Annotated in this window: 89 protein-coding genes, 2 tRNA genes and 3 pseudogenes (1 of these 94 cut by a window edge); 44 read left to right on the top strand and 50 right to left on the bottom strand. The window is 39.7% G+C overall.

From position 1 onward, the window contains the following. The 9 genes and pseudogenes from J5A56_RS05125 to gcvT all read right to left on the bottom strand — a co-directional run. A protein-coding gene (locus J5A56_RS05125; protein ID WP_021672165.1) for a riboflavin synthase crosses the window boundary here: on the bottom strand, nt 1-396 show its 5' portion. It extends 210 nt beyond the left edge of the window; the window shows 396 of its 606 coding nt (coding positions 1-396); it begins with the start codon at nt 394-396; its stop codon lies beyond the left edge, outside the window. A 573-nt stretch (nt 397-969) separates the two neighbouring features. Then, entirely contained in the window at nt 970-1,416 is a 447-nt protein-coding gene (locus J5A56_RS05120; RefSeq protein ID WP_021672164.1) for an HU family DNA-binding protein, read from the bottom strand. Between the two features lie 439 nt (nt 1,417-1,855). After that, the gene (locus J5A56_RS05115; protein WP_211815445.1) at nt 1,856-3,421 is read right to left on the bottom strand and encodes a hypothetical protein; all 1,566 of its coding nucleotides are present in this window, start codon (nt 3,419-3,421) and stop codon (nt 1,856-1,858) included. Between the two features lie 55 nt (nt 3,422-3,476). Then, nucleotides 3,477-3,683 carry a hypothetical protein gene (locus J5A56_RS05110; protein WP_211815444.1) on the bottom strand — a complete coding sequence of 69 codons (207 nt, stop codon included), beginning with the start codon at nt 3,681-3,683 and terminating at the stop codon, nt 3,477-3,479. A 771-nt stretch (nt 3,684-4,454) separates the two neighbouring features. Beyond that, nucleotides 4,455-5,819: a dihydrolipoyl dehydrogenase gene (gene lpdA / locus J5A56_RS05105; RefSeq protein WP_021671146.1), complete on the bottom strand. Its 1,365-nt coding sequence runs from the start codon at nt 5,817-5,819 to the stop codon at nt 4,455-4,457. 43 nt (nt 5,820-5,862) lie between these two features. Further along, nucleotides 5,863-7,353, bottom strand: a complete 1,491-nt coding sequence (gcvPB, locus tag J5A56_RS05100) for an aminomethyl-transferring glycine dehydrogenase subunit GcvPB (RefSeq protein WP_021671147.1) — start codon at nt 7,351-7,353, stop codon at nt 5,863-5,865. 31 nt (nt 7,354-7,384) lie between these two features. Further along, nucleotides 7,385-8,695 (bottom strand): aminomethyl-transferring glycine dehydrogenase subunit GcvPA, encoded by a 1,311-nt coding sequence (gene gcvPA / locus J5A56_RS05095; RefSeq protein ID WP_021671148.1) that lies wholly within the window; start codon nt 8,693-8,695, stop codon nt 7,385-7,387. A 126-nt stretch (nt 8,696-8,821) separates the two neighbouring features. Continuing rightward, the gene (gene gcvH / locus J5A56_RS05090; protein WP_021671149.1) at nt 8,822-9,202 is read right to left on the bottom strand and encodes a glycine cleavage system protein GcvH; all 381 of its coding nucleotides are present in this window, start codon (nt 9,200-9,202) and stop codon (nt 8,822-8,824) included. Nucleotides 9,203-9,251: 49 nt separating this feature from the next. Further along, a pseudogene (gcvT, locus tag J5A56_RS05085) lies at nt 9,252-10,336 on the bottom strand (glycine cleavage system aminomethyltransferase GcvT). A 245-nt stretch (nt 10,337-10,581) separates the two neighbouring features. Between gcvT and J5A56_RS05080 the strand changes: the two are divergent. Continuing rightward, complete coding sequence (locus tag J5A56_RS05080) at nt 10,582-11,667, top strand: 4Fe-4S binding protein (protein WP_021671151.1); 1,086 nt, start codon at nt 10,582-10,584, stop codon at nt 11,665-11,667. A gap of 631 nt (nt 11,668-12,298) precedes the next feature. Here J5A56_RS05080 and J5A56_RS05075 read toward each other — a convergent pair. The 5 genes from J5A56_RS05075 to J5A56_RS05055 all read right to left on the bottom strand — a co-directional run bounded on the left by J5A56_RS05075 (nt 12,299) and on the right by J5A56_RS05055 (nt 18,805). Next, entirely contained in the window at nt 12,299-13,963 is a 1,665-nt protein-coding gene (locus tag J5A56_RS05075) for an AMP-binding protein (protein ID WP_021671153.1), read from the bottom strand. Between the two features lie 692 nt (nt 13,964-14,655). Further along, on the bottom strand, nt 14,656-15,963 hold the full coding sequence (eno, locus tag J5A56_RS05070; RefSeq protein WP_021671154.1) for a phosphopyruvate hydratase: 1,308 nt from the start codon (nt 15,961-15,963) through the stop codon (nt 14,656-14,658). A 125-nt stretch (nt 15,964-16,088) separates the two neighbouring features. Beyond that, the gene (locus J5A56_RS05065) at nt 16,089-16,664 is read right to left on the bottom strand and encodes a LutC/YkgG family protein (protein ID WP_021671155.1); all 576 of its coding nucleotides are present in this window, start codon (nt 16,662-16,664) and stop codon (nt 16,089-16,091) included. After that, entirely contained in the window at nt 16,657-18,039 is a 1,383-nt protein-coding gene (locus J5A56_RS05060; RefSeq protein WP_021671156.1) for a lactate utilization protein B, read from the bottom strand. Before J5A56_RS05060 ends, J5A56_RS05065 begins: the two co-directional genes overlap by 8 nt. Before the next feature lie 34 nt (nt 18,040-18,073). Continuing rightward, nucleotides 18,074-18,805 (bottom strand): (Fe-S)-binding protein, encoded by a 732-nt coding sequence (locus J5A56_RS05055; protein WP_021671157.1) that lies wholly within the window; start codon nt 18,803-18,805, stop codon nt 18,074-18,076. 168 nt (nt 18,806-18,973) lie between these two features. Here J5A56_RS05055 and J5A56_RS05050 point away from each other — a divergent pair, with 168 nt between their 5' ends. Further along, the gene (locus J5A56_RS05050) at nt 18,974-20,839 is read left to right on the top strand and encodes a DNA topoisomerase 3 (RefSeq protein ID WP_021671158.1); all 1,866 of its coding nucleotides are present in this window, start codon (nt 18,974-18,976) and stop codon (nt 20,837-20,839) included. 290 nt (nt 20,840-21,129) lie between these two features. Next, nucleotides 21,130-21,204, top strand: a tRNA-Arg gene (locus J5A56_RS05045). Between the two features lie 584 nt (nt 21,205-21,788). On the opposite strand, the pseudogene ltrA reads toward J5A56_RS05045, so the two are convergent. From ltrA to J5A56_RS05025, 4 genes and pseudogenes are all read right to left on the bottom strand, one after another. Then, nucleotides 21,789-22,673, bottom strand: a pseudogene (gene ltrA / locus J5A56_RS05040) (group II intron reverse transcriptase/maturase); the annotation flags it as partial. A 343-nt stretch (nt 22,674-23,016) separates the two neighbouring features. Further along, the gene (locus tag J5A56_RS05035; protein WP_021673089.1) at nt 23,017-24,159 is read right to left on the bottom strand and encodes a cytochrome d ubiquinol oxidase subunit II; all 1,143 of its coding nucleotides are present in this window, start codon (nt 24,157-24,159) and stop codon (nt 23,017-23,019) included. After that, nucleotides 24,156-25,691, bottom strand: a complete 1,536-nt coding sequence (locus J5A56_RS05030) for a cytochrome ubiquinol oxidase subunit I (RefSeq protein WP_021673090.1) — start codon at nt 25,689-25,691, stop codon at nt 24,156-24,158. The genes J5A56_RS05035 and J5A56_RS05030 overlap by 4 nt, the downstream gene beginning before the upstream one ends. Nucleotides 25,692-25,769: 78 nt before the next feature. Continuing rightward, a complete protein-coding gene (locus J5A56_RS05025) occupies nt 25,770-25,985 on the bottom strand; it encodes a DUF4492 domain-containing protein (protein ID WP_021673091.1) in 216 nt (71 codons plus the stop codon). Between the two features lie 194 nt (nt 25,986-26,179). Between J5A56_RS05025 and J5A56_RS05020 the strand changes: the two genes are divergently transcribed. The 4 genes from J5A56_RS05020 (at nt 26,180) to J5A56_RS05005 (ending at nt 31,701) form a co-directional block, all read left to right on the top strand. Beyond that, nucleotides 26,180-27,685: a TolC family protein gene (locus tag J5A56_RS05020; protein WP_021673092.1), complete on the top strand. Its 1,506-nt coding sequence runs from the start codon at nt 26,180-26,182 to the stop codon at nt 27,683-27,685. Nucleotides 27,686-27,804: 119 nt separating this feature from the next. Continuing rightward, nucleotides 27,805-28,791 (top strand): HlyD family secretion protein, encoded by a 987-nt coding sequence (locus J5A56_RS05015; protein WP_021673093.1) that lies wholly within the window; start codon nt 27,805-27,807, stop codon nt 28,789-28,791. Between the two features lie 298 nt (nt 28,792-29,089). Next, nucleotides 29,090-30,271, top strand: coding sequence for an ABC transporter permease (locus J5A56_RS05010; RefSeq protein ID WP_021673095.1), 1,182 nt, complete (start codon nt 29,090-29,092; stop codon nt 30,269-30,271). Nucleotides 30,272-30,402: 131 nt separating this feature from the next. Then, on the top strand, nt 30,403-31,701 hold the full coding sequence (locus J5A56_RS05005; protein WP_021673096.1) for an ABC transporter permease: 1,299 nt from the start codon (nt 30,403-30,405) through the stop codon (nt 31,699-31,701). 452 nt (nt 31,702-32,153) lie between these two features. Here the strand turns inward: J5A56_RS05005 and J5A56_RS05000 are convergent, their stop codons facing one another. The 4 genes from J5A56_RS05000 to J5A56_RS04985 all read right to left on the bottom strand — a co-directional run bounded on the left by J5A56_RS05000 (nt 32,154) and on the right by J5A56_RS04985 (nt 37,820). Then, nucleotides 32,154-34,301, bottom strand: a complete 2,148-nt coding sequence (locus tag J5A56_RS05000) for a peptidylprolyl isomerase (protein ID WP_021673097.1) — start codon at nt 34,299-34,301, stop codon at nt 32,154-32,156. Between the two features lie 100 nt (nt 34,302-34,401). Next, nucleotides 34,402-35,667, bottom strand: a complete 1,266-nt coding sequence (locus J5A56_RS04995; RefSeq protein ID WP_036920442.1) for a hemolysin family protein — start codon at nt 35,665-35,667, stop codon at nt 34,402-34,404. A gap of 193 nt (nt 35,668-35,860) precedes the next feature. Then, a complete protein-coding gene (gene lptC, locus J5A56_RS04990) occupies nt 35,861-36,511 on the bottom strand; it encodes an LPS export ABC transporter periplasmic protein LptC (RefSeq protein WP_036920443.1) in 651 nt (216 codons plus the stop codon). Nucleotide 36,512: 1 nt separating this feature from the next. Next, nucleotides 36,513-37,820, bottom strand: a complete 1,308-nt coding sequence (locus tag J5A56_RS04985) for a hypothetical protein (protein ID WP_021673100.1) — start codon at nt 37,818-37,820, stop codon at nt 36,513-36,515. 155 nt (nt 37,821-37,975) lie between these two features. Here J5A56_RS04985 and J5A56_RS04980 point away from each other — a divergent pair. The 4 genes and pseudogenes from J5A56_RS04980 (at nt 37,976) to J5A56_RS04965 (ending at nt 43,703) form a co-directional block, all read left to right on the top strand. Further along, a pseudogene (locus J5A56_RS04980) lies at nt 37,976-39,150 on the top strand (DUF4105 domain-containing protein). A gap of 6 nt (nt 39,151-39,156) precedes the next feature. Continuing rightward, on the top strand, nt 39,157-39,525 hold the full coding sequence (locus J5A56_RS04975) for a hypothetical protein (RefSeq protein WP_021673102.1): 369 nt from the start codon (nt 39,157-39,159) through the stop codon (nt 39,523-39,525). An 85-nt stretch (nt 39,526-39,610) separates the two neighbouring features. Further along, the gene (gene secA, locus J5A56_RS04970; protein WP_021673103.1) at nt 39,611-42,970 is read left to right on the top strand and encodes a preprotein translocase subunit SecA; all 3,360 of its coding nucleotides are present in this window, start codon (nt 39,611-39,613) and stop codon (nt 42,968-42,970) included. Next, a complete protein-coding gene (locus J5A56_RS04965; protein ID WP_021673104.1) occupies nt 42,951-43,703 on the top strand; it encodes an ABC transporter ATP-binding protein in 753 nt (250 codons plus the stop codon). Before secA ends, J5A56_RS04965 begins: the two co-directional genes overlap by 20 nt. Before the next feature lie 312 nt (nt 43,704-44,015). Here J5A56_RS04965 and J5A56_RS04960 read toward each other — a convergent pair whose 3' ends face one another. The 4 genes from J5A56_RS04960 to J5A56_RS04945 all read right to left on the bottom strand — a co-directional run bounded on the left by J5A56_RS04960 (nt 44,016) and on the right by J5A56_RS04945 (nt 49,563). Next, nucleotides 44,016-44,972 carry a hypothetical protein gene (locus J5A56_RS04960; RefSeq protein ID WP_021673105.1) on the bottom strand — a complete coding sequence of 319 codons (957 nt, stop codon included), beginning with the start codon at nt 44,970-44,972 and terminating at the stop codon, nt 44,016-44,018. A 6-nt stretch (nt 44,973-44,978) separates the two neighbouring features. Continuing rightward, entirely contained in the window at nt 44,979-47,063 is a 2,085-nt protein-coding gene (locus tag J5A56_RS04955) for an alpha amylase C-terminal domain-containing protein (RefSeq protein ID WP_021673106.1), read from the bottom strand. Nucleotides 47,064-47,104: 41 nt separating this feature from the next. Further along, the gene (locus tag J5A56_RS04950) at nt 47,105-48,217 is read right to left on the bottom strand and encodes an MORN repeat-containing protein (protein WP_021673107.1); all 1,113 of its coding nucleotides are present in this window, start codon (nt 48,215-48,217) and stop codon (nt 47,105-47,107) included. 287 nt (nt 48,218-48,504) lie between these two features. Then, nucleotides 48,505-49,563 (bottom strand): glycerate kinase family protein, encoded by a 1,059-nt coding sequence (locus tag J5A56_RS04945; protein ID WP_021673108.1) that lies wholly within the window; start codon nt 49,561-49,563, stop codon nt 48,505-48,507. A 95-nt stretch (nt 49,564-49,658) separates the two neighbouring features. On the opposite strand from J5A56_RS04945, the gene sppA reads away from it, so the two are divergent. The 5 genes from sppA (at nt 49,659) to J5A56_RS04920 (ending at nt 54,731) form a co-directional block, all read left to right on the top strand. Then, nucleotides 49,659-51,437 (top strand): signal peptide peptidase SppA, encoded by a 1,779-nt coding sequence (sppA, locus tag J5A56_RS04940; RefSeq protein ID WP_021673109.1) that lies wholly within the window; start codon nt 49,659-49,661, stop codon nt 51,435-51,437. Between the two features lie 6 nt (nt 51,438-51,443). Continuing rightward, nucleotides 51,444-52,622, top strand: a complete 1,179-nt coding sequence (gene lpxK, locus J5A56_RS04935; RefSeq protein WP_021673110.1) for a tetraacyldisaccharide 4'-kinase — start codon at nt 51,444-51,446, stop codon at nt 52,620-52,622. Next, nucleotides 52,552-53,316 carry a purine-nucleoside phosphorylase gene (locus J5A56_RS04930; RefSeq protein WP_021673111.1) on the top strand — a complete coding sequence of 255 codons (765 nt, stop codon included), beginning with the start codon at nt 52,552-52,554 and terminating at the stop codon, nt 53,314-53,316. The genes lpxK and J5A56_RS04930 overlap by 71 nt, the downstream gene beginning before the upstream one ends. Before the next feature lie 100 nt (nt 53,317-53,416). Then, nucleotides 53,417-54,526 (top strand): thiamine-phosphate kinase, encoded by a 1,110-nt coding sequence (locus J5A56_RS04925; RefSeq protein ID WP_021673112.1) that lies wholly within the window; start codon nt 53,417-53,419, stop codon nt 54,524-54,526. 132 nt (nt 54,527-54,658) lie between these two features. After that, nucleotides 54,659-54,731, top strand: a tRNA-Phe gene (locus tag J5A56_RS04920). 205 nt (nt 54,732-54,936) lie between these two features. Here J5A56_RS04920 and J5A56_RS04915 read toward each other — a convergent pair. The 3 genes from J5A56_RS04915 to J5A56_RS04905 all read right to left on the bottom strand — a co-directional run bounded on the left by J5A56_RS04915 (nt 54,937) and on the right by J5A56_RS04905 (nt 58,781). Further along, on the bottom strand, nt 54,937-55,551 hold the full coding sequence (locus J5A56_RS04915) for a DNA alkylation repair protein (protein ID WP_036920491.1): 615 nt from the start codon (nt 55,549-55,551) through the stop codon (nt 54,937-54,939). Between the two features lie 100 nt (nt 55,552-55,651). Then, nucleotides 55,652-57,826 (bottom strand): tetratricopeptide repeat protein, encoded by a 2,175-nt coding sequence (locus J5A56_RS04910; RefSeq protein WP_021673114.1) that lies wholly within the window; start codon nt 57,824-57,826, stop codon nt 55,652-55,654. Nucleotides 57,827-57,860: 34 nt separating this feature from the next. Beyond that, entirely contained in the window at nt 57,861-58,781 is a 921-nt protein-coding gene (locus J5A56_RS04905) for an ABC transporter substrate-binding protein (protein WP_021673115.1), read from the bottom strand. Between the two features lie 63 nt (nt 58,782-58,844). Between J5A56_RS04905 and radA the strand changes: the two genes are divergently transcribed. Next, nucleotides 58,845-60,245 (top strand): DNA repair protein RadA, encoded by a 1,401-nt coding sequence (radA, locus tag J5A56_RS04900; RefSeq protein WP_021673116.1) that lies wholly within the window; start codon nt 58,845-58,847, stop codon nt 60,243-60,245. 428 nt (nt 60,246-60,673) lie between these two features. On the opposite strand, the gene ribH is transcribed toward radA, so the two are convergent. Next, a complete protein-coding gene (gene ribH / locus J5A56_RS04895) occupies nt 60,674-61,150 on the bottom strand; it encodes a 6,7-dimethyl-8-ribityllumazine synthase (protein WP_021673117.1) in 477 nt (158 codons plus the stop codon). Nucleotides 61,151-61,156: 6 nt separating this feature from the next. Next, nucleotides 61,157-61,831, bottom strand: coding sequence for a tetratricopeptide repeat protein (locus J5A56_RS04890; protein WP_021673118.1), 675 nt, complete (start codon nt 61,829-61,831; stop codon nt 61,157-61,159). Nucleotides 61,832-62,130: 299 nt separating this feature from the next. On the opposite strand from J5A56_RS04890, the gene recF reads away from it, so the two are divergent. Both recF and J5A56_RS04880 read left to right on the top strand, forming a co-directional pair. Continuing rightward, nucleotides 62,131-63,237 (top strand): DNA replication/repair protein RecF, encoded by a 1,107-nt coding sequence (gene recF, locus J5A56_RS04885; protein WP_021673119.1) that lies wholly within the window; start codon nt 62,131-62,133, stop codon nt 63,235-63,237. Nucleotides 63,238-63,240: 3 nt separating this feature from the next. Next, entirely contained in the window at nt 63,241-63,531 is a 291-nt protein-coding gene (locus J5A56_RS04880) for a DciA family protein (protein WP_021673120.1), read from the top strand. A gap of 524 nt (nt 63,532-64,055) precedes the next feature. Here the strand turns inward: J5A56_RS04880 and dapA are convergent. The 4 genes from dapA to J5A56_RS04860 form a co-directional block, all read right to left on the bottom strand. Continuing rightward, the gene (gene dapA / locus J5A56_RS04875) at nt 64,056-64,940 is read right to left on the bottom strand and encodes a 4-hydroxy-tetrahydrodipicolinate synthase (protein ID WP_036920446.1); all 885 of its coding nucleotides are present in this window, start codon (nt 64,938-64,940) and stop codon (nt 64,056-64,058) included. A 152-nt stretch (nt 64,941-65,092) separates the two neighbouring features. Next, a complete protein-coding gene (locus J5A56_RS04870; protein ID WP_021673122.1) occupies nt 65,093-66,019 on the bottom strand; it encodes an EamA family transporter in 927 nt (308 codons plus the stop codon). A 10-nt stretch (nt 66,020-66,029) separates the two neighbouring features. Beyond that, complete coding sequence (truA, locus tag J5A56_RS04865; protein ID WP_021673123.1) at nt 66,030-66,791, bottom strand: tRNA pseudouridine(38-40) synthase TruA; 762 nt, start codon at nt 66,789-66,791, stop codon at nt 66,030-66,032. A gap of 24 nt (nt 66,792-66,815) precedes the next feature. Next, nucleotides 66,816-68,360 (bottom strand): ComEC/Rec2 family competence protein, encoded by a 1,545-nt coding sequence (locus tag J5A56_RS04860; protein WP_021673124.1) that lies wholly within the window; start codon nt 68,358-68,360, stop codon nt 66,816-66,818. 110 nt (nt 68,361-68,470) lie between these two features. On the opposite strand from J5A56_RS04860, the gene J5A56_RS04855 reads away from it, so the two are divergent. The 9 genes from J5A56_RS04855 (at nt 68,471) to J5A56_RS04815 (ending at nt 78,867) form a co-directional block, all read left to right on the top strand. Then, a complete protein-coding gene (locus J5A56_RS04855) occupies nt 68,471-69,310 on the top strand; it encodes an EFR1 family ferrodoxin (RefSeq protein WP_036920493.1) in 840 nt (279 codons plus the stop codon). Between the two features lie 9 nt (nt 69,311-69,319). Next, nucleotides 69,320-71,128: a M6 family metalloprotease domain-containing protein gene (locus J5A56_RS04850; protein ID WP_021673126.1), complete on the top strand. Its 1,809-nt coding sequence runs from the start codon at nt 69,320-69,322 to the stop codon at nt 71,126-71,128. A 739-nt stretch (nt 71,129-71,867) separates the two neighbouring features. Beyond that, nucleotides 71,868-72,959: a GDP-mannose 4,6-dehydratase gene (gene gmd / locus J5A56_RS04845; RefSeq protein ID WP_021673127.1), complete on the top strand. Its 1,092-nt coding sequence runs from the start codon at nt 71,868-71,870 to the stop codon at nt 72,957-72,959. Between the two features lie 125 nt (nt 72,960-73,084). After that, a complete protein-coding gene (locus tag J5A56_RS04840; RefSeq protein ID WP_036920449.1) occupies nt 73,085-74,287 on the top strand; it encodes a GDP-L-fucose synthase family protein in 1,203 nt (400 codons plus the stop codon). Between the two features lie 91 nt (nt 74,288-74,378). Further along, entirely contained in the window at nt 74,379-76,490 is a 2,112-nt protein-coding gene (locus tag J5A56_RS04835) for a prolyl oligopeptidase family serine peptidase (RefSeq protein ID WP_021673129.1), read from the top strand. A 147-nt stretch (nt 76,491-76,637) separates the two neighbouring features. Then, entirely contained in the window at nt 76,638-77,402 is a 765-nt protein-coding gene (locus tag J5A56_RS04830; RefSeq protein ID WP_021673130.1) for a YaaA family protein, read from the top strand. Between the two features lie 43 nt (nt 77,403-77,445). Next, nucleotides 77,446-77,643: a hypothetical protein gene (locus J5A56_RS04825; RefSeq protein ID WP_021673131.1), complete on the top strand. Its 198-nt coding sequence runs from the start codon at nt 77,446-77,448 to the stop codon at nt 77,641-77,643. Between the two features lie 348 nt (nt 77,644-77,991). Further along, nucleotides 77,992-78,501, top strand: a complete 510-nt coding sequence (gene trxA / locus J5A56_RS04820) for a thioredoxin (RefSeq protein WP_021673132.1) — start codon at nt 77,992-77,994, stop codon at nt 78,499-78,501. Between the two features lie 9 nt (nt 78,502-78,510). Then, nucleotides 78,511-78,867, top strand: coding sequence for a MarR family winged helix-turn-helix transcriptional regulator (locus J5A56_RS04815; protein ID WP_021673133.1), 357 nt, complete (start codon nt 78,511-78,513; stop codon nt 78,865-78,867). A 1,007-nt stretch (nt 78,868-79,874) separates the two neighbouring features. Here the strand turns inward: J5A56_RS04815 and J5A56_RS04810 are convergent. Together J5A56_RS04810 and J5A56_RS04805 are read right to left on the bottom strand one after the other, a co-directional pair. Continuing rightward, the gene (locus J5A56_RS04810) at nt 79,875-81,416 is read right to left on the bottom strand and encodes a RapZ C-terminal domain-containing protein (protein WP_021673135.1); all 1,542 of its coding nucleotides are present in this window, start codon (nt 81,414-81,416) and stop codon (nt 79,875-79,877) included. A 44-nt stretch (nt 81,417-81,460) separates the two neighbouring features. Next, nucleotides 81,461-81,679 (bottom strand): hypothetical protein, encoded by a 219-nt coding sequence (locus tag J5A56_RS04805; protein ID WP_021673136.1) that lies wholly within the window; start codon nt 81,677-81,679, stop codon nt 81,461-81,463. Nucleotides 81,680-81,917: 238 nt separating this feature from the next. Between J5A56_RS04805 and J5A56_RS04800 the strand changes: the two genes are divergently transcribed. The 8 genes from J5A56_RS04800 (at nt 81,918) to J5A56_RS04765 (ending at nt 92,621) form a co-directional block, all read left to right on the top strand. Continuing rightward, a complete protein-coding gene (locus J5A56_RS04800) occupies nt 81,918-83,138 on the top strand; it encodes an HD domain-containing protein (protein ID WP_021673138.1) in 1,221 nt (406 codons plus the stop codon). A 51-nt stretch (nt 83,139-83,189) separates the two neighbouring features. Beyond that, entirely contained in the window at nt 83,190-84,230 is a 1,041-nt protein-coding gene (lpxD, locus tag J5A56_RS04795; protein ID WP_021673139.1) for a UDP-3-O-(3-hydroxymyristoyl)glucosamine N-acyltransferase, read from the top strand. 5 nt (nt 84,231-84,235) lie between these two features. Next, nucleotides 84,236-85,624 carry a bifunctional UDP-3-O-[3-hydroxymyristoyl] N-acetylglucosamine deacetylase/3-hydroxyacyl-ACP dehydratase gene (locus tag J5A56_RS04790; protein ID WP_021673140.1) on the top strand — a complete coding sequence of 463 codons (1,389 nt, stop codon included), beginning with the start codon at nt 84,236-84,238 and terminating at the stop codon, nt 85,622-85,624. 18 nt (nt 85,625-85,642) lie between these two features. Further along, nucleotides 85,643-86,413 (top strand): acyl-ACP--UDP-N-acetylglucosamine O-acyltransferase, encoded by a 771-nt coding sequence (gene lpxA / locus J5A56_RS04785; RefSeq protein WP_021673141.1) that lies wholly within the window; start codon nt 85,643-85,645, stop codon nt 86,411-86,413. Between the two features lie 112 nt (nt 86,414-86,525). After that, nucleotides 86,526-87,437 (top strand): tRNA (adenosine(37)-N6)-dimethylallyltransferase MiaA, encoded by a 912-nt coding sequence (miaA, locus tag J5A56_RS04780; protein WP_021673142.1) that lies wholly within the window; start codon nt 86,526-86,528, stop codon nt 87,435-87,437. Nucleotides 87,438-87,514: 77 nt separating this feature from the next. Further along, nucleotides 87,515-90,040, top strand: coding sequence for a transglycosylase domain-containing protein (locus J5A56_RS04775; protein ID WP_021673143.1), 2,526 nt, complete (start codon nt 87,515-87,517; stop codon nt 90,038-90,040). A gap of 293 nt (nt 90,041-90,333) precedes the next feature. Continuing rightward, nucleotides 90,334-92,109, top strand: a complete 1,776-nt coding sequence (locus J5A56_RS04770; protein WP_021673144.1) for an AAA family ATPase — start codon at nt 90,334-90,336, stop codon at nt 92,107-92,109. Then, nucleotides 92,109-92,621: a hypothetical protein gene (locus J5A56_RS04765; protein WP_021673145.1), complete on the top strand. Its 513-nt coding sequence runs from the start codon at nt 92,109-92,111 to the stop codon at nt 92,619-92,621. Before J5A56_RS04770 ends, J5A56_RS04765 begins: the two co-directional genes overlap by 1 nt. Nucleotides 92,622-93,235: 614 nt before the next feature. On the opposite strand, the gene J5A56_RS04760 is transcribed toward J5A56_RS04765, so the two are convergent. Next, nucleotides 93,236-94,174: a ribose-phosphate pyrophosphokinase gene (locus J5A56_RS04760; protein WP_036920453.1), complete on the bottom strand. Its 939-nt coding sequence runs from the start codon at nt 94,172-94,174 to the stop codon at nt 93,236-93,238. A gap of 55 nt (nt 94,175-94,229) precedes the next feature. Continuing rightward, nucleotides 94,230-94,838 (bottom strand): hypothetical protein, encoded by a 609-nt coding sequence (locus tag J5A56_RS04755; RefSeq protein WP_021673147.1) that lies wholly within the window; start codon nt 94,836-94,838, stop codon nt 94,230-94,232. A gap of 73 nt (nt 94,839-94,911) precedes the next feature. Here J5A56_RS04755 and nspC point away from each other — a divergent pair, with 73 nt between their 5' ends. From nspC to J5A56_RS04740, 3 genes are all read left to right on the top strand, one after another. Then, nucleotides 94,912-96,078 (top strand): carboxynorspermidine decarboxylase, encoded by a 1,167-nt coding sequence (nspC, locus tag J5A56_RS04750; RefSeq protein WP_021673148.1) that lies wholly within the window; start codon nt 94,912-94,914, stop codon nt 96,076-96,078. A gap of 58 nt (nt 96,079-96,136) precedes the next feature. Continuing rightward, nucleotides 96,137-96,832: a DnaJ domain-containing protein gene (locus tag J5A56_RS04745; protein WP_021673149.1), complete on the top strand. Its 696-nt coding sequence runs from the start codon at nt 96,137-96,139 to the stop codon at nt 96,830-96,832. A gap of 497 nt (nt 96,833-97,329) precedes the next feature. Next, on the top strand, nt 97,330-98,877 hold the full coding sequence (locus tag J5A56_RS04740; protein WP_021673151.1) for a Gfo/Idh/MocA family protein: 1,548 nt from the start codon (nt 97,330-97,332) through the stop codon (nt 98,875-98,877). Nucleotides 98,878-98,987: 110 nt separating this feature from the next. On the opposite strand, the gene J5A56_RS04735 is transcribed toward J5A56_RS04740, so the two are convergent. The 4 genes from J5A56_RS04735 to rpsF form a co-directional block, all read right to left on the bottom strand. Next, nucleotides 98,988-100,061, bottom strand: coding sequence for an AAA family ATPase (locus J5A56_RS04735; RefSeq protein ID WP_021673152.1), 1,074 nt, complete (start codon nt 100,059-100,061; stop codon nt 98,988-98,990). A gap of 86 nt (nt 100,062-100,147) precedes the next feature. Next, on the bottom strand, nt 100,148-100,675 hold the full coding sequence (gene rplI, locus J5A56_RS04730; protein WP_021673153.1) for a 50S ribosomal protein L9: 528 nt from the start codon (nt 100,673-100,675) through the stop codon (nt 100,148-100,150). A gap of 15 nt (nt 100,676-100,690) precedes the next feature. Continuing rightward, the gene (gene rpsR, locus J5A56_RS04725) at nt 100,691-100,960 is read right to left on the bottom strand and encodes a 30S ribosomal protein S18 (protein WP_004353605.1); all 270 of its coding nucleotides are present in this window, start codon (nt 100,958-100,960) and stop codon (nt 100,691-100,693) included. Nucleotides 100,961-100,962: 2 nt separating this feature from the next. Further along, on the bottom strand, nt 100,963-101,307 hold the full coding sequence (gene rpsF / locus J5A56_RS04720) for a 30S ribosomal protein S6 (RefSeq protein ID WP_021673154.1): 345 nt from the start codon (nt 101,305-101,307) through the stop codon (nt 100,963-100,965). Nucleotides 101,308-101,443: 136 nt separating this feature from the next. Between rpsF and J5A56_RS04715 the strand changes: the two genes are divergently transcribed. Further along, nucleotides 101,444-101,647 (top strand): hypothetical protein, encoded by a 204-nt coding sequence (locus J5A56_RS04715; RefSeq protein WP_021673155.1) that lies wholly within the window; start codon nt 101,444-101,446, stop codon nt 101,645-101,647. 295 nt (nt 101,648-101,942) lie between these two features. Here the strand turns inward: J5A56_RS04715 and J5A56_RS04710 are convergent, their stop codons facing one another. The 3 genes from J5A56_RS04710 to mazG all read right to left on the bottom strand — a co-directional run bounded on the left by J5A56_RS04710 (nt 101,943) and on the right by mazG (nt 104,434). Next, complete coding sequence (locus tag J5A56_RS04710) at nt 101,943-102,857, bottom strand: ribonuclease Z (RefSeq protein WP_021673156.1); 915 nt, start codon at nt 102,855-102,857, stop codon at nt 101,943-101,945. A gap of 108 nt (nt 102,858-102,965) precedes the next feature. Further along, the gene (locus J5A56_RS04705; protein ID WP_036920456.1) at nt 102,966-103,523 is read right to left on the bottom strand and encodes a lipoprotein; all 558 of its coding nucleotides are present in this window, start codon (nt 103,521-103,523) and stop codon (nt 102,966-102,968) included. 17 nt (nt 103,524-103,540) lie between these two features. Then, nucleotides 103,541-104,434 (bottom strand): nucleoside triphosphate pyrophosphohydrolase, encoded by an 894-nt coding sequence (mazG, locus tag J5A56_RS04700; RefSeq protein WP_021673158.1) that lies wholly within the window; start codon nt 104,432-104,434, stop codon nt 103,541-103,543. Nucleotides 104,435-104,579: 145 nt separating this feature from the next. On the opposite strand from mazG, the gene J5A56_RS04695 reads away from it, so the two are divergent. After that, nucleotides 104,580-107,273, top strand: coding sequence for a valine--tRNA ligase (locus tag J5A56_RS04695; protein WP_021673159.1), 2,694 nt, complete (start codon nt 104,580-104,582; stop codon nt 107,271-107,273). Nucleotides 107,274-107,368: 95 nt separating this feature from the next. Here J5A56_RS04695 and J5A56_RS04690 read toward each other — a convergent pair whose 3' ends face one another. From J5A56_RS04690 to J5A56_RS04680, 3 genes are all read right to left on the bottom strand, one after another. Next, nucleotides 107,369-108,079, bottom strand: a complete 711-nt coding sequence (locus J5A56_RS04690; protein WP_021673160.1) for a DUF2461 domain-containing protein — start codon at nt 108,077-108,079, stop codon at nt 107,369-107,371. A gap of 136 nt (nt 108,080-108,215) precedes the next feature. Further along, nucleotides 108,216-108,863, bottom strand: coding sequence for an endonuclease III (nth, locus tag J5A56_RS04685; protein ID WP_021673161.1), 648 nt, complete (start codon nt 108,861-108,863; stop codon nt 108,216-108,218). Nucleotides 108,864-108,925: 62 nt separating this feature from the next. Beyond that, nucleotides 108,926-109,546, bottom strand: coding sequence for a Type 1 glutamine amidotransferase-like domain-containing protein (locus tag J5A56_RS04680; protein WP_021673162.1), 621 nt, complete (start codon nt 109,544-109,546; stop codon nt 108,926-108,928). A 208-nt stretch (nt 109,547-109,754) separates the two neighbouring features. Between J5A56_RS04680 and J5A56_RS04675 the strand changes: the two genes are divergently transcribed. Next, on the top strand, nt 109,755-109,976 hold the full coding sequence (locus J5A56_RS04675) for a hypothetical protein (protein ID WP_021673163.1): 222 nt from the start codon (nt 109,755-109,757) through the stop codon (nt 109,974-109,976). A gap of 412 nt (nt 109,977-110,388) precedes the next feature. On the opposite strand, the gene J5A56_RS04670 is transcribed toward J5A56_RS04675, so the two are convergent. Then, nucleotides 110,389-111,651, bottom strand: a complete 1,263-nt coding sequence (locus J5A56_RS04670) for an Nramp family divalent metal transporter (RefSeq protein ID WP_021673164.1) — start codon at nt 111,649-111,651, stop codon at nt 110,389-110,391. 755 nt (nt 111,652-112,406) lie between these two features. Here J5A56_RS04670 and J5A56_RS04665 point away from each other — a divergent pair. Then, the gene (locus J5A56_RS04665; RefSeq protein ID WP_021673165.1) at nt 112,407-114,125 is read left to right on the top strand and encodes a glutamine--tRNA ligase/YqeY domain fusion protein; all 1,719 of its coding nucleotides are present in this window, start codon (nt 112,407-112,409) and stop codon (nt 114,123-114,125) included. A 17-nt stretch (nt 114,126-114,142) separates the two neighbouring features. Continuing rightward, a complete protein-coding gene (locus J5A56_RS04660) occupies nt 114,143-115,336 on the top strand; it encodes a tetratricopeptide repeat protein (protein ID WP_021673166.1) in 1,194 nt (397 codons plus the stop codon). Nucleotides 115,337-115,343 lie beyond the last annotated feature (7 nt).

Raw genomic sequence — 115,343 nt, 5'->3', positions numbered from 1 at the left:
ACGTTGTGCCATCTCTCGATTGCACGGATATTCGAAGGTGAAATAGGTACTACCATCTGCATCTTCCATATTAACACACTTAGCTGTTTGATCAACGTGACCTTGTACGATGTGTCCATCTAATCTACCGTTCATAATCATTGAACGTTCTATATTCACACGATCTCCCACTTTGAGTAAGCCTAAGTTCGAGCGTTCAAGGGTTTCCTTCATGGCTGTCACCGTATAGGTATCGTCTTGGAAGCGAACGACTGTAAGGCACACGCCATTATGTGCAATACTTTGGTCAATCTTCAATTCCTTTGTAAATGAACATTGAAAAGTGAAATGGATATTCTCCTGTTCATGTTCAATCCCTCTAAGGATTGCCATCTCTTCTACAATTCCTGAGAACATTGCTAAATTTCTTTTATTATCCCCTTTAAGAAAGCCTAAATGATGGTATAAGTATTGATAGATAATCTTTTATAACTTCACAGGCTACTTATAGGAGGTTTAGTTTCACATAATTTCTATACATTTTTATAATTGAAAAAGGTGGGGTATCACTTTGGAAACCCCACCTCAATCCCTCTTCTTATACGAAATGGGAAATAGAAAAGTCGTATCGACGATGTGATGAAAAGTCCGAGTATCAATGATAAGAGAGCTCCTCGTCTTTGTAATCCACTGACCTTGCGGCTTAGTCGCTATCATGCGATTTATGTGGCCCGCCATTAACAAAAGAAGTCATCTCGGGTTTTCTAATTTATTTGATGACTATCCCGATCGAATCGATACGACTAAATCTGTATCCTTTCTGTCTGCAAAGTTAGTATAAAGATTTTTATCTTCCAAACATTTTATACTTAAAAGTACTTACTTCTGGAGGCAAATCTCCTCATTTCTCTACCGAAAAAAGTTCGCGAACATTTCTAAATAGTTCGCGAACTTCTTTCTTGAGTGTCTGATTAATCGACTAACACTTTTTTACCCTTCTGGCACTGGTCCAGGATTCTTTCCGCTTCCCTCGTCTTTAGGAGAAGGTTTTGAATTCGATTTTTCCTCCTTCACCGTCTCATACGAGTTCTCGCGCAGCGCAGCTTTCAGTTCTACGCCCGGCGTAAACGTTACACGTGGTTTAATCTTCTCGGTCTTAAAAGCCTTTTCCGTTGCAGCCCCCTCGCTTGAAAGAGTCAAGCGCATCGTGCCAAACTCGCCTAACTGCACGCTAAAGCCATCACGAAGATAATGAGGCAGACAGTCCATAAAGTTCGCCAGTACGTTCTCAATATCACCACGTGTGAGCGAAGAACGCCCCGCAATGTCGCGCGCAATATCTCGCAGAGTCTTCTTCCCAAGATTTACAGGATTAGCATAGTACTTTTCCTCTGTCCGCTTCTGCGGATTCTTTTTCTTTTGAAGTTTAATCTTCATAATTGTTTTGTTTTTAAAAGTAAATATTTAAGTTTTTACGGCATTTACACCTTGGTTTGTTCCATGGTTTATTCTCCGTTTTTCATGTTTTCGTCTGAATAAGGTTTTATTCGGTTTGTTGTGTCAATGTTTTTCTCTTTGTTTTTCTGGTTAGAACTCTTCTTTGTCCTCAAGATAATAGTATTTCCGTTTAAAGAAAATTGTAACTTCCAGCTATCTATTTTCAGAGACAAAGGAGGGCTTTAAATTTTCCTACGGTCAGAAGAAAATTTTCCTTTGTGAAAAATTTCTTTCCAACCGTAGCTACGTAAATTTCTCACCGTAGAGAAATTTTCTTCCGACCCGTTAGAAATTTTCTTCAAACGGTTTGCTTATTTACTTCTTTTATCCCGTTAGGCACTCCCTCCCCTTTGGGGAGGGTCGGGGTGGGGTTTTAGGACTACTCGAACCCACCGACCCTGATCCCGTCGCTGCGGTGATAGTAGGTCACGTAGACGTCACTACTTAAGAAGAGCAGGTGGTACGCGGTGTTGCCGCTCCATGGGTAAGCACTTGACGTCCAATAGGCGCCAGCGTCGCCAACGCTGTACAGCTGACCAAAGTGGTAGCCACCCAAGGCGGGCAGGTAGAAATAATTACCTGCGTCAGCAGCAGAAGGAAGCCCAGAGGTGTTGATACTACTGTTGCGGTTCCTGTAGGTTTTGGTGGTTGTGCGTATGTCGGTTGTACCGTCGGCAGATTTCTCGGTATCGTAATGATGTTCGGCTTGCAGCACGGACTTCTTCTTAAACCACATGCCGCCTTTATATAAATGACCCATAGTTGTCCATAATTCATCACCATCCCAACGTGGATCACCAAACATGCAATACCACGACATCTCGTTAGCGTTGGGGAGGTCTTTGCATGAGGTGTGAGTAGCGGGATTGCTTATGTCGTTACCTGGGTAACTCTCGTTGTAGTAACGAGTGTCTGTGTTGCTCTGGGGGTAGTTTGGATTACTACCGCCATTCAACACAGGCTGATCTTTATTAGTTGACCACCATTCATGTCCTTTCCAGTATTGATCCTGAGCATCCCACATATAGTAATGGTCGCCGTCGTAATCCTTTACGTTGAGGTTAGCAGTGATGTTATAATATTTGTTTTGGTCATAGGTAGCTGATGACAAAGTCTTGGTTATAGTTCCTTCCACACGTGTTACAATGTCCTTCACCCAATAACGTATCTTTAGCGTATGGGTGCCCGGCTTTATTACAACGTAAGAACCATTGGTAGCAGCACTTGCGGAGTTGTTAGTTAAAGGGAAACCGTTAGCGTATGTTCCGCTACCCTTTGTCGTGAGAATAATCTGCTTACCTGTACCAGTACCTGTTAGTTCGCCTGTTGTTGGGTCAAGGGTATATGTACTAGTGATGTCATTATCAGAGTTTATCTCTACCTTTGTCAAGTAGCAGTCATGCAAGATTGTATTGGCTGTACGTGGCAAAAGAAGCAAGTAAGCTGCCTTGTGATCAAGCGTAAAAGCAAACGAGCCGTTTGACTGCTTTGATGCATCAGCCATACCGCAATCGCCTGATGTGCCAAAGTGGGCGGTGGTATTTGGCTCTAATTGACTCTGGTTTGCTGGGATGGTTACTTTGTCTCGATTTCCATTCTTACCAGGGTAGTAAACCTTATAGCTGCTGCTTTGTGTAAAGTTACCGGGTACTTTAAACTTAAAGCTGGCAGTCTTTGCTGTAGGGGCGTTGCTACTTTGTTGCCATGTACCGTTATCATCTTTTACCCAAATCTTATCGCCTGCTTCCCAAAAGAACTTGCCATCGCTTTCCATTGAGGTACGCGTTGAGGGGGCACCTGCAGTAAAGGTTGTCAGGTTCTTGTCGTTATCTGTGTTGTTTGGGTTCTGCGCTACGTCTTCATTGGCACAGGATGCAAACGCGAATGTGAGCCCGCAGAAAGCTGCGAATGAAAGCAGCCGGGTCTTGAATAATTTCTTTTTCATTGTCTGTTTCTTCTTTTTGTGATTTTGTTTTCTTTACTTGGTTAATAACTCTCTCTTAGTCTTCCCATGAAGAATGCTCTGTTGCTTCTTCGCTTTCAGTCATCCAGCTTGGAGCCTGCTTTGCATCACCAAAGGTTCCGCCTGGTTGGGCTGGGTTGTGCTGACTGGGGAAAGAAGTGTCCATCAAATAAGTGGTTTCGCTTACTTGGATTATCGTGCAACGTGGTGCAGAATAAACCTTCTTTTCTTGTTTCTTTCTCATTGCTTTTTGATTTGATTAAAAATAGTTGTTACTGTTCTATAGATGTGGCTTCATTACGCCACCTTTATATATACATCCTGACGAACTCATTATTTATCCTTTCTGATTGCTTGCCCTCTCCCTCTCTACAGGCAGACAGCATATCACTGCTGCCTGCCTGAGAAATCAACGAGAGAAAACAAACTATTATCAGAGAATTACAATTATCTTTTGTGATAAAATCAGTGCTTAAAACGTTCTTATTTTGCTTTCTTGACAGCTCGCAAACGAGCACAAAAAAGCGAACAAAGGAAACTCCGTGAAGTCCTTTGTTTACAGGGGTTGCGCCACGCTTCGCGCGCGCGTAGGATAAAACAAAAAATGTTGGCTTAGACGTTAGTAGCGCCTGTGTGTGTGTGTGTGTGTGTGTGTGTGTTAGCAAAATATCTGAAATTACCAAATATAAAGCACTAAAAAAGGCAAAGAAATCAAAGTTTCTTTGCTGTGCAGAATTGGTCTGATATGTCATTGCTAATTTGCTCACGGCTGCAAAGGTAAGACATCTTTTTAGAATGGGCAAGGAAATCTTAAAGAAATATAGAAATTAGACAGAATAACCGAGAAAAGGCAAAGTAGAAAGACAGAATAAAGAGACTGAAGGATATAGTGACAGAGTAACTTTTTCTTTTTATCTTTAACTTAAATCGGTTCATTAGAACCTAAATAGGTTTTGTATAGTTATTAACTTAACAACAAGAATAAACGTTGTGTTCTAATGAACCAATTTTTATTTTATAGGAGTGCATCTTGCAGAATCTCACTCAGCGTTGGATGGATATGAATGATGTCGCGTATTTTATCCAATTTAGCATCACAATTCATTAAAGTTGCAACTTCTTGAATGAGGTCAGCAGAATGTGCACCATAGGAATGTGCACCTAATATAGAGCTATCTTCAGCTATCAACACCTTTATCATGCCTTCCGTTTCTTCCATGCTTAAAGCCTTACCATTAGCACGATAGAAGCCTTTTCGAGTAGTGTACTTGATTTCTTCGGCTTTACACTGGTCTTCAGTCTTACCTACGCAAGCTGCTTCTGGATATGTAAAGATAGCAGAAGGCATAATATCAAGACGAATGTTGTCTTTCTTTCCGAGAATATGATTGACAGCACGGAAGCCTTGGAAGGTTGCTGCATGAGCTAACATTTGACGAGCATTGACATCACCGATGGCATAGACTCCCTTGACATTGGTTTCCATGTTGTCATCAACTACAATGCCTTTAGATGTTGTTTCTATACCAGTTGTTTCAAGACCAATATTGTCGAAGTTGGCTTGTCTACCAGTAGCAATCAATACAAGGTCGGTTTCAACGCTTTCTTCTTTACCCTTTTTATCGAATATTACCGTTGTAAACTCTTGTCCACTCTCAGCAGGTGATACAATCTGTTTAACCGCACTCTGCATATAGAAGTTCACACCTCGTTTCTCCAACGTCTTTCTTAAACGCTTTGCGATGTCACTATCAATAGGAGGGAGGCATTCTTTCATAAACTCTATGACAGTCACTTCACTGCCAAAAGCAGAGAAAGCAGAGGCAAACTCCATTCCAATAACTCCGGCACCAATAATCGTGAGGCGTTGAGGAACTTTCTCGATAGAAAGTAATTCAGTTGATGTAACAATGTTTTGTGTTGTTTTAGACTGATTTACGAAGTCTTCTTCGCTCATGAAAGGTGGCATCTTTGAACGTGATCCGGTAGCTATTATGATATGCTCGGCTTCTATCTGTTCGCCATTCACCTCAATGACATGGTCTGAAATAAATCGAGCCTCACCTATTATAAAGTTTATTCCAGCCTGACTGAGTAAAGAACTTACACCCTCTCTAAGTTGATTAATGACCCCTTCCTTTCTCTCCATTACCTTTGTAAAATCGAGTGGGAGAGTCGTATCGTAAAGAGAGGAAGTCGTAAGGCGTAACTCTGCATCATGTGCAAGGCACTTGGTTGGGATACAACCCGCATTCAGGCAGGTTCCACCGGGTTGTGCTTTCTCAATAATTGTAACTTCCAAACCATTTTGAGCGGCATAGGAAGCGGTTCGGTAACCACCAGGTCCCGAACCGATTATTAATAGATTTGTCTTTTTCATATTCAAGCTCTATTATAGAGTTAGAGTATTTAATGTATAATTGCTATACATCTTCTTGCATATCGTTGATAAGCTGACGATAAGTAAGAATTGGATGCTTGGCAGCGAGTACGTCATCTACACGTCCAATAGGGGTGTCGTATGGTGCTCCCTTTACAAGTTCCGGATTTTCTTGAGCCTCCTTGGCAATGGTATGCATAACCTCGATAAAGCCATCAATCGTGTCCTTACTCTCTGTTTCTGTTGGCTCAATCATCATTGCCTCATGGAACAGCAGTGGGAAGTATATTGTTGGAGCATGATAACCATAATCGAGTAAACGTTTTGCAACATCCATCGTTGTAATACCTGTACTCTTATCCTTCAGACCATCGAATACAAACTCATGCTTGCAAAGGGTGTCAATAGGAAGTTCATAAACATCTTTCAGACATTCCTTGATGTAGTTTGCATTTAGAGTTGCAAATGGTCCAACCTCCTTGAGATGCTTTTTGCCAAGTGTAAGAATGTATGTATAGGCACGAAGTATAACGAGGAAGTTACCGAGATAGCCACTAATGCGGATGTTTGCACTTGAGAACTCTCCTGTAGTATCTGGATTATCAATCACAAATCCATCCTCCGTCTTTCTTACATGAGGCTTTGGTAGGAATGGTATCAACTTTTCGCAGACACCAACAGGACCAGCACCGGGACCACCTCCACCATGAGGTGTGGAGAATGTTTTATGAAGGTTGAGGTGAATAACATCAAATCCCATGTCACCAGGGCGTGCTGCACCTAACAATGGGTTGAGGTTTGCACCATCATAATATAGCAGACCGCCACAATCATGTATGAGTTTTGCAATCTCCGGAATATCTTTCTCAAAGAGCCCTAAGGTGTTAGGATTTGTCATCATCATGCCAGCAATGTCGTCGCCTAAGAGAGGTTTTAAGTCTTTAACATCAACAAGACCGTCAGCTGTACTTTTTACTTCCACAATCTCAAATCCACATACTGCAGCAGAGGCGGGGTTAGTACCATGAGCCGAGTCTGGTACGATAACCTTTGTACGTTTCGTGTCACCACGCTGTTGATGATAAGATGCGATAAGCATCAAGCCAGTTAACTCACCATGAGCACCTGCGTATGGGTTGAGTGTAACATCCGCCATACCTGTAATAGATGCAAGTGCACGTTGGATATTGTATTCCACTTCCAATGCGCCCTGAACAGTTTCAGCTGGCTGTTGTGGATGAAGAGATGTAAAAGATGGCATTGATGCTATCTCTTCATTAATGACAGGGTTATACTTCATCGTACAAGAACCCAAAGGATAAAAGCCATTATCAACGCCAAAGTTATTTTCACTATGGTTTGTATAATGCCGTATAACCGTCAATTCGTCACATTCAGGTAGTTCTGCATTTTTCTCTCGTTTGCAGAAGTCGGGTAAAGAATGATGTCCAAAACGATTCTCTGGGAGACTGTAAGCTCTTCTTCCCGGATGTGACAATTCAAATATCAGATTTCCATATAGTTTATTGTTCATTGTTGCTTAGATTTAGAAAAACTTAGTGTGACTATAATAATCCGACGAGTGTATCAATCTCCTCTTTCGTACGTTTCTCTGTTACGGCAATAAGGAGCTTGTCATCATCAACCTTAATTCCAGGAAGAATACCCTGCTTAATTGCTTTATCAAAGAAGGTGTTGCAGTCTTCTAATTGGATAAGGAACTCGTTAAAGAAAGGCTTATCATAAACAAGTTTAACTTTCCCTGTACCAACGAGTTGCTCACAAAGGTAATGTGCGCCATCATAACTTATCTGAGCAGCTTCTTTTACGCCTTCTTTACCCATAATACTCATGTAGATCGTAGCGTAAAGTGCCATCAAACTCTGGTTAGAACAGATGTTAGATGTTGCTTTCTGGCGGCGGATATGTTGCTCACGTGCTTGGAGTGTTAGGGCGAATACACGTTGTCCACGGCTGTCAAGTGTCTTTCCAACGATACGTCCCGGGAGTTTACGCATAAGCTTTTCAGTTGAACACATATAGCCAGCGTATGGTCCACCAAATGCCATTGGCAAACCAAGACTTTGAATGTCACCTACTGCAAGGTCGGCACCCCATTCTCCCGGTGTCTTTAACAAAGCAAGGTCAGCAGCAACACTATTAATAATAAACAGTGCTTTTTCGTCATGACAAGTATCAGCAAAGCCCGTGAAGTCTTCAATAATACCATGGCGATTAGGCTGTTGTACGATGACACCTGCTACACCTCCAGCCTTCATTTGGCTCCTTAAGTCGTCATGTGATGTTACACCATCAACGGCTTTAATAGCTTTGAGCTTGATACCATGAAAATGTGCGTAGGTCTTCAACACACCAATGATATTTTTGCACAATGTCTCTGAGTATAATACAGTGTCAGCCTTCTTTGCATTATCAAAAGCTACCATCATAGCCTCAGCAGTGGCCGTCGTACCTTCATACATAGAGGCATTGGCAATATCCATGCCTGTAAGTTCTGCCATCATACTTTGGAATTCAAAGATATAATGGAGTGTACCTTGTGAAATTTCAGCTTGATAAGGAGTGTAGGATGTTAGGAACTCCGAACGACTGATAAGATTTTGAATGGCACTTGGCGCATAGTGGTCATAAACTCCACCACCAGCAAAGCAGATGAGCGTATTATTCTTTTGTCCAAGCTTTTCAAAGAAAGCTCGTATTTCCAACTCGCTCATTGATTCTGGGATGTCATAATCTCCCTTAAAACGGATGCTCTCAGGAACCTCTGCGTAAAGATCATTAAGGTTCCTTATACCAATACGCTCAAGCATCTGTTGTATATCCTCGTTTGTATGAGGTAAAAACTTATGAATCATTTGTTTAAGAATGTTTAGGTTAGTTGTCTTTATATAGACACAAGCAAGCGTTTATAAATGATGATAGGCTTTTTCATCATCACCTATTAGCATTTATAAACGCCTACATAATTAATTCTTAGAACTCTAATCTGCACAGAAAGCCTCATAACCCTTGGCATCCATAAGATTCTTTAGTTCAGAAGTATCTGTAAGTTCAACTTTAATAATCCAGTTTTCGTATGCATCCTTATTAAGGAGGTCTGGTTCATCTTCTAAAGCCTCATTGACTTCAATGACCTTGCCTGATACAGGAGCCTTGAGGTCGGAAGCGGCTTTAACACTCTCAATAGCACCGAAATCTTCGTCTACTTCAATGTCATCATCCACCTCTGGCATATCAACATAAACAATGTTTCCTAATGCATGTTGTGCATAATCGGTAATACCGATATATCCAGCTCCGCCTACTACTTTAACATACTCATGTGACTCTGAATAGTAGAGTCCTTCAATTACTTTTGCCATAATATTATTTCTTTGAATGTTTATTAGCTTAATAGATTTAATGTAAATCTTATTTCTTATAATGGTTCTCGTAGAATTTCTTCTTTACGACTGTTCCCGGGAAGGTCTTCTTACGTATTTGAATCTCAACTCTGTCACCCATTTGAACAGAAGCGTCAACCAAAGCGACAGCACAACTCTTATCAACCGAGATGAGGTGGTATCCTGTTGTTACTTCACCTACTTCTACACCGTCTTTCAACACCTTGTATCCGTGGCGTGGGATGGCATTGTTATCCAATTCAATACCACGTAGTCTCTTGCTAACACCTTCTGTCTTTTGCTTCAAGAGAACTTCCTTACCGATAAACTCGTCTTTGTCAAACTTCACGAACATTGACAAGCCTGCCATAACTGGCGTGATCTTTTCTGAGAGTTCATTACCATAGAGTGGCATACCAACTTCAAAGCGCAATGTATCACGGCAACCCAAACCACAAGGTTTTACTCCTGCTTCAATGAGTTTATCCCATATCTTAACAATATATTCTGGTGAACCATAGACTTCAAAGCCATCTTCGCCAGTGTAACCTGTGCGTGAAACGATAACGTCATATCCATCTTTTTGAAGCTGTTTTACCTCATAAAACTTCAATTCTTTGCAATCAAGACCAAGCACTTCCTCTAACATTTTTCTGCCTTTGAACCTTGAATAGCCAATTGTCCGTAGTCTTCGCTTTTATTCTCAATAACAACATCAAAGCCCTCAGCATTCTGTTTAATCCATGTAAAGTCCTTATCAATGTTGGAAGCATTAATAGTCATGAGGTATAGCTTGTCGTCAAGTTTACAAATACACGTGTCATCTACAACTCCGCCATCAGGATAGCAAAGCATACCATAGAGTACTTTACCCGCAGCGAGTCCGTTTACGTCATTTGTAAAGATATGATTAATGAATCTGTCTGCCTCAGGACCAGACACAATCACCTCTCCCATGTGTGAAACATCAAATACTCCACAATTCTCTCTTACAGCATTATGTTCTTCGATAATTCCTGTATACTGGATTGGCATGTCAAATCCTGCAAAAGGAGTAATTTGTGCGCCTAATGCAACGTGTTTGTCATATAGGCAAGTTCTTTTATTTGTCATTATTATTTAGGTTTATAAGTTTTGTTCTTCTTCTTGTAGCCTACTTAGTATATGTTTAGGTGACCTAATAATTAGGCTTGGTGCAAATGTAACGAAAAAGCATGAAGATACAAAATAATATCAAAGAAAACATGTTAATAAAGTTAAAGTGTAAAAAGCTGAAGAGATATGCGTCTTGTATTAGGTTAATATTGATATTTATAAGTAATTTTGCAACTACCAGAGTATAAAGAGGTAATGGTTTAATGAATAAATTACAACAGATATTTTTACTATTTGCTTGCATATTAGTTTTGGCAGTAGCAGCAGTACAACGAGATGGAAAATTGTTGGGTAATCGTGTTTTCAGTAGTGATAAGAAAGACGTAAAGAATAAGATTGATACCCTACGAACATTGGATGATGGTACTGTCGTTATTAATACTACTTATTTAGCAAAGAATATAAAAGGTTTTGGAGGCACTGTTCCTTTGGAGATTTATTTGAAAAAAGGAAAAGTTCAACAAGTGAAAGCTTTACATAATTCTGAGACACCAGAATTCTTTCACGAAGTTAGTGGATTGTTAGAACGTTGGAATGGTAAAACAACAGAGCAGGCTTTGGCAATGAAAGTGGATGGTGTGACGGGCGCTACCTACTCCTCAAATGCCATTATTGCTAACATGAAATTGGGTTTGCAGTATGCTTCCAAGAATGTGAAAGAAATCTCTCTCTTTGATAAATTGGATTTACGAGCAAAAACAATTATAGGTTTTATAGTTGTTCTTATGGCAGCTATTATCCCTTTGCTTGTTAAAGATAGGCGTTATCGTATTTTCCAACTCTTGTTAAACTTTGTTGTTTTGGGACTATGGGGTGGAACGTTCCTATCATGGTCTGTCCTTGTTGGTTTTATGTCAGGTGGTATCAATGTATGGATTTCGCTGATTCCAATTATTATGATGATAACGGCCTTTGTTTATCCACTCTTTGGTAAGAAGAAATACTATTGTACATATGTCTGTCCTTTGGGCTCCGTTCAGGAGTTGGCAGGTATGGTTAATCACAATAAATGGAAAATGAGTAAGCGGATGGCACAGTATCTTGAGCATTTTCGAAAGATACTGTTTTGGATATTGATGTTCTTAATGCTTGCTGGTGTATGGTCACAGTGGATGGATTATGAGTTATTTGTAGCCTTTGTTTTTAATTCTGCTACTTGGGTAACTCTTCTGCTGGCTGTCGCTTTTATTTTACTTTCATTCTTTGTTCCACGTCCTTACTGCCGCTTTGTTTGTCCAATGGGAAGTTTCTTAAAACTACCTACAACAAAGATTTCAAAGTGGATATAAGGATAGAATATATAGTCGTCAATCTCAATCGCTCATTTGCAAGTACAAGAGAGTAGGTCCTCATTTATCTGCATCCAGATAGATAAGACGTGTTTCGTGTGCTGAATTTCCTTTACATTTAGTCTCTATTTTTTAGATAAAAAGGTGCAATAAAATGCTATTTTGCGAACTCTTGTAACCACCTAATCATTAAATAGTTATGAGCTTGTGTAAGAAAAGGTGCTTAGTTGGACTTCAAAAGGGCATTAGTAATAAGCCAAAAGGGCATCTTTTGCAAGCCAATTGGGCGTCTTTACAAAGTCAAAAGACCATATATAGTTTTCAAGGTGCATAAAAATAATTTACAAGCACCTGCAAACAAAGGGACAAGTTGATTGTTGGAGGCAGGATACATTGCTATAAATGGACACATGGCACTATTTACCTTTTCTGTCCTGCCATCTTGTGCTTCATCCCTTTTTCTATGTCTATTTGACATTGTATTGTCACACAATATAAGTCCGCGTTTTCAATCTACACATTTAACGGAAGAAACATAAAGAAAGGATATAAACCTGCTTTTATCTAAAGTAGCATAAAGATGCTGGATAAAAGCAGATTTATATCCTCACTATTGTAATATATAAGAAAATTATTCCGTGTATAAGAATCGCTTGATAGACTTCTTTGGCGTTTTCTCAAACTCATCTTCTTGAATACGTATCTCAGAAACCTTACAGTAAGCTGGGACTATCGTATTCAACTGAATGCGGTTTTCATCCATAATTTTTTGTAGATCTTCTGCATTAAGCCCTAAGTTCTGAGCTTCATCATAATCAGGATGCACCAAAGCAATAAGCTTTTCCCCGCTCTGAATAACCAAACACTCAGCTACGAGAGGCATAGAATTAAGCTTATCTTCTATCTCCTCTGGGTAAATATTCTGTCCGTTGCTACCCAAAAGCATATTTTTAGAACGGCCCTTGATAAAGACATTACCATCCTCATCCATCAAACCGAGGTCACCCGTATGAAACCAACCATCAGCATCAATCGTCTGACCTGTGTCCGCCTCATTCTTATAGTAACCCAAAAGGACGTTAGGACCTTTTGTCAAAATCTCCCCTGGTATGTTCACCGGATCAGAACTATTGATTCGAACTTCTTGATGCAAAGCAGCCTGACCACAAGAACCCTGCTTAAAGGTATGCCAATCTCGATAACAGATAATCGGACCACATTCTGTAGCACCATAACCTACTGTATATGGAAAATCAATACGACGTAGGAATGACTCTATCTCACCATTGAGTGCAGCTCCACCAATAATAATCTCATAGAGGTTACCCCCAAATGCTTGATATACCTGCTCACGAATCTTTGCACGTACCTTCTTGCTGATAACTGGCATATTCAACAAGAGACGCATACGGTTGTTCTGAATCTTTGGGAACACCTTCTTACGAATAATCTTTTCAATAACCAAAGGTACAGCAATCATAATGACAGGCTTTACCTCTTGAAGTGCTTGAGAGATAATCGCTGGAGAAGGGATACGTGTCAAATAGTAAATATGAACTCCTGAGAGGAACTCATAGATAAATTCAAATGACATTCCATACATGTGAGCCATTGGAAGAATACTAATAACGTTATCTCCTGGCTTGATAACATGACCTAAAACGTGCTTAGCAAAATCGGCATTACTCCATAAAGAACGATATGGAAGCATTACACCCTTAGACCGACCAGTCGTTCCACTGGTATAATTAATCAGAGCAAGTTCGTCTGGACTCTGCTCACGATAGTAGTGGATATGCTCTGGACGGAAATACTTTGGATAACGACGTCCGAATTCCTCATTGAGATGTTCGCGTGCGTAAGTCAACTTTTCTGTACGACTTACCACCAAAGAATAATCAGGTATATAAATAATTCCCTCCAAATTAGGCATCTTCATTGCGTCAACCTGTGTCACCACAACATCACCTACAAAGAGGAGCTTTGCGTCTGAGTGATTGACAATATTATGAATCTGCTCTGGCATGAACTCATGTAAGATAGGCACAGCAACAGCACCGTATGTGAGTACTGCAAGGAATGCAGCAGCCCATGCAGAAGAATTTCTTCCACAGAGTGCTATCTTATCACCACGTTGCACACCACTTGCCTCAAACATAATGTGCAGTTTTTCAATCTTTCTTGCAACATCATGATATTGAAGGGTCTTGCCCTTATAATCGGTTAGAGCATCAAGGTCCCAATATTCTATAATGCTCTTTTCTATCAATTCGTTAAAACTCGGAATCTTTTCCATTGCACAATATTTCTGTCTATGTGCAAAGGTACATATTTATAAGCACATTTCAAAATATTATGTGCAGAAATCTATTATAATGGCTCTATAACGAATCGTGTGGGTTGTTTGCTCCGATTAGAATAATATCTGTTGTATTATAGAAAGAAGTTATTTTTCAGTTTAGTTTTAGCGTTTTACTCTTTAGCCAACGGAATAGGATATTTTATGATCTTAATTCATACTATGTTTGTGAATGTTTACCATCATTTGCTGTTGTGCGGATGCTTAGCACGTATGGTGTGAAGGCTTAACACCACATGTGCGGAGGCTTAAATTCACTATGCTATATAGATAACAGGGGATGAAATGTGAGCAAAACGTTGTAATACTAAGAGTAAACAGGAGGTGTGTAGAAGCTTGTTTAGCTCAAACTCCTTTATATTTGTAGATTAATCTGTCTTCATCTGTTCAGTCATAAAGCCATTAAACATAGGAACACTGGCAAGGGAAAAAATATTTACCCACACGATTCGTTATAGAGTCATTATAATAAAGTCAAATGTTAACAAAGAGAATAGATGAAGACATCATTAGCTGTTATTCTTTGTTGTTATGAATGAATCTAAGAAAAATAGGAGATAACCGCTTATGAAAGCAATTATCCCCTACTCTATAAAAATTCATTTAATCACACAAGGTGATAAAATGGATTACTTCAACTTTGTGTAACCATACTTAGCACAAGCACCGAGTTCCTCCTCAATACGGATGAGCTGGTTGTACTTAGCCATACGGTCTGTACGAGACATAGAACCAGTCTTAATCTGACCAGAGTTAGTTGCAACTGCAATGTCAGAGATAGTTGTATCTTCTGTTTCGCCTGAACGGTGTGAAGTTACAGTTGTGTAGCCATGACGATGAGCCATCTCGATAGCTTCGAGAGTCTCTGTCAAAGAACCAATCTGGTTAACCTTGATAAGGATAGAGTTAGCTGCACCCATCTTGATACCCTTCTCAAGGAACTTAACGTTAGTTACGAACAAGTCATCACCAACGAGCTGGCAACGATCACCGATAGCAGATGTCAACTTAACCCAGTTCTCCCAGTCATTCTCATCGAGACCATCCTCGATAGAGTCGATAGGATACTTTGTGATAAGGTGCTCGAGGTAAGCAATCTGCTCATCAGCACTAAGTTTCTTACCGTTAGGATCCTTTGGCATACCATTCTTCAACTGACGATAGTCATAGAACCACTTACCATCCTCGCATACAGCAAACTCAGAAGCAGCACAGTCCATAGCAATCTTAACATCCTTGCCTGGCTCATAACCTGCGTCCTTGATAGCCTGAATGATTGAATCGAGTGCATCCTCGATACCATCGAACTTAGGAGCGAAACCACCCTCATCACCTACTGCAGTAGAGAGACCGCGCTTCTTCAAAAGCTTAGCAAGTGCGTGGAACACCTCAGCACCCATACGGATACCTTCCTTCTCAGAAGGAGCACCTACTGGACGAATCATGAACTCCTGGAATGCGATTGGAGCATCAGAGTGAGCACCACCATTGATGATATTCATCATTGGTACTGGCAATACATAAGTATTTGCGCCACCGATATAACGATACAATGGAATGTTCAATGCCTTTGCAGCAGTCTGAGCTACAGCCAAAGAAACACCGAGAATAGCGTTAGCACCAAGCTTACTCTTAGTAGGAGTACCATCGAGTTCAAGCATCTTGTAGTCAATAGCACGCTGATTCAGCACGCAGTCACCCTTCAAAGCTGGAGCAATAAGGTTATTTACATTCTCAACAGCCTTGAGAACACCCTTACCCAAGAAACGGTTCTTGTCGCCATCACGAAGCTCCAGAGCCTCGTTCTCACCGGTAGAAGCACCAGATGGAACGCTTGCACGACCCATTACACCATTTTCGAGAGTTACCTCTACTTCAACTGTAGGATTGCCACGTGAGTCCATAATCTCGCGAGCATGTACTTTTTCAATCTTCATAACTTATATGTTTATTAAAAATCAGTTATATTTTTAACTTTCTTTTCTCCTTGCAAAGTTAATAAAAAAAGTCGTAAACCTCTCCTAACAATACGTTATATTTATGTTTTTGACAAAATTAACTTTTAACCCATTATTATAACTGTAACCCCACGAGCAGCCTGTGCTCCCATAACAAGTGCTTGTTCGATATCGGCTGTTTTGCTTGGACCAGATATAAAACATCCGTAACCATAGTCTGTCATGTTTATCTTTTTATATGCTTCATGCATATTATTGACGATATTGTTACGTTGAACGAGAATTACAAGGTTTTCTGAGATGAAACAAACAACTCTTTCTTTCATTGTTTGTGGCACCCATACACATCCATTTTCTGCTACAGCAATTTCTCCCTGAATGATTCCCACATCTGTTCCATTGAGGTCTTGTGCCTTTGAAACAGTGTCAGGATTAAGGTCTGCCTTTATTCCTCGTACATTTGAAGCCAACACCTTGGCATTAGGATAAGCCTTTTGTATCAGTTTATTAATATCATCTTCAGCTTGTGCCTCAATGACTTCACAACCCACAGTATGACTCATCTCAATGAATTGCTGTACTACATCTTGATATTTAATACCCTCAATAGACTTTTCAGGCATATCAAATTGTTCTTTTGTATTACGTCGTAATTTGCTAAATAAATCTTCTTTATTCATGCTTCAATTCCTCCATTGCTTGCTTAAATATGACATGGAAAGGCTTTTTCGCAAACTTAGGCATAGTATGTCCAATGCTCCATGGGTTAAGCTTTATATCCATTAGTGATTCTGGTATATGATTGGCAACTGATGAATTACGAAGTAAAGCATCATAAATATGATAGTTTTCGTAAACAACTTTCATTCCTTCTGCCATCATCTTCTTTTCTTTATTCTCTGTACCATATTTCTCAAGGCTTTGACGCCATCGATAAATCTGACTACCTGGTGTTACCTTTGCAGGACAAACGCAATCACAACTCAAACATAATGAGCATGCAGACACATTCCCACTATGCAGTTTTGGATTCTTAAGCATACCAAGGTCAACTCCGATAGGGCCTGGAATAAAGTAACTATATGAATAACCTCCAGAACGACGATAGACAGGGCAAGTATTCATACATGCACCACATCGAATACACTTCAGTGTCATCCAATGTTCTTTATTAGCAATCATGTCACTACGACCATTGTCTACTAATATTACATGCATCTCACCTCCTGGTCGTGCCTTACGAAATTGAGAGGTAAAGGCAGTTGATGGTTGTCCTGTTCCACTACGTGCTAATAAGCGTTGGAACACTGCCAACGAATCATAATCAGGAATAACTTTCTCAATACCCATGGCAACAATATGTAATTTAGGTACTGAAGTTGACATGTCAGCATTACCTTCATTAGTGCAGACAACGCAATCTCCTGTCGCAGCAACACCAAAGTTACAACCCGTCAATCCAGCATCAGCATCCATAAAATCACCACGCAAATCTTCACGTGCGCAACGTGTAAGATAAGCAGGGTCATGATTTCCTTTCTCTTTAGAAATTCCTTTCTCTTCAAACATCTCTCCTATCTCATCACGAGTCAAGTGAATAGCAGGCATAACAATATGCGCAGGCTTCAAGTGCATGAGTTGAAGAATACGCTCACCAAGGTCGGATTCAACGACATTGATTCCTCTCTTTATCAGATAAGGATTCATTTCACATTCCTCGGTCAGCATTGATTTAGATTTAACGAGTTTCTTTACTTTATGAGATTCAAGTATCCCATAAACCATTTCATTAAACTCTTGTGCATCTTTTGCAAAATGAACAATAACACCATTACGTTCCAAACTATTAGAGAATTGCTCTAAATAGTCAGCTAAATGGGTTGCTGTATGCTCTTTTATTCGACTTGCATGTTCACGTAAGTCCTCCCATTCTGGTAATTCTGCCGCTGCAGCATCTCTTTTCTGACGTAATGACCAAAATGTACGGTCATGTCGTTCAACCTTCTTAGGGTTTTTCAGAAACTCTTTTGCTTTTTTAGAATGATATGTTGACATAACACTATTGCCTTTTATAACCTTTACATACAAATCATAACCCTGCAGCTAAAATCTCAGCTACATGCATGAACTTAATAGGATAGTGGTTCTTTCCTGCTACTCCCTGCATGTGCATTAAGCATGAACTATCCGAGCCCGTGATAAATTCTGCCCCTGTTTCCATGTGACGTTTCACTTTGTCATTACCCATAGCAGTGCTAATATAAGATTCTTCGACAGCAAACATACCACCAAAGCCACAACATTCATCCTTGCGGTCAGGTTCTTTAACCGTGATACCGCCCTTGAGTTTCAATAGCTCAACAATCTTATTTGCTGGTTTTTCTTGTAGTTCTGAAGGCGTACTAAGATTTAACTCACGTACACCATGGCATGAATTATGTACAGATACCACATGAGGGAAACTACCAGGAAGTTCCTTTACTTTCAAAACATCATGCAGGAACTCTACTAATTCCAACGTCTTTTTAGGTGTCTGACATTCATGATCAAGTATTTGTGGATAATTGACGCGTACAAAAGCAGCACAAGAAACACTCGGTGTTACAACATAATCGAAGTCTTTAAACTTATCCTCAAAACAACCAGCAAGGTGATTAGACATACGTTGAAATCCACCATTTGCCATCGGTTGTCCACAACATGTCTGATGTTCAGGATAGACTACATCTAATTTAAGCTTTCTCAAAAGCTTATAAGTTGCTACGCCTACTTGTGGATAAAGTGCATCGACGTAACATGGAATAAAGAGACCAACTCTCATAAATTTATTTTTCTTGTTCGTTTCTGTGCTACAAATTTAGATAAAATAACTTAGATGGCATAAGAAAATTGAAAAAAAGACAGGCAATAAAATAAGTTTAATCCGTCACAAAGAATATTTTTCTTACCTTTGCAAAGGTAAAATGGCTTAAAACTAAGAAGAAATTGTATGATAGTTTGCATTGCAGAGAAACCCAGTGTTGCTAAAGATATAGCTCGAATCCTTGGAGCCAATAAGGCTTGTAATGGTTATATGGAAGGCAATAATTACCAGGTAACATGGACCTTCGGCCACCTTTGTGAGTTGAAGGAGCCTAATGATTATTTCACAAACTGGAAGTATTGGAGTCTCGCTGCATTGCCAATGATACCTCCCCGCTTTGGTATTAAGCTTATTGAAGACGAAGGTATCAAGAAGCAGTTTGCTGTTATTGAAAAGCTATACCATTCGGCTGAGATGATTATCAACTGTGGTGATGCTGGTCAGGAAGGTGAATTAATTCAGCGTTGGGTGATGCAAAAAGCAGGTGTAAATTGTCCTGTGAAGCGTTTGTGGATTTCTTCGATGACAGATGAAGCTATCCGAGAAGGATTTACTAACCTCAAAGAGCAGGAGCAATATCAGCCACTTTACCTCGCAGGATTGTCCCGTGCGATTGGTGACTGGCTGTTAGGAATGAATGCCACACGACTTTATACATTAAAGTATGGCAATAATAGTTATGGTAGAGGTCAGGTTCTGTCAATTGGTCGAGTACAGACACCAACCTTGGCACTCATTGTACAGCGACAGAAAGAGATAGATAACTTTAAGCCAGAGCCTTATTGGGTGTTAGCTACAGTCTATCGTGATACGCAGTTTACGGCGACAAAGGGTAAATTTACCTCTAAAGAAGAAGGTGAAAAATCCTTCTCAACGATTGAAGGAAAGCCTTTTACGATTACAAGCGTTGCAAAAAAGAAAGGGGCAGAACAGCCTAAACAACTTTATGATCTCACCTCTCTGCAAGTAGATTGTAACCGTAAGTTTGGATTTTCTGCTGAAATGACACTCAATACGATTCAAACTCTCTACGAACGTAAACTTACAACTTATCCACGTGTTGACACACAGTTTCTCTCTGATGATATCTATCCGAAGTGTCCACAGATAATGAACGGACTCTTTCAAACTACCTTTGCTGGTAAAAAGCCTTATGCTGATATTGTAAAGACGTTGGGTGGCAAGCCATTGCCTAAGACAAAACGCGTCTTTGATTCCTCAAAGGTGACAGATCACCACGCCATTATTCCGACAGGTGTACTACCACAAGGTCTGACAGATGCTGAGCAAAAGGTATACGACCTCATAGCTCGTCGCTTTATCGCAGCTTTCTATCCCGATTGTAAGTTCTCTACGACAACAGTATTAGGCAAGGTAGACGAGATAGAGTTTAAGGTATCTGGCAAAGAAATATTAGATTTGGGTTGGAGAGTTTGCACTGATACACCAGCAGGCTCCTCCTCTACTCCATCTGATGACAGCCAAGAAGGAACAGCAACAGCCTCTCCTTTACTTCCTACCTTTAAGAAAGGGGAGTCAGGACCGCACATCCCTACCCTTACCGAAAAGCAGACAACTCCTCCGAAGCATTACACTGAGGCCTCTTTGCTTCGTGCAATGGAAACAGCTGGTAAGTTTGTTGAAGACGAAACATTACGTGCTGCAATGAAGGAGAACGGTATCGGACGACCTTCATCACGAGCGGGAATTATTGAAACACTCTTCAAACGTCACTACATTCGTCGTAAAAGAAAGAACATTGAGGCGACTGAAATGGGTATTGCCCTTATTGACACAATTCACGAGAAACTTCTTACTTCAGCTGAATTGACGGGTATTTGGGAGAAAAAACTCCGTGATATTGAGGCTAAGAAATACGATGCTTCACAATTTATTAATGAACTGAAAGAGCAACTTACAAACATTGTCAATGACGTGTTAGCCGATAATTCTACACGGAAGATTGGTGAGGTAGAAGCCCAAAAAGATTAATAAGATTCTATTATTTTCTGTAATACAATGCTTTAGAGGCTTTAATACTACTTGAAATTATTCAGCAGTATTAATCAGTTCAGTAATTTCTCTTCCATAATCTTGTAAAGATATAATGAGTTACAAAATAGCGTATTAAGTCATGTTTAATTAGTAGAACATGGTCGAAAGGGCACGATACCACAAATAGGAAAGTTTAGTAAATCTATTAGATACGTTTATTGTTACGAAATTTGGGGAACGGAATTTGGCAGAATCGAATTAAATCCGTACCTTTGCACCCACATGATGGTTCCGTAGCTCAGTTGGATTAGAGCAACAGCCTTCTAAGCTGTGGGTCTTGGGTTCGAACCCCAACGGAATCACGAAACTGAATATCAGGCATTTACATATTGATTTGTAGATGCCTGATATGCGTTTTTAAGATAGTATAGCCACATATAAAACGGAATATTTCGGCATAAAACGACACAAAAAGAGAGAAGTTGGTTGAATAATAGGTTGAGTAAAAATATGAGGATACATATAATTTAACCAATAACATTATAATTAGCATGTGTGAGGAGGACACAAGTTTTGTAGACTGCGAAATATATTTACATTTTCGCGATTCTCCTACTTTTAAATAGGCATTAAAAGCCTTTTCTTCCCGCATTCGTATTTATCAACATATCAAGTTGTTACAGAACCGCACAAGAAGAGGTGCTTAGTTAGCCTTCAAAAGGGCGTTAGTTAGACCTCAAAAGAGCATCTTTAAGAAGCCAATTGGGCGTCTTTTCAAAGCTAAAAGAGCATCTATTAAAATTTAAGATTTGAAAAAATAGGACAAAAATAAGATAATGTTTCAACAATATCAGTTAGAATACATTCTCTTTGTCATTGTATTGCGACATGAATCGAGTAGGAGATAAACGCTAATTATAGGTGTTTATCTCCTATTTTCACGTTTACCTACCCATCCCGCAATATACTTTCTCAGTTTCTGCTTTCTCTTCACATATCCCCAACCATTGCTACGACTTGTCAACTCTTTGAGGGATGACTTCATCTTCGACTTAGATTTGGAGTGTACCGTGAGTTGGCATTTACCTCTGTGTACATAAAAGGAGTAGCCGAGGTACTTCACACCCTTGATATACGAAACGACCGTCTTTTCCTTGTTCACCTTAAGGAAGAGTTTTCCCTCGATAAACTTGGTTATGGACGACCTTACACGTTCTGCAGCCCTCTTGGACTTACAGAATATCATCGCATCATCGGCATAGCGGACAAAGGGGTGACCTCTACGTGCGAGTTCCTTGTCCAACTCGTTGAGCATGATGTTGCTCAAAAGTGGACTCAGAGGACCGCCTTGCGGAGTTCCCTCCTCGCTCGCGTGCCAAAGACCTTTGGCTATCACACCGCTGCGCAGATATTTGTGTATAAGGCTAACCACTCTGCCATCCTTTATCGTACGGCTGAGTATCTCTATGAGTTTGCCGTGGTTAACTGTGTCGAAGAAGCGTTCGAGGTCGAGGTCAACTACATATGTATAGCCAGCATCAACCGTCTTCTGCACTTCTCGCAGTGCGTTGTGGCATCCTCTGGTCGGGCGAAAGCCGAAGCTCCGCTTGGAAAAATGAGGCTCATAGATTTGGGTTAGCACTTGGTTGATGGCTTGCTGCACCATGCGGTCAACCACAGTGGGTATGCCCAGCAGGCGCATCTTGCCATTGTCCTTGGGTATCTCTACCCGGCGGACAGGATTGGGACGGTATGTACCGTCAAGCAAGGAGCATAGAAGTTCATCCTTATGGGTCAAGAGCCATGGTAGTAGCTGCGCGCATGACATCTTATACCTACTTCATTTTTTCGCTTCGCTCAAGGAAACTCCACCAACCGTTCCGAATAGCTATGGGGCTTTGATTTGTTTAGCAATCTCATCCACGGTTATATGCCTTATATGAAATTTCTGTCCGTTAGGTCAGATGTTTGCCGATGGCTTCCTTCAGATTTCACCTCACGATGAACACCCTTGCCGTTGGCTATGTAATTCCCGCTATTAGGGCTTACTCGGGACTTACACCCGTTAGACAATGCCCATGCCGAGCGTACTAACAAAAGGGTGAGAGAAGTCCGTTTTAGAATTCTTCTCTCACCCTTTTAGGTTTATCTGTATGAAACAGGAGGATTACATCTTAATAAGAATGGTCATCCTCAGCAATTTCTTTACGGTCAATTTCTTTCTTGTCGATTGCACGCCAAGCATAAACGATGTATGCTAAAACGAATGGAACAAGGAAGCTAACGTAGAACATAGCCTTCAGTGTGAACTCACTTGAAGAGCTATTCTGAAGTGTCAAAGAACTTTGGAGATCGGCAGTTGATGGATAGTAAGCAGTGTTATTCCATCCCGCAATGAGGAAGAGCACTAATACAACCAATACTACACCAATACCTGCAGGCCAAATACCACGGATGTAAGCTGGCTTTAGAATAGTCTTAACAATTCCAAATAGCAAGAGAACAACACCTACAAGTAGGATGATAGCTAATGGCCACATAACCAAGAGGTTGTTCAAATACTTCATTGGCTCCATAAAGATAATACCAGCTTCATTTACCGCATAGCCCTCGCCTACCAATGTTACAATGAGGAAAGGCAAGAAGAACAGCAAGAAGAGAGCTGTGTTTACAACCAACTGTTTACGAACACGTCCACGGATAATATCATCGTTCACATTATTATTAATATAGAGTGTGCCGAGGATTCGTGCAAGGAATACCACAGAAATTCCGAAAATAACCACCCATGGATTAAGCAGTACGTCAAGTCCACGTGAACCATTTGCCCAATGGGAGATGACAGGTTGCATGAAATCAGTGATATTTCCTTTCTCTACGATGAAGTTAGATCCTGTAAAGAAAGTTGCAACAGCTCCACCTAAAAGTAATGGACCAAGAATACCATTAATAATCAAGCATACCTGGAAGGTACATACACCAAAGAGATTACCTGCCTTATTCTGAAATTCATAGCTGACAGCCTGAATGATGAATGTGAAGAGGATTAACAGCCAAACCCAATAAGCACTACCAAAACTGGTACTATAGAACAAGGGGAATGAAGCAAAGAATGCTCCACCAAATGTAACGAGTGTTGTAAAGGTAAACTCCCACTTGCGACCAGTTGAATTGATGAGCATGCGACGCTCTTCCTCTGTCTTACCCAACTGGAAAATCATAGAGTTTGCACCCTGTACAAAAAGTAGGAAAACAAGTAGTCCACCTAAGAGTGAGATGATGAACCACCAGTAGTGTTGCAGAAAATCGTATGTCATAGTTCTGGTCCTTTCTTAATTTGCTTACACATAATACTAACCTCAACTGCCAACATTGCAGTAAAGAGGACAAGGAAGAGGAAGAAGGTGAGTGCAACACCACCACTTGAGAGGTCGCTTACGGCTGCCCATGTAGGAAGCATATCCTGGATTGTCCAAGGCTGACGACCGAATTCAGCAACAAGCCATCCACATTCACTTGCTATAAATGCTAATGGAATGAGTGCAACACCAGTCTTCTGCAACCAGCGTGGACGTGTGATATCCTTTCTGTAAACGATGAATAAAATCAAAGCAAATACAAAAATGAAAAAACATCCAAGTCCAACCATAATACGGAATGACCAGAAGTTAACAGGAATGAATGGAACTATCTGTTTTGCATCTTTAATGTAGCCATAACCAAAGTACTTCATATCTTTCTCAAGTACTTTAAGATTGTCTTCCTTGTCTTTTCCTTCACGGTATTCTTTTAGAGCTTGGATCGCATTACGTCCGCGTTCCTGCTTCTCCTTCAAAGAAGGTTCATGCGTACCATCAGCCTTCTGATAACCATTGATGATATCCTTTATACCAGGTACATAACCATGAATATCCTTTGTTGCAAGAATAGAAAGCATGTTAGGAACAGCTATTCGCATAGGAGGTTCAGCTCCATTCATGTAATCAGGCTGCTTAAATGGGTTCACCCAAGCAACTGCTGTTAGACTCTGATCGTTACCACCCTCATATAAGGCCTCCATTGCAGCAAGTTTCATAGGTTGTGACTGTGCCACCATATAAGCAGAGTTATGACCAGTAGAACCTGCTAAAAGTGATGCTATAAGACCAACAGCAGCACCAACCTTAATACTTTCCTTCGCAAGTTCAATGTGACGATTACGAAGCAGATACCAGCAACTTACACCAACGGTGAATGCTGCTCCCAGTAGCCATGAAGAAGTGACAGTATGTGTAAACTTATCAATTGCAAACGGACTCAATGCAACATCTAAAAATGATGTCATCTCATTACGCATCGTATCAGCATTGAATGTACAACCGATAGGATACTGCATCCACGCATTAGCCACAAGAATCCACCAAGCAGAAATAGTAGCTCCTAAGCCTGTGAGCCATGTAGAAGCGAGATGAAATCCTGCTGATACTTTGTTCCAGCCGAAAAACATTACAGCAACGAATGTTGACTCCATAAAGAAAGCCAAGATTCCTTCGATGGCAAGTGGTGCACCAAAAATGTCCCCAACAAACCAAGAATAGTTACTCCAGTTTGTTCCAAACTCGAACTCAAGGATGATACCAGTGGCAACCCCCATGGCAAAATTAATACCAAACAATCGCTGCCAGAAACGAGCTGCAGTACGCCAAAACTCTTTTCGGGTGCGATAATAACAAGTCTCCATGATTCCCATTACGACAGCTAAGCCCAATGTCAAGGGAACGAAAAGCCAGTGATAGATAGCTGTCAGTGCAAATTGCGCACGTGACCAGTCAACAGTTCCTGGATCAATGGCTAAGAGTAGGTTCTCCATTGTTTTTGTTATTTATTAAAATATTATGAATTAAAGATATTACTATTGAGGTAAAACGGTGAAAATAACACAAAAGAACTATCGCTTCATCAGCTGTTGTTCAATAAAATCACTTTCTTTTCCAGCTTCCGCATTCTCTTTTAGAAAGTTTGGAAAGAAGAATATTTTCAACACAAGAAACATAATGACCAGTTTAATTATTATCACTGTCCATAGCGTCTTACCTAATGTCATGTGTCGGAAACCATCGTAATAAAGGTCAAAGACACGATAAAAGAAACCGTTTTCGTTCACTGTATGAAATGTTTTCGTACTTGTATTTTATACAAATCTCACGTGCAAAGATAAACATAATTTTCTAAAATTGTTCTATATTTCCCTAAAAATAGGTAGATTTTTGAATTTTAATGAATAACACCTTCTATTTTTCTTGCTAATCAATGTAAAAGGAGTATTTTTGCATTTAGTTTTATTGAGAAATTCAGATAATGAAGAAAATACTCACCATAATAATGTTTTGGGGTGCAACCTTGGGTGTTCATGCACAAGCAGTGTATTCCTTGCAGCAATGTCGAGAACTTGCTTTACAGAATAATCGCCAATTAAAGGTATCTCGGATGACTATAGATGTAGCGGAGAATACTCGTAAGGTAGCTAAGACTAAGTATCTTCCACGTGTTGATGCACTCGCTGGGTATCAGCACTTTTCACGTGAGATTTCACTTCTCAGTGATGAGCAGAAGATTTCTTTTAGTAATCTTGGAACAAATACATTTGGTCAGTTAGGTGGTCAGATTAGTCAGAATCTCAACTCACTTGCACAACAAGGTATTCTTAGTCCACAGATGACTCAGCAGCTTGGTCAGCTTTTCAGCAATGTTGCTACACCACTCGCTCAGGCAGGAAATAATATCGGACAGCGTATTAATGATGCATTTCGTTCAAACACAAAGAATGTTTATGCAGGTGGTATTGTTGTAAATCAACCTATTTATATGGGTGGGGCTATCAAAGCTGCAAACGATATGGCGGCTATTGGAGAGCAGGTTGCACAGAATAATATTAGCCTTAAGCGCCAGTTAGTACTCTACGGAGTTGACAATGCGTATTGGCTTGCTATTTCCTTAAAGAAGAAAGAGGCTTTAGCAATACGTTATCGCGACTTAGCACAAAAACTAAATGAGGATGTCAAGAAGATGATACGTGAAGGTGTGGCTACACGAGCTGATGGTTTAAAAGTTGAGGTAGTAGTTAATACTGCTGATATGCAGATTGCCCGTATTCAAAGTGGTGTTTCATTGGCAAAGATGGCATTGTGCGAACTTTGTGGTCTTGAGTTAAATGGCGACATACAGTTATCAGATGAAGGAGATGCTGACCTTCCTCCTACCCCATCTACACAGTTTGACAATTACATGCCCTCTGCTTCAGATACTACAAGGCTTATGGAGTCTCGTCCAGAGTTACGACTCTTGCAGAATGCAATTGATATGAGCAAACAAAATACAAAACTTATTCGTTCGCTCTATCTTCCTCACGTACTTTTAACTGCTGGCTATTCCGTATCGAATCCAAATCTCTTTAATGGCTTCCAGAAGCGCTTTACAGATTTATGGAACATTGGAGTGACTGTTCAAGTACCAGTATGGACTTGGGGAGAAAACAAATATAAGATTCGTGCGAGCAAGACAGCTACAAGTATAGCACAGATGGAAATGGTTGATGTACGTAAGAAGATAGATTTGGAAATTGAACAGAATAGACTCCGACTTAAAGATGCTAACAAACAACTTGCTACCTCTCATAAGAATATGGCAGCAGCAGAAGAGAACTTACGTTGTGCCAATGTAGGCTTTAAGGAGGGTGTAATGACTGTTACAGAAGTCATGGCAGCGCAGACGGCTTGGCAAACTGCACGTATGGCAATTATTGATGCGGAGATTAGTGTTAAATTAGCACAGGCAGGATTGCAGAAGGCACTTGGTGAACTATAATGGAAGTTTGAAGTTTAGGTTTATACTATCAATATGATAAAATGTCATAAACTCAACTCTAAAAAATGCTTTTAGAAGAATAAAATATTTAATATTAAAAAATCAAACCTCATAGAACTATGTCAGCAAAATCACAACATAATAACATCCTCTTAGCCGTCTTAGGCTTTGTCTCAGTGGTCGTTATTGTAGCCATTATTGGTTATTTTACGATTGATCGTACTGATGAAGTTATACAAGGAGAAGTTGAAGTAAGCGAATACCGTGTTGCTTGTAAGTACCCTGGACGTATTACCGATATAAAAGTAAAGGAAGGTGACGTTGTCCATAAGGGAGATATCCTTGCAACATTAGCTATTCCCGAGGCAGATACACAAGAGAAAGTGGCAGAAGCTGCTGCTGGTGCAACTGACGCATTGAGTGCCTTGACAGAAGGTCCTACTCGTCGTGAAACGGTTGAAAGTGCCTATCAGATTTATCAGCAAGCGATTGCTGCAAATAGTATTGCCGAAAAGACCTATGGTCGTATGCAACGATTATATGATGAAGGCGTGATGAGTGCACAGAAACGTGACGAGGCTATGGCTGCATACGAGGCAACGAAAGCTGGCGTCGAGGTTGCTAAGTCGCAGTGGGAACTTGCTAAAAATGGTGCACAGAAAGAAACAAAAGAGGCTGCAAAGAAGCAAGCCCAAGCTGCACGTTCAGCCATTGATGTTGTTCGCTCAGTGTTGAAAGAAACTGTACAGCGTGCAACAGAAGATGGAGAAGTAGAAACAATCTATCCCAAAGTGGGAGAACTTGTTGGCTTAGGTAGTCCTATTATGAGTATCTCTATGGTTGATGATATATGGGGTACTTTTAATGTTCGTGAGGATCAACTCAAGAATATGAAGGTTGGGACATTGCTTAAAGCCTTTGTTCCTGCTCTTGACAAGACCATCGAACTGCGTGTAACTTCCTTGAAGGATAAAGGTTCTTACGCTGTGTGGAAGGCGACTAAGACCAACGGACAATATGATTTAAAGACATTCCAAGTAAAAGCAAAACCAATAAAGAAGGTTGAAGGTTTGAAACCTGGCATGTCGTTGATATTAAAGAAGTAGGACCTCCCCCAACCCCTCCAAAGGAGGGGAGTTACCTAATGGGGTATTCGTTGTCGAATAATGGCAAAAATAAAACTCTCTTAGTATTTTATACTGATGTGTTGAGGGTAAACACATGTGGTGTTGATGGTAAGCACCAATTGTGCGAAGGTCTAACACCAATGCTTGAGGGGGCATACTTTGCTGATAAACTATTAAACTTCTATTATTTAAAGACCATCTATCAAAGGAATTTAAAGCTCGTTCTCCTCGTGTAATACCCCTTTATAGAAGGAGTTGAGGAGTCTTTTTAATCATAATGAAGAAATTACTCATATACATAAGAAGACTTATCAATCTTTCTGCACGTGAAGTAGGATTGATGATACATAACCCTATATACATCTGTTGTATGGTGGTTTTTCCTCTTGTCATTATCTTCTTCTTTACTTCATTGATGAATGAGGGACAGCCAGAGAAGCTACCATGTGGAGTGGTTGATTATGATAACACTTCAGTTACACGTGCCATGATTCGTCAGTTAGATGCTTTCCAAAACACACGTGTAGCAGGTCATTACACCAATGTTGCTGAAGCACGTAAGGCCATACAGCGTAATGAAATATACGGTTTCCTCTATATCCCAGAAGGAACAACGGCAAAGCTCATTTCTCAACGTCAACCTGAGATATCTTTCTATTATAGTAATGTGTCACTTGTTGCAGGCGGTATGCTTTTCAAAGACCTCAAAACCGTTACGACACTTAGTTCAGCAGCTGTTGGTGCAGCTAAGTTGCAGATGCTTGGAAAGACTTCCGATGAGATTAAAACAATCATTCAACCTATTGTACTTGATGTTCACATGGTAGGCAATCCTTGGATGAACTATAATGTTTATTTGAGTACTGTCATGATTCCTGGTATTCTATTACTGTTTATGTTTCTTATTACAGCCTACTCTATTGGTACAGAATTAAAGTTTGGACGAGCTAAAGAATGGATGTCAATGGCAGGAAATCATATTCTTATTGCCCTTACGGGTAAACTGTTACCACAGACGCTCATATTTTTAACCATCTTTTTAGGGTATGAATGGTATATATATGGTCACCTAAATTTTCCACACTCTGGTGGTCTACATACGATTATTTTCCTTGCCCTTCTCACCGTATTGTCGTCACAAGGCTTTGGAGTTTTCGTCTTCGGACTGATGCCATCCTTGCGAATGTCAATGAGTGTATGTTCTCTTTGGGCGGTAGTAGGCTTCTCAGCTTGTGGTGCAACCTTTCCACTTTTTGCAATGGATGGTATGATTGAAGCATTGGCTCAGACTATCCCACTGCGCCATTATTATATGATTTATCAAATATGTATCTTCAATGGTTATCCGTTGATTGATGCCTGGGTTAATGTGTTAGCATTGGTTATCTTTGCGTCACTTCCAATCCTTGTGATTAGAAATATAAAACGGGCTATGGTAGAGTATGTGTATATTCCATAAGGACTATGTCTTATCTTATAATAGGAGAAATACCTACAGAAGATTAAAGAGGAAATGGACCCTTCATAATCTATTCCTCTATTAAACCTCTAAATAACCTCTCATAGACGAAGACTCAATAAATTGCAATTATGTCAGATACGGAGAAAACAATAAAACCGATTAATAAAAAGAAAGCAAGCTCAGGAGCACTGAGTTTTATTTCTTCTCTTTGTTATATATGGTGGTTGGAAACAAAAAGTACGATTAAGGACGAAGGAGTTTTAATATTCTTCCTTCTTGTTCCTTTGGCTTATCCTCTTCTTTATTCATGGATATATAACAATGAAGTGGTGCGTGAGGTGCCTGTAGCTATTGTAGATTTGTCTCACTCCGCCTCTTCTCGTGAGTTTATTCAAGATTTCGATGCATCACCCGATGTGCGAGCCGCCTACTATTGTAATAATCTAAAGGAAGCAGAAACATTGGTAGGGAAGCAAGCTGTACATGGTGTACTTTATTTTCCAAGTGATTTTGACCGCACTTTGCATCGTGGAGAAAAGGCATACGTAAGTGTCTATTGTGATATGAGTCTGATGCTTACCTATAAGGCAATCTACCAGACTGCATTGGCGGTATCAATGGAAATGGGGACTGATATAAAAAAGAAACAAGATTTATCGTTTACGAAACGGGATGAAGAAGTAAGCACTGAACCAATGATCGTAGATGCTGAACCCATCTTTAATACAACAGGTGGCTATGGTAATGCTATCCTACCAGGTGTATTGATTCTTATTCTTCAGCAGACTTTGCTTCTTGGTATTGGTCTATCGGCAGGTACTGCACGTGAAAACAACCGATTCCAAGACCTTGTTCCTATTGGTAAACACTATAATGGTATCATGAAGATTGTACTTGGTAAATCCTCTTGTTATTTCATGATTTATAGCGTGATGTCGGCTTATATCACAATGGTTGTCCCCCATTTATTCAATTTCACGATGCTGGCTCGCCCTGCTGATCTCTTTTGCCTTCTCTTGCCATATCTATTAGCGGTTATTTTCTTTGGTATGACAATCTCTTGTCTTGTACGTTATCGTGAGAATGTAATGCTTTTAGTAGTCTTTACATCCATTCCTTTCCTTTTCCTTACTGGAGTTTCATGGCCACAGAGTAATATTCCTGGTGGATGGCAAGGGTTTAGTTGGCTTATTCCTTCAACCTTTGGTGTTCGTGGCTATCTACGAATAGCATCAATGGGTGCAACTATTGATGACATACTGCCTGAAGTGCGTGCGTTATGGATTCAAGCAGCTGTGTATTTTGTAACAACCTGCTTTGTCTATAGATTCCAAATTATCAATGCACGTAAGCATGCAATCTCGCACTATCAGATGATTCAAGATAGAATTAAAACAGCACGCGAAAAGCAGACAACAAGTAAATAAGCATCTTTTGTAATAGGCTAAACTATATAATAGATGGCATGGTCGAAAAGACCAGCAAAGTATCTAAATCAATTAGCCGATTTCGTTTTACCGAGCAAGCCATAAACTTAATTTCCTGTCATTCCTATCACTTATAGTAGATACTTAACTTGTTATATTATAATAATATTCATAAAATGTTAAAAGTGACAGCAAACTAAAAAAAACATTCTTGTATTATCTGTAATAATATCTCTCTTATTTGGGAACACTTATCCTTCCAAAATTTGGAAGGACTTTTTATAATTAGCCTTTTTGTGTACCTTTTCCCCACCTTTATCCTACTGAGACTTTTTATTCATATACCAAAAAGCTACAAAGAATAATTATGAATTTAGTAACAATATTAAGTAAAAAAACGGATGTACTTTGATAGTACATCCGTCTTATATATTACAATGTATTATTATCCCTTAGAAGAAAAGGTAACGATTATCAACAACGTTTGCTTTGAGGATAAGATCCTGCATGAAGTTGCCTACTAACTGCATATTCATCTGAGCATCCTGCTGCATTGTCAAAGTCTCATTATACTTAGAACCTGCACGCATAGCTTTCTTTTCAACTTGGAATACGTAAACGCCAGCGTTACCTTTCACAGGTGCCTTAGAGAACTTGCCAGCTGCAGTACCAGCTACTGCGCCAGAAAGAGCTGGCTCAACAGAACCTGTTGCCTGTACGAAAGCAGGAGCAGAGAAAGTAATTTGGTTTACAGGAGTGACTTTAGCACCCTTTGCCTGAGCTGCAGCGATAGAGTTTACACCCTTGAGCTTAGCCATGAGCTTTTCGGCCTTCTTATCCTTTATTACCTCACGTTTGAGAATCTCCTTCACCTGTGCGTCATCCCATGCACGATAACCCTTTGGATGAACAGCTGTCAAAGCGATAACCAAGAGATGATCATTGTTACCGCACTCGTATAGGGGTGATACATCACCCTGCTTAGCCTCAAAGAGCCACTTAAGTGCATCACGTGTACCTTGAATACCTGCAACATAATGCTCTGCTGTAGAAATGTCGTTGAGTGACTGCACTTGATAGCCTGACTTAGGAGCGTTCTTCTCAAGGTCAGCTACGTTAGTACTCTTAGCAACAAACTCAGAGAACTTATTGTAAGCATCGCTGCGTGTTGCCTTAGAGAAATCTATAACCTTCTTGATAACAGCAGCAGTAGTCTTAGTTGTGAAATTCTTTTTATCAAGTACTTGCAGAATTATGCTACCCTGTGCAAGAGAAAGGTTCTGAGTTGCATTTACCTCACCATTGAGCAAGGCATTCACAAATGTACGATTATCCTGACTCATACTTGGAGCCATTTCATACTGCTGACCTGTAAACCAGACTTTCTCACCAGTCTGACCATAACGCTTTGCAAGTGCGTCGAAGTCTGCACCACCAGCCAATGCCTTTTGGATTGAATCAGCTTTAGCACGTGCTTCTTCGATAGTAGCTGCTGCAATATTAATCTGTCGGAACTGAATAGAGTCTGCCAACTGTGCCTTTGAAAGTACACGGATAATATTCAATGTGTTGTCCTGCTTATTCTCTGTTACACCTGTTGTTCCCACTGAAAGAGAATCAATCTTTGATGCTATATCAGGATACTGCTGATAAGCTTTGCTGCTTACAGGGAGACCGAGATAAGAAATCTCAGAGCCACTCTTGCTAACAACAGCAGCTGGATCCTCAGCAGAAGCAAGCTGCTTCTGGAATTCATTCATCTCCTTAACAACCTGATTGCGGTCAACAGTGCTTGCCTTAATCTGGAAGTCAACAAACTTAATATCACGTGTCTCAACATTCTGACGGAAAGCTGGCTTTAGTTCTTCATACTTTGCCTTAAGGTCTCCGTCAGTAACCTTAACATCAGCATCCTTTACAGTACTGTAAGCTAAAGATGCCAACTGAATTTGGCTCTCTTCGTTGTTGTCCTTAAAGGCCATCTTAGCCTCTGCTTTGTTTGAGAGAACACAGCTTGCAAGCAGTGATTGATACTTCTGGGCAAGCAACTGTGAGCGAAGATTCTTCTCAACAAAGAGCCAATAATCATAAACAGCCTGCATCTGCTCAAGCTGTGGAGACTTAGCAGCTTTTGCCTTGTTATAGCTGTCAAAGAACTGCTTAAGAGCGTTTACATCAAAACGACCAGTCTGCTGATTAACGAAAGGAGTCTGCGCCAAAATTGGGTTGGAACCATCATTTAATACATTCTGCAATTCATTCTCAGTAACCGTAAGACCAACTTTTGCAGCATCAGCCTCGATAACACGATTGCTTACGAGCTGCTGCCATACCTGATCCTTTACTTGGTTAAGTTCCTGCTCTGTGAGGTTATCACGTTGCATAGTGAACTTTATTGCTGACTGATATTCATCAATCAATTTCTGATAATCCTGAACACTAATCTTTTTGCCCAGAATTTCTCCAATCTGCTGACGTGCTTCCCCCTTGATACCATTACAAGAGCGGAAACCCTCTTCAGCTAAGAATGCAAACAAGGCAAGACCGATAGCTGCTACCAGCATGCCTCCTTTGCTTCTGATTTTTCCTAATGCTGCCATTTTAGATTTATTATTTGATTTTAATTATTCTATTCAGTATGACAAATTGCCCACAAAAATACAAAAAAAAGGGCAAGTATCATAATTTTTCATTCAGAAATTACTCTCTGCCATTGACTTTTAGGCGTACGAGTTCTATTTTTGTCATGGTCTTCTTAATTATCTTAAACTCATATTGTCCTACTGTAACGATTTCGTTTAGTTTCGGGAAACTTTCATAAACATGTAACAACAAGCCACCAACTGTCATATAGTCATCGTCCTCTGGCAAATCAAGGTTAAACATTTCATTCACCTTGTCTATCTCTAAACGAGCTGAAAGAATGTATTCATTGTCATTTATCTGTTTAGCAATATACTTTGTATTATCATGCTCATCCTCGATTTCACCGAAGATTTCCTCTACGATATCTTCCAATGAAACAATGCCACTGGTACCGCCAAACTCATCCACAACCACTCCCAAACTTTTCTTCTGAAGGAGAAAAACCTGCATAAGTTTATGTGCTGCCATAGTCTCTGGTACAAATGGCATCTGTCGGACATGATCTTTCCAATTCTTTGGAGAACGGAACATCTCTGAAGAATGAATATAACCTTTGATATGATCGATATCTCTTTCATAAACAATGATCTTAGAGTTACCGCTCTCTATAAACATCTGTTGTAGTTCTTCCAATGTAGAATTCTCTTCAACTGCTTTAATTTCAGTACGAGGTACCATACAATCACGCACCTTAGTATCTTGAAATTCCAAAGCATTTTGGAAAATCTTCACCTCGTCTTCTATGTCATCTTCATTCTCCGCATTCTCTATAGTACTCTGTACAAGATGATCAAGGTCAACCTTTGTAAAGGTACCATCATTCTCTTCCTCATCCATCTTTACACCAACTACACGCAAAAGAATACGTGCCAAAAAGGTTGCAAAGCGACTGATAGGCCAAAGGATTATGAAAAAGACATAAGCCAATGGGGCAAAGAAGGTAAGTAAACGGTTAGGATTACTCTTAAATAAAGTTTTAGGTAAGAACTCACCAGTAAAAAGGATAACAATCGTTGATGCTAAAGTATCCAATACAACACGTGTTGCAGAATCAAACGAGACAAACAAAGTTGTATCAAAGAATTGCGCAAAGAAGATACCATAGATAACAAGAACTATATTGTTACCAACAAGCATCGTAGATACAAAGCCATTTGGATTGTTATAATAAATGGTCAGACACTTTTGTGCAATACCATTTTTCTCCTTATCCATCTCTGCAAGGAGACGATTACTCGCAACAAAGGCTATCTCCATTCCTGAAAAGAATGCAGAGAGTACCATTGTAATGATGATTCCTATAATTAAACTTATATCCAATTTCTATAATTATTTAGCACTGTCCTATAAATATCTTCCTTGAAGTTAGTCATCTATATCTTAATTAGTGACAACCACAACGGACTTTACTTCCTTTCTTCTATCAATATATCCATACTCATCATATATAGTACTGATGGTAAACACCAAGTGCATCAATGGCATCACCAATTGATAGATGCTAAAGTTGAAGTTACTTTTGAAGAACTATGGGTCCTTTCATGCTATCAACATGTGTGGTATCCATTGGTGGAAAGGCAGGACCGGCAGGCGACATAAACTCTTCATTAGAGAAGATGCCCCACCCTTTTGTCTGACGTATCTCGTAATTTGTCATCTGTTCATCGCTACGGAACCAGTTCCCTTGTAGTTCTTTATCTGGTGTCTTTAGATGTGAGTAAGTATATGACCACATCTGATGTTCACGTTCATCCCAATAGAGTTCATTACTATAAAAGTTAAGCCCCTGCGCTGTAAGGATTCTAACACGTCCTCTAAGTTCCCAACGACGATCCTTATCAAAGTAGACAGCAGAGTCACATTGAATGTAACCCACTACGTGCTTCTTCAAGTCAAATTGAGTAAGTAGAATTCCTTTATTGAAAGTCCAGCGTGAAGGTCTCTTATTCTCATTGATTTCCCATCGCTCCGTAACAATACGATACTTGATTACTCCAGAGTCTGAAATAAGCGTATTAACACCGTATGTTGTCATCACCGGAACAGAGTCACGGTCATGAATAGCAGGAGCTGTATGCTCACGCTCCTCCGTACAAGAAGCTATGACACAGCTCACTATGAATAATACTAAGCCAATGAACAGAGAATAAAGGCTTGAACGCATGTTATTCAACCTTAAACTTAGCAAACCAGCGCTCATTAAAGGTAAAGCCAACATTGATACGGAATGTATTCTCCTTAATCAACCCTGTAGCACTTTGGTTCACCCATTCTGCACTGACATTCAACATACTACGATTATTATAACTATTAATGATTGGGATACCAACACCAAGGCTTGCTGAAAGTTCGCGTGGACCATCCACACCATTTATCTTTAGATAAGGACTGGTATAGCTAAGACCTGCACGATAGTGCATACGACTAAAGAAACCGCGATAGCGTTCGCCCTTGCAGTAGTCACCACCCAAGGTCAACTTATGACGATCATTGAATTGTCCATCAACAAGATTAAAACTTGTCGTACCATTAACAGTGCTGATCTGTGGATATTTTAAGTTAGCCCACTTCTGCATCTGATAATCAACCCCCAACTTCAATCGGTTATTATGATTCCACATCAAACCAACACCAATAGTGTGAGGAAGTTCAAGAGCATTTGAAACAACATAATGAGTAGTGTCAGATATGCTTGTCTGTGAATTTGTTGAAATCAAGTTACATTCAGCTTCTGCATCTAATTTATGGCCAAGAGAATAAGCAAGCCCTAAAGTAATCTCATTCTTCTTGTCTATTGCATAAGTATATTGCGCACCAAAATCAACTTTATAACTCTTTACTTGTGTAGAATAATTCTTTGACAGCGTATTAACATAACTATCACTATATGCATTCGTTGAATTACGATTCAATGTACCCCACAAATATCCTATGTTTGCACCAAACGAGAATCCCTTGAACGGCTCCCAACCAGCACCTAAATAAACAAGATGTAAACCACCATTTCCATTATATGTGTTGGAATATGTAGCATTTACTGAAGAGGTACTTGGGAATGCATTGACATTCTGAGTATTACTAAAGTTGTAACCTACGTTTGTATAAGGCAAGACACCAAAGCTTACACCCACATGTTTAAAAGCCCTGAATGATGCAACAACATATTCAATATCTGCATTTTTAGCATTAACCTTATTACCATTTTCCTCAAAGTTAGTCAGCTGAAGACTAACACCTGCATCAAATATGAATGAAAGAGAGTCAACCGAAGCGTATGAAGCAGGATTCATATAGTTCACCTGATTACGCTCATGAAAACCGTATGCCAATCCGTTCATACCACGATTAAAACTTGTTGCCTGAGATGCCAATGCGCCTAAACCATATTGGCTATAAGGAGAGTTGGTCCCACTTTGGGCTGACGCTTGTACGGCAAGACCTGCAAGGAATGCTGCTGCAATTATCTTTTTCATTCGCTTTCTTTTTCTTATTCTGACGTTGTGTCTAAACAATATATTGGCGCAAAGTTATTAAAAAAAATCTATATTGCAGAAAAACAATAAAGGATTTTGATTTTTAATAAGCTTTCTTTGTGCTATCAGGCTTTTTTACTACCTTTGCGCAGAAAATGAAAAAGGGAATATTATATATTGTACTGACTTTCCTCCTGTCTGTCGTTAATCTTACAGCAGGAGCACAAGCTTTGAGCAATGCTGATAGCATTCAGATATCCCTTTTAACTTGTTCACCAGGGAAAGAAGTCTGGACGCAATACGGACATACTGCTATTCGATATTACGACAAAGAAAGTGGAGAAGACCTTGCTATTAATTATGGTACCTTTTCGTTTGACCAAAGCTACTTCATTCCCCGTTTTGTTCTTGGTATGACAGATTATCGCATGGGAGTTCAGCCTATGGATGCATTCCTGTCACAATATAGTTATGAGGGACGAGGCATTACAGAACAAGTTTTACGCTTATCAGCTAAAGATAAAGAAGTTATATACGAAGCACTACAGAACAACTTAAAGCCAGAGAATGTAGTTTATCGTTACAACTATTTTTTTGACAATTGCACCACGAGGGCACGTGATATGATCGTCAATCACTTGCATGGGAAAGTCGTCTATCCTCCTGCAGACCAAGATGCAACGTTCCGTTCTATGATACATAAATGGAACAACAAGGATAAATGGGCACAATTCGGAGAAGACCTCCTACTCGGTGTGAATGCTGACTGCAAGACAACAAAGGCAGAACAACAGTTCTTACCAGAGAACCTAAGGAGCGATTTTGCTAAAGCAACCTACAATGGAAAGCCTTTAGTAAAGGAAACTAACGTACTCTTGACAGCTAAGGCGGATACGGTAGGTCCAGCCTTCCCTCTCTCTCCACTTACAGTAGCGATTCTGTTTGCCGTCGTTAGTCTTCTAATGATGGTCTTTAGTTATCGTAGACAGCAGGTTTATAGGGCTTGGGATGTAGCTTTGATGGTGATATCGGGGCTTTTAGGAATTGTCTTTTTTATAATGATTTTCTCACAACACCCTTGTGTTAGTCTGAACTTTATCCTACTCTTCTTTAATCCTTTACCACTGTTCTTCCTTTACAGCACGATTAAAAGAAGAAAGTAATGTGGTGGAAGATATGGGGAGTACTCATTATTTTAGGACTTTTCGGAAGTTTAATCCAAGAAATACCACTGCCAATACTAATTGTGGCATCATTCTTGCTATTACATTGCATATTACATTTACGAATTAACAAATCGGTTACACCCGTGAGTGATTCAAAGAGATAAAAGATAATGAATAAATACATCACCACTTTACTTGTCGTTCTTGCGACAACAGGAGTCGAGGCACAGAACTATCAGTCTGCGCTAAAGATTGCGTTGGGTGATGTTAATATTGAAGACCTTTGCCATCAACAAGCGTTTAAAGGTGTTGAACAAGAAATATTGTCCGTCCTTGAAGCCTTTAAACAAATTAAAGAAGATGAAGAAGTTGAGCCTGCACAAAACAAAGCAGTTTTTGTGGCAGACTTATACGAAAAACATCCAATTGATTTAATCTCTAAATCAAATAATAACCAAGAATTACAGCTATTCCTCCCTAATCCATCCTTGAGGACTGGAATAAAGATTCGTGCCCCCAATTCATTTTCTTCTTTATAATAAGCTAAGAGTAAGCTTATACGAATAAAAAAGCAAATAGAGGTCAACCAACCTCAATATAAATTAAAACAACAATTAAGAAGAAATGAATTTCAATAAGATATTAAAGGCAATTTTTGGAGATAAGTCAACACGTGATATGAAGCTTATACAACCATACGTAGATAAGGTAAAGGCTACATATCCAGAGATTAAAGCACTTAGCAATGATGAATTGCGTGCGAAAACAAAAGAAATCCAGAAGTATGTTCAGGATGCAGGAAAGGAACAGCGTGAGAAGATAGCAGAACTTCGTACAACGATTGAAGCTACACCTATTGAGGAGCGTGAAGCAATCTTCAACCAAATAGATAAGCTTGAGAAAGAGGCTCTTGATAACTATGAGAAAGCTCTTGATGAGGTTATGCCTGTAGCTTTCTCCATTGTTAAAGATACAGCACGTCGTTTCGCTGAGAATGAGGAAACGATTGTAACTGCAACTGACTTCGACCGTGAGTTGGCTGCTGACCCTTCAAAAGACTTTATTACTATTGATGGCGATAAGGCTATTTACCACAATCATTGGACAGCTGGTGGCAATGACCTAAAATGGGAAATGGTCCACTATGATGTACAGATATTCGGTGGCGTTGTTCTTCATCAGGGTAAGATTGCCGAGATGGCTACTGGTGAAGGTAAGACCCTTGTTGCTACCCTACCAGTATTCCTCAATGCCCTTACAGGTAATGGTGTTCACGTCGTAACAGTCAACGATTATCTTGCAAAGCGTGACTCTGAGTGGATGGGTCCTCTCTATATGTTCAACGGTCTTTCTGTTGATTGTATTGACAAGCACCAGCCAAACTCTCCTTCTCGTCGTAAAGCTTATCAAGCAGACATTACTTTCGGTACTAACAACGAGTTTGGTTTCGACTATCTGCGCGACAATATGGCAGTATCACCAGCCGACCTCGTACAACGCCAGCATAACTATGCTATTGTCGATGAGGTTGACTCTGTGTTGATTGACGATGCTCGTACACCTCTTATTATTAGTGGTCCTGTACCAAAGGGTGACGTGCAGATGTTTGAAGAGTTCCAGCCATTGGTTCAGAGCCTTTATGAGGTTCAGCGTAAACAGGCTACAGAACTTCTTTCTGAAGCTCGCCACAAGTTAGCAGAGGCACAGAAGAATGCTAACAACAAAGAGACTTTCCAGAAGCTACAAGAGGAAGGTTTCCTTGCCCTCTATCGTTCATTCAAGGCACTTCCTAAGAACAAGGCACTGATTAAATTCCTTTCCGAAGAAGGTATCAAAGCTGGTATGCTGAAGACGGAGGAGTATTATATGGCTAATAATAACCGTGAAATGCCAAAGGCTATTGAGCCACTCTACTTCGTAACAGATGAGAAGATGAACTCATGTGACCTTACTGATAAGGGTACTGCATGGTTGGCTGCACAGGTAAAGGATGATCAGTTGTTCGTGTTACCTGATATAACAACAGACCTTTCTGAACTTGAGAAGCAGAAGGATGATAAAGTTATTGATGAGCAGACATATATCGATAAGAAAGATGCGATGATGGCTCATTATGGAGTTCAGAGTGAGCGTGTTCACACATTGCAGCAACTCCTAAAGGCTTACACGATGTTCAACAAGGACGATGAGTATGTTGTCTTGAACGGAGAAGTTAAGATTGTTGACGAGCAGACAGGACGTATCATGGAAGGTCGTCGTTGGAGCGATGGTTTGCACCAGGCTGTTGAAGCTAAGGAACACGTAAAGGTGGAGGCTGCAACACAGACTTTCGCAACCATTACCTTACAGAACTACTTCCGTATGTATCACAAGCTTGCAGGTATGACTGGTACCGCTTCAACTGAGGCTGGTGAGTTCTGGGATATCTATAAACTCGATGTTGTTGAGATTCCAACCAACCGTCCAATTCTCCGTAAGGATATGGAAGACCGCGTTTATAAGACTGCACGTGAGAAGTATGCAGCTGTTATCGACGAGGTTGAGGCAATGAGAAACCAAGGTCGTCCTTGTCTTGTTGGTACAACATCTGTCGAAATCAGTGAGCTTTTGAGTAAGATGCTTAACATGCGTAAGATCCCACATCAGGTATTGAATGCTAAGCAGCACTTGAAAGAGGCTCAGATTGTAGCCGAGGCAGGTCGTTCAGTAGATGGTCTTGGTGCTGTGACAATTGCAACCAACATGGCTGGTCGTGGTACAGACATCAAACTTTCTCAGGAAGTTAAGGACGCTGGTGGTTTGGCTATCATTGGTACAGAGCGTCATGAGAGCCGCCGTGTAGACCGTCAGCTTCGTGGTCGTGCTGGTCGTCAAGGTGACCCAGGTTCATCAGTATTCTATGTGTCACTTGAAGATAAGTTGATGCGACTCTTCGGTTCAGAGCGTATTGCCAAAGTAATGGATAGACTGGGCTTTGAAGATGGTGAACGTATTGAGAGTTCAATGATTTCAAACAGCATTGAACGCGCTCAGAAGAAGGTTGAAGAAAATAACTTTGGTATTCGTAAACGTCTGTTAGAATATGATGATGTCATGAACAAACAGCGTACGGTTATCTATGAGAAGCGTCGTCACGCTTTGATGGGTGAGCGTATCGGTATGGATATCTCTAACATTATATGGGACCGTTGCGTCAGCATTGTTGAAAACAATGATTACGAAGGCTGTAAAGAAGCATTCTTGAAGGTTCTTGCTATGGAATGCCCATTCACTGAGGAAGAGTTCAATGGTGGAAACACTGCAGAGCTTGCAGAGCGCAGCTTCCAAGCTGCTATGGAGGCTTTCAACCGCAAGACAGAGCGTATCCAAACTGTTGCATGGCCTATTATCAAGCAGGTATATGAGAATCAGGGCGCAATGTATGAGCGTATTATGGTTCCTATTACCGATGGCAAGCGTGTCTACAACATTCCCTGCGACCTAAAAGAGGCTTACGAGAGCGAAGCTAAGTCCGTTGTAAAACAATTTGAGAAGGTTATTCTCCTCCATATCATTGATGATGATTGGAAAGAGAACCTCCGTCAGTTAGACGACCTCCGTCACTCTGTACAGAATGCTTCATACGAGCAGAAAGACCCATTGCTCATCTTCAAATTGGAGAGTGTGAAGTTATGGGACAACATGATTGACGATATGAACAATCGTACAGCAAGTGTACTTATGCGTGGTCAGATTCCAGAGATGCAACCTGCTGATGAGATTCAGGAAGCTGCACCAGAGGAGCATAGCCAACAATACAAGGAGGAGAAGGTTGAACTCAATGATCCTAATCAGGTTGCTGCAGCACAGCATGACACCCGAGAAGGAGCACAGGAAGTAAACCACACTCCATACCGTGCTGAGAAGATGCCACTTCCAAACGACCCATGTCCATGTGGTAGTGGTAAGAAATTTAAGAAGTGTCATGGTCGCAATATTCGTTAATAACCTTATAAAGAAATTCGGGGATAAGACAGCTGTGTCTATCCCCGATTTTTGTTTCCCATCCAATGAGATAATTGGTCTCGTTGGTAATAATGGTGCTGGTAAAACTACTTTTTTCCGTTTAATTCTTAATCTTATCAAAGCGGATAATGGTGTCGTGAACTTCTGTATTACAGATGAAGTAAGTAATCATGATAAAGAAAACATTCAGGAAATCAGGACATCAATTTCTAACCTTGAGGAATCTTGGAAAAGTTATATAGCAGCTTATCTCGATGAGAGTTTTCTTATTGACTTCCTAACACCAAGAGAATTCTTTAGCTTCATTTCCAAAGTAAATAACATCAGCAAACAAGAGATGGAAGAACGGCTAAACAGCCTAAGAACTTTCCTTGGCAATGAGGTTCTTGGTAGAAAAGTATATATTCGTGAACTATCTGCAGGAAACAAACAGAAGGTTGGAATTACCGCTACCCTTCTCTCTTGCCCTAAGTTTATCATTCTTGATGAACCATTCAACTTCCTTGATCCAAGTAGTCAAAATCATTTAAAGAAGATTCTAATAGAATACAAAACGCAACATCGAGCTTCTATCCTTATCTCAAGTCATAACCTACACCACACAACAGATATTAGTGACAGAATCGTACTGATGGAGAATGGTGAGATTATAAAGAACATTGATAACGTAACAGAAACATCAATAAAGGATTTAGAAAATTACTTCTTATAGCATATTATGGTTCATGTTCCCTCACAGAGAAGCTACAACTTTGTAATATATTTTCACAACCTCAAATTCCACATACGGTCTTTGGGGTTCGAAAAGATGCCCTATTGGCTTGCAAAAGATGCCTTTTTGAGCTCTTACTAACGCCCTTTTGAAGTCCAACTAAGCACCTCTTACTTCACGACTTTATAACATATTGGTTCACTGATAATTACAAACATCAAAAATATCAGTGTATTATTCGACTTTTAGACAGATATTACCAAATATTTTGTAAATATATTTCTAAGTGAAAAACTTATAAAAAGAAGTCAACTACTTTGCATAATAATAAGCAGCATAACTACCTTCTCTATAAGGTGCTATAAGTCTTAAACCTCGCTTCTTAAGAGAAAGTATCTTAAGAGCTTCCCGATAGTAACGTGGGCGAAGAGTATCTGAAGGATAATACTGTGGAAGATAGCGAGCAAATTCTTGGAGGTTACGATCTAACAAGAAGCCTGTTAGCTGATAGTTAGCAGAATTACGGGTCACCTTATAGAGCACACTATCAGGCTGTAACCACGAATGAACCTTTCCTGGACGCAAAGCATGCGAACCACCCACTAAAGGGTAATGGAAAAGACTGTCTGCTAAATGACCTCTACGAGCAACTGCATAGATAGTGAGCATAGTAGTTACAGAATCTGTATGTGGCATTGCACGTACAACATTCAGTGCTCCCGCATAATCCTTCTTGTCTATCAAAGCCTCAACCTTTGCTCGCTGATGGAAATATCTGTCACCATTACTAAAGAGTCCGGTAAACATAAAGAATACAAGAAAAATTAGAAGATTTATCCCAATCATCTGTGAAAATGGACCAAAACTTCGCTGTTTTGGCTCATAAGGTTCAAAACGTTTGACGGCAACCATTACAAAAGCATAGACGAACAAAAGCAATGGAGCAACCCACAGCCAATTGCCAAATGTAACGCTATTGACTGTTGGCTGCAAGTCGGAGATAATTGTCAGAATGAGAAAAGATGGAAAGTAAGTCAATCCAAAGCCACGCTTATGTATCTTGGACAATGAGTTAACGCCCACTTGGAGCAGCTTTAAAGTAAGCGTTATCAATACCGCACCTAACAATGGGTCATAGAAGGTTTGTCTTCCTGAAGCCAAATGTTGTACCACTGTCATCACATCTGCCTGATAGAAAAACAGATAACAGAAAGAGAACGAACAGAATAGTACTGTGCAGATAGCACGCATAAACTTACTTTCCATCATTTGAATTTACTTCTTTCTCAATACCACAGCACTGCGAGCTGGTATATAGAGTTTGAGCCAACCTTTATGATCTTCCGCATACAGTGGGTCGGCATTTGTGAGATGCTCTACCGTATCGTCAGCAAAGCCATAACCACCAAACTCTTTGGCATCAGTGTTTAATACTACATTATACGAACCTTCAGGCACCAAGAAGCCATAATCTGAGTAAGAGCGTATTGGAGAGAAGTTGAAAACAAAGATTAAATCTCCCCTACTGAATGCCAATATCTGATCGCCATCATTGTGCCATATCTCTTGGACAGGAGTCTCATTAAACTTCTTCTCACTTTTAACTACCTCCAACATCTTACGGTCGAAATCGCCAAGTAGATGATAGCACAACTCTTCATTATCAACCAAGTTCCATTGTCGACGTGCATACTTATAACTCCAACCGTTACCCTCACGCGGGAAGTCAATCCATTCTGGATGTCCGAACTCATTACCCATAAAGTTCAAATAACCACCATTGATAGCTGCAATCGTAGCCAGACGAATCATCTTGTGCAGTGCAATACCACGATGAACCATCTCTGTTTCATCACCCTTACGGAAATGCCAGTACATATCAGCATCTACTAAACGGAAAATAATGGTCTTATCCCCCACCAATGCTTGGTCATGCGACTCACAATAAGAGATTGTCTTCTCGTCGGAGCGACGGTTCTTTATTTCCCAGAAGATAGAAGATGGTTTCCATGCTTCATCTGGTAACTCCTTAATTGTCTTAATCCAGTAATCTGGAATATTCATTGCCATACGGTAATCAAAGCCGTATCCACCATCTTTAAACTTAGCAGCTAAGCCTGGCATACCCGACACTTCCTCAGCGATAGTGACTGCGTTCTTGTTTACCTCATGAATAAGACAGTTGGCAAGTGTCAGATAACAGATAGCGTTATCATCCTGATGACCATTGAAGTAATCAGCATAATTGCAGAATGCTTCGCCTAATCCATGACTATAATAAAGCATTGATGTAACACCATCAAAGCGGAAACCATCAAAGTGATATTCGTTTAACCAATACTTACAGTTGGACAAAAGGAAGTGAAGCACCTCATCTTTACCATAGTCAAAGCACAGAGAATCCCATGCTGGATGCTCATGGCGATCACCTTGATAGAAGTATTGATTAGGGTCACCAGCTAAGTTACCCAAGCCTTCCACCTCATTCTTTACAGCATGCGAATGAACGATGTCCATGATAACAGCAATACCATTCTTATGCGCTTCATCAATAAGTGCCTTCAATTCTTCAGGAGTTCCGAAACGTGAACTGGCTGCAAAGAAAGAACTAACATGATAACCAAAGCTACCATAGTACGGATGCTCTTGGATAGCCATAATCTGAATGGCATTGTATCCGTCCTTAACAACACGTGGTAAGACCTTCTCACGGAACTCATTATAAGAGCCAACCTTTTCTTCATCTTGCGCCATACCAATGTGGCACTCATAAATCAAGAGGGGAGAAGTCTGTGGTTTGAATGTCTTTTTCTTCCATACGTATGGTTTTGCAGGTGCCCATACCTGCGCAGAGAAGATTTTACTTGACTCGTCTTGAACAACACGTTGTGCCCAAGCAGGGATACGTTCACCTTCTCCTCCTTCCCAGTGAACACGCATCTTATAGTACTGCCCATGCTGTAAAGCATCATGTGGAAGTGTTAGTTCCCAGTTACCTGTCCCCTTTATCTTATGACATTGATATGCTTCCTGCTCACTCCAACCATTGAAATCACCAACGAGAAAAATATCTGTTGCATTAGGAGCCCATTCACGGAACACCCATCCGTCAGCCGTCTGATGCAAACCGTAGTAGTTATATCCATTAGCAAAATCCGATAGTGTCATTTTACCGTTTTGCGTCAACTGATTCATCTTCCAAAGAGCATGCTCGTGACGTCCACGAATAGCATCCTCATAAGGAGCCAGATAGGCATCATTCTTTACGAGTCCTATATGAGATAACTCTTTACTTTTTGTTGTTCTGACAGAAGTCTTCTTGACAGGAGCCTTCTTTGTTGTGGTCTTCTTTGTTACCATGGTAGAAAAAAGCTTTATGTTATTGTTATATTTTGTAAAGGCTAATTAGTATAGCGTTTGCCCATTTCATAGTAACCACTTGCTGTTACCTTGCCGTTCTTATCACGTTCAATGAACTTTCCATCACGTCGGTCATCACGATAGTTACCTTCAAAACGTACACCTTCAGCAGACTCTTCAACGGCAGCCCCATTTCGTTTACCATTGTGGTAGCTGCCACGGAACTTACTACCATCAGCATAGTGAATGATGATAAGCCCTTCTAATAAACCATTTCTGAACTGACCTTCATAGACGTCTTTATTCTTCTTAGTAAGTTTTCCTTGTCCGTTTTGCATGTCTTTCTCCCAATATCCTACATAGATATCGCCATTATTCCATGACATGGTGCCATAACCAGACTTAAGTCCTTTTAAGAAGCGACCAGAATATTGATTTCCATTTTTATAACGGAAGATTCCTTGTCCAGTACGTTCACCATCTAAATATTCACCTTCATAGCTTTCGCCATCTTTGAATTTGTAGATGCCCTTACCATTCTGAAGGTCGTTCTTCCATTCTCCATTATACTCATCACCATCGGCATAAATATAAATTCCTTTTCCTTCTTTGAGGTTATTCACCCAATTCCCTGTAAAAGAAGAATGGTCGGGCCATTTGAAAATTCCATACCCATTCTTCATATCATTCTTCCACGAACCTTCATAAAAAGCGCCATTTGCAAAGATATACTTCCCCTCTCCACTACGCTTATCATGATCCCAGTTACCAATGTACTTATCACCATTGTAATAATACATAGTACCTTGTCCCTGCTGATAATCCTTATACCATAAACCGTCATAACGATTACCATTTGCAAAATAGTAAACACCTTGTCCGTGTTGCTGGTTTTGGAACCATTGACCTACATATTTCTCACCATCAACAAACTTATAGGTTCCATCTCCATGACGTAGACCCATAAAGAATTCACCTTCATAGACATTGCCTTTCTTATAAGTAGCTTTTCCCTTACCATTAGGTTTACCGCGGAACATCTGCCCATGATAAATTCCTCCATCCTTAGTAGTACAAGAGCCTATCTCTATCTTTTGTGCAAAAAGATATGAAGGAATAAGAAGTAACAATATGATGATATAATTATGCTTCACGTTTATCGTTTTCAGTTTATTATGATTAAAATAACCTTAATATGCAAAGATACCTATTTCAAGTGAGAACAACAAATTTATAAAACATTTTTAAGCCATGTTCTTAAAATTACTTTTGTAAGTATTAATTTTTATACCGAGAGAGTGAAATATATTGCAATTCCACTTTTGTGAAAGGTTCCTCACCAGCGCAACACTCGTGAAGAAAACAAAAAGCTCAAGAAAGGCTATGGAACTACCTTTTAACAAGCAGAAGAGAAAGGAAGTAGCATTAAAAAAACTGCAAATTAAAAGCCTTTCAAATTGCTTACCACTTTACGAATGTTCTCTTTTGCCACAGCAGGTTTCATTGCATCAATGAGTAACATACCCTGTGGCGTAATACATTGAATTTGAGAAAAACCAGCTTTAAGCAAATCGGTTGTATCTGCCACCTTACCTGCTATAAGAACAACAGGAATATTCTTGTGAAGACCACATTCTAAGACTTTAGCTGGTATCTTTCCCATTAAAGTCTGACGGTCAGCACTCCCCTCCCCTGTTATAATCAAATCTGCATCTTCAATAAGTGAGTTGAAATTGACAGTTTCTAAAAGAACATCTGCACCCGAGACAACCTTGGCATTCATAAACTGCATAAAGGCATAACCCAATCCACCTGCAGCTCCTGCCCCATTGTCTTTGGAACGATCAAAACCCAACTTTCTTGCAGCCATACATGCAAAAGTACGAGCACGACGGTCTAAGCAAGCAATCATTTCAGATGTCGCTCCTTTTTGTGGACCAAACACCATAGCTGCTCCACATTCGCCATAGAGAGGATTGGTCACATCTGAAGCTAAAGTTATATCTAAATCTTGTAAGAATTTATCACGCCAGTTCTTACCCAATATGTCTTTGAGAGCAACCAACATTCCAAGTCCACAATCGCTTGTTGCTGACCCACCGAGTCCGATAATAAACTTTCTATAACCTCTTTGAAGTGCGTCTGCAAGAAGTTCACCTACCCCATGAGTATTTGCACGTAAGGGATTCAATTCCTGCTGTTTAAGTAGATTAATGCCACAAGACAAAGCCGTTTCAATGATTACAGTATTATCTGCACATATGGCATAATCTGCTTTAATAGGACGCATGAGGGCATCATGGCTATCAACAGTGACCTTTTTACAGTCTAATAACTGTAAAAATACATTCAACATCCCATCACCCCCATCCGTAACGGGAACTTTTACAATCTCTACATCTTGCCAGCGTTCACGGAGACCTTGCTCGGCTGCTTCCTCAGCTTCAATAGAAGATAAACAGCCTTTAAAACTATCAATTGCTAAAATAATATGCTTCATATAGGCTGCAAAGTTATTAAGAATTCATGAATAATTTGGATTTTACATCTATTATATATATCTTTGCAAGATAAACTGTAATTAGATACCTTTTTATGAAACAATTTTTCAAATTCGTTTTTGCTTCTTTCTTAGGAATGGTGTTATTTAGCATTGTCACAGGACTCTTTGCACTTTTCTCTATTGTGGGCATGATAGCATCACAAAATACAACCAAAGAACCTGAAGAAAACTCAGTACTGGTACTGAATCTTTCTGGACAAATGGCAGAACGAAGTGAGAATAATTTCCTTAGTCAGCTTCAAGGTTCGCAAATAAATAGTTTGGGACTTGATGACATGCTTGAAGGTATCAGAAAAGCTAAAGATAATGATAAAATAAAAGGTGTATATATAGAAGCAGGTGCATTCGCATCTGATTCATACGCTTCAATGCAAGCTTTACGTAATGCACTACTTGATTTTAAGAAAAGTAGAAAGTGGATTATTGCTTACGCAGACACCTATACTCAGGGAACATACTATCTGTCTTCTGTTGCAGACAAGGTCTACTTGAATCCACAAGGACAGATTGATTGGCATGGATTGGTATCTGAACCTGTGTTCATCAAGGATCTCTTGGCAAAGTTCGGTGTAAAGATGCAGGTTGTAAAGGTGGGGACTTATAAAAGTGCTACCGAGATGTTCACTGGCGACAAGATGAGCGATGCTAATCGTGAGCAGACTTCAGCCTATCTAAATAGTATTTGGGGGAATATTACAAAGGAAGTTGGTGCAAGTAGAGGGTTATCAGTAGAACAATTGAACGCATACGCTGACAGTATGATAACCTTTGCTGACCCACAAGAATACGTAAAACGGAAGCTCGTTGATGGTTTAATTTATACTGACCAAATAAAAGGTATTGTCAAAAAACAGTTAGGAATTGATGCCAGCAAAGACATTAATCAAGTTGCAATTGCTGACATGGTGAATACAGAAGACAAAAGCCAAGGCGATAAGGAGAACCAAGTTGCAGTATATTATGCTTATGGCGATATCGTTGACGGCGTTGTTGGAGGTCTTTTCTCACAAGATCATCAGATTGATGCACAAGTGGTTTGTAAGGACTTGGAAGATTTAGCTAAAAACGAAGATGTCAAAGCAGTTGTCGTACGTATTAACTCTGGAGGTGGTTCAGCCTATGCTTCAGAACAGATTTGGCATCAAATTATGGAACTAAAGAAGTTGAAACCAGTTGTTGTTAGTATGGGTGGAATGGCTGCTTCAGGTGGTTATTATATCTCAGCCCCTGCAAATTGGATAGTTGCAGAACCTACAACAATTACTGGTTCTATTGGTATTTTTGGTATGTTTCCTGATGTTAGTGTTCTGTTAAGAGAGAAATTGGGTCTGAAGTTTGATGAAGTGAAGACCAACAAGTATGCAGACTTTGGTACGCGCGTTCGTCCATTCACTGAAGAGGAAATGTCATATCTTAGCCAGTATGTAAACCGTGGCTATAAACTCTTCCGTCATCGTGTGTCTGAAGGACGCAAGATGTCTGAAGAACAGGTTGAGAAGATTGCACAAGGACATGTCTTTACAGGACAAGATGCACAAGAGATAGGACTCGTTGACCAACTTGGTGGATTGAATGTTGCTATTGCAAAAGCTGCACAGCTTGCCAAACTGCCTAATCACAGAACATGTGTTTATCCCAAAGAGCCTAACTTCATGGAGCAAGTGTTGGAACAGACAAAGCCTAATAACTATCTAAACCAGCAACTACGTGTAAACTTAGGTGACTATTACGAGCCTTTCACACTCTTGAAGACTATCAATCAGCAGAGTGCTATTCAGGCACGTTTGCCATTTTATCCTAACATCCATTAATTGCTTATGGAAGGAGACCACATTAAAATAAACAAATGGCTATTGCCATTCAGTTGGCTCTATGGGTTGGGAGTTAGATTGCGTAATGAGCTATTTGAGTTGAATATTCTAAAATCCAGACAGTTTGACATTCCTGTTATTTCTGTTGGTAACATTACTGTAGGTGGTTCAGGGAAGACTCCCCATGTAGAATATCTTATCCGACTGCTGAAGGATAAGATGAAAGTGGCTGTCCTCTCACGTGGTTATAAGCGTAAGAGTAGAGGATATGTTTTGGCGAATGAAAACACATCTATGCGTGAAATTGGAGATGAGCCATATCAAATGAAGACAAAGTTTCCAAACATTTGCGTTGCTGTAGATAAAAATCGTTGTGAAGGAATAGACCGACTGACATCTGATGAAGAAACGAAAGATACAGATGTAATCCTCTTAGATGATGCATTTCAACATCGATATGTACATCCAGGTATCAACATTCTTTTAGTTGATTATCACCGACTCATCATCTACGATAAACTCCTTCCTGCAGGTAGACTGCGTGAACCACTCTCAGGAAAAAATCGTGCAGATATTGTTATTATCACAAAATGTCCTAAGAGTCTTAACCCAATAGACTATCGTGTACTAAGTAAAGCCATGGAACTCTACCCTTTCCAACAACTTTACTTTACAACTTTAGACTATTGCGACTTAGAGCCTATCTTTAACAAAGGAAGAAATATACCACTCTCCGAGATAAGAGGAAAAAACATCTTATTGCTTTCAGGCATTATGTCACCAAAGCAATTGGAGGCGGATTTAAATTCTTTCACGGGTAACAATGCACTAACAACACTCTCATTCCCCGACCATCATGCCTTTACGACAAAGGATATTCATCGTATAAACGAGACCTTTGCCAAAATGCCTGAACCAAAATTGATTGTAACAACAGAGAAAGATAAGGCACGCCTTATTGATGTTGAAAGATTATCAGATGAAGTAAAAGAAAACATTTATGCACTTCCCATCAAAGTAAGCTTCATGCTTGATAAGGAAGAAGCATTTAACCAAAAAATAATATCTTATGTACGAAAAAATTCAAGAAACAGCATCTTGGCTAAAAGAGAGGATGACCACAAGTCCAAAAACAGCCATCATTCTGGGCACAGGCCTCGGACAATTAGCTTCAGAGATAACTGATAGTTATACCTTTTCTTATCAAGATATACCTAACTTCCCAATATCTACAGTAGAAGGACACGCAGGAAATCTTATCTTCGGAAAACTTGGAGGAAAAGATATCTTAGCAATGAAAGGTCGTTTCCACTTTTATGAGGGGTATGACATGAAGGATGTAACCTTCCCAATCCGTGTCATGCACGAATTAGGAATTGAAACTCTATTTGTTTCAAATGCTTCTGGCGGTATGAATCCATCATTCAATATTGGTGATCTTATGATTATTACCGACCATATCAATATGTTCCCAGAACATCCGCTGCGTGGCCGCAACTTCCCTACAGGTCCTCGCTTCCCAGATATGCATGAAGCATACGACCACAAATTAATAGAGTTAGCTGACTTTATAGCGAAAGAGAAGAATATCAAAGTTCAACACGGAGTTTACATAGGTGTACAAGGACCAACCTTTGAGACCCCCACAGAATATCGTATGTACCACAAGATGGGAGGCGATGCTGTTGGTATGAGTACAGTTCCAGAGGTTATCGTTGCACGCCATAGCGGCATTAAGGTATTTGGTATTAGTGTTATTACGGACCTTGGTGGTTTTGATGTTCCTGTAAAGGTTAGCCATGAAGAGGTTCAAGAGGCTGCAAATACCGCACAGCCACGTATGACAGAGATTATGCGTGAAATGATTAAACGTTCATAACTCACATTACTTACATTACTATACTAAGGCGTTCTTTATCTTATAAATCATAGATAGAGAACGTCTTAGATGTTATATTACGAAGATTTTATTAAAGTAAATGGAAATAAAAGAACTTGGAGAATTCGGTCTTATCAACCGGCTCACAAAAGATATTCAATACTCCAACAGGTCAACTATCAAAGGAATAGGTGATGACGCTGCTGTTTTACGTTATTCAAACAAAGAGACACTCGTTTCTTCACAGATGTTTATGGAGGGTGTACAGTTCGACTTAACCTATATTGACATGGAACATCTTGCCTATAAGGTGGCAATGGTAACAATGAGTAATATCTTTGCAATGAACGGTCAGCCACGTCAACTCATCGTCTCATTGGGACTTGGCAAGCGTTTTAAAGTAGAAGATCTTGATCAATTCTATGCAGGACTAAATAAAGCTTGTGCAAAATGGAACGTAGATATTGTGGGAGGCGACACAACTTCTTCATATACAGGGTTTGCTATTAATCTCACCTGTATTGGTGATGCTGCAAAGGATAATATTGTCTATCGTAACGGAGCAAATGAAACAGACCTCATCTGTGTAACTGGTGATCTTGGTTCAGCATATATGGGACTACAAATCCTCGAACGTGAAAAGACTGTCTACTACCAGCAGGTGCAGGAGTATAATAATAAGGTTAAGGAAGCACAAAACAATAAAGATGAAAAACGACTTGAGGCATTGCGTCAGGAACGTGCAGCTATTGAAGATTTCCAACCTGATTTTGCTGGGAAAGAATACCTTATTGATCGTCAGTTGAAACCTGAAGCACGTGGTAACGTCCTAAACCAGCTTCGTGCTGCAGGAATACACCCTACTTCTATGATTGATATTTCTGATGGTTTAGCAACCGCATTGAAGCATATTTGTGAACAAAGTCACTGCGGTTGTAGAGTTTATGAAAAGAATATTCCTATCGATTATCAAACAGCAGCAACATGTGAAGAGTTCAATATGAACCTTACAACAGCTGCTTTAAATGGAGGTGAAGACTATGAACTTCTTTTTACAGTTCCTATTGGTGACCATGAGAAGATTGATAAGATGGAGAATATTAGACAGATAGGTTATATTACAAAAGAAAGCCTGGGTACATTCCTAATTGCTCGCGATGGCAACGAGTTTGAATTAAAGGCGCAAGGTTGGCCTATAAACAAGGAATAGGAAACTTGTTAAAGGATGTAAACATGTCTATTTTCTTTAGAAAAGTTTGGAGGAATAAAATAAAAGTACTACCTTTGCATCGCAATTGAGAAAGCAACATAAACGCTTATAAATTAATTGCAAGATAATGATGGTGCCATAGCTCAGTTGGTAGAGCAAAGGACTGAAAATCCTTGTGTCCCCGGTTCGATTCCTGGTGGTACCACTCCTCCTTTCATCAGGGCGGTTCTCGCAAGAGGTCGCTCTTTTTTTGTTTACATCAAATATTTAATAACCGCAAAAAAATATGACCCTCAGTAGGAAAAAGATGGGGAAAATTCCCTACAGAGTCTATAAATCCTCATTGTTATCAAAGAAAACGTTACAATAAAGCTTAGAATTTCCTTGATTAATCTATAATTGTTTTAATCTTAGAAAATATTAAGGTCAGCAAGGGCTTTTTGTGCAATTATATCAAAATCTTCACCTAACTCGCAGAAACTCAGCACACAGTTATAGGCTGCATGTTTTAAAGGAAGACTCTCACCTTCTAATGTTGTATGTGCCTGATCAAGGAATTCATTAATTCCACGCTCATTAGGTTCCATACCACGAGCAAACAAACGAGCAAGTAGTTGATAGCCACAAAGCTGATATATATCACGGTTTGAAGCTATCCATTTATACGCCAAAGCTGGTGCAAAATCGAGATATTGAAGCAAATTAAAAGCCAACAGCTCTGCCATCTCCTGTGTACGAAGGCGTTCCATCCACACTTCAACGAGGTCTTCATCCATCCTTTCTGATGGCATAATTAATGTTGCAAGCACTTGACATTCACGAATATCCTCTTTCCAAAGTTCTATGGCAAGGTCATAATCCTTACCATATTCTACCGCCATCTTCTGCAAGTCAGGGATTGGCACACCCCAATTTATTTTATATGAAAGTCCCTTCTCGCGCATAGAGTGTGATGCAACACCATTCATCAACAGCCGAAAAGACTGTTTAATCTCTTTCAATTTCTCATGTATCTGTTCGTTCATCATTATCTTAACTTATAAAAAATAACAAATTGTATTGTAGCTTTACCTTACCACAACAGTCTAATAATTAAGTTATTTGAAAATTTAATAGCAGTAATCATTAACCGACTAAACTTAACATCAAGAAGCAATCAGTTTCTGAAATATTATACATTGACAGTGTTTCTTCATCACTTCGGAACTCGTTCAATAACTGTTCTGCACTTTTCCCACTCTTAGCCAACCACTCACGGAACAATGCAACAGCCTTTTGAATATTACCCATAGCCCACTGACAATAGCCTGCATTCAAGTAATCTTCATGTGCTGGATTTGATGTTAGGAGAGTGTCATACAGCTGTGAAGCCTTATCAAGACTATTATCTGATAACATAGCCCATGCAAGAATACGCTTCACATTCATATCATCAGGATATTGATAGTCAAGACGGAACAGTTCTTCACGCACCTCGCTGGTCCTGCCTAACTTCAAAAGAGCGACACAACGATTCATAGTGTAAGTCTTATGATTAGGTTTCAACTTCAACAACTTAGAATAAACCTCTTCAGCAGTGATATAATCCTCATTATCAAGAGCAGCTCTTGCTTTACCTTTCAACGCCCATTGATTATCAGGCTCAGCTTTCAAAGCATAGTCAAAGAACTGATAAGCAAATTCAGCCTTACCCATATCAATATTCGTATAACCCATTAAAATGGCATATCGTGGATCATCACTCTGAAAGGTGGTCAACAGCTCTGCAAGTTCCATCATTTGCTTATGCTTATACAAATGTAAAGCCAAACGCAGTTTAACATCATCAAGTCCTGTTCCCATAAAGGATTTATAAGTAAAGAAGAAAGTATCTGCAACAAAGTCGCTCTTACCATTATCCTCAAATGGATTGATAAAATCCTTTGCTGTAGGATAAAGACGGAAGAAACGATAGAGGTCTTGTAAGTAGGTACGTCGAATACTGATTGCATCTTCCCTATCATCACTCTCTGCCAAAGGACCTAACGCAACATCAGAGCCCATCACTTCCTTAATATCAGAAGACAATTGACTGATGACTTGCTCTAAAGCAAACGCAAAAGAATATCTATCCGACTCACAGAAATTACTTCTTTCCATGAGTGTATTGAGGAACTTTGTATCACCTAACTTATTTATCACAGAGCGTAAAGCAGGATGATTCAAGTAGAATGGAGTAAACCAATTCACCATATCGCTGAAGAAAGGAAATCGTTTCATCTGGCTAAAACCACCGAAATAGATATCAGACCCTTGTTTCTGCATATCCATCATCTTGCGAACTTTTTCTTCCAACTGCTCCATGCGTTTCTCATCAGCATCTTGATGAAGAATACTTTCTATCGTATCTTCTTCCTTTTCCATGATACCAAGTCGACCAATTGTAAGATTAGAATTGCGCATAATATCTGGCATAATGTCACGCTGTATTTTGTCATTATCCTTCTCTGCATCCTTACTATAGAAGAACTGTATTTGCAACGTTAACAACTCTTTTGTTATAGCAGAAATCTCACAAAGTTTACGCACAATTGCATCTTGTTCTGGGAAGATATCCATCCCCTCGAAGACAGATAACACCCAACCGACCAATGCACGCTGTCTCACATGTTCATCGGTAGCTTTTTGATATACGTTGACAAGTGTCTTCAACTTATTGATATCAAACTGATTCATAGCACCAAGGCTAATTGCGCTAACAATCACTTGTTGATCAGTTGACACAACAGTCGGGGAAAGGAGTAATTCTGTATAGAACGTGCAATCGTCATCTGTCCATTGACAAGACGTCCATAAGGCATTAAAAAGACGATTCATAAACGAATGATGACGTTCATAAAGTTCAGCTGTCTTCTGTTCTCTCGTCTCTTCTGGTTGAAGTGAGAGCATGGCAATGTCTGAAACAAAAGCTTCTAATACCGTACGAATGAAATCATGACTCGTATTGAGATGGTCAATGACTCTAAAAGAGTTAACATATGCACTTACATTCCGGCATCGCCAACTTATCTCAAGGTCGGCAGTAATCCTGTAAAGTCGCTGTAACAACGAACTATAGAGTGATTCACGATGACTATCAGAAAAGCCTCGACCCATAAAGTCTACCATCAACTGATAATCAGTTTTGATAGCCTCAAACTCACCGTGCCCCATAAGTGACGGACGCTGAACATAAAGTTGTTCTAATATCTCAATAGCATTACTCAACCTCTTGTCCATCAAAAAACCTATAGTCTTACTAAGAATCTCCTCTACATTCACTGCCCTACTCCTTTAATTAATTACTATTCATTCCTTACTTACTAATCTTACCGTTACTAAGATAGTTACGTGCCATTATCAAGTCAGCCTTACGAGGTGGACCAATCTTTGTATATTTTATATCAGGTAATGCACGTACAACCGCTTCATCTACCTTCATATACCTCTGAATCAAGGCAGAATAATACTTCACACCATTCTTATTGATTAGCTCAACAGCTTTATTATAGGCATCAGCAAAGACCGCTTCCTCATCTTGACGACGCACTTTATCCATTATAGCTACCACTCCAAGATGCACACCAGCATCCTTTGAGTTAAACAGAGAATTATTATCAGCCGACAAAGCTTTTGTAACTTGTGGCTCAGCAAACCAATAAGCATCAATCTCGTGATTTTGCAACATAGCAAGTCTTACCAATACATCATTGATTTGTACACGGAAGACTTGATACTTAGGTTTAGCCTTCTTCACCACCATATCAGTCAGGAGGTCTGTCCCAGAGTAACGAGTCATAGCAATAATCTTGTCACTAAGGTCAGAAAGCTTCTTTAGCTTTGAGCCTTTGTCAGCAACAAGTTGCCAATTAAGATTCGTATCTGTCAAATAGTGCATTAACACCTTATTTCTATGCTTCAATCGTTCTGTACGAACAAGGTCGCTAAAGGCAGCTTGTACACTTCCCCCAATCATTGCCGTATCACAATCCATCTGCGCATTAAACCTACAAAGTCTAATGTCTACCTTAGCACTATCATATAACAAGCTATCCTTCAGAAGATATGCAGGAAGGCAATCTATCGTTGGCATCACTGCTATCTTATAAGCTTTCTGGTAAGCTTCACGCTCAGCTAATTTCTGAGCTTGCCGTTCAGCTTGTAGTTCTTTATCACTCTTACCACAGCTGACAAGCATTAGCACAGCCAGTATGAGCAGGTAATTAATACGTTTCATATAGTTGCAAAATTAAGAATAAATTTTGTAACTAAGAAAAAACTTATTACTTTTGTCATACTTATGGCAAAGGACAAGATAGCTTTCGTCTGCAGTAATTGTGGACAGGAAAGTCCAAAATGGATTGGCAAGTGTCCCAACTGTGGGCAGTGGAACACTTTTAAGGAGTTCCGTATCGCCGCTGATACGGGTTCACAGGCTGCACGCAATGCCGCAACAACATTACGCAATGCGGCTTCAGGCGGTTCTGTTTCAGCTTTAGCAAATAAGCCACAACGCTTGCGTGACATTTCATCTCACGATGACCCACGTATTAATATGCACGATGGAGAATTAAATCGTGTGTTAGGTGGTGGTTTGGTACCAGGTAGTATCGTTCTGCTTGGTGGCGAACCTGGTATCGGAAAGAGTACACTAACGCTCCAAACGATTCTACACTTAACGCAGCGTGTACTCTATGTCAGCGGTGAGGAAAGTCCACATCAGATAAAGATGCGTGCTGAGAGAATTTCTAAAGATATTTCTGAAAACATCATAATCTTGTCGGAAACATCCTTAGAGCACATCTTTGAGCACATTCGTGACGTACAGCCAGAACTTGTCATCATTGACTCTATCCAGACTATCTCAACCGAAGACGTTGATAGTAGTCCTGGCAGTATCACCCAAGTACGTGAATGTGCATCAGCTCTTTTACGCTTTGCTAAGACAAGTGGAGTCCCAGTTATCCTCATTGGACATATCAATAAAGAGGGAAGCATTGCCGGACCAAAGATATTAGAACATATTGTTGACACTGTGATTCAGTTTGAAGGCGACCAACATTATATGTATCGCATCCTCAGAAGCATTAAGAACCGTTTTGGATCAACCTCAGAACTGGGTATTTATGAAATGGAACAGCACGGACTTCGAGAGGTAAGCAACCCTTCCGAACTCCTGCTTACAGAAGACCATGAGGGATTATCGGGTGTTGCCATCTCAAGTACTATTGAAGGGGCACGCCCCTTCCTTGTTGAGACACAAGCTCTTGTATCATCTGCAGCCTACGGAACTCCACAGCGTTCTGCCACAGGCTTTGACCAACGTCGTCTGAACATGCTTCTCGCTGTATTGGAAAAGCGTGTCGGGTTTAAACTGATGCAGAAGGATGTCTTCCTAAATATCGCAGGTGGATTGCGCGTGACAGATATGGCAATGGACCTCAGTGTCATTGCAGCTGTTCTCTCATCAAATGTTGACACACCAATAGAACAAGGTTGGTGTATGTGTGGTGAAGTTGGACTAAGTGGTGAGGTACGCCCCATCAGCCGTATCGAACAACGTATTGCAGAAGCAGAGAAGTTAGGGTTTAGCCATATTATTATCCCTAAATATAATCTTTCAGGACTTACAGGGAAGTATAGCATACAACTTCACCCTGTAAGAAAGGTTGAGGAAGCTCTTAGAGCATTGTTTGGATGAAACTATAATGATATACATTAATACACGTACCTTCAAAACATATCACACGGCTTTTTGTAATAAAAATTCAGCATCTTATATTCTTAGTGATGCTTAACAGGACTTGAATTAAGGCTCAATTGGGGTTCAATAGATGCCCTTTTGAGGTCTTACTAACGCCCTTTTGAAGTCCAAGTAAGCACCTCTTAAAACAGCACCACGTAACACCTTTATTATAAGCGAGTTACGAAAGCGACGAAAAGAGCGTTTCTTCGCATTATTTTAGTCAAAAAACGAAGACTATATGTAAAATAAATTCAAACGAAAAGACGAAGACAAACTACTCTGCTTTGACCTAACCAGACTGAGAATAGACAAATAAGTAAAGGCAGTAGCTGACGGGAAAACCGTTGCTACTGCCTTTAATATTTTCTTTTTAGGTTATTGCTTTAGAACTTAGCCATCTTAATAGCATCTATCGCACACTCATCACCCTTGTTTCCAAGTCTGCCCCCGCTTCTATCCTTAGCCTGCTGGAGATTGTCAGTTGTGAGAAGACCATAGATAACAGGGATATTTTGTGATGCATTAAGGTGAGCAATACCGTATGTAACACCCTCACAGATATAGTCGAAATGAGGAGTTTCACCCCGAATAACACTTCCAAGAATAATAACAGCATCAAAACCATCGTTCTTGGTCATCATCTGTGCACCATAAATGAGTTCAAAGCTACCAGGAACAGTCTTAATATGAATATTCTCTGGAATAGCACCATGCTTCTCAAGTGTCTTTACTGCACCATCAAGCAAGGCACCAGTAATCTCCGAATTCCACTCAGCCACAACAATACCAAAACACATATTACTTGCGTCAGGTACGCTCTGTGCATCGTAGTTGGATAAATGATGAAGTTCTGTTGCCATGGTTGCTTAGTTAGAAGCACGCTCAATGTACTTGTCAATGTCCTGATAGATAGGAGAGTTGACGTATGTCTTCTTAATATCCTTGTAAATCTCAAGTGCTTCAGCCTTCTTACCTTCGCTCTCAAGGAGGATACCAGCCTTACGCAATGCCAAAGGAGCAATGCTAAGATTGGCATTATCAGCAGCCTCAGCGTTAGCCATCTTAGCAGCCTTCTTGAAGCAATCAACAGCCTTATCATTCTGGTTGTTATTAGCATAGATGTCACCGAGTGCCATCTGAGATGCTGGACTAATCATCTGATCATCAGATGTACTGAACTTCTCAGCATTCTCTAAAGCCTTTGCCCAGTTTGGTTTAGCCTGATGAGCATAGCAAAGAGCAACATAAAGGTTTGCAAGGTTGCCTGCATCTGTGCTACTGTAATCACTCTGTACTTTCTGGAAGCCAGCGAGTGCCTGATCATACTGCTGGTTGTTAAAGAGAGTCTGACTCTTAGCCAACTCTGTGCTTGCCTCTGCCTCACGTGGAGCAGAAATGTAGTTTTTGTAAAGGAAGAAACCAGCTATAGCTACTACGATAGCAATGATGGCGATAAGAAAAGGCTTCTTGTACTTCAAGAATGCAACTTCTGATTTGTTAAGGGTATCTTCGTATGTACCCTGTTCTTTGTTGTTTACCATTTTTATGTTATGATGTTTTTATTTAATTCTAAACTGTAAGGGGTGCATTATAGCGGGACAAAATTAATCAAAAAGTCGCATATATTGAAATTTATCAACGACTTTTTTCTTTTATTGAATGGAAATGAGTTAACTTTGCAGAGAATGAGAAGGAATAAGAGAGAGTTTAATGGTTAATCAGATTAACTCAACATTTTATTCTCTGAACAAAGGATAAGTAATGAATTTATAGTTCAAACATATACAAGAAGTGTTAATTCATATCCATTTCCTTAACATTCAAAGCAATAAATTAAAACATGCAATTAGAGAAACTATCCATTATCAACTATAAGAATATTCAGGCGGCAACGTTAGATTTGTCGGCTAAACTTAACTGTTTTATTGGACATAATGGTGAAGGAAAGACCAATCTGCTTGATGCTGTTTATTATCTTTCTTTCTGTAAGAGTGCTTTTAATCCAAAGGATTCAGAAGTGATGCGCCATGATGCTGATTATTTCGTACTGGAAGGAGATTACACTACGGATGTCGGGGAATATGAACAGGTCTACTGCGGTATGAAGCGGGGCACAAAGAAGCATTTTAAGCGTAACAAGAAAGAATACAAACGACTGTCACAACACATCGGATTAGTGCCTTTGATATTTGTTTCTCCAGCTGACGCAACACTCATTGAAGGAGGAAGTGAGGAGAGAAGAAAGCTGATGGATGTTGTTATATCACAATATGACACACCTTATATAGAATCGCTCAGCCGATACAATAAGGCTTTGCAGCAGCGTAATAGTCTGCTGAAACAAGAGGAAGAACCGGACGCAACACTATTAGAGCTACTCGAGATGCAAATGGCAGAGCATGGCGAGGCTGTCTATAAGAAGCGTGCAGCCTTTGTTGAGGAGCTCACCCCTGTTTTTCAACATATCTATCAGACCATTTGTAATGAACGAGAAGAGGTTTCACTTGAATATGTTTCTCATTGTCAGCGTGGCAACTTATTAGACGTTATTCAGCGTGATAGAGCAAAAGATCGTATCATGGGTTATTCGCTTCATGGCACACATAAGGACGACTTGGTGATGAAACTTGGTGGATATCCTATGAAAAAAGAAGGAAGCCAAGGACAAAACAAAACATACGTGTTGGCTTTGAAGCTTGCACAGTTTGACTTTCTAAGACGTACAGCAGGGAATAACACACCGCTACTATTGCTTGACGATATATTTGACAAACTTGATAGCAGTCGTGTAGAACAGATTGTACGCTTAGTTTCGGGTGATGACTTCGGACAAATCTTCATCACAGATACAAACCGCGACCACTTAGATAAAATATTACAAGGCAGCGGCTTCGACTATAAACTATTCTCTGTAGAAGGTGGAGAAATAAATGAAAGGGAAGGCTAAGCTATGTTCAGACGAAAAGTACAACCATTAGACGACCTCCTCAACCAGTTTCTACGCCAGGAAGGACTTGAGTCACCCCTATTGCAAAAGCGTATTATTGCTGCGTGGGATATTGTAACAGGTGAAACTGTGACTCGTTATACGCAAGAGAAGTTTATTAAAAATCAAACTTTATTTGTCAAGATAATAAACCCAGCCTTACGTGCCAATCTTTGTATGATGCAATCTGACTTGGTCAAAAAACTTAATGCAGCCGTTGGTTCAATGGTTATTACTGAAATAAAAATCTACTAAGATAAATACTTTTATCATAGGAAATAAAAGATATCTATGCAAAGAGAGAATACATTAAACCTTATTATTACTTCTGTTCGCCTTTCAATAATTTACGCTATTTGTAATTGATACAAATCAAGAAACCCAAAATCTAAGAAAAAATAGTTCTAAAATGTTTGGTGTGTGCGCAAACAATGCTTACCTTTGCATCGTCAAAAGACAAATAATAGATTGTTTAGGTTAGTAGTAATAGATTTAGGTTTTTAGTTATTTAGTTTAAGGTAGAACAAAAGAGATTGTTCAAGTAATACAAAATAGGTTTAGTTAAGGTTATTAAAAAGAATTGATTAAGGATAACATTGATGCAAGATGATTGGGGATTGCCGTGAGGCATGAACCAAAATCAAGCATAAACAGAAATTTCATACATGAAATAAAATAGAGCATGGTGGTTTTCCTATCATGCTCTTTTACTTTATGCAAATATAAAAGGGTAGTCCCCTACCCTTCTCTTACATTATAAAATATCAAACTTATTACTTTTAGATTCTCATTCCTTTCAAAATTTCATTCATCTTTTGTTTTGTCTCAATACGTGTTGGAACCAAAGGAAGGCGCAAAACATTCTCTATCATACCCATATCATTCAAAAGTGCCTTACAACCTGCGGGATTACCATCAACGAAGAGAAGCTTATAAAGTTCGGTAAACTGATGATGTATCTTGCGTGCTGGTTCATACTCACCCTTGAATTCCAAACGAATCATACGTGAGAACTCCTTAGGAAGGGCGTTACCAATAACAGAGATAACTCCCACCGCACCGCTCGCTATCATTGGGAAAGTCAAAGCATCATCACCACTGATAACCTCAAAGTGCTTTGGTTTATTCTTTATTATTTCATCAACCTGCTCTAAATTACCAGAAGCTTCTTTAATGGCAACAACATTAGTGAACTCTGAAGCGATGCGAACAGTTGTCTCTGCGGTCATATTTACGCCCACTCGTCCAGGCACATTATACAAAACAATAGGAAGTGGACTTGCTTTCGCAATAGCCTTAAAATGCTGATAAAGTCCCTCTTGGCTTGGCTTATTATAATAAGGACAGATGCTAAGAATACCATCAATACCACTCCAATCAGTCGTTTTGATTTCTTCTACAACAGCAGCCGTATTATTTCCACCACAATATTTCAGGATAGGTACACGCCCATTCACAACTCTTTTGACGACAGCTGTCAATTCGTTCTTTTCTTCACGTGACAGGCAAGGAGCTTCACCCGTAGTAGCAAGAATGCAGAAGAAGTCTGCACCATTGTCCAAATGGTAATTTACCAAATTCACAAGTGCCTCATAATCAATACTAAAATCTTCCTTAAAAGGAGTTATCAATGCTATACCTAATCCATGAAATATATTCTGCATAGTAATTATCATCTTTTAAGAGACTTACCATAATGACTCCTCGGGGAGTTAATGCACAGTCCCATTCATATTAAACGCTCATTGTGCGTCTACCAATATCGTTGCAAATATAGCAAATATTTATCAATAACCAAAGACTTTTACTCTTAATCTTAACGTGAGCCAATCCATAGAAAAATCATTCCAAGGAGAACGAAACATAAGTCGACTGCTTTTGCCTTTAGGTTCTTCTCTCTAAATAATACTGCCCCACATAAAAAGGATATGAGAACGGAGCCACGACGCACCATTGAGACAATAGATATCATTGCACCTGGTAATGAGAGTGCGTAGAAATAGGCAAAGTCTGCCATTGATAGAAAAATAGAAATGAGCAAGATTGACCACTTCCATGAGAAACAGGCTGTATGCTCTACTTTCTTACACTGATTAAAGACATAGACAAGCAGAACCACACCCATCATCATACATTGATAGATATTATACCAACTCTGTGCCATCATACGATCGAGCCCTACTCCACCATTCTCTGGACTTGCCATCAGATATTTATCAAGCAGACCACTGCATGTACCCATCACAGCTGCCAAAACCAAAAAGAATATCCATTTATTGTGCTTGAAGTCTATGCCCTCTTTCTTACCGCTTCTTGCCAATAGAAACAGGGAAATAATAGCCAAACTAACACCTATCCATTGCCAAGTATTAAGACGTTCACCAAAGACAAGCATTGCACCAACAAGTGTCATAACTGGACGTGTGGCATTTATCGGACCAACTATCGTCAAAGGTAGCTGTGCTATCGCAAAATAACCGAACACCCAAGAAAGCAATACAATAATGCTCTTTAGTATAATCCATCGATGCATCTCCCATCCACCTGAACCGACATAAAAGATACTGGAGTCGAGAATATGGGTATATTGTGACAATAATATCAACGGAAGGAAGATTGCAGAACAGAAAAGTGTATTGAGGAAGAGCACAGGTATCACATCATTTCCACGAAGAGAATACTTCTTCGATGTATCATAAAGTCCCAACAATGTTGCTGAAATGAAAGCCAAAAGAATCCACATAAGCGCCTTTCTAATACTTTACTTCCCAAAGGAAAAGTGCGTTACCTGGCATACTCTCACCTGCATCGCTTCGTGTTCCTCCATCTACAATCTTCTTAAAATCATCTAACGAAAGGCGACCTCGCCCTACTTCAACCAATGTACCAACGACAGCACGTACCATATTGCGTAAGAATCGGTTAGCTGTTATTACAAAACACCAATTCGTGACAGTATTATCAATTGGCAAAGCAAATTCTTCATTTGCAGGAACCCATCGCGCTTCGGTAAGATTACAGATAGTTGTTTTAACGTCTGCTCCTGTCTTACAGAAACATTTAAAATCTTTCTCGCCTATCAAATAAGCTGCAGCCTCATTCATATTATCAAAGTCTAAAGCATATCGAAGCTCACACGAATACTGTCGTGAGAATGGTTGTTTTCCTGTATAGACATAATAATGATAAGTACGTGAGGCAGCAGAGAAACGTGCATGTAAGTCTTCTGTGACAGGTTTTATCTTGCTTACAGATACATCTCGTGGTAAGAGTCGATTCACTTTATATACCAGCTGCTCACAGTCAAACGACTGTTCGGTATCAAAGTGTGCAACCATCATTCTGGCATGAACACCTGCATCAGTACGTCCTGCACCTGTAACGGCAATCGTTTCTCTTAGTATTGTAGACAAAGAGTGCTCCAATACTTCCTGAACAGAAATTCCATTGGGTTGAATCTGCCAGCCATGATAGGCTGTGCCATCGTATGAAAGGGTGATAAAATATCGTTGCATAACTATCTGCAAAGGTACAAATAATTACTTAAACTCTATCTTCCCTGCTAAAAAACTCCACAAGATCCATACAGCCATCAGCATGAAATAGTATATAAAAAGCTGTAAGAAGCTTATGTGTACACTCTCTATACTTGCGTAAGGTAGACTCGCAAGCCAATGAAGAGAGGTATTCAAAGTTTCTGTTATAACACAGATAAACTTTCCAATAAAGGATGACAAAGAAGGGAAAGAGCTAAGAAGTAATAGGCAGAACGATGCTGACACTATTACCATTGTGCATGGAACTGCAATAAGACTACTAACAGCAAAGAGCATAGAAACCCTCCCGAAATAGTAAGCTATCAAAGGTGCTGTTCCCAATTGTACAGCTAAAGATACGGCAATCATTCCCCATATCCATCTTACAACCACAAGACTCTTCTTTTGTTTCAAAGGTATTAATTCATAAATGAGCGGATAGAACAGAAGAATTGCCCATACAGAGATAAAGGATAGTTGAAAACCTATATCATAAAGATTATAAGGGTTACTTACAAGCATGATGATAGCGGTTAGCGCTAATGTGTTAACAGAAAGTCTATCTCTATTCAAAAGCGTTACAAAAGAGTAGATAGTCAACATCAATGCAGAACGAACGACTGAAGAAGACATACCCACTAAAACAACATAAGACCAAAGAATCAAAAGGATTAAAAGTTCGCTCAATCCTCTTCTAAACACTCTCGGCAGTATGCGTTCACACCAACTCATCAAGAATAAAAGCAAACCATATAAGATGGTTAAATGTAAACCAGACAAAGCTAAGACATGACTTGCACCTGTTATTGAGTAATCTTCCTTCACATCTCTATTAATCAACTGCTTATCACCAAGCGTCATTGCAGTTACTATAGCCAAATGGGTACTATCAAGATTGCTTTCTAAGACCTTCATTAACTTCTCCCTATATCCTGCTGCCGCTAAAGATGTACGTTGAAGAAAACTCATCTGGTGAAGATTCACTTTTGCTTTCTGCCATTGATTATAGAAAATAAAGGTCTCTGCGGAATAACCATGTAGCTTTAACCATCGTGCATAATCAAAGGTAGCATCAGAGAAGTTCATAGGCTTTTCAAGGTAGGCAGTTGCTTTAATTCCATCACCGAGATGTAGTGTTTGATAACGATTTATTATTGTGTCACGAAGGATTGAAGCCCTGACTTTCATTGTTTCGCTTTCAGTCATAACCATTAAATCCATCTGTATGACTTTACCATGGACGATGGGATTACTAAGAAGAACCGCCTTAAAGGTTATTTGCGTTTCTGGTAACTGTACATTCGTAGCATGTTGCTTCATCGAAACAAAGGAGCCACCAATAAAAAAGATGGTAAAGAGCAATAACAAACTTTGCAAATACTTTTTCTTCCATACGACAAAGGTAATGACACCCATACAGACTGCCATTATCCACCACAATGTAGAATTTATATCTTCTCCCAAAGCATCACCAACAGCAATACCCAACACCAAAGGTAAGAGCAACTTTACCGAGGGATACATCAGTAAGTCCATTTTCTTCTTCACAGCATTAATGTTTCAAGTATTCATTGCAAATGTATGAAAAAGAACTGAAAAACCACAACATTGCACTTCTTTATCTTGCAAGATTTACAAAATATCAGTACCTTTGTCACATGATATTCTACTTTTCTGGTACAGGTAATAGCAAATGGGCTGCAAAAACATTGGCTTTAGAAACTGACGAGACACTTGTTTCAATCCCAGAAGTAATCAAAAGCGATTGTTCTTTTACATTGGAAAAGGATGAACACGTAGGTTTCATCTTTCCTATACACGGATGGAGAGTTCCGAGTATTGTAAAAGAATTTATAACTAAATTATCAATAAAGACTGAAGAGGAAGACACTTCCCTCATCAAACATTATTGTTTCTGTCTGGTTACAGCTGGAGATTCTATTGGTAAGGCTATGGACCGTTTCCTGAAGCAACTAAGAACAGTTGCAGTTGGTGACTCACTTTCACTCAAGGCGGTATATTCTTTGATTATGCCAGAGTCATACGTTGGTTTGCCAGGTATGGATGTAGACACAAAAGAGAAAGAATTAGAGAAAAAAGGACTTGCTTCAGAGCAGTTAAAAGAATTCTCCAAGATCCTCAAACAGCGTCCTTACACGGATAACGAGCAGATATGGGGTTGGAAGGAACTCAAAAGAGGTCCTATACCATCGTTCTTTTCTGGTCCTGTAGGAGGGTTCTTTGAACGCTTCCTCATCACAGACAAACCCTTTCATGTAGACAGTCGTCGATGTGTGAAGTGTGGTATCTGTGCTAACGTTTGCCCCGTTGATGACATCAAAGGCAGCTTAGGGTATGAGCCAGAATGGTTACACACTGGTAAATGTCTCACCTGCTTCTCGTGTTATCACCACTGTCCACACCATGCGATTGAGTTTGGTAAACGTACACAGAACAAAGGACAATATTTCTATAACAGATTAAACAAACAAAGTTAAGCAAAGAATATGATTAAACAATTAAAACAACTATCTCTTATTGTATGTCTAATGCTTTGTTCCCTTACTACTTGGGCAGCAAAGGCAGAATCTATACCTGTACAAGTAAGACAGGCTGATGGCACTGTTATTACTGTCATTTTGCGTGGTGATGAACATATCAACTGGTACACAACACTTGATGGCGTATTGCTTGTACAAGGCGAGGACAACAACTATTATATTGGTAAAGTAGAGAAAAGTGGCAAACTTGTTGCAACCAAACAACTTGCACATGAGGCAGTATCTCGTTCACAAGCAGAGCGTAACTTAATCGCTAAGCAAGATAAAGAGAAGTTCTTTGCTTACGTTAATAAGATTGCTGAAGAATCAGAAAATACATACAACAACGCTCCACTTACTCGTGGTCCTATCATAGATTCAGGTTCTTATGGAGCTCCTTATTTTCCACACACAGGAAGTCCCAAGGCATTAGTGATACTCGCAGAGTTCCAAGATACAACCTTTACTATTCAGAACACAAAGGAAGTGTTTACAAACTATTTGATGAATGAAGGTCATTTCGAGGATTCCAGCTATGGTCAGAAGCAAAACTATAAAGGTGTACGTGGCTATTTCAAGGATTGTAGCTATGGAAAGTTCACCCCTGTCTTTGACGTTGTAGGACCTATCAAGTTACCAAAAGCACATGCCATCTATGGTGCTGGTAAAAATGACAGAATGGACTTACTGTTTACTGATGCTTGTAGTGCTGTTGATGGAATGGTAAACTTTGCAGATTATGATGCAAACAATGATGGTATCGTTGACTTGGTTTATATAATCTACGCTGGACACTCTGCCAATATTACTGGTAATAAAGTAACTGACATTTGGCCAAAATCAGGAACTGTTACTATTTTAAACAAATTTGATGGAAAAAGTATTCGCCGCTATGGTGTTAGTAATGAACTTGCAGGTTTAGAAAATAAAACAAAAGACAAGGAAACTATTAATGGCATTGGGTTATTCTGCCATGAGTTCTCTCATACACTTGGACTTCCTGACATATATGCTTATCAAACTGATGCGGAAAACCAAGATGACCAAGGTATGGAATTTTGGGACATCATGGATGGTGGAACAGGTATCAAGGGTGGACGTGTACCAGCCTCTTATCTTGCTTGGGAGCGTGAAGTAATGGGGTGGATGAATATTGATGAACTCAAAAAAGACATCACCATTAACAATCTAAAAAGTATCGACAATGGTGGAAAAGCATATAAAATTGTCAATAGCAAAGACCAAAATGAGTACATCGTATTACAGAGTATGCAGAAAGGTCCTTGGAACCAAGGCTGGGGAGATGGCACATACGGAAAAGGGTTGTTTGTCTATCGTATTTCATACCCTTTTGGCAAAGTAAATGTCTTTGATTATCCGAACAATGTAAAAGGTAAACCACGTGTAATCCCTATCCCTGCTGATGGTAAAATATTAGCAGCTGCCAATGCTGGAGGAAAACTAAATGTATATACTGCTCAACTCAATGGCGATCCTTATCCTTATAACAGCATAAATAAGATAGACAAATTTACGATGTATGATGGCACGATACTAAAGTGGTCTATTTATGATATTGTAGAGAACGATGCAGAACGCTATGTTAGTTTTAAATTTAAGAATAACGAAACAACTGGCATTCAATCACCTTCAATCATTGAAAGAAGAACTTCTGACAACCGTATCTATACCCTTGACGGACGATATGTAGGCACAGATACCACTATCTTACCTCACGGTATTTACATTCAGAACAATAAGAAGTTTGTGAAATAATACGAACTTTCGAACAATCGTAACCATCCGGTATTCGCCGTATTGACACTTTTTAAAACCCTTATATGACTGGTTTCATATAGGGGTTTTATGCTATTTAGACTATACACCGTTATTTATAGTTCATGAGCAGTAGTTTTTTTGCACAAAGGTAGGAACTATGTGAGATAAATGAGAGACGACTAATATTGAATGCTTACTAAAATTACATACAAAAAAACTATTATTAAATTAGATCAATATTGTATTCTAAGCAAATGATTTGAAGCAATTACGAAGTTTCATAATTGACAGGGGATAGACTTTGTAAACATTTTTACAGTCCTTGTTTTCGTATAGATGCTTAATTGGCTTTGAAAAGACGCCCAATTGGCTTCTAAAAGATGCCCTTTAAGACCCTAACTAACGCCCTTTTGAAGGCTTATTAAGCGCCTTTACTTACAGCACCCTGTAACTAACTTATAACAAATGAGTTATGGAGACGCATAAAAACATCATTTTAAGCCATTATTAAACAAACTTTTTAAGGATAAATGTAAATAATTTTCGACAACAAATATACATTGTGTAACACGAGATATTATTAACTATCAAATAGAGATAATTAGCCTCTGATTTTCACTCGGAACAAAATAAAGTATAATTTTAAAGTTTATTACTGTCAAACGGATAAATTCTTAATATTAATTTGTATCTTTGTCCTATCATTAAGAAAATTATAAACTCAAAAACAAATACAATGCAGAAAAAAGCACTTATTACGGGTATAACAGGTCAAGATGGTTCCTATTTGGCAGAATTATTACTTGAAAAAGGTTATGACGTACATGGCACAATTCGTCGTTCATCAGTAGATTTCCGTGAGCGTATTGCTCATTTGGAAGGACGTCCTAACTTCCACTTGCACTATGCTGACCTTGGCGACTCTATGAGTATCCTCGGCGTAATTAGCAAAGTGCGTCCTAACGAGATTTACAACCTTGCAGCACAAAGTCATGTGCAGGTTAGTTTCGATTCACCTGAATTTACTGCTGATGTTGACGCTGTAGGTGTATTGCGAATCCTTGAGGCTGTTCGTCAGTTGGATTTAACAAAGACTTGCCGTATTTATCAGGCTTCAACTTCAGAGTTGTATGGTAAGGTTGAGGAAGTTCCACAGAATGAGAATACCCCATTCCATCCTTACAGCCCATACGCTGTAGCTAAACAGTATGGCTTCTGGATTGTAAAGGAGTATCGTGAGGCATACGACATGTATTGCTGCTCTGGTATTCTCTTCAATCATGAAAGTGAACGTCGTGGCGAGACTTTCGTTACTCGTAAGATTACACTTGCTGCCGCACGTATCAAACAAGGTAAGCAGGACAAGCTCTACTTGGGTAATCTCGGTTCACTTCGTGACTGGGGCTATGCTAAGGATTATGTTGAGTGTATGTGGTTGATTCTTCAGCAGGAGAAGCCAGAAGACTTCGTTATTGCAACTGGTGTTCAGCATAGTGTACGTGATTTCTGCTATTATGCTTTTAAGCGTGTTGGTATCGAACTTGAGTTCAAGGGAGAAGATATGAACGAGAAGGGTATTGATAAGGCTACAGGAAAAGTTCTTATTGAAGTTAGCCCTGACTTCTATCGTCCAACTGATGTCATCAATCTTTGGGGTGATCCAACAAAAGCAAAGGCGAAGCTCGGATGGAATCCTAACAGCACCAGCTTTGAGGAACTTGTCAACATCATGGTAGACAGCGATATGGCAAAAGTTGCGTCTGAAGGTGCAGCTGAAAAGGTTAGAACAAACCTTGCAGAGTATTTGGAGAAGGGTATCGTTAAGTAAAATCCCGTTCTTTCCTCCTCTCTCTTCTGGAGAGATAATTACCGCTTATGCTGATAGTTGGCGATTCTTTTTATCGCTTACTATCAGCTATTATTACTTTTTATCGTCTATTCAATAAATACACAATGAATAAAAATAGTAAAATATATATTGCTGGACACAAAGGTTTGGTTGGTTCTGCAATATGGAACAATCTTCTTCAACGTGGCTATACAAATCTCGTGGGTCGAAGTCATAAGGAACTTGACTTAACAGACCAGCAGGCTGTAAAACGTTTTTTTGATGAAGAGAAACCTGATGCTGTTATTCTTGCTGCAGCTTTTGTAGGAGGTATTATGGCAAACTTCCTGTATCGTGCAGACTTCATTATGCAAAATATGAAGATACAGTGTAATGTCATTGAACAAAGTTACCTTCATGGAGTAGAGAAACTCCTCTTCCTTGGCAGTACATGTATCTACCCAAAGAATGCACCACAGCCAATGCGCGAGGACTATTTATTGACCTCTCCATTAGAGTATAGCAATGAAGAGTACGCTATCGCAAAGATTGCAGGATTGAAGATGTGTGAGAGCTATAATCTTCAGTATGGCACTAATTACATAGCTGTCATGCCAACAAACCTCTATGGTCCAAATGATAACTTCCATTTGGAAAATTCCCATGTAATGCCAGCAATGATGCGTAAGATTTATCTCGCCAAACTTATTCATGAAAACAACTGGGATGCTATCCGTAATGACATGAATAAGCGTCCAATAAATCCAACGGACAAGCTACGTGCAGAGATTGGTGAAGGGAATGTTGATGGCAAGAACTCCGAAGAACGAATCTTGAAAGCACTTGCCTTCTATGGCATTGAGAATAACAAGGTAACTTTATGGGGTGATGGTAGTCCATTACGCGAGTTCCTTTGGAGTGAGGATATGGCTGATGCCAGCGTTCATGTCTTACTGAATGTAGACTTCAAAGATATCATTGGCATTGAGAAATATTCAAGTGTTTTCTATGGTGCAAAGATTGATGGAACTGTTGACCGTAACAACTCTGAGGGGCGTGGTGGTGCAATCCCATCATTAGGAGAGATTCGTAACTGCCACATCAATGTTGGCACAGGTAAGGAACTCACTATCAAAGAACTTGCAGAACTTGTAAAGAAGACCGTACACTTTGAAGGAGATATCATTTGGGATACTAAGAAACCAAATGGCACTCCACGTAAACTTATTGATGTTGAGAAGTTGCACAGCCTCGGTTGGACACACAAGGTGGAAATTGAAGCAGGTGTTGAGAAACTCTATGAGTGGTATCAAGAAAGTCTAAGATAGATATCCTATAAGGCTTTGTTGGACTAATTAGGCTAATATACCTAATAGTCCAATTTACAAACAGCTAACATTCATTTCAAATCTTTACTATATGAAACAATTATTATTAACCGCAGCATTATTGTCTGCTACAAGCATGATGGCACAGAAGCTCACGTATCCACAAGCTCCAAAGGATGGAACAGTAGACACCTATTTTGGTGTTCAAGTTGCAGATCCTTATCGTCCATTAGAGAATGACAGTTCCAAAGCTACTGCTGAATGGGTAGCTGCAGAAAACAAAGTTACACAGGAGTATCTCTCTCGTATTCAATTCCGTGGCAAGCTTCTTAAACGTATGAAGGAGTTAGCAAACTACGAAAAAGTCTCAGCTCCTTCCTATATCAAGTCTATAGGCAAGTGGCTTTTCTACAAGAATGATGGTCTACAGAACCAAAGTGTACTGTATATAATGGACCGTCTTGGTGACGAGAAGAATGCTCGTGTCTTCCTTAATCCTAACCAACTATCAACAGACGGAACTGTTGCGCTGAAGGGTATTTACTTTTCTAACAATGGCAGATATGCAACCTACTCTATCTCTCGTAGTGGTAGCGACTGGCAAGAGTTCTATGTTATGGATGTCAAAACTGGAAAGCTTCTCAATGACCATATCACTTGGGCAAAGTTCTCAAGTGCTTCTTGGCAAGGTGACGGTTTCTATTACAGTGCTTATGATGCTCCACAGAAGGGACATGAATTTAGTAATGTAAATTCCATCCAGAAAATATACTATCATAAGATTGGTACTCCACAGTTTGAAGATGTCCTTTTCTATCAGAACCCAGCAAATCCAATGCGTTTCTATGCAGTAGGTGTTAATGAGGAAGAGACAATGATGTTCCTCTATGAAAGTGGTGCAGGCTCTGGCAATAATGTTTACGTTCGTGACCTCCGTCAGCCTAACAGCCAGTTCATTCAGATGACATCAAATCTTGACATGCAGTATAGCCTGGTTGAGACCATCGGCGACAAGATGTATTTCCTTACCAATGATGGTGCACCAAAGAACCGATTGATGGTTACTGACCTCAAGCATCCTGGTTTCAGCGAGTGGAAGACACTAATACCAGAGTCTAAGGATATGCTTGAAGGCGTTACCTTTGCTGATGGTAAGATGATTCTCAATTATATGAAAGATGCTTCCAGCCATGCATATGTTTATTCAATGGATGGAAAGCAACTCTCTGAGATTAAACTTCCTACATTAGGTAGTGCAGGTTTCTATGGCGAAAAGGACCGCAAGGAAGTTTTCTATTCCTTCTCTTCATTCACTGTGCCAACCACTATCTACCAATACGACTTCGGTACAGCAAACAGTAAGGTCTATGCTGCACCAAAGGTTAAGTTCAAGGCGTCAGATTATGTTTGTGAACAAGTTTTCTACCCAAGTAAGGATGGAACCAAGATACCTCTCTTTATCACTTATAAGAAAGGTTTAAAGCGTAATGGGAAGAACCCAGTATTCCTCTATGCTTATGGTGGTTTTAATATTGCTTTGACACCTTACTTCTCTTCTATACGTATTCCTTTCATTGAGAATGGAGGTATCTATGCTCAAGCTTCTCTCCGTGGTGGTAGCGAATATGGTGAGGAATGGCACATTGCTGGTACTAAGATGCAGAAACAAAACGTTTTTGATGACTTTATCTCTGCTGGAGAGTGGCTTATCGAAAACAAATATACAAGCAAGGACTACCTCGCTATCGTTGGTGGTTCAAATGGTGGTTTACTCATAGGCGCTTGTATGACGCAACGCCCTGACCTATACAAGGTATGTATTCCACAGGTAGGTGTAATGGATATGTTGCGCTATCATAAGTTTACGATTGGTTGGAACTGGGCTCCAGACTATGGAACAAGCGAAGATTCAAAGGAGATGTTTGAGTATCTTCACGCTTATTCTCCACTCCACAATCTCCGTCCTGGCACAAAGTATCCAGCAACTTTGGTAACAACAGCCGACCATGACGACCGTGTTGTACCTGCGCACTCATTTAAGTTTGCAGCTACCCTGCAGGCTGACAATGCTGCCAACACACCAACACTCATTCGCATTGATACCAAGGCAGGCCACGGAAGTGGTAAGCCTTTGTCTAAGCAGTTGGAAGAGCAGGCTGACATCTACGGCTTTATTCTTTATAATATGGGATTGAAATATTAAGAGTTCAGAGGAGTTATGTTCATATATCTTTGTTTGAAAAGTAACTTCTTGCAATAGCATAACTCCTCAAACTCCAAAACATATTTCATGAATAATAGTATTGTCTTAATTCAATTAAAATACTTAACCTCTTAAGTTTCCAATCAAATGCAGATTCTATTAGCATCCGCAAAAATAATGAAAAGTACCACAAAGGTACAAACCCCAGATACACACCTGCCTCGTTTCCATAAGGAAGCGAGACAGATGGCATTAGAGCTGGGAGAACTCTCCGTTGAAAATCTTGCGAAAGAATTAAAGTGTAATGACAAAATAGCATTGGAGAACAAGCTTCGCTATCAAGACTTCTTCAACGAGGACGCTTATCTCCCGGCACTTCTTGCCTATTACGGTCAGGCTTATAAGTACTTGAAAGCAGAGGAATACAGCCTGAATGACTTTCTTTATGCGGACAAACACCTCTGGATAACAAGTTTCCTTTACGGACTATTACGACCGTTAGACCTCATACATCCCTACCGTCTGGAAGGTAAGACCAAACTTCCGTCAGCAGAAGGAAAGAATATATTTGATTACTGGAGACCACTTCTTACCGATATGCTCATTAATACCTTGAAAGCTGATGACGGAATTCTTGTATATCTTGCCGCAGAAGAGTTCAAACATCTCTTTGATTGGAAGCGACTGAAGAAAGAAGCACGTGTCATACATCCCTTCTTTATGGTGGATCAGGGTAGCCGGCTAAAAGCTATCAATGTCTACGCCAAGAGCTGCCGCGGTGCGATGACAAGCTACATACTCCGCAATCAACTGACCTCACCAGAAGAGTTCCTTAGCTTCGCATATGATGGTTTTACCTATGACAAAAACTATGGAGATGAAAGTCATCCTCACTTTATCTTAAAGCAGTAAGCATGATTTAAACCTTATTATATATATAAAAGTCAAATTAATTATGTCAATAGAAGAATATCGCAAACAGATCCTTTCCTCCTTACTTGCAAAAACCAATAGCAAGGGTGAGCCACGTTTTGATGAATCATTCGCAAAAGAACTACTTGATCAACTATCAGACGAGGAGTTAGAAGATGGAATCCTATTCAACACACCGGAAGATGTAGCCGAAACCTTATCAGAAATAGGCACGCTCTAAAGCATCATGCACATACAATGTAATGTAAAAAATGAATACCACGCATGACACAAATTGCACGAATGCTTGTACAGATAGTAGAAGCAACAGGCTAAGCAATTTGTTAACCCTTTCACATGTCAACTCGACAACTACTCACAGACTGAGACAAACTTAGATAGAATTCGTTTCGTAGATATCTTATATTGGAGAAAAAAGTTTAATTTACAAGAATAATTTTCCATTGGAAATTTGGTAGAAAGCAAATTATTAATTACCTTTGCAACGTTTTCCATAGGAAACAAAAACAATATTAACAAACCAGCAGGTGATAGAACCTCGGTAAATTAAAGATAACATACATAAAAGATGAAACGAACAGCAACACTTGTAGTGGCTATTATGGCATTAGCACTTACAGCTTGTAAAGCAGACAACAATCCTAAAAAGCAGGGTAATAGTGCTATGACAACAGAACAAACCAGAATTAATAATCAAAAAGAAGGAAAGGAAACAAAGATGAATGTAACAGAAATGACATCAGCCATGTTCCAGCAGAAAGTAATGGATTACAAGAAAAATCCTAAGACATGGAACTTTAAGGGTGATAAGCCTGCAATTATTGACTTTTATGCAACATGGTGTGGACCATGTAAGGCTACAGCTCCAGTCCTTGAAGAGGTCGCTGGTGACTATGCAGGTCAGATTGACGTTTATAAGGTAGATGTTGATCAGCAGCGTGAGCTTGCAGCCCTCTTTGGTATTCGTTCAATACCTTCAATACTCTTTATTCCTAAGACAGGCGAACCTACTATGCAAAACGGAGCTATGAATAAAGCTCAGTTTGAGGAGGTTATCAAGTCTGTCTTGTTGAAGTAAAGGTAAATAATGGATAATTATTGTATCAGCAAGATTCGCGAGATATTTCGTGCTATCACAGTCTTTGAAGATGGACTACAACGGCAGATAGGCTTAAACATAAATGAAGCGATGCTGTTGTGTTTGCTTTCAGAAAGTGAAAATCCCATGTTAGCTGGTGAAATAGCCGAAGAAATGGGTTTGACACGATCCAATGCTTCAAAGGTGATAGCTTCATTGGAGCAAGCATCCCTTATTCGTCGCCGATCATGTTCGGAAGATGGACGCTGTCAAAGATTTCACATCACAAAACATGGTTTAGAGAAACTGAACCATTTGCATTGTGACTCCATATCTGTTCCTGAAGAATTAAAAGGAATAATATAGGATATATCGTAATCTTACTGAGGAATAAAAAAATAGAAAAAAGGGGACGTATAGAATGTGAGTTACCAATTACTATTATCAATTGGTCCACGAGCTATACGTCCCCTTTTTATTGCCTCTTCCGTTAAATGCATAGATTTGAAATAGAAGAAAGGGACTTATACACTTGCATTGTATGACTATCCAAAATTAGGTGGTCTTACAAAGAGGAAAAACTACAAGATAAAAACAGCAAAGATAAATAAAAACTATGCCTATCCGTTAGCATATTTTTCCTTCTTCCACAAACAACTTATTCCCATATCAATCGATATTTGTAAACTATTTTCATGCACCTCAAAGCCAACACATGCTCTCTTGGCTTCTAAAAGAGGCCTTATTGGCTTACAGAAGATGCTCTTTTGAGCTCTTACTAACGCCCTTTTGAAGTCCAATTAAGCATCTCTTCTTATGCGACTTTATAACTAATTGACATGCAGCAGGTTGCAAACTTACTTTTTATACGTATTTTTCATATTTATTTGAGGCATTTTACTTAAACTTATGTAATGATTTTTCAAAACTTTATCTGCAATTTTTCGAAGTATTAAAATGAAAAGGTTTTCGGTAGTGGAGGTTAAAAAAACTTCAGGAAGCTGGAATGATGGATAATAAACTTATTCTTTGAACTTTGAACTTTGAAGAAATGTCACACCGTGAACACGGAGGTTTGACAAATACTAAACGATGGTGACCAGGGAGACACCGTCGGTGCATGGTGTGAAAGGGGAAAGCTTCAAATTTTGTTAGCATACTTGTTCGCAAAGTTGATAAGATGGTGCTTCTTGCCAAAATATCAGAACTCATAGCTACAACTCTCTGTTTCATCGGCACCTTCACAAGATTGTTTTTATCTCCATGCGCTCTGTGTGCCACAACAGAAAGCTACTTTAGCACTCTAAAATCCTGAAGACTCTAAAAAAAGACTACCAAGACCGTCTTGGTTATTCTTCTATTAAAGCTAAGAGTTACTTAGCCTTAAGGATTTGCTCAATGCCTTGTTCTCTATGATTTATATGTACTTCTATCCCATACTTCTCATTAAGATGTTCTGCAAGATGCTGCGCACTATAGACAGAGCGATGCTGTCCTCCAGTACATCCAAAAGAGAACATTAAATCAGTAAAGCCGCGTTGCATATAACGCTCTACATGGTGATCGGCTAATTTATATACGGGCTTTAAGAAGTCGAGTATTTCGCCATCATCTTCAAGAAAACGAATGACAGGTTCATCTAAACCTGTTATCTTCTTATAAGGTTCATAACGACCAGGATTATGTGTACTTCTACAGTCAAAAACATATCCACCGCCATTGCCTGAAGTGTCTTCAGGAATACCCTTCTTAAATGAGAAACTAAACACGCGTACCACCAAAGGACCTTTACCATCATATTTAGAAAATGTTGCAGGACCATCTAAGGGGTTAGCGTTATAAATATCTTTCTCAGCTATCTTAAATCCATCTGTTCTGTTAGCAGCAGGCTTTTCTATGTGTGCAAACTGCGGTAATAACGTAAGCCGTTTCAACATATCCATCATATATGGGTATGGAAAGACACCATCACCTAATGCTAAGAGATCACGCAGGTTTTGTATAGCAGGAGGGATAGAATCTATAAAATGCTTTTTCTTTTCAAAGTAGCCACGGAAACCGTAGGCACCTAAAACTTGTAATGTACGGAAAAGAACAAATAAGGATAATCGATTAACGAAATGGCGTTTAGAAGGAACCTCCGTATAATTTTTAAGACTCTGATAATATTCAAACACCAATTCACGACGAAGTTTGAAAGAATACTTTGCACTTGCTTGCCATAAGAATGAGGCAAGGTCATAGTAGAAAGGTCCTTTCCTTCCACCTTGAAAATCAATAAAAAATGGTTTCCCCTCCTTATCTAACATGATGTTTCGTGCTTGAAAATCACGGTAAAGGAAAGAATCCATCTTCTCTGACGTTAAGTCTTTTGCAAACATACGAAAGTTTGCTTCAAGCTTTAATTCGTGGAAGTCAAGTTCGGTTGCTTTGAGAAAGCAATACTTAAAATAGTTCAAGTCAAAGAGTACACTCTCCTGATTAAATTCTGGCTGTGGGTAACAATTAGAAAAATCAAGCCCTCTTGCACCACGCAACTGGATATTTGGCAGTTCTCTTATAGCATTGCGCAACAGCTTTTGCTCAGCAAGATTATATCGTCCGCCTGCTTCACGTCCTCCACGTATGGCATCAAAGAGAGAGGTGTTACCAAGATCCGATTGTAGATAATATAATTCATCAGCAGAAACGGCAAATATATGTGGTACGGGTAAGCGTCTTTTTTCAAAATGCTTTGCAAGATAGATAAAAGCGTGATTCTCGTCACGACTTGTTCCAATCACACCAATGACAGTCTCGCCCACTTCATCAGTCAAACGATAATATGCACGATTACTACCAGCTCCTACCAGCTTCTCTACATTTGTGGGGGTAGAACCTTTCCAATTCTTATATAGCTCTAATAGTTTCTCCATGACTCTTTTAACATGTGCGCCTTAGTAACAAATATAATATAGGGCTAATTGGAAGCATCTTCCTCTTCCTCAATGGATTTTTTAACCTCATCAGCTTGTTTTTCTCCACGCTTTTTATGGTCATATTGACGCAACAAGCCATCAATTAACAAGAGAATAACAAGTATTCCACTCGTAATAAGCCATGACCTTGTAATATAGTATATGCACCCTATAACAATAAAGAGCACAACAAATTCCTTCCAGTTAATCAATTGTTTCATGCCACAAAGTTAACGAAAAGATTACAGATAAGTGGTGAAAAAGAGAAGATTTTATATTTATTCTTTTTAATGGCAGAATTGATAAACATTAAGAGTATGATTATCTTTATATAAATCAGACAAGGATAACTGTTGGTTTGAGCGATGCTTATAAATATTTAGACGAAAGGAATGTTGTGTTGAGGAAAAATGTTATCTTTGTATTTTGAATAAAATATGAGCAAGATAAATAGGCAAGATGACAGACGCAAAGATAATTAATGACCCTGTTTTCGGATTTATAAAAGTGCCACGTGGACTTTTACTTGATATTGTTCGCCACCCTCTTATGCAGCGACTAACACGTATTAAGCAATTAGGCTTAACACAAGAGGTTTACCCAGGCGCACAACACACACGTTTCTTACACTCTTTAGGTGCCTTTCATCTTATGAGCGAAGCACTTATATCACTACAGCAGAAAGGGGTATTTGTGTTTGACAGTGAGGCAGAAGCTGTACAAGCGGCTATCCTTATGCATGATATCGGGCATGCACCTTTCTCTCATGTTTTGGAGAACACACTTATCAACGGTATTACCCATGAAGAAATATCATTGATGATGATGGACCGTATCAATCAAGATATGCATGGAGCACTTAATCTTGCCATCAGTATTTTCAAGGACGAATATCCTAAGTCTTACCTTCATCAACTTATTTCAAGCCAACTTGATATGGATAGACTTGACTATCTTCGTCGTGACAGTTTCTTTACGGGAGTAACGGAAGGTAATATTGGCTCAGCACGTATCATCAAGATGCTTAATGTGGTTGATGATTCACTTGTTGTAGAATCAAATGGAATTTATTCTATAGAGAATTATCTCACCTCACGACGCTTAATGTATTGGCAAGTTTATCTGCATAAAACAACAGTTGGCTGTGAGAACGTTCTTATCAATGCCTTACATCGTGCTAAACAATTAGCAAGAGAAGGGGTTGAGCTGTTTGCTTCACCAGCTCTGCGCTACTTCCTTTACAATGATGTCACAGCCGATTCTTTTCAAAAAGAAGACAAGGCATTAGACAATTATATAGCATTAGATGACAATGACATATGGAGTGCTATTAAAGTATGGCAACAACATGAGGATAAGATTCTTTCTCTTCTCTCATCAAACATAATCAATCGAAAAATATTTAAAGTCGAAGTGAGAGAAGAAGAACCCAAAGAAGAGGAAATTAATCATCTTAAGCAAGAGATTTCAAAACGCTATGATGTGAGTCTCGCTGATTGTCATCACCTCATGGGAGTAAACCGTGTACAGAAAGATATGTATAATCCTTTTGATGACCATATCAGTATTCTGTATAAAGATGGGACATTGAAAGATATAACCGAAGCATCAGAGATTTTGAACATTGAATTACTATCGAAAAAAATATGCAAATATTACCTCTGCTATCAACGTTTCTAATAAAAAATTCCTATCTTTGCACAAATTAATAAATAACAAAAGGCAATATAAATGGAATTCTCTGCGAAACAAATATCGCAATTTATACAAGGTCGTATTGAGGGTGACGAAAACGTTACCATTAATACTTTCGCAAAAATTGAAGAGGGTAAGAAAGGAGCTATTTCTTTTCTTGCAAATCCTAAATATATACACTATCTCTTTGAAACCGAGTCAAGCATCGTTCTTATTGATGAAGACATTCCACTGGATAAAGAAGTAAAACCAACGCTTATTCGTGTGAAGAATGCACGAGATTGTGTTGCTAAATTGTTGCAACTTTATGAAAGCATGAAACCAAAGAAGCAGGGTATAGACTCTCTTGCTTTTGTTTCATCTAAAGCAATAGTTGGAAAGGATGTATATATTGGAGCATTCGCATATATTGGTGATGATGTAACTTTGGGTGATGGCTGTCAGATTTATCCTCATGCAACAATCATGGATGGCGCACAGTTGGGAAGTAATTGTATTGTCTATCCAAATTCAAGCATCTATCATGGTTGTAAGATTGGCAACAATGTCATTCTACATTCTGGTTGTGTAATTGGTGCTGATGGCTTTGGCTTTGCTCCTAATCCAGAGACCAACAGATATGATAAGATTCCTCAGATTGGTATTGTTACGATAGAAGATAATGTAGAGATTGGCGCCAACACTTGTATAGACCGCTCAACAATGGGCAGTACATACGTTCGTAAGGGTGTTAAACTCGACAATCTTGTTCAAATAGCACACAATAATGATATTGGTGAGAATACCGTTATGTCTGCACAAGTAGGTATTGCTGGTTCAACAAAAGTTGGACAATGGTGTATGTTTGGTGGACAGGTGGGTATTGCTGGGCATATCACTATTGGTGATAAAGTATTCCTCGGCGCACAATCAGGAGTTCCTGGTAGCTTAAAGAGTAATCAACAGCTCATTGGCACACCACCAATGGAGCAGCGTCCTTACTTTAAGTCACAGGCTATCTTCCAACGCCTTCCAGAGATGTATAAGCAGTTAAATGCACTGCAGAAAGAAATTGAAGAATTGAAAAAGAACAAATAACATACATGGAAACAGTTAAGCAGAAAACATTGAAGGGGAGTTTTTCCCTTTTTGGAAAGGGACTTCATACAGGATTGAGTCTTACTGTAACATTCAACCCTGCCCCTGAAAACACTGGCTATAAGATTCAAAGAATTGACCTTGACGGACAGCCTATTATTGATGCTGTCGCAGAGAATGTTGTTGATACACAGCGAGGAACAGTATTGGCTAAGGGGCAGGCACGTGTTAGTACAATCGAACATGGTATGTCTGCACTCTATGCAATGGGTATTGATAACTGTCTTATTCAAATTAATGGTCCTGAATTCCCAATCCTTGATGGTTCTGCAACTATGTATGTTAATAAAATCAACGAGGTAGGTATCGTTGACCAGAATGCTCCAAAGGATTATTATATTATTCGTAAGAAGATTGAAATCAAGGATGACAATGGTTCTGTTATTACCATTCTCCCTGACGAGCAGTTCTCTATCACTGCTATGTGCAATTTTGACTCTAAGTTTATTAGCAGTCAGTTTGCCACATTGGATAATATTGATACTTACGCAACAGAGATTGCACCAGCGCGTACATTCGTTTTTGTTCGTGATATTATGCCTCTCTTGCAAGCCAACCTTATTAAAGGTGGTGATTTAGATAATGCAATTGTTATCTATGAACAGCAGGTTTCACAAGAGAAACTTGACCAGCTTGCTGACCTTTTGAAGGTTCCACGTATGGATGCTAATAATATTGGCTATATCCAACATAAGCCATTACAGTGGGATAACGAGTGTACACGTCATAAGCTTCTTGACATTATCGGTGACATGGCATTGATTGGTAAGCCTATTAAGGGACGTATCATTGCTACTCGCCCTGGTCATACAGTAAACAATAAGTTTGCTCGTCTTATGCGTAAAGAAATACGCAAGCATGAGATACAGGCACCAATGTATGACCCAAATGATGAACCATTGATGGATAATATTCGTATCCGTGAGCTTCTCCCACACCGCTATCCAATGCAGTTGGTAGATAAGGTTATCGCTATGGGTTCAACAAGTATAATTGGTATCAAGAATGTAACCAGCAACGAACCATTCTTTCAGGGACACTTCCCACAGGAGCCTGTGATGCCAGGAGTATTGCAGGTTGAAGCTATGGCACAATGTGGTGGTCTATTGGTACTTTCACAAGTGGAAGAGCCTGAGCGTTGGTCAACCTATTTCTTGAAGATTGACGACGTTAAGTTCCGTCAGAAGGTTGTTCCTGGTGATACGCTTATGTTCCGTGTAGAACTTCTTGGACCTGTACGTCATGGAATCAGTTCGATGAAGGGTTACATGTTTGTTGGCGAACGTGTTGTAGCTGAAGCTACATTTACAGCCCAAATTGTTAAGAACAAATAATAATAAGACAAGACTATTATGAACCAGATAAGTCCATTGGCCTTTGTTCATCCAGAGGCAAAACTTGGTGATAATAATATAATTGGACCATTCTGTTACATCGATAAGAATACTATTATCGGCGACAACAATGTATTCCAAAATAGTGTAACAATCCATGTAGGTGCTCGTTTAGGCAATAACAACGAGATTTTTCCAGGTGCCAGTATCTCTACTAAACCTCAAGACTTGAAGTTTAGAAACGAAGAATCACTTTGTGAGATTGGTGACAACAACTCTATTCGTGAGAATGTTACTATTTCACGTGGTACAGCTTCAAAGGGTACAACAAAGGTTGGTAGCAATAACTTACTGATGGAATGTGTGCATATTGCGCATGACTGTGTTATTGGTTCTGGTGACATTATTGGCAATGCAACAAAATTCGCTGGTGAGGTTACAGTAGATGATAATGCGATTATCTCTGCTAACATTCTTTGTCATCAGTTCTGCCATATTGGTGGATACGTTATGATACAAGGGGGAAGTCGTTTCTCGATGGATATCCCACCTTATATCATTGTTGGTAAAGAGCCTGCACGCTACATGGGGATCAATATCATCGGCTTGCGTCGTCGTGGTTTCTCAAACGAGCTTGTTGACCTTATCCATAATGCTTATCGCATTCTCTACGGAACTGGTACACGTGCAGAGAACATCCAGAAAATCAAAAGCCAACTACAAATTACACCAGAGATACAATATATTATAGATTTCGTTGAGTCATCTGAACGCGGTATTATAAGATAAAAGACTATCCCTCCTCTCTAAAAAGGAGGGAATGTTTATTAATGAACGAGTAGGAAGATTGTTTAGACAACTTAAACAAGTTGGAGAATATTATTTATAATCATTTATCAGCTTGAAAGCCAAAACATTAATTGTTATCACTGGTCCAACAGGCGTTGGCAAAACAGAGGCTGCTCTCCGTGTTGCCGAACACTATAACATACCTATAATCAACGCTGACTCCCGCCAGATCTTTTCTGAAATTCCAATAGGAACAGCTGCACCAACTGTCGAACAGCAACAGCGTGTACAGCATTATTTTGTTGGTAATCATCATTTAGAAGATTATTACTCAGCAAGCCTATACGAACAAGATGTACTTGATCTTATTAACAGTCAGCACGCTTCTATCTCTTTACTCTCAGGTGGTTCTATGATGTATATTGATGCCGTATGTAATGGTATTGACGACATCCCAACAATTCATCCAGAGATACGAGAAAGGATGATGAAACAATTGGAAGTAGAAGGGTTAGAACAAATGTGTAAGCTTTTGCAGGAACTTGATCCTGAGCATTGGGAAATAGTTGATAAGAATAATCCACGCCGTGTTATTCATGCGCTTGAAATATGTATCCAAACAGGGAAAACATATACATCATTTCGTTCCAACACTGTTAAAGAGCGTCCATTTAACATCATCAAGATAGGATTAAACCGTGATAGAGATGAACTCTACACACGTATCAATCAGCGTGTATTAGACATGATAGATGAAGGAATGATAGAAGAAGCTTTGCGAGTTTATCCTAAGCGAACATTGAACTCACTCAATACAGTGGGATATAAAGAATTATTTGAGTATCTTGACGGTTTAACAACCCTTGACGAGACCATCTTCAAGATACAAAGCAATACTCGTAGATACGCACGAAAACAACTTACATGGTACAAAAAAGATGTAGCTTTCCAATGGTTTCATCCCGATAATATTGAAGAAATCTTAAATTATATCCATACAATGATATCAAATACAAGTAAATAACTACTTTTGTATTAATAGTAGTATAGATTTATTATAAACAAAGACAAGTAACTTTTAAACTTGAGGATTGTCAATCAATGATAAAAAAAATATTTAGATTCATAAGAAGTATATTCCGGGGGATATGTAAATTCTTCCCTTGGTATGCTAAACTATATAAAGGTCGTGCTTGGTATACAAAAGCGGCCGTAGGTATTGTGTCCTTTTTTGTTGCTATCTTCCTCTATTTAGGAATGGTCGATATCAATTTTCTCTGGTTATTTGGTAAATCACCAGGCTTTATTGAAATCAAGACTCCGCCAACCTATGCTGCATCAGAAATTTATAGTGCAGACTCTGTACTGATAGGTCGATTTTATAAAGAGAATCGTACACCAGTGAAATATGAGGAAGTTAACGCAGCTTTTTGGAATGCGCTCATCAGTACCGAAGACGAACGTTTTTATAGTCATCATGGTATTGACTTTATGGGCATCGGAGGTGCAATAAAAGATGCTGTAACAGGTAGTGGAGGTCGTGGAGCTTCAACAATCACACAGCAGTTAGCCAAGAATATGTTCAGGGTTCGCACACAGTATTCTTCAGGTTTATTGGGGCATGTTCCTGGCTTGAGAATGCTCATCATGAAGAGTAAAGAATGGATTATTGCGGTTAAATTAGAGCTTATCTACTCCAAAAAAGAGATACTAACGATGTATGCCAATACTGTTGATTTCGGAAATAACTCTTTTGGAGTAAAGACAGCTGCAAACACATATTTCAACACAAGTCCTTCAAAGTTGTCAGTTGATCAGGCTGCAACATTGGTTGGAATGTTGAAAGCAACAACTTATTATAACCCTATCCTACATCCAAAGAATTCCCTTCGTCGTCGTAATACCGTGTTATATAACATGGTTACACATAATGTGTTACCTCGTAATGAATACGCAACGTATTCTAAACTTCCAATAAAGTTGGACATACATGTTGAGGAAAACTATGATGGGCAAGCACAATACTTCCGTGAGTATATATCCGACTATTTTAAAGATTGGATGAAAGACAATGGTTACGACCTCTATAGTAGTGGATTGAGAATCTATACAACCATTGATACTCGAATGCAGAAATATGCAGAACAAGCTGCTACTAAGCAGATGCAAAAGGTTCAACAAACCTTTGATAATCATTGGCGTGGCATGCAGCCTTGGCGTGATGCAAAGGGAAATGAAATCCCTGGCTTTATAGAGGGTATTGCTGAGCGTCAACCTTTCTATAAGAAACTATTACAGAAATATCCTAATCAGCCTGATAGTGTTCTGTATTATCTTAATAAGCCCCATAAAGTCACTCTCTTTGATTATGAGAAGGGACATATTGAGAAAGAGATGTCTTCTATGGACTCTATCCGCTATATGGTGAAATTCATGCACTGTGCAATGGTTGCGATGGAACCAGAGACTGGTGCTGTACGAGCTTGGGTAGGCGATATTGACTTCAAGACGTGGAAGTATGATAAAGTAGTCGCACAGCGTCAGCCTGGTTCTACTTTCAAACTCTTTGTTTATTCAGAAGCTCTCAATCAAGGGCTTACACCATGTGACAAACGCCGTGACGAGTATATCAGCATGGAAGTACTCGATAAGAAGACTGGTCAGATGAAAACATGGACACCACACAATGCCAATGGTAGATTCTCGAATGATTCTATTACACTGAAAAGTGCTTTTGCTCGCAGTATCAACTCTATCGCAGTTCGCTTAGGACAAGAGATGGGCATCAAGAATATTATCCGAACGGCACAAGAGATGGGTATCAAAAGTCCATTGGATGATGAACCGTCTTTGGCTCTTGGATCAAGCGATGTGAACCTTTTAGAACTTGTAAATGCTTATAGCACTGTTGCAAATGATGGTGAACATCATGCACCAGTGGTGGTTACACGAATCTTAGATAAAGACGGAAATGAGGTTTATGTTGCACCAAAAGACCACGAGAGAGTGTTACCTTATAAGACAGCCTTCCTCATGCAGCAAATGTTAAAGGCTGGTGTGAATGAAGGTGGTGGTACAAGTTTGGCACTACGTCATTATACTTTTGCTGATACTGACTGGGGTGGAAAGACTGGTACAAGTAATAATCACTCTGACGCCTGGTTTGTTGCAGTCAGCCCTAAACTTGTTGTCGGTGCATGGGTAGGTGGTGAATATCGCTCCATTCACTTCCGAACAGGTGCCTTAGGGCAAGGCTCAAAGACAGCACTACCTATTTGTGGCGAGTTTATATATAGCTTGATGCGTGATAAGACCTTCCAGAAATATCATGCTAAATGGCAATTAGATCCTGATGAGGACATTGATCCAACAGCATATAACTGTCAGCCCACAGTAACTCGTCGTGCTTTACCAGACTCAATAGATGGTTTTACAACTGGGCGCAGACGTCATCAGGAAGAGAAGGAAGAACCAATTAATGACGACGACAATAAAGACGAAGGCGGATTTATATTGGAACCAAACCCACAGCCTACTCCAGAAAGGCAAGGCAACAGCTCTAATAATGAGTCACAGCAAATCATAAAGAAAGCAAAGAAACCACGCAGTGAGGAGATGGAGGTTTAGCTAATTCATAATTCTAAATTAGGTTAGATTTATAATTACTACAGCTTTCTGAAGTAAATTAAAGCCCTCATTAATTGATCATCAATTCTCAACTGCAACCCCTTACACATCTTTTATACTCACAGAAAATAAAATCTCTGTGAGTATAGAAGAAGATATACTTTCTGGTTTTGCGTTTCTGTCATTAACTTCTACATCTGATGTTTGGCATTATATCAACAAGAAGTAAGACTTTAATTGATAAGTAGAAAACAAAACAATAAACTATTGGGCTAAATAAAGTCCAAAAATCAATGTCTCAAAAGAAAGCAAATATTGACGTCAACGCCATTGACCTGGATAATTCAGAGTTGCAAAAAGCCCTTCAGATTATTCAGTTCACTAATAATTCCCTATTCCTAACTGGAAAAGCAGGAACAGGAAAGTCTACGCTTTTACGCTATATTGCTGCTACAACAAAGAAAAAACATGTTATTCTTGCTCCAACAGGGATTGCCGCAATAAATGCTGGTGGTAGTACGCTACATAGTTTTTTCAAACTTCCTTTCTATCCACTTGTTCCTACTGATAAACGTTATTCTGCACGCAATCTGCGCAGTACAATGAAATACAATGGTGACAAGTGTAAATTGCTAAGAGAAGTCGAACTGATTATTATTGATGAAATCAGTATGGTGAGAGCTGATATCATCGACTTTATTGACAAAGTACTCCGCATATATAATCGTAATATGCGTGAGCCATTCGGTGGAAAGCAGCTTCTTTTAGTGGGTGACATTTATCAGTTAGAACCAGTTCTAAAGGAAGAAGACCGCCAACTCCTACAACCTTATTATCCAAGTGGTTATTTCTTTGATGCAAAAGTTTTTCAAGATTACCCGCTTGTTAGCATCGAACTCAAAAAAGTATATCGTCAGAATGACCCCCTCTTTATTTCCATTCTTGACCATATCCGCATCAATCAGGTTTCTGGTACTGACTTTAAACTAATCAATGAACGTGTTGGTGCAGGATTGAAGAATATTGAAAATAATAAAGGCGATTTCACAATCACTTTATCAACAAAGCGTGATACTGTAGATTGGATAAACAAAGAAGGACTTGATAATCTTGAGGGAAATCCCATCATGTTCTTAGGAGAAATCAAAGGAGAGTTCCCTGAGAGTAGTCTCCCCACTCCTATCGAACTAAATCTCAAGGTTGGAGCACATATCATGTTTATCAAAAACGATATTGAAAAACAATGGGTCAACGGAACCTTAGGTATCATTATCGGTATTGATGAAGAAGCAGGTATCCTCTACGTCCGTACAGAAGAAGGTGACGAGCTACAAGTACAACGAGAGATGTGGGAAAATATAAGATATCGATTTAACGAGGAAGAACAAAGAATAGAAGAGGAACAGATAGGCACTTATATTCAATTTCCTATTAAATTGGCTTGGGCTATCACGGTGCATAAAAGTCAAGGACTAACATTCAAAAACGTTAATATTGATTTTACAGGCGGAGTCTTTGCTGGTGGTCAGGCATACGTAGCACTTTCACGTTGTACGAGCCTTGAAGGTATTACCCTCAAAGAACCACTACGACGAAATGAGGTCTTTGTGAGAAGTGAGGTAACACAGTTTGCCAGGCACTATAACGATAATAATATTATTTCGACAGTACTCAAGCAGAGCAAGGCTGACAAAGAATACTACGATGCGACACGTGCATTCGACGAGGGCGATTTTGATGCTTTTCTCAGTAACTTTTTTCTTGCCATTCATAGTAGATATGATATTGAACGCCCTGCAGCAAAGCGATTTATCAGACGCAAACTTAATATTATCAATCAACTGCGTAATGAAAATGAGGAACTTAAGAAGCAGCAATTTGAAAAGAATGACTATCTTAAAGAGTTGTCTATAGAATATGTAATGATGGGTAAAGAGTGCGAACGTGAAGAGATGACGGAGGCTGCCATTGCCAACTATGAGAAGGCTATTGCTCTCTATCCTGACAACCCTACAGCACAAAAAAGATTGAAGAAATTGAAACCTTCACCCACAAAAAACAACAAATAATGGAAAAGGAAAAGAGTCTTTCAAAGGTTATAGCAACTTTCGTTTTCGGTATTGTTTTTATTATTATTGTCATCGCCTCATGTCATCAAAGTAAACCTATTGAAGGTAGCGATGATAAAGATACCGTTGCAGCAAAGGACTTTGCCCCACATGTTGAAAATGGTAAACTTAATATTGATTTATACAGCATTACCTCTATTCACTTCCCCAAATATAAAACAGCAAAAGCAACACCTTTTATTCCTGATTCTGTTAGCTTAGCTGCCGATGAAGAATCAGTTGCAAGTGGCAACTATTCAGCTACATTAGTTCTTGACACCATTCCAAGTAAGGATTTTTATCAGAGTATAGACCTTGCAGCGAAACGAGACACCTGTTGGAATATCAATAAGTTTGCATATACCTACGTACGCAAGGATAAAACTGGTGGCATATATAAAGTCGCATTTAGCATGGGTGGGCAACAGATATTTGTCACCCATTTGAATAAAGATATGATTAATGATAAATAATATTCAATTGAGAGCAAACAATATTCCGAATAGCTATTGGACTTTGATATGTTTGACAATCTAATATTGGTCGCGCCAATATTAAAGGGCACAGCGAGTAATTTGCTGTGCCCTTTAACATCCACATTTCTGTGAAATACTTGAGCTTGATTTTTGGTTCGCGCCTCACGGCGTTCCCCAATCATCTTGCATCATTGTTATCCTTTAATCAATCTTCTTATTACCTTAACTAAACCTATTTAACTTTAACCTGAACAATCTCTTTTGTTCTACCTTAAAATAATAACTAAAAACCTAAATCTATTACTAACCTAAACAATCTATATTTGTCTTTTGACGATGCAAAGGTACGACTGTTTGCGCGCACAAACAAACTTTTTCATGATTATTTTCATCGGGCACAACGTTTATTGATATACATCAAGGACGATACTAAAAAGTATCAAAGGAAAATAACGATGGTAGTAGTAGTACCACAATTCTTAAATCCTATAAATTAAAAGCAGTCTTTTATCAGATTTAAGACAAATAAATAAATGTTGGAACACAAAAAATATGCGGTCCAACATTCATAATATCTCCTTTTCAAAAAAGATTTTTTGCTTTATTTCTTATTATATAAGGTACTGACTTGAGATACTCTCATTATTCAACACACGTTTAATGGTCTCAGCAAACATATCTGCTACTGAAATCTGCTTTACCTTTGAACAACGAGCTGTATATGGGATAGAATCTGTGAAGACCAACTCTTCCAATGCAGAAGCCTCAACACGCTCAGTAGCAGGACCACTCATCACACAGTGAGAAGCAATAGCACGTACGCTCTTAGCTCCAGCTTCCTTCATGACGTCAGCCGCCTTAGTGATTGTACCAGCTGTATCAACCATATCATCAACGATAATAACGTTCTTGTCTTTCACATCACCAATAATCTGGATAGTGTCAACAACGTTGGCACGTGCACGCGTCTTATTACAAAGAACCAGTGGGCAACCAAGATACTTAGCGTAAGTATTAGCACGCTTAGAACCACCAACATCAGGACTTGCAATAACGACATCTTTCAAGTGAAGGCTCTGAACGTAAGGCAGAAGAACACCACTGGCATAGAGATGGTCAACAGGAACATTGAAGAAACCTTGAATCTGGTCAGCATGCAAGTCCATGGTCATCAGACGGTCAATACCTGCAACACTCAGCAAGTCAGCCACTAATTTTGCGCCAATGCTAACACGTGGTTTGTCCTTACGATCCTGACGCGCCCAACCAAAGTAAGGCATAACAGCAATAATCTGACGAGCAGAAGCACGCTTAGCAGCATCAATCATCAGGAGAAGCTCCATAAGGTTGTCAGAACTTGGGAAAGTGCTCTGTACAAGGAAGACATCCTTACCACGAATACTCTGCTCATAGGAAACGACAAATTCGCCATCAGAGAATCGGGTCATCACCAAGTTGCCAAGCGGACAACCAAGGCTGGCGCAGATTTTCTCAGCAAGGTATCTCGTCTGTGTACCAGAGAATACCAAAAAAGAGTTATTTTCACTCATTTCTTTTAGTTGTTTATATTGATAACGTATAAATCTCTTATAAGTCTCTGCACTACTAACAGAGGGCACGCAATTTACGGAAGTAGTTAATGATAGAACTAAAATTCTGTTCACTATGAATACAGAACTTATCCCAAAGGTCGTTCCTTACCACTACGCCACCAAAGTCAAGTTCTCGCAGAATAGGTATATCATCTATTGTCACACCACCCATTGCATAAACATAGCGCCCAAGGAGTCCCTGCTTATAAGCCTCATCCAACTCAAGGTCAGAGAGAACACGCTCCTCTTGAGCTGACAGTTCGCGTGGTTGATGAATGTTCTTTAGAAAGACATAGTCCGATTGCTTTTTCATAGCCTTCAATTGCATCACATCGTTGCAAGTTCTACTCAAAGACCCACGATAACCACGAGGCACAGTAATACTTGAGTTGTCCAGATGGATACCACCCAAAGAGAACTCGTCCTTCATATTAAAATGCTGATGTACTGTGATTTTACGATGATATTCAGATGGCAAAAGTGAGAGAAGACGTTCTAAATAAAGTGGGGAAGAATCTGCCTTCGAGATGTGTAGACTATCAAGTCCTTCCTCGAAAAGCATACTTAAAATTTTATCTTCTTCCACAAAATACGTGGACTTAGTCATGATGACCAGTTTCATGCCTTTACTTTATTTGTAATGCAAAGGTAGAGATTATTTCCCATAACTGCAAATTTTTCCTTATATTTGCACCATGAAAGTAAATCCATTAACATACGCTGAACTCTCTCGCCCAATGTATGTGCTGGAAGAGGCAAGGCTTAGAGAAAATCTTAACCTTATTGCCCACGTGGCAAAAGAGGCTGATGTTGAGATTATTCTCGCATTCAAGGCATACGCTTTATGGCGTACGTTTCCTATTTTCCGTGAGTATATCAAGGCTACGACAGCTTCCTCTCTCTTTGAAGCTCGACTGGGCTTTGAGGAATTCGGAGCACCCACACACACCTTTTCACCGGGCTATACCGATTATGAAATTGATGACATTGCTCGTTGCTCTTCTCATCTTGTCTTCAATTCATTGACTCAATATGAGCGTTATCATGTACGTGCCAAGATAGAGAACGAAAAGTTGAGTTTCGGTCTGCGTGTAAATCCTGAATACTCAGAAGTTGAAACACTGATTTATAACCCTTGTGCAGCAGGAACTCGCTTTGGAATATCAGCTGACAAACTACCTGAAACACTGCCAGAGAGCGTAGATGGGTTCCATATTCATTGTCATTGCGAAAGTGGAAGCGATGTCTTCGAGCGCACATTGGTACATATAGAAGAGAAGTTTGCAAAGTGGTTCCCTCAACTGAAGTGGATTAACTTTGGTGGTGGTCACCTCATGACGCGCAAGGATTATGATATTCCACGATTAATACGTCTCTTACAAGGATTCCATAAGCGTTATCCATGGCTCAAAGTCATCCTCGAACCGGGTAGTGCCTTTGCTTGGCAGACGGGTCCACTGGTAGTACAAGTGGTAGATATCGTAGAAGATCATGGTATAAAGACAGCTATCCTCAATGGAAGTTTCACCTGCCACATGCCCGACTGTCTTGAAATGCCTTACCATCCAACCATCCGTAACGCAGAACTTGCTGATGAAGATGGCTCTGCAAAGGGCGAATACACTTACCGCTTAGGGGCAAATAGTTGTCTAAGTGGCGACTGGATGGGCTCATGGACCTTTGACCATGCACTGCAAGTAGGCGAGAATATTATCTTTGAAGATATGCTTCACTACACAACGGTCAAGACAAATATGTTCAATGGTATCAGCCATCCTGCTATCGCCCTACTCCATACAGATAACGAACTCGAAGTACTACGCGAATATACTTACGAGGATTATCGTGACAGAATGGACTAATGGCACAATATTTGCTACCCTAAGAACGGTGATAAACTTTAATTAGAGAGGAGATATTATGGCATTTATAGATTATTATAAGATACTTGGCGTTGACCGAAACATCCCTCAAAAGGATGTGCGGGCAGCCTATAGAAAGCGAGCAAAGCAGTTCCATCCAGACTTACATCCAAACGACCCAAAGGCAAAAGCTAAATTCCAAGCATTGAGCGAGGCGTTTGAAGTAATCGGTGACCCTGAGAAACGAGCAAAATATGACAAGTACGGAGAGCAGTGGCGAAATGCTGATGCTTACGAAAATGCTGGTGGCTTTGGTGGACCACAAGGCGACCCAGCTGGTGGCAACCCATTCGGTGGCTTTGACTTCAGTAGCTTTGGAAGTGGAGGCGGTGGCTTCAGTAGCTTCTTCCAAGACCTCTTCGGAGGTGGTGGTGGCCGTCGTACGTCAGGGTTTAATACTGGCAGAACACGTAGGCAACAACCTTCTGGACAGATGGAAGCCAATGTTGGCATTGATCTTTACACAGCATTATTAGGTGGTGAAATTATTATTCAACTCTCTGGAGGACAGAAGATAAAACTGAAGGTAAAACCTCTGACACAAGGTGGAACCAAGGTGCGCCTGCGTGGTAAGGGTTATGACCGTGGCGATGGGACCTTCGGCGACCTCATTATCACTTACAATGTGAAGCTACCAGACCATCTCACCGAGCATCAGAAAGAACTGATTGAACAGATGAGGCGTGAAGGTTAATAAGAAATTAAACTATATAAGGAGCTTTTACTTAATGTAGAAGTTCCTTATTTAATTTTTACAAGCATTATAATATAAATCATTTATTAGACCGAAACATCAATTATTCTTATTAATAGGTATTGCAGTTTGATAAGTGTTTACCAACAGCACCATTGGTGTTTATCAACAGCACCACACGTGCTAAGCATCAACACATCGGTAGAAAACAGACAGAGAAAATCTATTCTGTCTATAATAATTAGGTGAGAAACTAATGATTAACATATTCGGGGATATGTTTACCAGACAACATCAAACCCAGATAAACTGATTTAAGTTCAAAACTGGTCAATATTACATAACACATTGAATAGTCAACTCTTACTAAACCATGGCTAAATCATTAAGAAAAAGGAGAAGTCTTGCTTCTTTTGTTTAAATATTTTTTAGTATCTTTGCCTACAAATACAGATATTAAAATTCAAAATTTACCAATAAACAAATAACTAAAAACAATGAGTATCAGAAGATCAATAGCTGCTGCGTTTATACTTGGCAGCTTACTCTTACCATCAACTGTATTGGCTCAATTCAATTGGCCATACAAGGTGACCAATGGAAAAGCTGTAACAGAAGTACCAGTACGTGCAGCAGGACAGGAAAGTGCGTTGAATATGACCACACCTAAGTTGAAGACTGTTCGCGTAGCATTTGTTGGATTAGGAATGCGTGGTCATGATGCTGTAGAGCGTTGGACACATATCCCTGGCATCCAAGTGATGGCACTTTGTGATCATGAGCGCGACAGAGCAGAGAGGTGTCAGGAATACCTGCGCAAAGCAAGTATGCCAGCAGCCAACATCTATTCAGGAGAGGATGGGTACAAGGAGTTGTGCAAGCGTAAGGATATCGACCTTGTTTACATTGCTCCAGACTGGAAGCATCACTTCCTTGTTGCATACGAGGCAATGAATAACGGCAAACACGTTGCTGTTGAGGTTCCTGCCGCAATGAATCTTTCTGAAATATGGCAGCTTATCGACCTCTCGGAGAAGAAGCGCCTACACTGTATGATGCTTGAGAACTGCTGCTATGACTTCTTTGAGTTGAACTCATTGAACATGGCACAGAATAATGTTTTTGGTGAAGTTCTTTATGTTCAGGGTGCTTATCGCCACGAATTATCTCAGTTCTGGAACGCTTACTGGAAGAAGGATGCTCAGGACAAGCTCGGTTGGAGACTTGAATACAATCAGAAGTTCCGTGGCGATGTCTATGCTACTCATGGCTTAGGTCCTATTGCACAGGTTTTGAATATCCATAGAGGTGACAAGATGAACACCCTCATTGCAATGGATACAAAGTCTGTTAATGGTAAGAAGCAGGTTGAGAAAATGACTGGTGAACCTTGTAATGAATTCCGCAATGGCGATCATACAACAACCCTCATCAGCACTGAGAACGGAAAAGTTATTGAGATTCACCATAACGTAATGACTCCACAGCCATATAACCGTATGTATCAGCTCACTGGTACAAAGGGTTTTGCAAACAAATATCCTTTTGAAGGCTTTGCACTTTCATCTGAAGAGATGAAGAATTCAGGTGTTACTCCTTCATCTGACAATCTTTCTGGTCATTCTTACCTCTCAAAGGTTGATGCACAGGCATTGGTACAGAAGTATGAGAGTCCTATCGTTGCTAAATACGAGAAGCAGGCAAAAGAAGTTGGTGGACACGGTGGTATGGACTTTATCATGGACTCACGTTTAGTTTACTGTCTGCAGAATGGCCTTCCATTGGATATTGATGTATATGACTTGGCAGAATGGTGCTGCTTGGCAGAGTTAGGTTCTATCTCTATGGACAATGGTAACATTCCTGTAGAGGTGCCAGATTTCACACGTGGACAGTGGAACAAAGTTAAGGGCTTCCACCACGCTTATGCTTCACCAGCTGATGAAGCACAGGCTACAGCAGATGCTATGGACTTTACAACCAAGCTGAAGGAAAAGGGTAAGAAATACTGGGAGAAAGTAGATAAGGCTGCAAAGAAGAAGTAATCTTCTTAAACCTATATACAACAAATGCCGTAACGCTCACTGAGTGTTACGGCATTTATTATATGCATGTAAGAGGTAAAGCTACCCTTGCCATTCAAAGTCTTACAACTTTATTTCTTCAAAGCTAAGTTATAGTTGTAATATTCAGTCTTACCCGTGATATCCTCAAGAACTTCAATGAATGGAGGGAAGTTTACATCCTCATGATCTACAATTCCCTTAGTCTCTAAAATCTGAAGATTAGAGGTAGGAGCCAGATAAGTATCAAGTTCAAAGAACTGACCGCGCCAAATAAAAGTCTTACGAATCTTGTGGATTGACTGACGATAAGGGTCTGCCTGACGCATCAATGACTCATAGAGATTATTGTCAATCTGTCGCTCAGTAACAACCTGTTCATTATTCGGTAAAGTCTTCTTCGCTGTACGAACATTTACTGAAACACCATTCAGCGTACGGCGACGTAGGCGCACCTCACTGCAAGGTTCTGAAGTAAGGTAAGTCTGTGTAATCTCACTTTCAATAGCATCAGGAATCTCACCTGTCAATCGAACGATATATTTACGCTCTTCAACTATCTGCTGTGGAATCTCCAAAACATTAGAAATATCCTGAAGTACACGCTTAATCTTTGTATCAAAGTTCTCGTGATTATTGATTACACGCAAGTGAGGATGTTCTGACCAAGCCTGAATGACTTTCTTATCAAGTTCACGAGCAAGTTCCAATCCCTCTGTACGATGAGCATTGTTAGCCGTTGTATAGAACTGTTCTGCTCCATCAGCAGCGCTTACAAGGTGAAGGACAGCATCGTAACGAGCACGAAGTTCTTCAGAAGAAGTACCGACACCAGCCGTAATCTCTTGCCACATCTCTGGTTTCATATAAGCAGAGATATCCATTGTACCACGATCACAAACGATAATCGTCGGCTTATCAATGGTTTCTGCCATACAAGTAAACTTATCCTCCAAAGCAAGCTGCATCTCTAATGTTGCCTTCTCACCTTCGTAGAAGAATGCAGCATTATCCGTAAGATAATCCATACCAGCCTGCGTGAAGAGCGTAGGTACTTCAGGAATAATAAACACCTTATAGCCAAGACTTGAGAAATGCTCAATAATCTTGACAAGTGCAGTTGTTTTTCCGGCACAAGGACCGCCGGTAAGTACAATTCGTTTCATAATGACTAAAAAATCCCCTCCACCCGAAAGTGAAAGGGATTATTATCTAACATTACTGCTTTACAGTGCAAAATGTCTATAAGGAATTACTCAGCTGCTGGAGTCTCCTCCTCAGCAACAGATGCCTCTACAGGCTGCTCTACTGGAGCTTCCTCAACAGCAGGTGCTGGCTGATTCTCTGCAACAACAGTTACAGGAACCTTAACCTCAACCTCCTTGTGGAAGTGTACAGTAGCCTCAGATGTGCCTACCTTCTTCATATCGCGCATTGTAACGATCTTACGATCAATTTCAATACCACGCTTAGCAAGCTCCTCAACAACAGTAGCTGCATTAACTGAACCGTAAGTTACGCCAGTTGCAGAAACCTTAGTTTCGATAACAAGCTCCACACCTTCCAACTGAGCTGCTTTCTTCTCTGCCTCAGCCTTGAGAGCAGCAAGCTTAGAAGCCTGCTGCTTCAAGTTCTCAGCCAACTGCTTCTTAGCAGATGAAGATGCGATAACACCCTTACCTGTTGGAATGAGATAGTTACGACCATAGCCGCTCTTTACATTAACGATATCGTTCTTGTATCCAAGACCGATAATATCTTCTTTCAGTATAATTTCCATCTATTGACCTCCTTTTTACTTCATCAAATCGGTTACATAAGGAAGGAGCGCAATCTGACGAGCACGCTTAACAGCCTGTGCCACACGACGCTGATACTTCAGAGAAGTACCTGTGATACGACGAGGGAGAATCTTACCCTGCTCGTTAAGGAACTTCTTCAAAAACTCACCATCCTTATAGTCAATGTACTTAATACCACTCTTCTTGAAACGGCAATACTTCTTCTTCTTTGTGTCGATAGAAGGAGCGGTCAAATAACGGATTTCTGATTTCTGCTCTGCCATGATTAAGCCTCCTTTTTAGCTGCCCATTTAGCACGACGCTTCTCAGCATAAGCTGCAGAATACTTGTCCTGCTTAACGGTAATGTAACGAATAACCTTCTCGTCACGACGGAAGCCGGTTTCGAGAGTGTTGATAACTGATGGTTCTGCGTTGAACTCTAACATTGCATAGAAGCCTGATGACTTCTTCTGGATGTTGTAAGCCAACTTCTTCAGACCCCAAGCCTCCTCGTTCAAGATCTCAGCGCCATTGTCGGTGAGCAGTTTCTTGAATTTAGCGACCGTTTCCTTCATCTGTTCGTCAGACAAAACGGGAGTCAAAATGAAAACGGTTTCGTATTGATTCATACTACTTAAATATATAAAATGTGAATTAAATTACATCTGCTTTCGCAAAATGCGGTGCAAAAATACTGATTTTTATGCAACTGACCAAATATTTTTAGTACTTTTGCGCCTATAAACGGCATATTTACACTTTTGTATGAAAAGATATATCAAATACTTAGGGATTGCAGACATTATTTTAGGTCTGCTCTTATTCGCACTTCATGTCATCCTCCACTACAATGGCAACGAACTCCTTTTCGGTGGATTGGTACTGGTCTTAAGTGGTGTTGTAATATTTGTAAGGGGAGAACGTTTAACCTCTTTTCAATCTTCAAATGAGGAAGAAAAGAAGGATTAACCACCGTTGTATCAGTAAAAGGGACAACCATTATCGAATTATTTTCACGACAAGAAATATTTATTTACGTGAACAAAAATATTTATTTTCATGAAGAAAAATAATTATTTTCGTGAAAATAATTCGGTTGTTATCATTTACAATAGAATTTCAGCACTCTAATACAAGTCCAGAAGCTGATTATTCGCAACCTTAAAAGCCTATATTATACATAAGTATAGGTATATGCTACTTTTCTTATTAATATAACATTAAAATCGTTGAATTGCATCAAAAACAATTCATACAAACCTACTTATATATCAAAGCTTGTACCCTCTTGTGTCAGAAAGCTATTAGGAAAAATTTCTTTTGCCTCATCTAACAACTGTTGTTCATTGCCATAACGTGCAGAATAATGACCTAAAAGAAGTTTTCCCACAGATGCATCACGGGCTACCTGTGCAGCTTGCTGCGATGTGCTATGCCAATAAAGACGAGCACGATCAGCATCTTGTGCAGCGTATGTACTTTCGTGATAAAGCGTAGTAACGTCTTTTACAAGCTTATGTAAAGTTTTAATGTACCGTGTATCAGAGCAATAAGCATAGCTGCGAGCTGGTGCTGCAGGCGTTGTCAGTCGACTATTAGGAATCACATCACCCTCTGGTGTCACCCAATCAGCTCCCACCTTAATATTATTGATTTGACTAATAGGAATATGATAAAAGTCTATCATGTCACGACGGATATGTGGTAAGGTCGGCTTCTCACGAAACAGAAAACCGCAACATTCAATACGATGCTGCAAAGGGATTGTTTCAACCGTAAGACTTCTATCCTCATAAATCACCTTATTCCGCTTCGTATCAACAGCATGAAAGACAACTTTAAACTCCAAACCTTGACAAAAGAAGTTTAGTATTTGATCGAGAATTGGCTCAAAAGCAGCAGGGGCATAGATATGTAAAGGTGCAGTGCGTCCCGTCATCCCGAAAGTTGAAATCATACCAGGCAAACCGAAACAATGATCACCATGCAGGTGGCTGATAAAAACAGCAATAATTTTCGAGAAATGTATACGTAATCTACGGAGTTGTATCTGAGTTCCCTCTCCACAATCAATCATAAAAAGCTTCTCCCTAAGCTCTACAACTTGGGAAGAAGCATTATGCTGTAAAGTTGGTAACGCACTACCGCAACCAAGAATATGTACTTTGAATGGTTCCATACTTACCTACCAATCCTTTTTCATCACGTCTTTTGAAGAGTGGAATGAAAAGATTCGATTTCTTATAATAGTCGTTACTTACTCTTTGAACGAGGGTATAGCAAGAAATTACTTTCCTCTTGCAAATACGAAAATACCAGCCTTGTTCTCCAAAGACAACGTGTCGGCTCCAAGACTTTCTACATCAAATGTATCCTTTGACAGAATCAATTTGCCATTCCATATCTTCCATTCTGTCCAAGGATTCTTCTCTGACTGCAAACTTGAAGTTACGATTCCACCTTCTTTGATTTCAAAGTTACGGTCAAGACTTGTCCAGTTGCCCAACAATGAGGTAAGGTTAATCGCAGAACGCATAAAGTTTTCACCATATTCTTTATAACCGATGATGGCAAAGCGGTCGCCATTTAACTTTCCACCTTTGACAACCTCAAGTGTATCGTTTGGATTTACAAGATATTCGAGTGTATCACCATTGTCTGCAAGCAGGATGATAGAGTTCATACTGCCATCAACCATAGTACCATAGACCGTACTATCGTTTGTCGCAACAGAGTCCTCAACTTCTTCTGTTTCAGACATAACTGACTTCGGTTTGCTATCCTTGCAAGAAATTGCTATTGCAAGAATAAACAAAGACAAAATAAAATAAAAGCTTTTTTTCATATTTTTATCCCTTAATTTCAATGATAATTGCAATCGTTTTCTGCCTTAGCTTGATTCCAAAGCTCTTCCATCTCAGCAAGACTCAAGTCCTTTATCGTAACTCCTTTTGCTTTAGCAGCTTCCTCAATATAATTAAATCTTTTAATAAACTTCTGATTTGTATACTCAAGAGCATTATCAGGATTAAGATGATAGAGACGAGCTGCATTAATAAGAGAGAATAAAAAGTCGCCAAACTCTTCTGTTGAACGTTGCTTATCTTCCTTTTCCAACTCGTTTTTTAGTTCACCTAATTCTTCATACACCTTATCCCACACCTGCTCTTTCTCTTCCCAATCAAAGCCAACATTGCGTGCTTTGTCTTGAATACGATAGGCCTTGATAAGACTGGGCAAGGAATCTGGAACACCAGAAAGCACCGAAGTGTTACCATCACGTTCACATTGTTTGCGCTGTTCCCATGTTGATTCTACCTGAGAAGCTGTATTAGGAGTGGACGATTCTACATTATTAGTTATCTGCTGTTCTTCATCTTTGTAAACAACTTGTCCAGCTGCATTAACAATCATATCAGAGCGTGTCACGCTCCAACCCGTCCAATCAATGAAATCATGCCTGAACATAAGTTTGTCGGATTGAGCATTGCAGACATCAGCAACATCGAAATCATCTTTTTCTTCACCGAGCAATGAATAGAAGATAACGTGCTCCATGACGTCGCCAAGCTCCTTACAGATATCTTTTGAATCATTCTTTAAGAGCGCATCAACCAATTCAAACGTTTCTTCAATCGTATTGGGACGGAGGCTTTCATTGGTCTGTTTTCTATCCCACGGACATTCCTTACGGAGTCGCTCTTGAATGTCTAAAAGTCGGGAAAAAGCTTTCAGTTTCTCTTCTTTAGTATGCAAAGTCTTGATGTTTAAAGTTAAACATAAACGTTAAAGTACTCATCAGTGTACTATTATTGATGCAAAGATACGCTTTTTAGGCGGATTTTTTGTACTTTTGCATCGTAATTTTAAAGATAATAAAGAAATAATAATATACGAGACAATGGAATTAGCAAGCAAGTATGATCCACAAGTAGTGGAATCAAAATGGTACCAGTATTGGCTGGACAACAAGCTTTTCAGTTCTAAGCCTGATGACCGTGAGCCTTACACCGTGGTTATTCCACCACCAAACGTAACAGGTGTGCTTCACATGGGCCACATGCTGAACAATACAATTCAGGATATTCTGGTAAGACGTGCCCGTATGGAGGGTAAGAATGCTTGCTGGGTTCCAGGTACTGACCACGCAAGTATTGCCACAGAAGCAAAGGTTGTAGGTCGCCTCGCTGAACAAGGTGTAAAGAAGACTGACCTCACTCGTGAACAGTTCCTTGAGCATGCATGGGACTGGACGCACGAGCATGGTGGCATTATCCTGAAGCAGCTGCGCCGACTTGGTTGTTCCTGCGATTGGGATCGTACTGCTTTCACAATGGATGACATTCGTAGTAAAAGCGTTATTAAAGTATTCTGCGACCTTTATAAGAAGGGCTATATCTATCGTGGTGTACGCATGGTCAACTGGGACCCACAGGCTCAGACCGCTCTTTCTGATGAAGAGGTAATCTACAAGGATGAACATTCTAAGCTCTATCACCTTAAATATTATGTTGCTGAAGAAGACCAAGCAAAGGTTGAACGCAAGGATGAAGGCAACGTAATGCACAAGGATGAGAAGGGTTACTATGCAGTAGTAGCAACTACTCGTCCAGAGACTATCATGGGTGACTCGGCTATGTGTATCAATCCAGAGGATGTTAAGAACACATGGTTAAAGGGTCTTCGTGTAGTTGTTCCATTGGTAAATCGTGTGATTCCAGTTATTGAAGACACCTATGTTGATATCCAGTTCGGTACTGGTTGTTTGAAGGTTACACCTGCTCACGACGTTAACGACCATGCACTTGGCTTGAAACACGGTTTGGAAACTATTGATATCTTCAACGATAATGGTACTATCTCTGAAGCTGCTGGCTTGTATGTTGGTCAGGACCGTATGGATGTACGTAAGCAGATATCAAAGGATTTGGAGGCTGCAGGCTTGATGGAGAAGGTTGAGGACTATGATAATAAAGTCGGATACTCAGAGCGTACACACGTACCAATCGAGCCAAAACTCTCTACACAATGGTTCTTAAAGATGCAGCACTTTGCTGATATCGCCCTCGCTCCAGTCATGGACGACGATATAGAGTTCTATCCAAAGAAGTATAAGAACACATATCGCCACTGGTTAGAGAACATCAAGGACTGGTGTATCAGCCGTCAGTTGTGGTGGGGTCATCGTATTCCTGCTTACTACTTCAAAGATGCAGAAGGTAAGAATGCCACCGTTGTGGCAGAAACTACTGAAGAAGCATTGAAGTTGGCACAGGAGATTAATCCTTCAGTAACAGCTGCCGACCTTGAACAAGAGAGCGATTGCATGGATACTTGGTTCTCAAGTTGGTTGTGGCCTATCTCTGTCTTCGATGGTATCAATAACCCTGACAACGAAGAAATCAACTACTACTACCCTACCAGCGACCTTGTTACTGGTCCAGACATTATCTTCTTCTGGGTAGCACGTATGATTATGGCAGGCTATGAGTATCGTGGCAAGTTCCCATTCAAGCATGTCTACTTCACAGGTATTGTACGTGATAAGCTCGGACGTAAGATGAGTAAGAGTCTTGGTAACTCACCAGACCCGATCATGCTCATCGAGAAGTATGGTGCTGATGGTGTTCGTATGGGTATGATGCTCTCTGCACCTGCAGGTAATGATATCCTTTTCGACGAGACACTTTGCGAACAGGGACGTAACTTCAATAATAAGATTTGGAATGCCTTCCGCCTCGTTCAAGGTTGGGAGACAGCTGATACTGAGCAGCCATTGGCAAACAAGATTGCTGTTGAGTGGTTCGAAGCTAAGTTGAAAGAAGTAAATGCAGAAATGAATGAGCAGTTTAAGAGCTATCGTATTTCAGAGGCTTTGATGACTGTTTACCGGCTCTTCTGGGACGAGTTCTCAAGCTGGTACTTGGAAATGATTAAGCCAGAATATGGCAAGCCAATCGACAAGCAGACATACGAAGCAACACTCAAATTCTTCAACTCACTGCTTAAGATGCTTCACCCATTCATGCCTTTCATCACTGAAGAGTTGTGGCAGCACATCTACGATCGCAAGGATAGCGAGAGCATTATGCGTGATGAGTTGAAACTCGATGCACCAAGTAAGGACGACTTGAAACTTATTGAGGCAATTGAGCAGGTCAAAGCGATTGTCAGCGGTGTAAGAACCGTACGTAACCAGAAGAATATTGCACCAAAGGTTGAACTCGACTTGAACGTAATCGGTCAGAACAACTACGAGGCTTATAACAGTGTAATCGCTAAGATGGCTAACTTAAAGACTATTGAAGTAGTAACAGAGAAGAGTGGCGATGCATCTGGCTTCATGGTAGGTACCGACAGTTTCGCTGTTCCAGTGGGCGACTTGATTGACGTTGCAGCTGAGATTGAGAAGCAGGAGAAGGAACTCAAGCACCTTGAAGGCTTCCTTGCAGGTATCAAGAAGAAACTTTCAAATGAGAACTTCGTGGCAAATGCTCCTGCTGCAGTTATCGAGCGTGAGCGCAAAAAGCAGAGCGACTCAGAGGAGAAGATTGCTGCTTTGAAAGCAAGTCTTGAAGAACTGAGAAAGAAATAATCTATTATCTCTTTGGCTAATGGGTTCATTAGCCAAAGCGTTTTAGTACATATAAAAATAAAGAGGAATGCCTTTGCGTTCCTCTTTATTTGTTTTTATTCATAATCATCTACCACATTATTAATAAAGTCCATCATAGGCTTACCTGTCTTACAGATATGTTCTAACTGCTCAACCCAGCCATCGCCCTCGAAGAAGTCATCAGGCACAGACACCCAACAGCAATAATCCTTCATTCGAAGATACCGAAGATACTCATAATCTTTTGGAAATCCCTTTGGAACAGTCTTTAAAGCTGCAAGTCCAAAGCCTCTCTTACTGACTTTATCGTCGGTCCATTCACCTTCATTAGGTCGTCCGAACAAATTAAGAAAGTCCTCATTCTCTACATCTTTACGCCATTCATCAATGTTCGCCATGATTTCATTGCGACATGAAGTCAATATATTCGTAGGCAACCAATAGCATCCCACACCAACCAAGCAGTTGCCTGGCTGAAGATGTATATAATAACCACCACGCAAAGCCTTTCTACCACGTGCACAAATGTATGCACCCAAGTGGCGTTTATATGGACTTTTATCAGGTGAAAAACGAACGTCACGATAAAAACGATAAGTACAATCCTTTGCCGTCAAGTGTGAAACCTCATCATCAAAGGTCGCCAAACAAGATATTATTTGGTCAACTCCTTTCTCGAAATCATCCTTCACCTCATCGTATTCAGCCTTATGCTCCTGAAACCATTGCTTATTATTGTTCGCAGCAATACCTTTCAGGAAGTGCATTATCTTCTTTGTATCCATAATCTTTTGCGGTTTATCTTGTTTAATTTTACACTATCAATTCGTTCACTTGTTAACTCGTCAACCGTCAACTATAAACCCTACCATCAATTAACTTGTTAACTTGTAAACTCGTTAACTCGTCAACTATACTATCCTACAACTTACTATTATCCAACAACTTTGGACATATATCATCAAAAGGACAATGTTCACAATCAGGCTTCGCACTCTTGCAAACATAACGACCGTGAAGTAATATCCAATGATGCGCATCCGACACCTCATCTTTAGGAATATTCTTCATCAGATAATCCTCAACCTTACGAGGCGTGTTGGCTGTTGAAGGAACCAGTCCTAAACGATGACTGACACGGTAAACGTGCGTGTCAACAGCAAGTGTCGGCTTACCAAACCACACTGCTTGAATAACATTTGCCGTCTTACGCCCTACTCCAGGTAATGTTACGAGTTCATTAGGGTCAGAAGGGACTTCTCCGCCAAACTTCTCTACTAACATCTTCGACATCTCAACTAAATGTTTTGCCTTTGAATTGGGGTAAGAAACACTCTTCACATACTCAAATATCTCATCGGCTGTAGCCTCTGCCATCGCCTTTGCATCTGGATAATGACGGAACAATTCTGGCGTAATCGCATTGATTCGCTTATCCGTACACTGAGCAGAAAGGAGTGTCGCACAAAGAAGTTGGAATGCCGAACCAAAATTTAGCTCAGTCGAAACATGCCCAACATTCTTGCGAAAATAACTCAGTGCATAATCATATCTTTCTTTTCTTGTCATCCTTTTATAATATAGTACAGCATTAAATAAACAGCTCAGACAATTATCTCAGCCAATAAAAATTATTTTCTTTCTTTTATTACGACATTGTTTCCCACAACAGCAATAGCTTGCTGATTTGTAATAATCTTCAAGGGCAGATTGCTATTCTTGTTGACAACTTCCCGTGCAGCCTTTTCAAAAGGAAAACTATCGAAATGTACAACAGGATAGAATCCAACAAGTCCAAGACCAACAAAGTCCTCCATTCCTGACACCCGCGAATAACAGTCATCCATACCCTTTGCATATTCAATGTTGGGAGCAAGTATCATCGCTCCAGCAGATTCCCCAATATATAGTTTTCCTTGCTCCACCTGCTCTATGATATACCTGTCGACACCAGTTCTCCTCAATTCCTGCAAGAGAAAAAACGTATTGCCACCCGATACATAGATACAGTCGCAGCTTGTCAGGACCTCTTCTATTTCATTCTTACTACATTGAGTAATTTCCAATTCCTTAACAATAAGTCCAAGAGAATCAAATGCCACTCTGGCTTCTTCCACATATTGCGTATACGCTTCATGAATGCTTGCCGTAGGGATAAATGCTACTGTCTTGCCTCTCAACGGAACTGAAACAGATTCGGATAAAATAGAAGCAACCTCCGCAAAATATGAACATAAAAAGATTTTCTTCATTAATATATTATGTTTAGAACCTCCCTATCATTAGTACTATAAACAGATTGAACAGGAATAAAAATCAGTATTATAATTAAGAATACTATAAATCTATACCTCTTACATCTCACGTTTAATACTGCAAAGTTACTAAAAACTAACAGATTATTTGGTCCTTTCCGAAACTTAATGTAATTTTGCATCAGAAATAAAAAACAAATCAATTATGACAACTCCAATGATAGGACTAATTTCACTGCTTATCATCGCATTGATTGGCTGGGTAGTCGCAGAACTTAAAGACAAGTGTGTTACATTCATTCACTCTGAAGAAGAGGCTGAAGGCGAGGAAGAAATGAGAGAAGCTTACGAAGCCCATGGCGGTAGAGAGCTAAATCTTAAAGATTTGCTTGCACATAACAGTACAAAAGGCTACAAAGCAATCTAAGATTTAATAGCAAGGAATATGATAGACGGGAATGATATGGTTGTAACATTCCCGCTTTCTTTGTTTTATATAATGTGGTTTTAATCTTCAAAAATCTCCTTTTATAGCACAAAAAATCACACACATTGGATTTGAAAAATCATTACATAAAAAGCAAGTAGTAAGGTTCATTTTACCTCAAAAGTACCAAGAAAAACCGTCTTTATAATCAACAGATAATCAGACAGTTGTGAGAGCCGTTGCAAAAGGTGCTTAACAGCATTGCAAAAGGGCGTTAGTTGCATGCCAACTAACGCCCTTTTACACCTCAATTAACGCCTAATTGAAACACAACTAAGCATCAATTCTTTTTTAATTTGTGATTTTATTTTACAAAATAAGGTCCTCAACCGTTCCTTTCAGGATATAACCCTTATGATATACTTTCTATCAAAAGCCATATATTAAGTAAGGTAACAATTCCTGCTAACGAATAGAGGAAGAGCATATTCAACTTAGTATTGGCATATTTACCCATCACTCGCTTAGAAGAAGTCAGACCCACTTGTAAGAAAACGGTGAAAGGAAGCTGAACAGACAGGAACATCTGCGAAATAATCAGTCCTTTGAATGGGTCGCCAATGAAGAAAATCATCAAAAGCGCAATACCCAACGAGAGGACGATACCAACAATAGAGTGCGTATCTTGCGCATTATATGACTCACCAAAAAGACCTGAGAAGATACTACCCGCAGCCATTCCACTGGTTATCGTACTGGAAATACCTGCTAAAAGCAAGGCAATTGCAAAGATGTTCGCTGCATTATTACCCAACAAAGGTTGTAACATTGCCTGCGCTTGAGACAGTTCATCTACATGCTGCCCATGAGAGAAGAAGGTACTTGCAGCCAAAAGTATCATTGCTGAATTAATAGCCCAGCCGACAATCATAGAGAAAAGCGTATCAAAAAACTCATACTTTAACATGTGGCGGATACGTTCATCACCCTTCAAATGAATCTCACGACTCTGTACAATCTCTGAATGAAGGAAAAGATTATGAGGCATCACAACAGCACCCAACACACTCATAATAATCAAGAGAGACCCTTGTGGAACAGTAGGAACGAAAGCTCCTTCAATAGCTGCAGGCCAATGAATATCAACGAGGAAGAGTTCGTAGACAAACGAAAGACCAATCATTGACACAAAGCCAATAATGGCACGTTCCATCTTCTTGTAACTATTCGTAAACAGCATTATCAATACTGCCACAGTTGTTAGAACGGAGCCTGTTGGAATACTGATTCCCAAAAGCATTTGTAACGCAATCGCTCCACCAAGAATCTCAGCTAAAGAGGTAGAGATACTGGCAAGAATAGCACTCACAATAATTGGTCGACCTATCCATTTTGGCGTATATTTTACAGCAGCCTCACTCAAACAAAGTCCTGTCACAATACCAAGGTGAGCAACGTTATGCTGCAAAGCAATGAGCATAATCGTTGAAAGGGTTACTACCCATAACAACGCATAACCATACTCTGAACCAGCAGCAAAGTTACTTGCCCAGTTACCGGGGTCAATAAAACCTACGGTCACCAATAAACCGGGACCAATAAACTTAAATATATCTAAGGCACCCAACACACGTGGATGGTCCTTACGTCCTAAATCTTTTAATATATTTTTCATTATTCTCAAGTTTTATGCAAAGTTACAATTTCTATATGAGAAACTACAAGATAAAAAGGAAATATTGAAAGAAATACAATTGAGGAGCAAGGCATGAGGAAGAAGATTGATATATCAAAGCAAATTCAGAGATTATATTTCATCCATTAATCAATAAGATAAACTATAAAAAAAGACATTAACCGTTAAAAGGTACTGTAAATAGTTACCCTTACACCTTAACCTTAAACAAAAAACAACACTAAAAAGTTATAAAGAAAAATTATAAGATTATTTTTAAGAAAAAGTAAAACATAGAAACACAATATTGTAAACAAATATACGTTACATAGAAGTTAGTAAAAATAGAAATGCCCTACGCTTCACAGCGATGGGCATTCAATCTCAATAGGTATTAGTTTCTTTAAGGTAAAAAGATTGTATTCAGGATAACGATTGCAAAGATAGAGCTTTATTTTTATATGTGCAAGCTTTTATACAATTTTTTTATCAATAAAGGAACATTTGTTACCACACCTATATCAATCTCTGACACTTTGCCTTATTCACTTTTATTAAACAATTAAAAAAGAACAAAGGAATTACTTTTATTCCATTACAGAAAACACATTTTAGCTTTTAATACATTACTTAAATACACTTATAATAAATTAATATCAAACTTCATAAAAGAATATAAACCATTATTTATAATAAAGTGCATCAAAAACGAGAAAAAATAAGTAACTTTGCAGCATAATAATAAATAGGAAAATATGACTACGATAGAGAACAACACCAATGAGGAGAAGCGTAGCTTGAGCTTCGTTGAACAACTGGTAGAGGAAGACCTCGCAAATGGTAAGAACGGAGGACGTATTCAGACACGTTTCCCGCCAGAGCCAAATGGCTATCTCCATATTGGTCATGCAAAAGCGATTTGCATGGACTTTGGTGTAGCTGAAGATTATAAGGGTATCTGCAATCTTCGCTTTGATGATACAAATCCAAGCAAAGAGAATAATGAATATGTAGAGAACATTCTTCATGATATTAGTTGGCTTGGTTTCAAATGGGGTAACATTTATTATGCAAGTGATTACTTTGAGAAACTGTGGGACTTTGCTGTATGGATGATTAAAAAGGGATTGGCATACGTTGACGAGCAGACATCTGAGCAGATTGCAACACAAAAGGGTACACCAACCACACCGGGTATAGCATCACCTTATCGTGATCGTCCTATAGAGGAAAGCCTTGCACTGTTTGAGCAGATGAATACACCTGAGGCTATTGAGGGTAGTATGGTACTTCGTGCTAAGCTTGATATGGCTAACCCTAATATGCACTTCCGTGATCCTATCATCTACCGAATCATTCAGATTCCACATCATCGTACAGGAACAAAGTGGCATTGCTACCCAATGTATGACTTTGCACACGGACAGAGCGACTACTTCGAGGGAGTAACCCACTCTATCTGTACACTCGAATTCGTTCCTCACCGTCCTCTCTATGATAAGTTGATAGACTTCTTGAAAGAAAGTGATGGTACTGATGACAACTTGACTGACAACCGTCCACGACAGATTGAGTTTAACCGCTTGAACCTTACTTATACAGTAATGTCAAAGCGTAAACTTCATACATTGGTTGATGAGCATCTTGTTAATGGATGGGATGACCCACGAATGCCGACCCTTTGTGGTATGCGTCGTCGTGGTTACTCTCCTCTGTCTATTCGTAACTTCATTGACTCTATCGGTTATACGAAGTTTGATGCGCTTAATGATGTAGCATTGTTGGAGGCTGCAGTACGTGATGACTTGAATAAGAAAGCAACACGTGTTAGCGCTGTGCTCGACCCTGTAAAGCTTGTTATTACCAACTATCCAGAAGGAAAGACTGAGGAAATGGAGGCTATCAACAACCCAGAGAATGAAGCAGATGGTTCACACACTATCACCTTCTCAAAGAATCTTTGGATTGAACGTGCAGACTTTATGGAGGATGCACCAAAGAAGTTCTTCCGTATGTCTCCCGGTAAAGAAGTGAGATTGAAGAATGCCTACATTGTTAAATGTACTGGCTGCACTAAGGATGCTGAGGGTAACATCATAGAGATTCAGGCTGAATACGATGCAGAGAGCAAGAGCGGTATGCAGGGTGCTGACCGTAAAGTGAAAGGTACTCTCCACTGGGTTAGCGCTGACCACTGCTTAAAGGCAGAGGTACGTGAGTACGACCGCTTGTTCAACGTAGAGAATCCTGCTGCTGATGAGCGTGATTTCCGTGAGCTTCTCAATCCAGAAAGCCTTACTGTACACACAGAGTGCTACGTTGAACAGTATCTCGCTGAGAAGAAACCGGGTGATTATCTACAGTTCCAGCGCACAGGTTACTTCATGCTTGACCCAGATACAACAGCCGATCACCTCGTGTTTAATAAGACTGTTGGCTTGAAAGATACTTGGGCAAAGAAGGCCAAAGCATAACTAAAGTAAAGTAAGATTTGGATATATACTATCAGAGTGATAAATTCAAGCAAGTCCTTCATAGATATGAAGAACTGCAAAAAGACAACATCAGCGAGTTCCTCGACCCAGAGGAACTGACTGATGTTGCTGAATATTATCACTATGTTGGTGAGGATAACAATGCTTTAGAAGCTATCGATTATGCCACCCGCTTGTATCCAACAGCCACTACTCCACTTTCTTTCAAGGCACGTTTAGCATTATTCATCGACGAAGACCCAGAGCTTGCTAACGAGATTGCAGAGATGATTGTTGACAAGAGTGACTTAGATTATCTCTATCTTAAGGCTGAAATTATGATCGTTGATAATAAGGCAGACGATGCAGATGACTTCCTTCAAAATCAGTATGACGAGGTTATCTCACAAGAAGACCGCGAGGATTATGTCCTTGATGTTGCTGCTCTCTTTTCCGATTATGAAGAAAATGAATATGTAGAGAAATGGTTGAGCCGCTCAACAAAGACAGAAGATAACGATTATAAGGAACTTCGTGCGCGTCTTCTCAAAAGCCGTGGGAAGTATAAAGAGAGTGAATCCATTCTCAATGAGTTACTTGATACCAACCCTTATTCTGGTCCTTACTGGAATCAGTTAGCCCAGAATCAGCTTTTAAGGAATGACATAAAGGATTCAATCACATCAAGTGAATACTCCATAGCTATCAACCCTGATGATGAAGAAGCTATCCTCAACAAGGCCAACGGACTCTTTACACTTGGAAATTATGAGGAATCTCTGAAGTACTACGAGCGTTATAAGAAGCTCTGCCATAATCAAGATACAACTGTCGTTGATGTTACTATCGGACATATACATCTCATGCAGGGCAATGCTTCAGAAGCGCAACGATATTATCATCTGGCATTAGCAGAAACACAGAGCAAGAGTCTGACACTCATCCATATTGGTATTTCAACCTTTGACAATGGATATGTCGAATATGCTTACAATATCTTTAGTACGTTATTGCCAGAAATGGATGACGACTGGGACATCGGCTTTGCATACCTTGCACGCTGTTGTTATGAATTAAAGCTAAAAAAGGAGTTCAATATATACTTGCAACAAGCCGTTGAAAGGAATCCAGAGGAGAGTATAGAGGTACTATCAGACCTCTATCCAGAAGGAACAAGCCCACAAGACTACCCCAATATTCGTATTTTATAACAAACAG

The sequence above is a fragment of the Prevotella melaninogenica genome (genome assembly GCF_018128065.1).
Lineage (GTDB): Bacteria > Bacteroidota > Bacteroidia > Bacteroidales > Bacteroidaceae > Prevotella.
Note: the sequence above shows the minus strand (reverse complement) of the source record. Positions and strands in the feature narration are given on the sequence as shown.

What these genes read in the sequence shown, in the direction of transcription:
- J5A56_RS05120 (WP_021672164.1), bottom strand. Translation starts at nt 1,416, where the DNA reads ATGAAGATTAAACTTCAAAAGAAAAAGAATCCGCAGAAGCGGACAGAG.
- J5A56_RS05115 (WP_211815445.1), bottom strand. Translation starts at nt 3,421, where the DNA reads ATGAAAAAGAAATTATTCAAGACCCGGCTGCTTTCATTCGCAGCTTTC.
- J5A56_RS05110 (WP_211815444.1), bottom strand. Translation starts at nt 3,683, where the DNA reads ATGAGAAAGAAACAAGAAAAGAAGGTTTATTCTGCACCACGTTGCACG.
- lpdA (WP_021671146.1), bottom strand. Translation starts at nt 5,819, where the DNA reads ATGAAAAAGACAAATCTATTAATAATCGGTTCGGGACCTGGTGGTTAC.
- gcvPB (WP_021671147.1), bottom strand. Translation starts at nt 7,353, where the DNA reads ATGAACAATAAACTATATGGAAATCTGATATTTGAATTGTCACATCCG.
- gcvPA (WP_021671148.1), bottom strand. Translation starts at nt 8,695, where the DNA reads ATGATTCATAAGTTTTTACCTCATACAAACGAGGATATACAACAGATG.
- gcvH (WP_021671149.1), bottom strand. Translation starts at nt 9,202, where the DNA reads ATGGCAAAAGTAATTGAAGGACTCTACTATTCAGAGTCACATGAGTAT.
- J5A56_RS05080 (WP_021671151.1), top strand. Translation starts at nt 10,582, where the DNA reads ATGAATAAATTACAACAGATATTTTTACTATTTGCTTGCATATTAGTT.
- J5A56_RS05075 (WP_021671153.1), bottom strand. Translation starts at nt 13,963, where the DNA reads ATGGAAAAGATTCCGAGTTTTAACGAATTGATAGAAAAGAGCATTATA.
- eno (WP_021671154.1), bottom strand. Translation starts at nt 15,963, where the DNA reads ATGAAGATTGAAAAAGTACATGCTCGCGAGATTATGGACTCACGTGGC.
- J5A56_RS05065 (WP_021671155.1), bottom strand. Translation starts at nt 16,664, where the DNA reads ATGAATAAAGAAGATTTATTTAGCAAATTACGACGTAATACAAAAGAA.
- J5A56_RS05060 (WP_021671156.1), bottom strand. Translation starts at nt 18,039, where the DNA reads ATGTCAACATATCATTCTAAAAAAGCAAAAGAGTTTCTGAAAAACCCT.
- J5A56_RS05055 (WP_021671157.1), bottom strand. Translation starts at nt 18,805, where the DNA reads ATGAGAGTTGGTCTCTTTATTCCATGTTACGTCGATGCACTTTATCCA.
- J5A56_RS05050 (WP_021671158.1), top strand. Translation starts at nt 18,974, where the DNA reads ATGATAGTTTGCATTGCAGAGAAACCCAGTGTTGCTAAAGATATAGCT.
- J5A56_RS05035 (WP_021673089.1), bottom strand. Translation starts at nt 24,159, where the DNA reads ATGACATACGATTTTCTGCAACACTACTGGTGGTTCATCATCTCACTC.
- J5A56_RS05030 (WP_021673090.1), bottom strand. Translation starts at nt 25,691, where the DNA reads ATGGAGAACCTACTCTTAGCCATTGATCCAGGAACTGTTGACTGGTCA.
- J5A56_RS05020 (WP_021673092.1), top strand. Translation starts at nt 26,180, where the DNA reads ATGAAGAAAATACTCACCATAATAATGTTTTGGGGTGCAACCTTGGGT.
- J5A56_RS05015 (WP_021673093.1), top strand. Translation starts at nt 27,805, where the DNA reads ATGTCAGCAAAATCACAACATAATAACATCCTCTTAGCCGTCTTAGGC.
- J5A56_RS05010 (WP_021673095.1), top strand. Translation starts at nt 29,090, where the DNA reads ATGAAGAAATTACTCATATACATAAGAAGACTTATCAATCTTTCTGCA.
- J5A56_RS05005 (WP_021673096.1), top strand. Translation starts at nt 30,403, where the DNA reads ATGTCAGATACGGAGAAAACAATAAAACCGATTAATAAAAAGAAAGCA.
- J5A56_RS05000 (WP_021673097.1), bottom strand. Translation starts at nt 34,301, where the DNA reads ATGGCAGCATTAGGAAAAATCAGAAGCAAAGGAGGCATGCTGGTAGCA.
- lptC (WP_036920443.1), bottom strand. Translation starts at nt 36,511, where the DNA reads ATGCGTTCAAGCCTTTATTCTCTGTTCATTGGCTTAGTATTATTCATA.
- J5A56_RS04985 (WP_021673100.1), bottom strand. Translation starts at nt 37,820, where the DNA reads ATGAAAAAGATAATTGCAGCAGCATTCCTTGCAGGTCTTGCCGTACAA.
- J5A56_RS04975 (WP_021673102.1), top strand. Translation starts at nt 39,157, where the DNA reads ATGAATAAATACATCACCACTTTACTTGTCGTTCTTGCGACAACAGGA.
- secA (WP_021673103.1), top strand. Translation starts at nt 39,611, where the DNA reads ATGAATTTCAATAAGATATTAAAGGCAATTTTTGGAGATAAGTCAACA.
- J5A56_RS04965 (WP_021673104.1), top strand. Translation starts at nt 42,951, where the DNA reads ATGGTCGCAATATTCGTTAATAACCTTATAAAGAAATTCGGGGATAAG.
- J5A56_RS04960 (WP_021673105.1), bottom strand. Translation starts at nt 44,972, where the DNA reads ATGATGGAAAGTAAGTTTATGCGTGCTATCTGCACAGTACTATTCTGT.
- J5A56_RS04955 (WP_021673106.1), bottom strand. Translation starts at nt 47,063, where the DNA reads ATGGTAACAAAGAAGACCACAACAAAGAAGGCTCCTGTCAAGAAGACT.
- J5A56_RS04945 (WP_021673108.1), bottom strand. Translation starts at nt 49,563, where the DNA reads ATGAAGCATATTATTTTAGCAATTGATAGTTTTAAAGGCTGTTTATCT.
- sppA (WP_021673109.1), top strand. Translation starts at nt 49,659, where the DNA reads ATGAAACAATTTTTCAAATTCGTTTTTGCTTCTTTCTTAGGAATGGTG.
- lpxK (WP_021673110.1), top strand. Translation starts at nt 51,444, where the DNA reads ATGGAAGGAGACCACATTAAAATAAACAAATGGCTATTGCCATTCAGT.
- J5A56_RS04930 (WP_021673111.1), top strand. Translation starts at nt 52,552, where the DNA reads ATGACCACAAGTCCAAAAACAGCCATCATTCTGGGCACAGGCCTCGGA.
- J5A56_RS04925 (WP_021673112.1), top strand. Translation starts at nt 53,417, where the DNA reads ATGGAAATAAAAGAACTTGGAGAATTCGGTCTTATCAACCGGCTCACA.
- J5A56_RS04915 (WP_036920491.1), bottom strand. Translation starts at nt 55,551, where the DNA reads ATGAACGAACAGATACATGAGAAATTGAAAGAGATTAAACAGTCTTTT.
- J5A56_RS04905 (WP_021673115.1), bottom strand. Translation starts at nt 58,781, where the DNA reads ATGAAACGTATTAATTACCTGCTCATACTGGCTGTGCTAATGCTTGTC.
- radA (WP_021673116.1), top strand. Translation starts at nt 58,845, where the DNA reads ATGGCAAAGGACAAGATAGCTTTCGTCTGCAGTAATTGTGGACAGGAA.
- ribH (WP_021673117.1), bottom strand. Translation starts at nt 61,150, where the DNA reads ATGGCAACAGAACTTCATCATTTATCCAACTACGATGCACAGAGCGTA.
- J5A56_RS04890 (WP_021673118.1), bottom strand. Translation starts at nt 61,831, where the DNA reads ATGGTAAACAACAAAGAACAGGGTACATACGAAGATACCCTTAACAAA.
- recF (WP_021673119.1), top strand. Translation starts at nt 62,131, where the DNA reads ATGCAATTAGAGAAACTATCCATTATCAACTATAAGAATATTCAGGCG.
- J5A56_RS04880 (WP_021673120.1), top strand. Translation starts at nt 63,241, where the DNA reads ATGTTCAGACGAAAAGTACAACCATTAGACGACCTCCTCAACCAGTTT.
- dapA (WP_036920446.1), bottom strand. Translation starts at nt 64,940, where the DNA reads ATGCAGAATATATTTCATGGATTAGGTATAGCATTGATAACTCCTTTT.
- J5A56_RS04870 (WP_021673122.1), bottom strand. Translation starts at nt 66,019, where the DNA reads ATGTGGATTCTTTTGGCTTTCATTTCAGCAACATTGTTGGGACTTTAT.
- truA (WP_021673123.1), bottom strand. Translation starts at nt 66,791, where the DNA reads ATGCAACGATATTTTATCACCCTTTCATACGATGGCACAGCCTATCAT.
- J5A56_RS04855 (WP_036920493.1), top strand. Translation starts at nt 68,471, where the DNA reads ATGATATTCTACTTTTCTGGTACAGGTAATAGCAAATGGGCTGCAAAA.
- J5A56_RS04850 (WP_021673126.1), top strand. Translation starts at nt 69,320, where the DNA reads ATGATTAAACAATTAAAACAACTATCTCTTATTGTATGTCTAATGCTT.
- gmd (WP_021673127.1), top strand. Translation starts at nt 71,868, where the DNA reads ATGCAGAAAAAAGCACTTATTACGGGTATAACAGGTCAAGATGGTTCC.
- J5A56_RS04840 (WP_036920449.1), top strand. Translation starts at nt 73,085, where the DNA reads ATGAATAAAAATAGTAAAATATATATTGCTGGACACAAAGGTTTGGTT.
- J5A56_RS04835 (WP_021673129.1), top strand. Translation starts at nt 74,379, where the DNA reads ATGAAACAATTATTATTAACCGCAGCATTATTGTCTGCTACAAGCATG.
- J5A56_RS04830 (WP_021673130.1), top strand. Translation starts at nt 76,638, where the DNA reads ATGCAGATTCTATTAGCATCCGCAAAAATAATGAAAAGTACCACAAAG.
- J5A56_RS04825 (WP_021673131.1), top strand. Translation starts at nt 77,446, where the DNA reads ATGTCAATAGAAGAATATCGCAAACAGATCCTTTCCTCCTTACTTGCA.
- trxA (WP_021673132.1), top strand. Translation starts at nt 77,992, where the DNA reads ATGAAACGAACAGCAACACTTGTAGTGGCTATTATGGCATTAGCACTT.
- J5A56_RS04815 (WP_021673133.1), top strand. Translation starts at nt 78,511, where the DNA reads ATGGATAATTATTGTATCAGCAAGATTCGCGAGATATTTCGTGCTATC.
- J5A56_RS04810 (WP_021673135.1), bottom strand. Translation starts at nt 81,416, where the DNA reads ATGGAGAAACTATTAGAGCTATATAAGAATTGGAAAGGTTCTACCCCC.
- J5A56_RS04805 (WP_021673136.1), bottom strand. Translation starts at nt 81,679, where the DNA reads ATGAAACAATTGATTAACTGGAAGGAATTTGTTGTGCTCTTTATTGTT.
- J5A56_RS04800 (WP_021673138.1), top strand. Translation starts at nt 81,918, where the DNA reads ATGACAGACGCAAAGATAATTAATGACCCTGTTTTCGGATTTATAAAA.
- lpxD (WP_021673139.1), top strand. Translation starts at nt 83,190, where the DNA reads ATGGAATTCTCTGCGAAACAAATATCGCAATTTATACAAGGTCGTATT.
- J5A56_RS04790 (WP_021673140.1), top strand. Translation starts at nt 84,236, where the DNA reads ATGGAAACAGTTAAGCAGAAAACATTGAAGGGGAGTTTTTCCCTTTTT.
- lpxA (WP_021673141.1), top strand. Translation starts at nt 85,643, where the DNA reads ATGAACCAGATAAGTCCATTGGCCTTTGTTCATCCAGAGGCAAAACTT.
- J5A56_RS04775 (WP_021673143.1), top strand. Translation starts at nt 87,515, where the DNA reads ATGATAAAAAAAATATTTAGATTCATAAGAAGTATATTCCGGGGGATA.
- J5A56_RS04770 (WP_021673144.1), top strand. Translation starts at nt 90,334, where the DNA reads ATGTCTCAAAAGAAAGCAAATATTGACGTCAACGCCATTGACCTGGAT.
- J5A56_RS04765 (WP_021673145.1), top strand. Translation starts at nt 92,109, where the DNA reads ATGGAAAAGGAAAAGAGTCTTTCAAAGGTTATAGCAACTTTCGTTTTC.
- J5A56_RS04760 (WP_036920453.1), bottom strand. Translation starts at nt 94,174, where the DNA reads ATGAGTGAAAATAACTCTTTTTTGGTATTCTCTGGTACACAGACGAGA.
- J5A56_RS04755 (WP_021673147.1), bottom strand. Translation starts at nt 94,838, where the DNA reads ATGAAACTGGTCATCATGACTAAGTCCACGTATTTTGTGGAAGAAGAT.
- nspC (WP_021673148.1), top strand. Translation starts at nt 94,912, where the DNA reads ATGAAAGTAAATCCATTAACATACGCTGAACTCTCTCGCCCAATGTAT.
- J5A56_RS04745 (WP_021673149.1), top strand. Translation starts at nt 96,137, where the DNA reads ATGGCATTTATAGATTATTATAAGATACTTGGCGTTGACCGAAACATC.
- J5A56_RS04740 (WP_021673151.1), top strand. Translation starts at nt 97,330, where the DNA reads ATGAGTATCAGAAGATCAATAGCTGCTGCGTTTATACTTGGCAGCTTA.
- J5A56_RS04735 (WP_021673152.1), bottom strand. Translation starts at nt 100,061, where the DNA reads ATGAAACGAATTGTACTTACCGGCGGTCCTTGTGCCGGAAAAACAACT.
- rplI (WP_021673153.1), bottom strand. Translation starts at nt 100,675, where the DNA reads ATGGAAATTATACTGAAAGAAGATATTATCGGTCTTGGATACAAGAAC.
- rpsR (WP_004353605.1), bottom strand. Translation starts at nt 100,960, where the DNA reads ATGGCAGAGCAGAAATCAGAAATCCGTTATTTGACCGCTCCTTCTATC.
- rpsF (WP_021673154.1), bottom strand. Translation starts at nt 101,307, where the DNA reads ATGAATCAATACGAAACCGTTTTCATTTTGACTCCCGTTTTGTCTGAC.
- J5A56_RS04715 (WP_021673155.1), top strand. Translation starts at nt 101,444, where the DNA reads ATGAAAAGATATATCAAATACTTAGGGATTGCAGACATTATTTTAGGT.
- J5A56_RS04710 (WP_021673156.1), bottom strand. Translation starts at nt 102,857, where the DNA reads ATGGAACCATTCAAAGTACATATTCTTGGTTGCGGTAGTGCGTTACCA.
- J5A56_RS04705 (WP_036920456.1), bottom strand. Translation starts at nt 103,523, where the DNA reads ATGAAAAAAAGCTTTTATTTTATTTTGTCTTTGTTTATTCTTGCAATA.
- J5A56_RS04695 (WP_021673159.1), top strand. Translation starts at nt 104,580, where the DNA reads ATGGAATTAGCAAGCAAGTATGATCCACAAGTAGTGGAATCAAAATGG.
- J5A56_RS04690 (WP_021673160.1), bottom strand. Translation starts at nt 108,079, where the DNA reads ATGGATACAAAGAAGATAATGCACTTCCTGAAAGGTATTGCTGCGAAC.
- nth (WP_021673161.1), bottom strand. Translation starts at nt 108,863, where the DNA reads ATGACAAGAAAAGAAAGATATGATTATGCACTGAGTTATTTTCGCAAG.
- J5A56_RS04680 (WP_021673162.1), bottom strand. Translation starts at nt 109,546, where the DNA reads ATGAAGAAAATCTTTTTATGTTCATATTTTGCGGAGGTTGCTTCTATT.
- J5A56_RS04675 (WP_021673163.1), top strand. Translation starts at nt 109,755, where the DNA reads ATGACAACTCCAATGATAGGACTAATTTCACTGCTTATCATCGCATTG.
- J5A56_RS04670 (WP_021673164.1), bottom strand. Translation starts at nt 111,651, where the DNA reads ATGAAAAATATATTAAAAGATTTAGGACGTAAGGACCATCCACGTGTG.
- J5A56_RS04665 (WP_021673165.1), top strand. Translation starts at nt 112,407, where the DNA reads ATGACTACGATAGAGAACAACACCAATGAGGAGAAGCGTAGCTTGAGC.